The organism is Streptosporangiales bacterium, from assembly GCA_009379955.1.
Taxonomy (GTDB): domain Bacteria; phylum Actinomycetota; class Actinomycetes; order Streptosporangiales; family WHST01; genus WHST01.
The window spans coordinates 1-82,673 of the sequence record WHST01000011.1; the positions used below are offsets into that span (position 1 = coordinate 1).

Annotated in this window: 78 protein-coding genes and 1 riboswitch; of the genes, 29 read left to right on the plus strand and 49 right to left on the minus strand. The window is 71.6% G+C overall.

Annotated features, from left to right (window positions below):
* Positions 1-148: 148 nt before the first annotated feature.
* Positions 149-1,120 (minus strand): prolyl oligopeptidase family serine peptidase, encoded by a 972-nt coding sequence (locus GEV10_05100; GenBank protein ID MQA77846.1) that lies wholly within the window; start codon positions 1,118-1,120, stop codon positions 149-151.
* Between the two features lie 98 nt (positions 1,121-1,218).
* On the opposite strand from GEV10_05100, the gene GEV10_05105 reads away from it, so the two are divergent.
* Positions 1,219-2,499, plus strand: coding sequence for a hypothetical protein (locus tag GEV10_05105; GenBank protein MQA77847.1), 1,281 nt, complete (start codon positions 1,219-1,221; stop codon positions 2,497-2,499).
* A gap of 12 nt (positions 2,500-2,511) precedes the next feature.
* Positions 2,512-3,507: a hypothetical protein gene (locus GEV10_05110; GenBank protein ID MQA77848.1), complete on the plus strand. Its 996-nt coding sequence runs from the start codon at positions 2,512-2,514 to the stop codon at positions 3,505-3,507.
* 14 nt (positions 3,508-3,521) lie between these two features.
* Here the strand turns inward: GEV10_05110 and GEV10_05115 are convergent, their stop codons facing one another.
* The 3 genes from GEV10_05115 to GEV10_05125 form a co-directional block, all read right to left on the minus strand.
* A complete protein-coding gene (locus tag GEV10_05115) occupies positions 3,522-4,214 on the minus strand; it encodes a dihydrofolate reductase (protein ID MQA77849.1) in 693 nt (230 codons plus the stop codon).
* 119 nt (positions 4,215-4,333) lie between these two features.
* On the minus strand, positions 4,334-5,248 hold the full coding sequence (locus GEV10_05120) for a hypothetical protein (protein MQA77850.1): 915 nt from the start codon (positions 5,246-5,248) through the stop codon (positions 4,334-4,336).
* Positions 5,249-5,292: 44 nt separating this feature from the next.
* The gene (locus GEV10_05125) at positions 5,293-6,096 is read right to left on the minus strand and encodes a L,D-transpeptidase family protein (protein MQA77851.1); all 804 of its coding nucleotides are present in this window, start codon (positions 6,094-6,096) and stop codon (positions 5,293-5,295) included.
* Between the two features lie 318 nt (positions 6,097-6,414).
* On the opposite strand from GEV10_05125, the gene GEV10_05130 reads away from it, so the two are divergent.
* Positions 6,415-7,224 (plus strand): hypothetical protein, encoded by an 810-nt coding sequence (locus GEV10_05130; GenBank protein ID MQA77852.1) that lies wholly within the window; start codon positions 6,415-6,417, stop codon positions 7,222-7,224.
* Positions 7,225-7,230: 6 nt separating this feature from the next.
* On the opposite strand, the gene pdxH is transcribed toward GEV10_05130, so the two are convergent.
* Complete coding sequence (pdxH, locus tag GEV10_05135; GenBank protein ID MQA77853.1) at positions 7,231-7,890, minus strand: pyridoxamine 5'-phosphate oxidase; 660 nt, start codon at positions 7,888-7,890, stop codon at positions 7,231-7,233.
* 146 nt (positions 7,891-8,036) lie between these two features.
* On the opposite strand from pdxH, the gene GEV10_05140 reads away from it, so the two are divergent.
* Complete coding sequence (locus tag GEV10_05140; protein ID MQA77854.1) at positions 8,037-9,137, plus strand: citrate synthase; 1,101 nt, start codon at positions 8,037-8,039, stop codon at positions 9,135-9,137.
* Positions 9,138-9,147: 10 nt separating this feature from the next.
* Here GEV10_05140 and GEV10_05145 read toward each other — a convergent pair whose 3' ends face one another.
* Entirely contained in the window at positions 9,148-9,750 is a 603-nt protein-coding gene (locus GEV10_05145; GenBank protein MQA77855.1) for a hypothetical protein, read from the minus strand.
* A 137-nt stretch (positions 9,751-9,887) separates the two neighbouring features.
* On the opposite strand from GEV10_05145, the gene GEV10_05150 reads away from it, so the two are divergent.
* Complete coding sequence (locus tag GEV10_05150) at positions 9,888-11,003, plus strand: phosphoserine transaminase (GenBank protein ID MQA77856.1); 1,116 nt, start codon at positions 9,888-9,890, stop codon at positions 11,001-11,003.
* Between the two features lie 171 nt (positions 11,004-11,174).
* Entirely contained in the window at positions 11,175-12,197 is a 1,023-nt protein-coding gene (galE, locus tag GEV10_05155; GenBank protein ID MQA77857.1) for a UDP-glucose 4-epimerase GalE, read from the plus strand.
* 10 nt (positions 12,198-12,207) lie between these two features.
* Here galE and GEV10_05160 read toward each other — a convergent pair whose 3' ends face one another.
* The 7 genes from GEV10_05160 to GEV10_05190 form a co-directional block, all read right to left on the minus strand.
* Positions 12,208-13,530 carry a hypothetical protein gene (locus GEV10_05160; GenBank protein MQA77858.1) on the minus strand — a complete coding sequence of 441 codons (1,323 nt, stop codon included), beginning with the start codon at positions 13,528-13,530 and terminating at the stop codon, positions 12,208-12,210.
* On the minus strand, positions 13,527-14,294 hold the full coding sequence (locus GEV10_05165) for an FkbM family methyltransferase (protein ID MQA77859.1): 768 nt from the start codon (positions 14,292-14,294) through the stop codon (positions 13,527-13,529). The genes GEV10_05160 and GEV10_05165 overlap by 4 nt, the downstream gene beginning before the upstream one ends.
* Positions 14,295-14,429: 135 nt before the next feature.
* A complete protein-coding gene (gene thpR, locus GEV10_05170; protein MQA77860.1) occupies positions 14,430-14,996 on the minus strand; it encodes an RNA 2',3'-cyclic phosphodiesterase in 567 nt (188 codons plus the stop codon).
* A complete protein-coding gene (locus tag GEV10_05175) occupies positions 14,993-15,256 on the minus strand; it encodes a hypothetical protein (GenBank protein ID MQA77861.1) in 264 nt (87 codons plus the stop codon). Before GEV10_05175 ends, thpR begins: the two co-directional genes overlap by 4 nt.
* A gap of 32 nt (positions 15,257-15,288) precedes the next feature.
* Positions 15,289-16,581 carry an MFS transporter gene (locus GEV10_05180; protein MQA77862.1) on the minus strand — a complete coding sequence of 431 codons (1,293 nt, stop codon included), beginning with the start codon at positions 16,579-16,581 and terminating at the stop codon, positions 15,289-15,291.
* On the minus strand, positions 16,578-16,961 hold the full coding sequence (locus GEV10_05185) for a MarR family transcriptional regulator (protein ID MQA77863.1): 384 nt from the start codon (positions 16,959-16,961) through the stop codon (positions 16,578-16,580). The genes GEV10_05180 and GEV10_05185 overlap by 4 nt, the downstream gene beginning before the upstream one ends.
* Before the next feature lie 172 nt (positions 16,962-17,133).
* Positions 17,134-18,573, minus strand: coding sequence for an NCS2 family permease (locus GEV10_05190; protein MQA77864.1), 1,440 nt, complete (start codon positions 18,571-18,573; stop codon positions 17,134-17,136).
* 75 nt (positions 18,574-18,648) lie between these two features.
* Between GEV10_05190 and GEV10_05195 the strand changes: the two genes are divergently transcribed.
* Entirely contained in the window at positions 18,649-18,870 is a 222-nt protein-coding gene (locus GEV10_05195) for a DUF2530 domain-containing protein (GenBank protein MQA77865.1), read from the plus strand.
* Positions 18,871-18,889: 19 nt separating this feature from the next.
* Here GEV10_05195 and GEV10_05200 read toward each other — a convergent pair whose 3' ends face one another.
* From GEV10_05200 to larE, 4 genes are all read right to left on the minus strand, one after another.
* Positions 18,890-21,883, minus strand: a complete 2,994-nt coding sequence (locus tag GEV10_05200) for a hypothetical protein (GenBank protein ID MQA77866.1) — start codon at positions 21,881-21,883, stop codon at positions 18,890-18,892.
* Between the two features lie 16 nt (positions 21,884-21,899).
* A complete protein-coding gene (locus GEV10_05205) occupies positions 21,900-22,757 on the minus strand; it encodes a DUF3027 domain-containing protein (protein ID MQA77867.1) in 858 nt (285 codons plus the stop codon).
* Positions 22,758-22,835: 78 nt separating this feature from the next.
* Positions 22,836-23,219, minus strand: coding sequence for a cold-shock protein (locus GEV10_05210; GenBank protein ID MQA77868.1), 384 nt, complete (start codon positions 23,217-23,219; stop codon positions 22,836-22,838).
* Positions 23,220-23,284: 65 nt separating this feature from the next.
* Positions 23,285-24,799 (minus strand): ATP-dependent sacrificial sulfur transferase LarE, encoded by a 1,515-nt coding sequence (gene larE / locus GEV10_05215; protein ID MQA77869.1) that lies wholly within the window; start codon positions 24,797-24,799, stop codon positions 23,285-23,287.
* 29 nt (positions 24,800-24,828) lie between these two features.
* On the opposite strand from larE, the gene GEV10_05220 reads away from it, so the two are divergent.
* Positions 24,829-25,272 carry a hypothetical protein gene (locus GEV10_05220; protein MQA77870.1) on the plus strand — a complete coding sequence of 148 codons (444 nt, stop codon included), beginning with the start codon at positions 24,829-24,831 and terminating at the stop codon, positions 25,270-25,272.
* A 125-nt stretch (positions 25,273-25,397) separates the two neighbouring features.
* Here the strand turns inward: GEV10_05220 and GEV10_05225 are convergent, their stop codons facing one another.
* From GEV10_05225 to GEV10_05290, 14 genes are all read right to left on the minus strand, one after another.
* Positions 25,398-26,318, minus strand: coding sequence for a hypothetical protein (locus GEV10_05225; protein MQA77871.1), 921 nt, complete (start codon positions 26,316-26,318; stop codon positions 25,398-25,400).
* Between the two features lie 151 nt (positions 26,319-26,469).
* A complete protein-coding gene (locus GEV10_05230) occupies positions 26,470-28,398 on the minus strand; it encodes an SUMF1/EgtB/PvdO family nonheme iron enzyme (GenBank protein ID MQA77872.1) in 1,929 nt (642 codons plus the stop codon).
* Between the two features lie 8 nt (positions 28,399-28,406).
* Positions 28,407-29,768 (minus strand): ADP-ribosylglycohydrolase family protein, encoded by a 1,362-nt coding sequence (locus GEV10_05235; GenBank protein ID MQA77873.1) that lies wholly within the window; start codon positions 29,766-29,768, stop codon positions 28,407-28,409.
* A 2-nt stretch (positions 29,769-29,770) separates the two neighbouring features.
* Positions 29,771-30,949, minus strand: coding sequence for an ADP-ribosylglycohydrolase family protein (locus tag GEV10_05240; protein MQA77874.1), 1,179 nt, complete (start codon positions 30,947-30,949; stop codon positions 29,771-29,773).
* Positions 30,933-32,225, minus strand: a complete 1,293-nt coding sequence (locus tag GEV10_05245) for an extracellular solute-binding protein (GenBank protein ID MQA77875.1) — start codon at positions 32,223-32,225, stop codon at positions 30,933-30,935. The genes GEV10_05240 and GEV10_05245 overlap by 17 nt, the downstream gene beginning before the upstream one ends.
* 22 nt (positions 32,226-32,247) lie before the next feature.
* Positions 32,248-33,087, minus strand: coding sequence for an ABC transporter permease subunit (locus tag GEV10_05250; protein MQA77876.1), 840 nt, complete (start codon positions 33,085-33,087; stop codon positions 32,248-32,250).
* Positions 33,084-34,016, minus strand: coding sequence for an ABC transporter permease subunit (locus tag GEV10_05255; GenBank protein MQA77877.1), 933 nt, complete (start codon positions 34,014-34,016; stop codon positions 33,084-33,086). Before GEV10_05255 ends, GEV10_05250 begins: the two co-directional genes overlap by 4 nt.
* A gap of 103 nt (positions 34,017-34,119) precedes the next feature.
* The gene (locus GEV10_05260; protein MQA77878.1) at positions 34,120-35,142 is read right to left on the minus strand and encodes a LacI family DNA-binding transcriptional regulator; all 1,023 of its coding nucleotides are present in this window, start codon (positions 35,140-35,142) and stop codon (positions 34,120-34,122) included.
* A 95-nt stretch (positions 35,143-35,237) separates the two neighbouring features.
* Positions 35,238-36,503 carry a TRAP transporter large permease subunit gene (locus GEV10_05265; protein MQA77879.1) on the minus strand — a complete coding sequence of 422 codons (1,266 nt, stop codon included), beginning with the start codon at positions 36,501-36,503 and terminating at the stop codon, positions 35,238-35,240.
* Positions 36,500-37,060: a TRAP transporter small permease subunit gene (locus GEV10_05270; GenBank protein MQA77880.1), complete on the minus strand. Its 561-nt coding sequence runs from the start codon at positions 37,058-37,060 to the stop codon at positions 36,500-36,502. Before GEV10_05270 ends, GEV10_05265 begins: the two co-directional genes overlap by 4 nt.
* 99 nt (positions 37,061-37,159) lie before the next feature.
* Entirely contained in the window at positions 37,160-38,179 is a 1,020-nt protein-coding gene (locus GEV10_05275) for a hypothetical protein (protein ID MQA77881.1), read from the minus strand.
* Positions 38,180-38,301: 122 nt separating this feature from the next.
* Positions 38,302-39,522: a hypothetical protein gene (locus GEV10_05280; GenBank protein ID MQA77882.1), complete on the minus strand. Its 1,221-nt coding sequence runs from the start codon at positions 39,520-39,522 to the stop codon at positions 38,302-38,304.
* A 14-nt stretch (positions 39,523-39,536) separates the two neighbouring features.
* Entirely contained in the window at positions 39,537-40,667 is a 1,131-nt protein-coding gene (locus tag GEV10_05285; protein MQA77883.1) for an acyl dehydratase, read from the minus strand.
* Positions 40,664-41,938, minus strand: a complete 1,275-nt coding sequence (locus GEV10_05290; GenBank protein MQA77884.1) for a CoA transferase — start codon at positions 41,936-41,938, stop codon at positions 40,664-40,666. The genes GEV10_05285 and GEV10_05290 overlap by 4 nt, the downstream gene beginning before the upstream one ends.
* A 189-nt stretch (positions 41,939-42,127) precedes the next feature.
* On the opposite strand from GEV10_05290, the gene GEV10_05295 reads away from it, so the two are divergent.
* The 5 genes from GEV10_05295 to GEV10_05315 all read left to right on the plus strand — a co-directional run bounded on the left by GEV10_05295 (position 42,128) and on the right by GEV10_05315 (position 47,969).
* Positions 42,128-42,916 carry a helix-turn-helix domain-containing protein gene (locus GEV10_05295; GenBank protein ID MQA77885.1) on the plus strand — a complete coding sequence of 263 codons (789 nt, stop codon included), beginning with the start codon at positions 42,128-42,130 and terminating at the stop codon, positions 42,914-42,916.
* 39 nt (positions 42,917-42,955) lie between these two features.
* The gene (locus tag GEV10_05300; protein ID MQA77886.1) at positions 42,956-45,313 is read left to right on the plus strand and encodes a hypothetical protein; all 2,358 of its coding nucleotides are present in this window, start codon (positions 42,956-42,958) and stop codon (positions 45,311-45,313) included.
* A gap of 93 nt (positions 45,314-45,406) precedes the next feature.
* Positions 45,407-47,059, plus strand: a complete 1,653-nt coding sequence (locus GEV10_05305; protein MQA77887.1) for a helicase — start codon at positions 45,407-45,409, stop codon at positions 47,057-47,059.
* Between the two features lie 38 nt (positions 47,060-47,097).
* A complete protein-coding gene (locus tag GEV10_05310) occupies positions 47,098-47,610 on the plus strand; it encodes a DUF664 domain-containing protein (GenBank protein ID MQA77888.1) in 513 nt (170 codons plus the stop codon).
* Entirely contained in the window at positions 47,607-47,969 is a 363-nt protein-coding gene (locus tag GEV10_05315; protein ID MQA77889.1) for a hypothetical protein, read from the plus strand. The genes GEV10_05310 and GEV10_05315 overlap by 4 nt, the downstream gene beginning before the upstream one ends.
* Positions 47,970-48,089: 120 nt before the next feature.
* Here the strand turns inward: GEV10_05315 and GEV10_05320 are convergent, their stop codons facing one another.
* Positions 48,090-49,280 (minus strand): membrane dipeptidase, encoded by a 1,191-nt coding sequence (locus tag GEV10_05320; GenBank protein MQA77890.1) that lies wholly within the window; start codon positions 49,278-49,280, stop codon positions 48,090-48,092.
* Between the two features lie 124 nt (positions 49,281-49,404).
* On the opposite strand from GEV10_05320, the gene lon reads away from it, so the two are divergent.
* From lon to GEV10_05335, 3 genes are all read left to right on the plus strand, one after another.
* Entirely contained in the window at positions 49,405-51,798 is a 2,394-nt protein-coding gene (gene lon / locus GEV10_05325; GenBank protein MQA77891.1) for an endopeptidase La, read from the plus strand.
* Between the two features lie 176 nt (positions 51,799-51,974).
* On the plus strand, positions 51,975-52,421 hold the full coding sequence (locus GEV10_05330) for a hypothetical protein (protein ID MQA77892.1): 447 nt from the start codon (positions 51,975-51,977) through the stop codon (positions 52,419-52,421).
* 37 nt (positions 52,422-52,458) lie between these two features.
* On the plus strand, positions 52,459-54,528 hold the full coding sequence (locus tag GEV10_05335; GenBank protein ID MQA77893.1) for an AAA family ATPase: 2,070 nt from the start codon (positions 52,459-52,461) through the stop codon (positions 54,526-54,528).
* A 37-nt stretch (positions 54,529-54,565) separates the two neighbouring features.
* Here the strand turns inward: GEV10_05335 and GEV10_05340 are convergent, their stop codons facing one another.
* From GEV10_05340 to GEV10_05355, 4 genes are read right to left on the minus strand one after another with little or no spacing between them, the layout of a single operon-like run.
* Complete coding sequence (locus GEV10_05340; GenBank protein ID MQA77894.1) at positions 54,566-55,246, minus strand: DUF3159 domain-containing protein; 681 nt, start codon at positions 55,244-55,246, stop codon at positions 54,566-54,568.
* Between the two features lie 4 nt (positions 55,247-55,250).
* Complete coding sequence (locus tag GEV10_05345; GenBank protein MQA77895.1) at positions 55,251-55,547, minus strand: DUF4031 domain-containing protein; 297 nt, start codon at positions 55,545-55,547, stop codon at positions 55,251-55,253.
* Between the two features lie 21 nt (positions 55,548-55,568).
* Complete coding sequence (locus GEV10_05350) at positions 55,569-56,318, minus strand: SDR family oxidoreductase (GenBank protein MQA77896.1); 750 nt, start codon at positions 56,316-56,318, stop codon at positions 55,569-55,571.
* A 6-nt stretch (positions 56,319-56,324) separates the two neighbouring features.
* Positions 56,325-57,032: an alpha/beta fold hydrolase gene (locus GEV10_05355; protein ID MQA77897.1), complete on the minus strand. Its 708-nt coding sequence runs from the start codon at positions 57,030-57,032 to the stop codon at positions 56,325-56,327.
* 99 nt (positions 57,033-57,131) lie between these two features.
* Between GEV10_05355 and GEV10_05360 the strand changes: the two genes are divergently transcribed.
* Both GEV10_05360 and GEV10_05365 read left to right on the plus strand, forming a co-directional pair.
* The gene (locus GEV10_05360; protein ID MQA77898.1) at positions 57,132-57,314 is read left to right on the plus strand and encodes a hypothetical protein; all 183 of its coding nucleotides are present in this window, start codon (positions 57,132-57,134) and stop codon (positions 57,312-57,314) included.
* Between the two features lie 125 nt (positions 57,315-57,439).
* A complete protein-coding gene (locus GEV10_05365; GenBank protein MQA77899.1) occupies positions 57,440-58,645 on the plus strand; it encodes an MFS transporter in 1,206 nt (401 codons plus the stop codon).
* 72 nt (positions 58,646-58,717) lie between these two features.
* Here the strand turns inward: GEV10_05365 and groL are convergent, their stop codons facing one another.
* Positions 58,718-60,334 carry a chaperonin GroEL gene (gene groL, locus GEV10_05370; GenBank protein MQA77900.1) on the minus strand — a complete coding sequence of 539 codons (1,617 nt, stop codon included), beginning with the start codon at positions 60,332-60,334 and terminating at the stop codon, positions 58,718-58,720.
* Between the two features lie 309 nt (positions 60,335-60,643).
* Between groL and GEV10_05375 the strand changes: the two genes are divergently transcribed.
* Both GEV10_05375 and GEV10_05380 read left to right on the plus strand, forming a co-directional pair.
* Positions 60,644-61,231: a hypothetical protein gene (locus GEV10_05375; protein ID MQA77901.1), complete on the plus strand. Its 588-nt coding sequence runs from the start codon at positions 60,644-60,646 to the stop codon at positions 61,229-61,231.
* Positions 61,228-62,040: a hypothetical protein gene (locus tag GEV10_05380; protein ID MQA77902.1), complete on the plus strand. Its 813-nt coding sequence runs from the start codon at positions 61,228-61,230 to the stop codon at positions 62,038-62,040. The genes GEV10_05375 and GEV10_05380 overlap by 4 nt, the downstream gene beginning before the upstream one ends.
* A gap of 15 nt (positions 62,041-62,055) precedes the next feature.
* Here the strand turns inward: GEV10_05380 and GEV10_05385 are convergent, their stop codons facing one another.
* Complete coding sequence (locus GEV10_05385) at positions 62,056-62,331, minus strand: molybdopterin synthase sulfur carrier subunit (protein ID MQA77903.1); 276 nt, start codon at positions 62,329-62,331, stop codon at positions 62,056-62,058.
* Positions 62,328-63,587, minus strand: coding sequence for a threonine synthase (locus GEV10_05390; GenBank protein MQA77904.1), 1,260 nt, complete (start codon positions 63,585-63,587; stop codon positions 62,328-62,330). The genes GEV10_05385 and GEV10_05390 overlap by 4 nt, the downstream gene beginning before the upstream one ends.
* Positions 63,588-63,600: 13 nt before the next feature.
* A riboswitch (SAM riboswitch) is annotated at positions 63,601-63,744 on the minus strand.
* Between the two features lie 72 nt (positions 63,745-63,816).
* Here GEV10_05390 and GEV10_05395 point away from each other — a divergent pair.
* The gene (locus GEV10_05395) at positions 63,817-64,209 is read left to right on the plus strand and encodes a hypothetical protein (protein ID MQA77905.1); all 393 of its coding nucleotides are present in this window, start codon (positions 63,817-63,819) and stop codon (positions 64,207-64,209) included.
* Between the two features lie 113 nt (positions 64,210-64,322).
* Here the strand turns inward: GEV10_05395 and GEV10_05400 are convergent, their stop codons facing one another.
* From GEV10_05400 to GEV10_05420, 5 genes are all read right to left on the minus strand, one after another.
* Complete coding sequence (locus GEV10_05400) at positions 64,323-65,432, minus strand: ATP-binding cassette domain-containing protein (GenBank protein MQA77906.1); 1,110 nt, start codon at positions 65,430-65,432, stop codon at positions 64,323-64,325.
* Positions 65,433-65,443: 11 nt separating this feature from the next.
* A complete protein-coding gene (locus GEV10_05405) occupies positions 65,444-66,508 on the minus strand; it encodes an ATP-binding cassette domain-containing protein (GenBank protein ID MQA77907.1) in 1,065 nt (354 codons plus the stop codon).
* Positions 66,505-67,518, minus strand: a complete 1,014-nt coding sequence (locus tag GEV10_05410) for an ABC transporter permease subunit (GenBank protein MQA77908.1) — start codon at positions 67,516-67,518, stop codon at positions 66,505-66,507. Before GEV10_05410 ends, GEV10_05405 begins: the two co-directional genes overlap by 4 nt.
* A 113-nt stretch (positions 67,519-67,631) precedes the next feature.
* On the minus strand, positions 67,632-69,374 hold the full coding sequence (locus GEV10_05415; protein MQA77909.1) for an ABC transporter substrate-binding protein: 1,743 nt from the start codon (positions 69,372-69,374) through the stop codon (positions 67,632-67,634).
* A gap of 91 nt (positions 69,375-69,465) precedes the next feature.
* Positions 69,466-70,473, minus strand: a complete 1,008-nt coding sequence (locus GEV10_05420) for an ABC transporter permease subunit (GenBank protein MQA77910.1) — start codon at positions 70,471-70,473, stop codon at positions 69,466-69,468.
* Between the two features lie 262 nt (positions 70,474-70,735).
* On the opposite strand from GEV10_05420, the gene GEV10_05425 reads away from it, so the two are divergent.
* Positions 70,736-72,169: a trehalose-6-phosphate synthase gene (locus GEV10_05425; protein ID MQA77911.1), complete on the plus strand. Its 1,434-nt coding sequence runs from the start codon at positions 70,736-70,738 to the stop codon at positions 72,167-72,169.
* Positions 72,170-72,173: 4 nt separating this feature from the next.
* On the opposite strand, the gene otsB is transcribed toward GEV10_05425, so the two are convergent.
* On the minus strand, positions 72,174-73,007 hold the full coding sequence (otsB, locus tag GEV10_05430) for a trehalose-phosphatase (protein ID MQA77912.1): 834 nt from the start codon (positions 73,005-73,007) through the stop codon (positions 72,174-72,176).
* Between the two features lie 70 nt (positions 73,008-73,077).
* Between otsB and GEV10_05435 the strand changes: the two genes are divergently transcribed.
* Entirely contained in the window at positions 73,078-73,431 is a 354-nt protein-coding gene (locus GEV10_05435) for a hypothetical protein (GenBank protein MQA77913.1), read from the plus strand.
* A 97-nt stretch (positions 73,432-73,528) separates the two neighbouring features.
* Complete coding sequence (locus GEV10_05440) at positions 73,529-73,906, plus strand: hypothetical protein (protein MQA77914.1); 378 nt, start codon at positions 73,529-73,531, stop codon at positions 73,904-73,906.
* A gap of 58 nt (positions 73,907-73,964) precedes the next feature.
* Here the strand turns inward: GEV10_05440 and GEV10_05445 are convergent, their stop codons facing one another.
* Positions 73,965-74,258: a DUF3263 domain-containing protein gene (locus GEV10_05445; GenBank protein ID MQA77915.1), complete on the minus strand. Its 294-nt coding sequence runs from the start codon at positions 74,256-74,258 to the stop codon at positions 73,965-73,967.
* A 194-nt stretch (positions 74,259-74,452) separates the two neighbouring features.
* Positions 74,453-75,550: a sn-glycerol-3-phosphate ABC transporter ATP-binding protein UgpC gene (ugpC, locus tag GEV10_05450; GenBank protein MQA77916.1), complete on the minus strand. Its 1,098-nt coding sequence runs from the start codon at positions 75,548-75,550 to the stop codon at positions 74,453-74,455.
* Between the two features lie 171 nt (positions 75,551-75,721).
* On the opposite strand from ugpC, the gene nagA reads away from it, so the two are divergent.
* Positions 75,722-76,867, plus strand: coding sequence for an N-acetylglucosamine-6-phosphate deacetylase (nagA, locus tag GEV10_05455; protein MQA77917.1), 1,146 nt, complete (start codon positions 75,722-75,724; stop codon positions 76,865-76,867).
* 4 nt (positions 76,868-76,871) lie between these two features.
* Here the strand turns inward: nagA and GEV10_05460 are convergent, their stop codons facing one another.
* Positions 76,872-77,564 (minus strand): NUDIX domain-containing protein, encoded by a 693-nt coding sequence (locus tag GEV10_05460; protein ID MQA77918.1) that lies wholly within the window; start codon positions 77,562-77,564, stop codon positions 76,872-76,874.
* A gap of 74 nt (positions 77,565-77,638) precedes the next feature.
* Between GEV10_05460 and nadA the strand changes: the two genes are divergently transcribed.
* From nadA to GEV10_05480, 4 genes are all read left to right on the plus strand, one after another.
* Positions 77,639-78,646 (plus strand): quinolinate synthase NadA, encoded by a 1,008-nt coding sequence (gene nadA, locus GEV10_05465; GenBank protein ID MQA77919.1) that lies wholly within the window; start codon positions 77,639-77,641, stop codon positions 78,644-78,646.
* Positions 78,647-78,675: 29 nt separating this feature from the next.
* On the plus strand, positions 78,676-80,226 hold the full coding sequence (locus GEV10_05470) for an L-aspartate oxidase (protein MQA77920.1): 1,551 nt from the start codon (positions 78,676-78,678) through the stop codon (positions 80,224-80,226).
* Positions 80,223-81,101: a carboxylating nicotinate-nucleotide diphosphorylase gene (locus tag GEV10_05475; GenBank protein MQA77921.1), complete on the plus strand. Its 879-nt coding sequence runs from the start codon at positions 80,223-80,225 to the stop codon at positions 81,099-81,101. Before GEV10_05470 ends, GEV10_05475 begins: the two co-directional genes overlap by 4 nt.
* A gap of 77 nt (positions 81,102-81,178) precedes the next feature.
* Positions 81,179-81,565: a VOC family protein gene (locus GEV10_05480; GenBank protein ID MQA77922.1), complete on the plus strand. Its 387-nt coding sequence runs from the start codon at positions 81,179-81,181 to the stop codon at positions 81,563-81,565.
* A 262-nt stretch (positions 81,566-81,827) separates the two neighbouring features.
* On the opposite strand, the gene GEV10_05485 is transcribed toward GEV10_05480, so the two are convergent.
* Positions 81,828-82,388: a cysteine dioxygenase gene (locus GEV10_05485; GenBank protein MQA77923.1), complete on the minus strand. Its 561-nt coding sequence runs from the start codon at positions 82,386-82,388 to the stop codon at positions 81,828-81,830.
* Between the last annotated feature and the right edge of the window lie 285 nt (positions 82,389-82,673).

The window sequence follows — 82,673 nt, forward strand, 5'->3', positions numbered from 1 at the left end:
ACCCGCGAAGTGCCTTTCTCCAAGAGCAACAGGACCGTCGACAAGTCCCAGTTTCCCTTGCAGACAAGGCACTTTCGCATCACCACACCCCGTGTCGCCCCACCAGGTGTGAAAGACCGAGGTTAACGTGATCAACGGGAGCGCGAGCTCAGCCGAAGAGCCGGCCCAGGTACGCGAGCTTCGCGATGTCCTGAAACGCCTCGCCGCCCTCGTGGTCGTTGTACCTGTACACCTCGATGTCCTTCTCCCCGCGGTAGGCGTTGTACGCGGCGAACACCGTCGACGGCGGGCAGGTCTCGTCCATCAGACCCACCGAGAACAGCGACGGAGCCGTCGACCGGCCCGCGAAGTGGACGCCGTCGAAGTACCCGAGGGTGTCGAACACCCGGTCGACCTGGTCGCGGTGCACCTTGAGATAGCGGCGGATCTCGGCGTACGGGTCGGCGTCGACGAGGTCAACCGCTCGCGGGAAGTCGCAGAGGAACGGCACGTCGGGCAGGACCGCCGACACGTCGCCCACGAGCGCGCCGACGGCGAGGGCGATGCCGCCGCCCTGGCTGCCGCCCGTCACGGCTACCCGTTCGCCGTCGACGGCGGGATGCGTGCGCACCGCCTCCACCGCGCGGACCGCGTCGGTGAACACCCGCCGGTAGTAGTAGGTGTCGCGGTCGAGGATCCCCTTGGTCATGAAGCCCGGATGGTGCGGGTTCGCGCCGGCCGGCCCAGGGTCAGGCGTGTCGCCGGGAGCGTGACCACTGCCCTGCCCCCTGGTGTCCATGACGAGGTGCGCGTAGCCGGCCTGTGCCCACAGCGTGTGCTGGTGCGCGAGACCGCGACCTCCCCCGTACCCGATGTACTGCACGACGGCGGGCAGCGGACTCCGGTGCCCGGCAGGCAGGTGCAGCCAGCCGCGGATCTCGTGCCCGCCCCACCCGGCGAAGCGCACGTCGAACGTGTCGACGACCCGCAGACCCGTGTCGTACGGAGTCCACGATGCGGACAGTGCGTGGACGCGAGCCTCGGCCAGCGTTCGCGACCAGAACTCCTCGAAGTCGCCCGGTTCCACTATCCGAGACCGGTAGGTTCGCAGCTCGGCAAGGTCCATATCGAAGATCGCCATCGCCGCACTGTATCCGTCGGCCGTCGACCGATAAGGTGCTTCCCGGTGTGCCGGGAAGACTGGTCGGCGACGTCGTCCTCGACCCCGCGGGAGCCGCCATGATCGCCACCGTCACCGTGGTCGTCTTCGTCGGCGTCTACATCCTCATCGCGACCGAGCGCATCCACCGCACCGCCGCCGCGCTCGGTGGCGCGGGCGTCATGCTCCTCATCCACGCCACGGACGCGGAGAAGGCGTTCTTCGACTCCCACACCGGCATCGAGTGGAACGTCATCTTCCTGCTGCTGGGGATGATGGTCATCGTCGGCGTGCTCAAGCACACCGGGCTCTTCGAGTTCCTCGCGATCTGGGCGGCCAAGCGCGCCCGCGGCCGGCCCTACCGGCTGCTCGTCATGCTGTGCATCCTCACGGCGACGGCGTCGGCGCTGCTCGACAACGTGACCACGGTGCTGCTCGTCGCGCCGATGACGCTGGCGATCTGCCGGCGGCTGAACCTCTCGGCCCCGCCGTACCTCATCGCCCAGGCGATGGCGTCCAACATCGGCGGCACGGCCACGCTCGTCGGCGACCCGCCGAACATCATCATCGCCAACCGCGCCGACCTCACGTTCAACGACTTCCTGGTGCACCTCGCGCCGCTCGTCGTCATCCTGATGGTGGCCTTCGTCCTGCTCTGCCGGCCGTTGTTCCGTTCGGCCTTCGTCTACGACGCGGACCGCGCCGCGGACCTCGAGGCGATGAGCGCCCGCAAGGCGATCACCGACCCCAAGCTGCTGTGGCGCTGCCTCGTCGTGCTCGGCGTGGTCATCGTGGCGTTCGTCCTCCACCCCGTCCTGCACTACGAACCGTCGGTCGTCGCCCTGCTCGGCGCCGGCCTCCTCGTCGCCGGCACGCGCGTCACGGTCACCGACGTCCTGCGCGAGGTCGAGTGGCCGACCCTGGGCTTCTTCGCCGGCCTGTTCGTCGTGGTGGGGGCGCTCGTCAACGTCGGCGTCATCGGCGGGGTCGCCGACCTCGCCACCGACGCCACCGGCGGCAACCTCGCGGTGACGACGATGGCCCTGCTCTGGGGCTCCGCCGGACTGTCCGCGATCATCGACAACATCCCGTACGTCGCGACGATGGCTCCCGTCGTCGCCGAGCTCGTCCCCACCATGAGCGGCGACGCGTCCGTGCTGTGGTGGGCACTCGCCCTCGGCGCCGACCTCGGCGGCAACGCGACCGCCATCGGGGCGTCCGCCAACGTCGTGGTCCTCGGCATCGCCGAGCGGAACGGCATGAAGATCACGTTCTGGCAGTTCACGAAGTACGGCCTCGTCGTCACCCCCGTGACGATCGCGCTGTGCGTGCCGTACCTCTGGCTGCGTTACCTGATGTGACAACCTCGTCCCATGGATGACCGGGGGCTGGTGCTCAGCCTCGTCGACAGGTACGCGTTCGCGGAGGTCGCGGCCGTCGTCACGCTGCTCGACGACCTCGACGACGGCGCCAGGGAGCGCGCCGAGCGGCTGTGTGAGTTCGGGCTGCGGCTGCTCGAGCTCGACGCCGAGGACTTCGACCAGGCACCCGGGGTGCCCACGGACCTGGCCGAGCGGGCGCGGAGGTCCTGGATCCCCCAGCGGCCCGACGCGCCTGATCGGGGGGCGCTCGACTCGATGGTGCCCGCGTTCGGCCTCATGCTCGAGGTCATCGCGGTCCGGTGGCAGCACGGCGACATGTCGCGTGCGCTCGCCGTCGCGCACATCCTGAACGAGTACCTGCCGATGCTGGTCTGGGAGCCGGTACTCGGGCACGCGGCCGACCCGGCGCGACTGGGCCGCCACGTGCTCGGTCCCGGCAGCCGGTGGGGCACCGACGAGCGCGAGTGCGAGCACGGCGGCCTGGAGCGCAAGGCGGCGCGCATCGCCGTCCGGGTGGCGGAGCGTCCGGTCGCCGAGTGGCAGAGCTACCTCGACCGCCAGCACTCGCACATCGCCGACGCCCTGGCCGCCTGTGCCGGGTTCTGCTCCGTCGACTGCCACGTGCGGACGCGGCTGCCCGAGGCCGTCCGCCGCACCTTGCGCACCCGCATCCGCGTGGCCCGCCGGCTCGCCGGCAGCCCGCTCGTCGCCCTGCGCCACGCGGCGCCGGTGGGCCACGGCTTCGGCGTGCCGAACGAGGGCGAGGTGCTGACGGCGTGGGAACAGACCCGCGACCGGGTCGACGACCAGTCGCTGCCGGCCGACGAGAGCGCGGTCGCCCGCCGCATCCGCGCCGCCGACGGTTTCGCGCTCCCCGGCCTACCGACGTTCATCTCGGCCGTCGCCGGACGCGCGGTGCCCCAGGACACCCTCATCGCCGACGTCCGCGACCGCCTGGCCGCCACCCTCACCGCCCGCCAGGCGTGAGCGGCGAGCGGGCCTCAGGACACGGAGACGAAGATCGCGTCGACCTTGTGGCGGTCGAGGATCAACGCGGCCGCGCCGACGCGCAGCTCGACGGTGTCGTCGGGCCGCGCGACCACGGTGGCCGTGGCGTCGGGTGCGACGCCGGCGTCGTAGAGCTCGCGCATGAACGGCACGTCGTCCTGGACGCGCTCGCTGATCCGCCTGACCACGACGTCGGTGCCGGTAGGCCCGGCCGCCTCGCCCGCCGTCTGTAGGTCGAGCTCGGGCATGGGCTCCACGGGCACGTCGAGCTCGACGAGACCGGGGATGGGGTTGCCGTGCGGGCACCGGCGCGGCTTGTGGCAGAGAGCGACGATGCGGCGCTCGACGTCGTCGGACATCACGTGCTCCCAGCGACAGGCCTCGACGTGGACCTGCTCCCAGTCGAGCCCGAGCACGTCGAGCAGCAGCACCTCCGCGAGCCGGTGCTTGCGCATCACCTGGGTCGCGTACTCGTGGCCCCGCGGGGAGAACTCCAGATGCCGGTCGCCCTCCACCTTGACGAGGCCGTCGCGCTCCATGCGCGCCACGGTCTGGCTGACGGTGGGACCGCTCTGGCTGAGCCGCTCCGCGATGCGGGCGCGCAGCGGAACGATGCCCTCCTCCTCGAGCTCGAAGATGGCTTTGAGGTACATCTCAGTCGTGTCGATCAGACCGTGCGCTGTCACAACCGAAATGGTACTCGGAGGGGCGGACGATCTCCCAAACGCGGCGATGGGCCGGCGACACTCACCGAGGTGAGGCCGCCGGCCCATCGCCGAGATGGTGCTGGTGGTGCTGCTGATGACTAGCCGGTCACCGCGTGCTCGGTCTGCACGGGCGTCGGCGTCGGCGCGCTGCCGTCGTCGTCGCCACCGTCGTCGTCACCGTTGTCGTCATCGTCGTCGCCCGGGTCGTCCCCGCCGTCGTCGCCGTTGTCGCCGGAGGTCGCGCTGGCGAGCACGATGCTGGCGAGGGGGTCCGCGCTACGCGCGCTCGAGCCCGTGAGCCCTTCGAGCGCACCGGTCACCGAGGCGCTCAGGCCGTCCAGCTCGGACAGCTGGGTCAGACCGGCACTGGCGTCGAGACCACCGGTCGCAGAGAGCTGGCCCAGCAGCTGGTCGAGCTGCGGCGCGGTGATACCGGGTGCCACCTTGACGTGCACGGCGTTGACCGTGAGGCTGCCGTCGTCGTTGGTGATCTGCTCGTTCAGCGTGATCTCGAGCAGACCGGCCACCCCGATGGTCGTGTTCGCCGCGGGGCTCGGCGCCAGACCGGACAGGTCGTTGTTGCCGATCTTGAGGCCGACGATCTTGCTCGAGCCGACCGCGTTCTCGGACGTGGCCTCGATGAGCTCGGCCGTGATGCCGGCGTCGCCACCGAGGTTCAGGTTGCCGATCCGCGCCTCGGCGTGGTTCTTCTCGGCCAGCACCTCTAGCGCGCCGACGTCCATCGGCGCGTCGTCGCCGATGATCGGCAGCGCCACCGTGGGCTGCCAGTCACGTGCGGGAATCGAGGCCGTGCGCTCCTTGACGAGCTTGCCGTCGGTCGACTCGACGAACGGCGTCTTCTTGATGACGTCGTTGCCGGAGAGCTGCACGTGCACCCCGTACGCACTGTCCGGGTTGGAACTGGCGGCCTGCGCCGGGTTCACTGCTGCGAAGAGCAGCGCGACGCCGGCAGACGCGGCGAGCCCCGCTCCAGCGATCTTCTTCCATGCCATCAGGGTGTGGCCTCCTAAGGAGTTCTTCTCTCGGGGGGTCGGGCTCACTGGATGAGGACCAATGAGCCGAGCGGCACCTGGCGGAGCTCGTCGAGCCCGTCCGCGGGGACGCGGATGCACCCATTACTCACGGCCTGCCCGAAGACACTGCTGTCGGTGGACCAACCGTGGAGGGCGACCGTGCCAGGGCCGCCACCGAACGTGTCGAGCGTGTCGGAGTGAGCTCCGAGCGGCAACACGAGCGGTGTGTACTTGGCCTGCTTGGCGTCGATGATCGACGCCATCAGGTAGGTGCGCGTGCGGGGCGTAGGGGTCTTGGTCGCGCCGACCGCCACCTGCCAGCTCCCGACCAACGCGTCGTCCTTGCGGAGGACGAGCCTCCTCTTGTCGACGTCGACCTTGACGACGTACGGCGTCTTGGCCTTGTCGAGCTGTGCCGAGGACCTGAGCCAGCCGGCGGCGCCGTTGGGCCGCGCCGGCAGGAGGACCTTGAGCCACCCGGACTTCCGGTCGATCACCGGGACCCAGGTGGGGTTGCCGAGCTCCTTGACCGGGAGCCTGGCGATCGCGGTGCCGCCCGGCTCGTCGTACACCGGCTGCTTGCTCTTCGGGTGGACGACCGTGCCGTCGGTCTTCTTCGTCGAGGCGTCGCGTGGTGCGCCCTCGACCGTCGTGAACGTCGACGCGTCGACGACCTTCACCCGCTTCTCGACGGCGGCCTTGGACGACGTGGTGGAGGGCTTCGGCGTCGCCTCGCCGGAGCCGCAGCCGACGACCGCGCCGAGCACCATCGCGCAGGCGGCCGCCAGCGCCAGTTGCCGGCGCGCGCCGGACCATGCGTGACTCATGCACCGGACAACGAACGCGGTTGCGTTCGGTGACGGTGCGGTTACGCGGGACTTCACTCGAGCTCCTGGGGCTGGAGCGTGGTCACGTCCCGTGAGGGCGTGACAACGCGGGGCGGTGGTGCTGGGGGAGAATGTAGCTGGTAGCTCTCGGAGAGTCACGGAGGGGGGGTATGACATATCGGACATCTTTGAAGTCTCCAGGTCAGCGGCCCGATTTCGTCACCGATCGCCGCGGGTCGGCGCGCGCTTCCGCCGCTCGTGGTCACCCGGTCTCTCCTCGTGTCCCGGCGCATCTCCCGGTTGGGTACGGTCGTCGTCATGCCTGGAACGCAGCCGGCGGGAACGTCGGACCCTCCGAGTACCAGCGGCGCGTCGCTGGTCGTCCCCGCCCGATTCTGCGGCCCGCCGCACTCGGCGAACGGCGGTTACGTCGCCAGCCGCGTCGCGTCGTACGTCGGTCTCACCTCCGTCGACGAGACCGCACCGCACGGCAGGGAGCCGCAGGCCGTGACGACGGTGCTCCGCGCGCCGATCCCGCTCGACACCCCCGCGCTCGTCACCTCCGACGGCGACACCGTGACCGTCCGCCTCGACCACCGCGTGCTCGCGGAGGCGGCACCAGGCCGGCTCGACACCGACCCGCCCGAGCCGGTGGGCTACGCCGACGCCGCCGCGGCGGGCGAGCGTTACCCCGGGTACGCGCGGCATCCGATGCCCACCTGCTTCGGCTGCGGCGTCGACCGCCGGCCGGGCGACGGCATCCGCCTCGCCGTCGGTTCGGTGGGCGACGGGCGTGTCGCCGGCACCTGGCAGCCGGACGAGTCGATGTTCGCGCTCGGCGACGACGGCGGGCCGGTGCCCGCCGAGTTCGCCTGGACCGTGCTCGACTGCGCCGCGGCGTGGGCCTGGGACTTCGCCGCCGAGCCCGCGCTGCTCGGCACGATGACCGGCATCGTCGACGAGGCACCGTACGTGGGTGAGCGGTGCGTGGTCGTCGCCACGGTGCTCGGTCGCGAGGGCCGCAAGATCCACACCGCGTCCGCGCTCTACGACGCCGACGGCCGCGTCCTCGGCCGGGCGCAGTCGGTCTGGATCACGGTCGACCCCGCCCGCATCGGCACGCCGTAGGAGGCGTCAGGGGGCAAGGCGTTCGACGCGCCAACCGGACGACTCGCGCACGTACCGGAGCCGGTCGTGCATGCGGTCGCCGCGCCCCTGCCAGAACTCCACCGCGGACGGGACGATCAGGTAGCCGCCCCAGAACTCCGGCAGCGGGACGGCGGTGTCACCTGGCCAGCTCCCCTGCAACTCGGCGTACCGCTCCTCCAGCACCTCGCGTGACACGACGACGGCGGACTGCTCCTCGCTCGCCCACGCGCCCAGCTGCGACCCCTTCGGCCGCAGCGCGAAATACGCGATGCTCTCCTCCCGGCTCACCCGCTCGGCGTCGCCGTACACGAGCACCTGGCGCTCCAGTGCGTACCAGGGGAAGGTGGCGGCGATCCGCGGGTTGGCCTCGATCTCGCGGGCCTTGCGCGAGCGGTAGTTGGTGTAGAAGACGAAGCCGCGCTCGTCGTACCCCTTGAGCAGGACGCTGCGCGAGCTCGGCCTGCCCTCGGCGTCGGCGGTCGCGACCACCATGGCGTTGGGCTCGACGACGACCTCGCGCGCGGCCGACGCCTCGCCGAACCAGCGGTCGAACTGGGTCATGGGGTCGGCGGCGAGGTCGGACTCGGACAGGCCGGCGAGAGCGTACGCACGACGCAGGGCGGCGGGGTCGGTGGAGGCGTTCACCCCCCGATCGTGCCACCCGCGCGGATGTGACGTGTCGGACAGCTCCCCCGACTGGCAGGTGACCCACCGGTAGGGGTTGAATGACAGCTCCGCACCAGCACAGCCGTACGGCCGCTATCCGCGGCCAGGCAGGACGGGAGCACCTGATGTCCGACTTCAAGCCCGGACTCGAGGGGATCGTCGCCTTCGAGACCGAGATCGCGGAACCGGACAAGGAGGGTGGCTCCCTCCGCTACCGCGGCGTCGACATCGAGGATCTCGTCGGCGAGGTCACCTTCGGCCAGGTATGGGGCCTGCTCGTCGACGGCGAGTTCGCCCCCGGCCTGCCGCCGGCCGAGCCCTTCCCGCTCCCCGTGCACTCCGGCGACGTCCGGGTCGACGTGCAGTCCGCACTCGCGCAGCTCGCCCCGGTGTGGGGACTCCGCCAGCTGTACGACATCACGCCGGAGCAGGCACGCGACGACCTCGCCCGCGCTGCGGTCACGGCCCTGTCGTTCATCGCCCAGTCGATGCGCGGGCAGGACCTGCCGATGGTCCCGCAGAGCGAGGTCGACAAGGCCGCGTCCATCACCGAGCGGTTCATGATCCGGTGGCTCGGCGAGCCACGCCCCGAGCAGATCAAGGCCGTCGACGCCTACCTCGTGTCGGCCGCGGAGCACGGCATGAACGCGTCGACGTTCACCGCGCGCGTCATCGCGTCGACCGGCGCCGACGTGGCCGCCGCGCTCTCCGGCGCCGTGGGCGCGATGTCCGGCCCGCTGCACGGCGGCGCGCCGGCCCGGGTGCTGCACATGGTCGAGGAGGTCGAGCGCATCGGCGACGCCGGTGCGTACGTCCGCGCCGAGCTCGACAAGGGCAGCCGGCTGATGGGCTTCGGCCACCGCGTCTACCGCGCCGAGGACCCGCGGGCGCGCGTCCTGCGACGCACGGCGAAGGAGCTCGGCGCAGAGCGCTACGAGGTGGCGGCCGCGCTGGAGAAGGCCGCGCTCGGCGAGCTGCGGGCGCGCCGGCCCGACCGCGTACTGGAGACCAACGTCGAGTTCTGGTCCGCGATCGTGCTCGACTTCGCGGGCATACCGGCGGACAAGTTCACGTCGATGTTCACGTCGGCCCGCACGGCCGGCTGGAGCGCGCACATCCTCGAGGAGAAGCGCACCGGACGCCTCATCAGGCCCGCGGCGCGCTACATCGGCCCCGACACCCGTCCGGCGAGCGCCGTGGCGGGCTACGACAAACTCGACGCCTAGAAGGGCGACCTCAGCCGGTGTAGAGCTGGCGGGTGCAGGCACCCAGCTCGACGTGGTCGGAGCTCCGGACGGTCTCCGGGTCGAAGCGGACCGTCCACTGCTTCGTACCGTCGAGCACCACCGTGTCGCCGCCGCCGAAGCGTGCCGTGCGGAACGACTCGCTGCTGGAGTCCGAGTTGAAGCAGCCGAGATAGGCGCGCCTGCTGAACGGTCCGCTGGTGGACTGCACGTACAGCCCCTGCACCGGGTCGATGACGTTGGTGGTGTCGTGCACGATGACCTCGAACCGGCCGTCGCGAGACGTCGCCAGGACCCGTTGGTCGAGATCCATGACGTAGCCGAGGAGCATGCCGACTCCGGTGGTCACCAGCGCGGCCGCCAGCAGCGCGACCGCGCCGAGAGCCGGCGGCAGGCTCCGCGAACCGCCTCTCGCCGCCGCCAGCAGGACGCAGGTGATGCCGAGCACGCTGAGGCCGGCGGCCGCCAGGAGCAGCGACAGCCATGGACGGTCTCCGAACCCGACCCAGCGGAACGGGTTCACGAACGTCAGGCCGGCCAGTGCGATCAGCAGGGCACCGACGCCGCTGAGCCACACCATGCGTGTCTTCGTCACGGCTGCACACCACCAAGGGGATCGATCGCGGTTCCGGAATGATCTCTCACGACGAACCGAGGCCGTGGACCGGCACTGCGGCCCCTGATGGTGGACGCAACGCGAGCACTCGACTACGCAGGTGGGACAATCTGCGCATGGCCCCGATCCAGATCCCTTCAGAACTCCTGCCCGAGGACGGCCGGTTCGGCTGTGGCCCGTCCAAGGTGCGCCCGGAGTCCATCGCCTCCCTCGCCGACACCGGCACCAAGCTCCTCGGCACGTCCCACCGCCAGGGCCCGATCAAGTGGCTCGTCCGGCAGATCAGGGACGGCGTCAACGAGCTCTTCGGCCTGCCCGACGGCTACGAGGTCGTCCTCGGCAACGGCGGGTCGACCGCGTTCTGGGACGCCGCGGCGTTCTGCCTCGTCCGCGAGCGTTCGCAGCACTACGTCTTCGGCGAGTTCTCGTCGAAGTTCGCGGCGGCCACGAAGGCGGCGCCCTGGCTGACCGACCCGGCGATCGTCGAGTCCGAGCCCGGCACCCACCCGGCAGCGCGCAGCACCGCCGGCGTCGACACGTACGCCCTCACCCACAACGAGACGTCGACCGGCGTCGCGATGCCGGTCGAGCGGCCCGCCGACGCCGGCGACGCACTCGTCGTCGTCGACGCCACGAGCGGCGCGGGCGGCCTGCCGGTCGACCCGAGCCAGTTCGACGTCTACTACTTCGCGCCGCAGAAGTGCTTCGCCGCCGACGGCGGCCTGTGGGTCGCGGCGTTCTCCCCCGCCGCGCTGGCCCGCGTCGCCGAGGTCAAGGCGTCGGGACGCTACATCCCCGCGTTCCTCGACCTCGCGACGGCGATCGACAACTCCGCGAAGGACCAGACCTACAACACCCCGGCGGTCGCCACTCTCTTCCTGCTCGCCGACCAGCTCGACTGGCTGATCGACAGGGGCGGCCTGCCGTGGGCGACCGACCGCACCGCCGACTCCGCGTCCCGCCTCTACCGCTGGGCCGAGAAGTCGTCCACCGCCGAGCCGTTCGTCCGCGACCCCGCCCAGCGCTCGAACGTCGTCGGCACCGTCGACTTCGCCGACGGCGTCGACGCCGCCCAGCTCGCGGCCGTCCTGCGCGCCCACGGCATCGTCGACACCGAGCCCTACCGCAAGCTCGGCCGCAACCAGCTCCGCATCGGCATGTTCCCCGCCGTCGAGCCCGGCGACGTCGAAGCCCTGACCACCTGCATCGACCACGTGGTCGACCGCCTCTAGCCGAGACCCGTCGCCGGGTCTCCAGGACCCACCCCGTGAGGGGCACCCTCACCGTGTCCTCCCACCCGTGGGGGGCACCCTCACCGCGCCAGAACGCGGTGAGGGTGCCCCTCACGGGTTGAGCGCCCGGCCGCACGGCTCGACCGACGGGGCGGTCGATACGGTGGAGGGATGCGGGTTCTCGTCACCGGCGGCGCCGGGTACATCGGCAGTCACACCGTCGTCGCGTTGCTCGAGGCGGGTCACGAGGTGGTCGTGGTCGACAGCCTCGCCAACTCCCAACCGGAGTCGCTGCGCCGCGTCGAGGCGATCACCGGCACCGCCGTCGCGTTCCACGACACCGACGTCCTGGACGAGCAGGCGCTCGGCCGGGTGTTCGGTGACCGCGCGATCGACGCCGTCGTGCACTTCGCAGCGCTGAAGGCGGTCGGCGAGTCGGTCGCGCAGCCGCTGCGCTACTACACCACCAACGTCGGCGGCACGCTGACGCTGCTGCGCGTCATGGAGCGGCACGGTGTGCACCGGCTCGTGTTCAGCTCCTCCGCGACCGTGTACGGCATCTACGGCGACACCGACGACATGCCGTTGCGCGAGGACGTCCGCCTCGGCGCGGTCAACCCGTACGGCGAGACCAAGGTGCAGGTCGAACGCATCCTCACCGACGTCGCCGCGGCCGACGAGCGCTGGCGGTTCGGGCTGCTGCGCTACTTCAACCCCGTCGGCGCCCACCCGTCGGGGACGATGGGCGAGGACCCGACCGGCGTGCCCAACAACCTGCTGCCGTTCATCGCCCAGGTCGCAGTGGGGCGCCGCGACCGGCTCACCGTGTTCGGCGACGACTACCCGACCGCCGACGGCACCGGCGTCCGCGACTATATCCACGTCATGGACCTCGCCGCCGGCCACGTCGCCGCGCTCGAGCACCTCGACACGTTCCACGGCGCCACCGCGTGGAACCTCGGCACCGGCACCGGCTCGTCGGTCCTCGAGGTGCTGCACGCGTTCGAGCGCGCCGTCGGACGCCCGATCCCCCACGTCGTCGCCGACCGCCGTGCGGGCGACGCCCCGGTCTCGTACTGCGATCCGAGCAAGGCGAAGCGCGACCTGGGCTGGCAGGCCGACCGGTCACTCGACCAGATGTGCGCCGACCACTGGCGCTGGCAGCACCAGAATCCCGACGGCTACCGCTCCTAGGCCGCGACCGTCAGTCGCGCAGCCAGAACGGCTCACCGTCGTCGCCCGACGACCCGCGGCGCCGGCCGCGTGCCGGACGCGACCCCGCGCGGCGCGACGGCTGCGCGGACCTGCGGCCGTGCGGTGGGCCGGCCGGCGGACCGCCCTGGGCACCGGGGGGCCCGAACCCGCCGGGTGCGCCGCCCCCGCGCTGGGGCGGCCCCGGCCATCCCCTGTCGTCGCCGTCGGGCTCGTACCTCTCGCCGTACGCCGGCGGCGGGTACGGCTCGTCGCGGTCGTAGCGGCGGTCGCGCCTGCCGCCGCCGTGTGCACCGACGGGCGCGGCAGTGCGGCGCCGGATGAAGAACGCCGCGGCGGCCGCGACCAGCGCGATGGCGAACGGACCCACGATGAACAGCCCGTTGACGAAGCCACCGCTGTCCTCGCCCGAGGCACCCAGCTCGGAGCTGCTCGGCGTGGCACTGCTGCCCGGCGACGCCGTCGCCGACGGGCTCTTCATGACGTCACTCAGTCGCAGCCGGAGCACCTCGCTGCCCGCGCCCTCGCTGCTCAGCAGCAACGACTTGCCGCCGGGCGCGTACGCGATGCCCTCACCCTGCTTCTGCTTGGGCAGCTCGAACTTCGCGAGCTGCTTGCCTCCGGTGGAGTAGACGTAGCCCGTCGTGTAGCTGCGCAGCACGAACTGCTCACCGTCGGAGCGGAACGCCCCGTCGGTGATGAGCGGCGGCATGGCACCGAGCTTGCGCAGCTCGTTCTGCCCTTCACCGAGGTCGTCGGCCCGGTAGAGGGCGCCGCCCTTCTCGTCCTTGGTCACGATGTACGTGTGCGAGTTCTTCGGGTTGACGAGCAGGGCCTCGGCGTCGTGCGCGCCGTCCGGGTACGTCAGCTCGTAGGAGTCGTCGGCCTCGTAGAAACCCGTCGCCAGGTCGTCGGGCAGCCGGAAGCGGTACACGGTCACGCTGTCGCGCTGGGCGTCGTTGTCGCCGATGTCGCCGATCCACAGGGTGCGTCCCTTGCCGGGTGCGATGGCCTCCCAGTCGACCTTGTCGGCGTTGCGCAGCCGCATCGTCGCGTCCGAACGGCCGTCGTCGGCGGAGACGCCGAAGACCCGGGTGGGCCCGCTGTCGTTGATCGTGAAGACGTGGTCCGGCTCGGCCGGCAGCACCGCGAGGCCACTCGAGGTGTCGATGCGTTCGTCACTGAACTCGAACGCGACGGCGGCCTTGGGCGGGGCCGCCTGCCCGGCGCTCGCGGGGAGCGGGACGAGCAGCGCGGCGACGAACCCGAGTGCGGCGGCCGCGCGAACCGCCCGACGGGTGACCGACACGCTCATGACGACCCCCGCGACGACACCTGCCGCCCGGACGGGAAGAAGAGGTAGTTGCGGACTCCCTCGCGCACTCCGGACACCGGTCGCCACGCTCCCTGTGACCACGCCGACAACGCGTAGTCGCGCTCACCGAACCAGGCGACGACGTCGCCCGCGGTGTGACCGTACCGTTCCAGGTGGCGATCTTCGACCTCGAGGAGCACCGATGGCCGGAACTCGCCGACCGTCGCCTCCGCGCCGCGGAGGAAGGCGAGTTCGCCGCCCTCGACGTCGGCCTTGACGAAGTCGATCCGGTCGAGTCGCGTGCGCCGGGCGAGCTCGTCGAGGGTGGTGACGGGGACCTCGTGCTCGACCTGCTCGGCGAACTCCGCGTTGGAACCCAGCCCGCCGGCTCCTGTCGTCACGAAGGCGCGTCCGGTGACCGGCCGGCCGCGACGCATCGGCACGCTCACGGCCGCAGTGTGCGGCTCGGCGCCGAGGGCCAGCGCGTAGCGGCGGACGTTGGGCGCGGAGCGCAGCCGCAGCCAGCCGTCGTACGGGGTGTAGAGGCCGGGGAGCGGCTCGACGCTGAGCACCACACCGGTCGGGCCGACGAGGCGGGACAGCACGCACGTGTAGACCCCGAGCGCGGCACCCACGTCGACCACCACGTCGCCGGGTGAGACGACGTGGTCGAGACCGCGTACCTCGTCCTCGACCCATGGCGTGGACGCCGCGAGCGCGCGAAGTACCTGGGCAGTGACGGCGCGCCGTGGATCGGGCCTCATGTGTCCCCATCCTGCCCCAACCGGTTCCAGGGTCCTACGCCTGGGGACCGCGTCAGCGGACCAGCGCGCCGACCACGACCGCGGCGACGAGGGCCAGGAGCAGCAGCGGCAACAGCCACCTGCTGGTGCGTGGGTTCACCTCGGCAGGCTATGTGTCCCGACCAGCGGCCAGGTCTCGAGGGTCTCGTACCGCGGCTCGGGTCCCTGATGGCTGCGCACGAGCGCCAGGTCGGTCGCCGGCCACACCGTGCCCGCGTACGTCTCGAGGCGCCCGACGCACGCGTGGAGGTCGTACGGCCGCCTGGCCCGCGCGACGGTCAGGTGCGGCCGGTAGCCGCGCTCGTCGAGGTCGAGCCCGATGCGGCGGCCCGCCGCGGATGCGGACGCGGCGAGCCGGACGAGCGGATCGCGGTCGCCGCCGACTCCCAGCCAGAGGATCCGCGCCCGGCGCCGCCCGGGGAACGCGCCGGCGCCGGTGAAGGCGAGCGAGAGCGCGGGGTGCCGGCCCGCCGCACGGGCGAGACGCGCGCCGAGGTCGTCTACCGAACGGTCGGGCACCTCGCCGTAGAACGCGACCGTGAGGTGCATGCGTTCCACCGGTGCCCAGCGCAGGTCGGGCAGCTCCGTCCGGACCGGCGCGAGCGCCTCGACCACCTCGGCGAGGGCAGCGGGCGGCGGCTCGAGTGCCGCGAACAGCCTCATCCGCCGTCTGTGCGGGAACGGCGAGCGCGGTCACGGCGGCGCCGGACCAGACCGGCGACGCTCGCCGCGAAGCCCGCGACCAGCGCGGCCACCAGCACCCAGATCGCCCACTCGTCGACGGCGTAGAGGACCGCGACCACGACCATCGCCGCGGCGCCCACGCCGGTGGCGAGGGCGAGCATGGCGTACGGCCGCCGCCGCGCGCCCGACGGCGCGAGGGCCGTGGATCTCGTGTCGTCGTGCTTGCCTGTCGCCGCCATCGACTCCCCCTGGGCTCTACCCGGCTACGGCGTCACGAACGCTCGCCGGCACCGACCGCCGCCGGCTCGTTGTCGCCCGAGACCACGTTCCAGTGTGGCAGCGGCCTGATCCGCGGCTTCAGCCGTAGCCCCTGCCGCCGGGAGAGGACGAGGGTGGCCACCAGGGTCGCCACCACCGAGACCGCACCGCCGGTGATCATGCCCCACTGCGCGCCGAGCGCACCAGCGACCCAGCCGACGAGCGGTGCACCGATCGGGGTGCCGCCCATGAACACGAGCATGTACAGCGACATCACCCGCCCGCGCATCGACGGCACGCTCGACACCTGCACGTAGGCGTTCGCCGTCGTCGCCATGCCGATGGCGAACACGCCCACGGGAACGAGGATCACCATGAAGGTCTCGTACGTCGGCATGAAGCCGGCGGCGACCTCGAGCAGGCCGAAGACCACGGCCGCCTGGACGAACACCCGCGCGCGGGGGCGCGCCTGCCTGGCCGCGATCAGCGCGCCGGCGAGGGAGCCCGCGGCCATCGCGGTGGCGAGAAGACCGAACGAACCGGCTCCCCGGCCGAACACCTCCTTGGCCATCAGCGCCATGGTGATCTGGAAGTTGAAGCCGAACGTGCCGACGAAGCCGACCACGACGATCGGGAGCAGCAGGTCTGGCCGGCTCCTGACGTAGCGGAGTCCCTCGCGGAGCTGGCCCGGCTCGCGGGCGGCGACCCCGCCGCGCCGCAGCTCGCTCTCCCGCATCATGCGGAGGCCGATCATCACGCCGACGTACGACAGGGCGTTGATGAAAAAGACCAGGCCCGTGCCGACCAGGTTGATGAGCAGGCCCGCGAGCGCCGGCCCGAAGATGCGGGCCGTGTTGAACGACGCGCTGTTGAGCGCCACCGCGTTGCTCGTGTCCTGCGGCCCGACCATCTCGGTCACGAACGCCTGCCTGGCCGGGTTGTCGACGGCGGTCACGACGCCGAAGATCAGCGCGAGGAGGTACACGTGCCACGCCTCGACGACGCCGGTCACGTCGAGAGCGCCGAGGGTCAGCCCGACGACGGCGAACGACACCTGGGTCAGCAGCAGGAGCTTGCGCTTGTCGTAGCGGTCGGCGAGGACGCCGCCCCACAGCCCGAACAGCAGCATCGGGAGGAACTGGAGCCCCGTGGTGATGCCGAGCGCGACGCCGCTGTTGTCGGTCAGCTGGAGCACGAGCCAGTCCTGGGCGATGCGCTGCATCCAGGTGCCGCCGTTCGACACCATCGCCCCGGTCCAGTAGAGGCGGTAGTTCCTTATCCGTAACGATCGAAAGGTCGATCTCATGCGGTGGCGAGCTTCTCCAATACAGGTAGGGCGGCGCGCAGGGCCCGGCGCTCGGCAGGGCTGAGCTCCTTCAGCCGCTTGGCGAGCCAGGCGTCACGTCGCCTGCGGTCTTCCTTGATGAGGGTGCGACCCTCCGCCGTGGCCGCGAACAGCACCTGGCGGCGGTCGGTCGGGTGCGCCTCCCGTACGACGAGCCCGGGCCGTTCGAGCTTGGCCACGATGCGGGTCATCGACGGCGGCTTGACCTTCTCGTGTGCGGCGAGCTCGTGGAGGGCGAGCGTGCCACGCCGCTCGAGCGTGGCCAGCGCGGCCACCTGCGAGGCGGGGAGCGCGTCGAGCGCCTCAGGACGCTGGGAACGCAGCCGCCTGGCCAGACGCATGACCGAGATGCGCAAGGTACTCGACAGGGCGGCAGCGGTGTGGACGGCTGCCGGCTGGGTGGGGTCTACGACATGCACGTGTCCACATGATACTCGTTAGCAAAGCTAACGTAAAGGTCGCCCCCCTCGTGCGACCGTTACCCGGAGGGTGCGTCTCACATCCCGGAACGCCTCAGCCAAGGCCGAAGAGCCGCTCGATCGGTCCGATCGCGAAGTAGAGGGCGAACAGGACGGCTACGACCCACAGCAGCGGGTGGATCTCGCGGCCGCGCCGCTGGGCGAGGCGGATAACGACGTAGCTGACGAACCCGGCGCCGATGCCGTTCGCGATGGAGTACGTGAAGGGCATGATCACGATGGTGAGGAACGCCGGGATGGCGACGCCTGCGTCCTTCCAGTCGACGCCGGTCACCTGGGTCATCATCAGGAAGCCGACGATCACGAGCGCGGGCGCGGCGGCCTGCGAGGGGATGACCTCGACCAGCGGGGCGAGGAACATCGAGAGCAGGAAGAGCACGCCGGTCACGACGCTGGCCAGGCCGGTGCGCGCGCCCTCGCCGACGCCGGCCGCCGACTCGACGTACGTGGTGTTGGACGACACCGAGCCGAGCCCGCCCGCCGCGGCACCGACGGCGTCGACGAACAGCACCCGCCCGATGCCGGGCAGGCTGCCCCGCTCGTCGAGCAGGCCGGCCTCGGACCCGACGCCGACGACCGTGCCCATGGTGTCGAAGAAGTCGGACAGCATCAGCGAGAAGACGAGCAGCACGACCGCCAGCACGCTGATCCTGGTGAACGCGCCGAACACGCTCACCTGGCCCAGCAGGCTGAGGTCGGGCAGCCGGAACACGTCGGACGGCAGCGCGGGCAGCGCGTTGCTCCAGCCCGACGGGTTCTTCGGCGCGAGCCCGATGCCGAAGATCGCCTCGAGGACGAACGCGAGCACGGCGGCGACCGCGATGCTGATCAGGATCGCGGCGCGGACCTTCCTGGCGACGAGGACGCCCATGAGCAGGAGGCCGGCGACGAACACCACGATCGGCCAGCCGGCGAGCTGACCGCCGATGCCGAGCTCGACCGGCACCACCCCGACCTCGGGACGGTGCACGAACCCGGCGTCGACGAACCCGATCAGCGCGATGAACAGCCCGATCCCGACGCTGATCGCGACCTTCATCTGCCTCGGGATGGCGTTGAAGACCGCCGTGCGGAACCCGGTGACCACCAGGATCATCACGAGCATGCCCTCGATGAGGACGAGTCCCATCACCTCCGGCCAGCTCAACGTCTTGCTGATCACCAGGCCCGCGACGAAGCCGTTGATGCCCAGCCCGGCCGCCATCGCGAGCGGGTAGCGGCCGACGACACCCATGAGGATCGTCATCACCCCGGCCACGAGCGCGGTCATCACCGCCACCCGCCCAGGCCCCAGCACGGTGCCGTCGACGTCGGGAGCCGAGCCGAGGATGATCGGGTTGAGCACGACGATGTACGCCATCGTCACGAACGTCACGACGCCACCGCGGATCTCGCGGCCCACCGTCGAGCCACGGGCGGAGATCCGGAAGTACCGGTCGAGGGCGCCGCGTGGCGGCTGCGCGGACTCGCTCATGGGCGGAAGGGTACCGCCGACGTGACGATTTCACGGCGCGGCGCGTGGAACCCTGGGTAGGCTGAACAGGTGCCAGTGCAGCGGCGTCGCCACCCCAGTCCGCCCCCGTTGCGACCCAACGCGCTCCTCACCGTCGCCGTCATCACCGTGCTGTGGGTGATCGCCCTGGTCGCGCTGCTCGTCTTCCGCGGACAGCTCGATGGGGCCGACCGCTGGTGGACCTGGGTCTGCGTGGCCGGCATCGCGCTCGGCCTCATCGCCATCGGCTACTTCGCCCGCAGCCCCTACCGCCGCTGAGGCACCGCGCCAGGTCGGCTCAGCGGTCCAGGCGCGCCTCGGCGAGCAGGCGGTCGGCGGACGCGGGGTCCTCCAGCAGAGCGGCGACGAGGTGCCGCTGCTCCCACTGGTCCGCCGCCCAGGCGAGGCCGCGGGCGAGGCCGGCGAGCGACGAGGCGTGCACGTCGCCGTCGGCGTAGCGCCAGTCGACGGTGCGGCCGTCGACCACGAGCGGGTCGTGCGCGAGGTACGTCCCCGGCGCCGCCGGGAGTACCGCGCGGACGAGGTCGGGCACCGGTTCCCTGTCGTACGCCGACTCGACCCGGCCGGCGACGACCTCACCGGCGAGCGTGAGGTCGAGTCGGCTCGCCAGGCGTCCGGCGAGGTCGCTGCGGACGACGAGGGACGGACGGTCGTCGAGCAGCGGCAGCAGGTCCGGCCGGTCGACGACCACGACGTCGGCGGCGGGAACGACCCCGGTCGCGTCGCCGCGTGCCACCCGCAGGTGCTCCGGCGGGTCGAGGTCAGTGTCGGTGTCGGCGACCGCGGCGTAGACCGCGTCGAGGATCGCGGTCGAGACCTCGCGCGCCGGGTCGGCGAGGCGGTCGAGCAGCTCGGCGGGGCCGTCCGGCTCGGCGAGCAGGTCGTCGAGGGTGGTGCGCACGCCGAGGGCGGCGAGCACCGCCGGGTCGCCGGCCGAGGTCTCGTCGTACAGCCCCGCGAGCCGCGCGTCGAGTCCCGCCACCCGCAGGTCGGCGGGACGCCGGCCACCGAGCACCGGACGAGTCCGCAGCCACCAGGCGGTGTACGACGGCACCAGCGTCCGGCGTCCGGCGGATCCCAGCACGGTGACGGGCTCGACGAGCGCAGCGCGCAGCCGCGGCTCGGCGAACAGCCCGAGCGCCTCCTCCCACCGGTCGGCCGCGACGAGGTCGAGGTCGCGGACCGCGACGAGCTCCGCCGCCACCGGCGGCACGTCGTCGCCGTCGCCCACCACCGCGAGGGTCGCCTCGACCCACTCGTCCTCGGCGTCGAGGTCGTGATCGCACTCGTCGGGGTCGAGCGAGACGTCCTCGTCGCGCACGATGGCGAACGTCGACAGCACCCCGACCCGTTCGAGGGTCTCGGCGCCCCAGCGGTCGACCAGGTCGGCCGCGACGACACCGAACGGCGCGTCGTCGACGACCACCCGTGCGAGCGGCCCGCCGGGAAGCAGCAGCTCGTCCGCGGAACGGACCTCGCCGTCGTCGTCGCGCAGTGCGAGCGCCCCGAGCCAGGACTCGTCGCCGGGCTCGAACGACCCCGCCGCGACCGAGGGGAGCACGGCGTCGGCGACGGCGTCGGGGTCGTCGGCGTCGTACGAACCGGCGACGGCGGCGCGCACGTGCGGGTCGTCGAGCACCGCACGGGGCGTCGCCTCGACCGCGCCGAGCCGGCCGAGGAGCGGGTGCACGGCGTCCGGGTCGGCCACCCGCACGCCGAGCGCACCCAGCGCACCGACGTCCAGCTCGGCCGTGCCGAGGAGCACGCCGCGCGGGCCACGGACCGTACGCCCGTCGGCGAGCGGCACGGGCAGGGCGCCGAGCGGCTCGCGTTCCGCGTCGACCAGCTCCGCGTAGACGCGACGCCACCACGCGGGATCGCGCCGCAGGGTGCCGAGCAGCTCCACGACGTCGGCGAGCGTGAGCTGCCTGACCTCCAACCACCGCAGCGACGCCCGCCGCACCGCCCAATCCGCGGGTAGCAGGCCGGGCAGCACCTCGGTGAGCACCTCGACGAGGCCCGCGGGGACATCGGCGGCGACGGCGTCACGGGCGACCACGCGCGGACCACCCTCGGCGGTCGGCAGGAACGCGCGGTCGCGCAGCGACCGGTGGATCGCCTGCCGCAGCGCACCGTCGAGCACGCCGGTGGGCACGGGGTCGGGCACCAGCGCGAGCAGCTCGGTGCTCGGCGGCAGCGCGGGCAGCAGGGCGGCGTACGCCTCGCCGGCCCGCGCGACGAGGAAGTCGGCGACCGGACCCTGGGCGACGTGGCGCCGCGCGGGATCGAGCGGGAACGACGCCAGCAGCAGCGCCGGGAGTCCGACCGGCTCGTCGCTCGGAGTGGGGGCGTGGAGCACCGGCTCGACACCGCCGGGCAGCGCCCCCGGCAGGTCGTCCGCGTCGAGTGGCACGGCCCAGCGGACGCTCCACGCGGGACGGGCGCGCTCCTCGACCGGCCGGTCGGCGAGCAGCTCGGCCCCGAGCTCGCCCGCGGCGGACGAGAGCCGCCAACGCGTGGTCACTCCGTCGTCGGTGACGTCGACTGTCTCGCCCGAGGAGTCCCAGACGGCGCGCAGCTCACGGACGGTCTCGTCGACCTCGATCCGCACCTCGCGCAGCGCGGGCAGGCCGAGCAGCAGCGCAGGCCCGGTGCCGGCGAGCAGGCGGCGGACGTCCGTCTGCGCGGTGTCGTCGCGCAGCGGCAGGATCACCTCGGTGTCGGCGCCCTCGCCCGGCTCCCCCGCGTAGCCGTACGGCAGCCTCAGCGCGGGGACGTGACCGTCGCGCCCGGCGAGCTCGCCGGCGAGGCCGGGTATGCCCGCGACGAGCTCCCTCGTCGCCGACCTCGACCAGGCGACGCCGCCGCTGCTGGAGACGACGCGCGGCTCGTCGGTGACCGCGAGGACGGCGGCGAACCCGACGCCGAAGCGTCCCGCCGTCGCGCCGTCGCGCTTCGCGGACGCGCGCAGGGTCGACAGCGACTCGACCCCCGCGGCGTCGAGCGGTGCACCGTCGTTCGCGACCCGCAACTCGTCGGCGGCGAGGGTGAACCGCACCCGCCCGGGAACGCCCGCGGTCGCGGCGGCGTCGGCCGCGTTCTGTGCGAGCTCGACGACGAGCCGGTCGCGGTAACCGCCGAGCGCGTAGTCCTCCTCGGCGTTGGCGTCCTCGCGGAAGCGCGCCGGCGCCGCAGTCCACGCCTCGACGACCCGGGCGCGGATGCCGGCGGTGTCGAACGGGTCGACGGCGTCCGGCGGGATCGCGCTCACCGGTGCGGCGGCGTGGTCAGGAGTGACCGAGCGGCTCGTCGGCGGCCTCGGCCGCCTCGACGGGCTCGTCGGTCGGCGCGCCGACGGGTGCCGGCGTGCGGTCGACCTCGACGATGTCGAAGCTCTCCTCGTCGATGGCGGGGACGACCTCGACGGGTGGTGCCTCCTCGCTCACGGCTGCCTCGGAGTGCCCGCCGCAGCCGTGGTCGAGGCTCACCACCGTGCCGTCGGCCGGCACCATCTCGTTGGCGCAGACGCCGAACAGCTGTCGCAGCGAGCCGCCGAGCGGCAGCAGGAACCCGCAGGACGCGCACGTCGCCGGCGCCTGCTGCGCGATCGCGACCTCGGGCCCGTGCTCGCCCTCGTACCAGCGTTCCGCCGCGTCGGACCGGCCCTCGGGTGACAGCACACGGACGCGGCCGAGACCCGGCTCCCACCAGTCGACGTCGTCGGCCTCGTCGACGTCGTCGCCGAACGCGACGTAGCCCGGCTGCAGCCGCGCGTCGTCGGGCGCGGTCGGCAGCAGGTCGCCAGGACCGAGGTCGCCGGGTCTGACCCGCTCGTTCCACGGCACCCACGCCGGCGCGACGATCGCCTCGACGCCGGGGAGCAGGGTGACCTCGGAGATCGTGACGGTACGGCTGCGCGAGGCGCGCGTGACGGTGACGGACCAGCGCCAGCCGTGGTAGGCGAGATCGGTGCAGGCGAAGAGATGGCTCGCGACACGCTCACCGTCGGGCTCGACGCCGAGGTGCTCGCCCACCGACTCCACGGACGGAGCGGCCTCGACCGCACCTGCGCGCGCGAGGTCCACCGCCTCGGCGCAGGCGGCGTCGAGCACGGAAGTGCGGGTGCGAACTGCGGCGGGAGGCATCGTCGTCCGATCGTGAGCTCATCGACTCCGGGAGGCCTGGCAAGCGTATCTCCCTGACCAGGCGATCAGTGCGTCGCGTCAGGCCTCGACGTCGTCGGCCACGGCGCGCAGGACCGTCGCGACTCGGTGCGCCGCCTTGGCGTCCGGGTGCCGGCCGCGCCGGTAACTGTTCGCGACGTCGTCGAGCATCTTGATCAGGTCCTCGATGATCACGCCCATCTCGTCGGGCTTCTTGCGCTGCGCCTTGACCACCGATGGTGCGTCCTCGAGCACGCGCAACGAGAGGGCCTGCTGTCCCCGGCGTCCCTCGGCCACGCCGAACTCGACCCGTTGGCCCGGCCGCAACGACGTCACCTCGCCCGGCAGCGCCGAAGAGTGGACATAGACGTCACCACCGTCGTCACGGGTCACGAAGCCGAAGCCCTTGTCCCGGTCGTAGAACCTGACCTTGCCAGTGGGCACGGAAGTCACTCGTCCTCTCGTCGATGCCGCGCCAGCCTAGTGCCCTATCTGGACCGTCGCCCGCCCTATTTCAGCAGTTCGTTCATCGAGCCGGTACGGAAACCCTGCGTGTCGATCTCGACACGATCGAAGCCGGCGTCGGCCACCGCGGCGCGGGCCGCGCGCGAGTCCGCCACCGCGGCGACGTGCTCGCGGTCGACCTCGACCTTCGCGTGCGCACCGAGGTCGCGGACGCGCAGGTTGCGGACGGGGATGCGCTCCTCCGCCAGGACGTCGCGCAGCCTCGCCTCGGCGCGCTCCACCCGCGCGAGCCGTACCGAGGTGATGCGGACGCCGTACGCGATCCGGCTGGACAGGCAGGCGGCCGCGGGCTTGTCCCACGTGGAGAGGCCCCAGCGCCTGCTGGCCTCGCGTACCTGCGCCTTGCCGAGCCCGGCGTCGAGCAGTGGGGTGGCGGCTCCGCGTTCGGCCGCGGCCCTGATGCCGGGACGGAAGCGGTCGGCGGCGTCGTCGGCGTTCGTGCCGGTGGCGACGTGCTCGACGCCCTCGCGCTCCGCGAGCGGCCCGAGCACCTCGACGAGCTCGGCCTTGCAGAAGTAGCACCGGTCACCCTCGTTGGCCTGGTAGCCCTCGCGGCCGATCTCCTCGGTCGCCGGCGTGACGTGGCGTACGCCGAGGTCGTCGGCGAACCGCCGCGCGGCGTCGAGCTCCGACGCCGGCAGGCTGGACGACACGGCGGTGGCGGCGACGACGTTGTCGCGACCGAGCGTGCGGACGGCCGCGGCCAGCAGGAACGCGGAGTCGGCGCCGCCGGAGAACGCCACCACGACTCGGCCGAGCTCGTGGAGCCTGGCATCGAGGGCGGCGAGCCTGGTGGTCAGCAGGTGCTCCTCGAGCCACGCGGGGAACCCGGTGAGGTCGTCGAGGACCACGTCAGCGTCCTCGGGCGCGACACCGCCGGTGCGTACACCCACGGACACCGCGCCGGCGGCGCGCGCCGCCCTGACGTCGCCCGGGTGGTCGCCGACGAAGACCTGACCGCCGCGCTCGCGCAACGCGTCGCCCTTGGCCTCGGCCCACAGCCCGCCGATCACCTCGTCGACCTCGAGGCCGACGTGCCGCAGCGTGGTCTCGGCGGTGGCCGCCTGCTTGGCGGTCACGACCAGGACGCGCCCACCCAGCCGGCGCACGGCCTCGATCGCGGCGTCGGCGCCCGGCAGCATCGTGGTGGCGGGGGTGGCGACGTCGTCGTAGACGGTGCGGTAGTAGGCCGCGTTGTCGTCGACGAGGTCCGCGGGGAGCCATTGGGCGAGCTCCCACTCCAGCGGGGGCCCGAGGCGTCCGACCACCACCTCGACGTCGATCGGGTGACCACTACGCGCCGCGATCTCCTCGTAGATGCGTCCGATCCCGGCACGGGGGTCGGTGAGGGTGAGGTCGAGATCGAAGCCGACGACCAGCGGGGAGGCGGAAGGGGACTGCACGCCCCTCACTGTAGGGGGTCTGCGGCGCCACCTGTCGGGTCCGCGTCGTCGCCCGTCACCGTCCCGGCGCCGTCCGTTTCGTCGGGGACTGCACATTCGCGCTGGGGAGGGGCACAATGGCGGCCGTGGCGGACACCGGGAACGACCCTACGGGCGGGAGCGGTGACGTGACGCGCGAGGACGACCAGCAGACGACCACCACGCGCGAGGAACGGACCGCGGAGGACCGCGACGCCGAGCGCGAGAAGCAGCGTGAGGCCGACCGCGCGCGGGCACGCGCCACCAGGGCGCAGACCGTCCGGTGGGCGACGACGATCGTGTCCGTGCTGTCGTCGCTGTTCGCGGTGGCGCTCGCGCTGCACATCGTCTTCGTGATCTTCGACGCCAACCAGGCGAACCCGCTCGTCACGTTCACGGCCGATCTCGCCGAGGGCCTCGTCGTGTTCTTCCGCGACCTGTTCACGCCCGACGACGACCGCGTCGGCGTGCTCGTCAACTACGGCATGGCCGCGATCTTCTGGCTCATCGTCGGCCGCGTGGTGATCGCCCTGCTCCGCCGCATCCGCTGACCACCGCCACACCACCCCGGGTGCCCGCGTTGATCACGTTAACGTGATCAACGTGGACTTCACCTCGTGCCGGGACGAGGTGAGGTCCACGTTCACGAGGTGAAGCAGACGGCCGGCGGCCGGGGTCAGTCGGCGTCGTACATGCCGGGGTAGGTCTCCTCCATCAGGTCGAACAGCGCGTCGCGGCGCTGGACGAGCCTGCGTGCCTCGTCGGCGAGGTCGCCGTCGCCGTTGCCGTCGGCCGCGAACAGCCGTACGACGGCGGCGGCGAACAGCTCCTCGAAGCCCGCCGCGACCTCGTTGGCCGCGCGGGTCTGCGACATCTCGGTGCCCGGGAGGCGCGCGGTCTCGCAGACCTCCTGCACGGCCGCGGCGTCGCAGCCGCTGGCCGCCGCGAACGCGCTGCGCCACATGGCCTCGAGGGTGACGGCGTCGCCGCGCTCGGCGTACGCGGACACCAGCCGCTTGACCAGGCCGGCGAGCGCGTCGCTGTCGACCGGCGCGCCCGTACGGTGCAGCCACGGCGCCGGGCCCGCGGCGGGTGCCGGGGCGACCGGCGCCGAGGCGACCGGCGCGGGCGTCGGCGTGGTCACGGCGGCGTGCGGTGGCGTCTCGACCTCGTCCGTCTCGTCGTCGCCGCCGCCGTCGCCGAGGGGCGCGTCGGGATGGCGCTCGACCACCAGGTCGTAGAGGTCGCAGTAGCGGTCGTTCGGCCGCCGCGCCTCGGCGACGAGCTGCTCCGCCGTCGACTCGTCGTCGTAGAGCACGACGTCGGCGCAGAGGCGGACGACGATGTCGCTGACCCCGTTGAGCACCTCGACCACGACGTCCTCGCGTTCGCGCGGGTGCGCGGGCTGCGGCGCGTAGCCACGGACCTCCTCGTCGACCTGGTCGGCGTCGGCGCTGGTCACCGTGCCGACGAGGTCGGTCCAGTGCGGCACCAGGTCGTCGTCGGCGCGGGCACCGGCGTACGCGGACAGCAGCCGATCCCAGGCCGCCGTCGCCGCGGCACTGTCGAACTCCACGCTCTTCACCTCTTGAGTCACGACGCGAACGCTACCGCGTCCGACTTCGATCATGGAATGCCATCGAGCCGTGGGCGCCTCACCTCACGAACGTGGACTTCACCTCGTCCCTGCACGAGGTGAAGTCCACGTTGATCACGTTGACGTGATCAACGGGACAAGCGGGGCGGTCTCAGGGCCTGACGTCGGCGCAGCAGCGGAAGCCGAGGGACGGGGAGCGGGCCTGGCCGCCGCCGGGGAGGACGAGCTTCGCGCTGAACTCGGGCGCGCGCTCGCCGCCGTCGAAGTACCAGTCGGAGCCCTCAGGCACGTACGCGCTGCCGCCCTTGAGGATCGCGAACCGCGTACGGCCGTCGGTGTGCTCACTCTCGGTCAGGTTCCAGACCAGCGGTGTCCGCCGCCGCAGGAGTCCGCGCGACGCCGCGACCTGCCACTCGTCCTCGGTCGGCAACCGCAGACCTGCCCACCGCGCGTAGGCGCGGGAGTCCGCGAGCTCCACGTGGGTGACCGGCCGGTCGCCGGCGCCGGGCGGCGGCACGCCGTCGACCCAGTGCGCGAGGAACCGTTGCGGACGCACGGGCAGGTAGCCGGTGGCCGCGAGGAACTCCGCGTACTCCGCGTCGGTCACCTCCTCGCGGCAGACGGCGAACGCACCGAGCTCCACGACCCGGTGCGCGGTGCCGGTCTGGTGCAGGCGCGGCGGCAGCGGCTTCCACTCGTCGACGTACGGCGCCTCGTCGTACAGGCCGGTCTCGCGCACCCGGAACGACACGGTCAGCTCGTGGCGAGCCGCGTCGACGACACCCGCACCCGGCGACACGTCACGGCGCTCCGACACCGGCGCGGGCACGCGAAACGCGGGACGGCGCGGGAAGGTGGGATCGTGGCTCGGCGCCTCGGTCGCGTACGGCGTCACCGGCTCCGGCGTCGCCACCACCGCCGCGATTCCGCCCGCGGGCAGCGGTCCGCCGACGACCGTGCGGCCGTCGTCGCCCGTCGTCACCGTCAGCGGAACACCGCTGGTGAGCTCGGTCCAGTACGCCCCGGCGAGGTCGGTCGACAGCCACGGCCCGTCGTGGTCGTCGCCGCGGTTGACGACCGTCCAGAGGGGCACGCCCTCGTGCTCCCAGCGCGACGCGTACACCCGGACGTCGCCGCCGGGATGGTCGGCGAGCGGTGTCCACCGCTCGCCGCGCAACCAGTCGCCGTAGTCGCGTTGCACCGGACGCATGGCGCGCAGCAGCGCCCGGTCGCGTGCGCTCCAGCCGACCCACACGCCGAAGACGGACTCCCAGACCATCACGCCGCAGCCGTTGAGCCACGCCGACTGCAGCTCGTGGAGGTGGCTGCGGTTCCACCGCCGGACGTGGTGCGGCAGGTGCCGCCGCTCGAACCACTTCGCCCGCAGCACGCCGGGGACGTCGGTGTCGGCGAACCACTGCGCCCACGACATCGCGTGGTCGTGCACGCGCCGCAGCGGCAGCCGCGACTCGCCCTCCAGCGTGATGCCGGGACGGACGGCGTCGAGCGCGGCGCGCACGTCCTCGCCGCCCTCCTTCGACGTGTCGAGGAAGACACCGTCGGCGCCGGTCCACGCCGCGAGATCGGCGACCGGCGTCGCCTCGACCGACTCCCACGGGTAGACGACGACGAACACGCGCACGCCGAGCCGCTGGAACGCCGTGACGACGTCGGGCAGCTCGGGCACGCTGGTGTAGTAGTCGTACTGGTCACGCTCGTCGATGCCGATCACCGGGTACGCGTGCCAGAGCACGATGCCGTCGATCCCGCCGAAGTCTCGCCGCGCGCGGTCGACGTACGACTCGACGGTGAACGTGCCGCGGTGATGGTCGTACAGTCGCTCGTCCCACATCCACACGAGATCGACGACGAAGCAGTCGTTCGCCGCGTCGTCGTACCGGCTGCCGTCGTACGCCACCCGCTCGCGCGCCTCCGTACGCCAGCGGTGCAGCTGCTCGCGCCACCTCGGCCACAGCGCGGGATCGGCCGGCGGCGCGAAGATCTTGGCGTCGTCGAGCACCGAGAGGTCGGCGTCCGGGTCGAGCGGCACCTCGGCCCACCGGTCGATCGGGCGGGCCATATACGGGTTCAGCACGACGCTCGTCCTCCCTCGGCGAGTGCGAACGTACGGTCGGCGAGCGACGTCAGCGCCACGCCGTCGAAGCCCGGCAGGCTCGACGCGACGCGGTCGTGCAGCGGACGCGTCCACGACTCCGGGACACCGCGCATCGCGCCCGCGAGTGCGCCGACGGTCGCGCCGTCGGAGTCGGTGTCCCAGCCGCCCGTGACGGCGGCGCACACCGCCGGCACGAAGTCGCCGTCGCTCGCGGCGAGCGCGTACGCGACGAGCGCGGCGTTGTTGACGGCGTGCACCCAGTGCAGGTGACCGAACTCGGTGTGCAACGTGTCGAGCGCGTCCTCGACGCCGGTGCCCGCGGCGGCGAGCGCCATGCCGCGCCGTACCGCTACGGCGAGCGCACTGTCGGGCGGGACGACGGCGAGCCCGTGCGCGAGGACGGCACCGACGTCGTCGGTCACGACCGCCGCGGCGCTCGCCGCGGCGACGAACATCGCGCCGTACGTCCCGCTGCCGGTGTGGCTCAGCCGCGCGTCGCGCCAGGCCAGCCGCGCGGCTTCGTGCGGGCGTCCTGGGCACACCCAGCCGTACACGTCGGTACGGATCTGCGCGCCGATCCAGTGCCGGAACGGGTTGCGCACGACGGCGGTACGCGGCGGCACGAGGCCGTCGAGAAGGTTGCGGTACGCGATCCGCTCGGCGGTGAACACCCGGCCTGCAGGCAGGCCGTCGAGCCACGCCTGCGCGACGTCCTCGGTGGTGAACGACGAGCCGTGCTCCTCGACGACCTGCAGCGCGAGCATGGCGTAGTTGAGGTCGTCGTCCTCCGGCATGCCGTCGATGTTCTCGGCGAGGCTCGTCGTGCGGCTGCGCCTGTTCCACGGCCATCGCTCGGCGACGGCGGCGGGCAACCCGACCGCCGTGAAGTACCCGGCGAGCGGCCAACGGCCCGTCGACCGCAGGATCTCCCTGATGCCCTCGCGCGGGATCTTCTCCACCGGCTTGCCGAGCAGGCAGCCTGCGGCGCGGCCGAGCCAGGCACCGCGCAGCCGTCCACGGAGGGCGTCGAGGTCGGGCTCCGGTAGCGCGGGTGCGCCGGACCAGAGTGCTTCGATCGCGGCGAGGTCGTCTGGCTCGTCGCGCCGGTGCTCTGCCGACGCCGGGAGAGCGTCCAGCTCGTCGAGCAGCGTGCGGGCCGGTGCGCGCAGGTCGCCCGTGCCGTCGGCCGCAGACGCACCACCGGCGACGACGTCGACCGACCCGCCGGCGGCGACCCACCGCGCGGCGACGTCGTCGACGTCCTTGCCTTCGACCCTGCTCTGCGCGAGCTCGTGCGGCAGCAGGTCCTCCGGCTGCACCCAGGTCAGGCGCATGCTCAGCCGGCCCCACCCTCGTCGCCGGCGAGCGTCCGCATCGCGGCGGTCCTGCGCGCGTGCGCCGCCTCGTCCCTGCGCAGCACCTCGACCGCGACGTCGGCGAGCCTGATGCCGGGTCCCCGCAGGTCGACCCGGCTCGCCTCCTCGACGTCGTGCAGCCAGTCCACCGGGATGACGTCGACGCCGCCGAGCGCGCCGGCGAGCGCGCCGCCCATCGTCGCGATCGAGTCGGCGTCCCTGCCGTAGTTGATCGCCCCCAGCAACGTCTCGCGGTAGTCGCCTCCGGCGATGGTCAGCATCGCGAGCGCGAGCGGCAGCTCCTCGATCGCGTGCAGCCGGCTCGGCCTGCGCGCACCGAGACCCTGGTTGCGGTAGTCGTCGCCGACCGTGTCGTACGGCGCCATCGCGGCACGCAGGTCGCGCTGCGCGTCGGCCCAGTGCGTGTGCGCACCCGCCGCGTCGAGCACCGCATCGACGGCCGCCCGCGTGCCGTCCTTCGCGAGCGCGAGGCAGGTCTCCCGCACCGACGCGACGTCCGCACCCGGCGCCATCGCGGTCGCGACCGCGGCCGCGAACACGCCCGCCGCCTCGCGTCCGTAGCTGGACTGGTGCGGTCCGGTGATCTCGATCGCCTCGGCGTACGCGCGCTCGGGGTCCGCGGCGTTGACCACACCCACCGGTGCCATGTACATCGCCGCGCCGCAGTTGACGATGTTGCCGACACCGGCCTCACGCGGATCGTTGTGCCCGTAGTGCAGCCGGAGGACCAGCCACTTCTCCGCGAGGAAGATGCGGTGCAGCGGCAGCGCCTCCGCCTCGAGCTCGGGGATCCAGACCTTGCCGTCGATGAGCCGGGGCACGAACCGCTCGGCGATGTCGTACGCGTCGAGGTGGTCGCGCTTCTCGGCGTAGACGTCGGCGAGGGTGAGCGTCATCAACGTGTCGTCGGTGACGTGCCCGTCGCCCTTGTGGTACGGCGCGATCGGCCGCGCGTGCCGCCAGTCGGGGTTGAACGGCGGGACGATGCCCGTCACCCAGCCGCCGTAACGCTCCTGGATCTGCTCGGGCGTCCACCCCTCGGTGGCACCCCCGAGTGCGTCGCCGACCGCCGCACCGGCGACGCACCCGATGGCCCTGCGCTCCAGCTCACCGTCCCCCACGTCAGTCGCCCGCCGCACGCTGGAGGATCTTGTTGCCCTCGCCCGCCAGTCGTTGCTTCAGCTCGGCCGCGGTGATCTTGTTCGCGAAGTACTGCTGGAACGCCGGGTTGGCGGCCTTGGTCTTCCACTCCTCGAAGCCGTTGACCCGCAGGTACGGCGCCTGCACCCGGACCTTGCCGGAGTCGACGGCGGTCTGCCAGCCGTCCTCCGCCTTGTTGAACTCCGGCAGCTCGCTCGACGTCTTCCGCGTCGGGATCATCCAGTCCGAGTACGCGAGCGTGCCCATGTTCTCGGTGTTCAGCAGCCAGCTGAGGAACTCCATCGCCTCCTCGGGGTGCTCGGACTCCTGGGCGATCGACATCGTCTGCGGCGCGCTCGCCTGGCTCTGTGTGTCGCCCTCGAGCGGCGGCAGGGCCACCCACTCGAAGTCCTTCGGCGCGGAGTCCTTCAGCGACCCGCGGAACCACACGCCCTTGGAGATCATGGCGTACTTGCCCCCGAAGAAGCCGGGCAGCACGTCGTCCGCGCCCATGCTCGCCGAGTTGCTCGGCGCGGTCTTGTCGTTCCAGATCATGTCGTGCACCTGCTTGGGCGCCGACTCCTCCGCGGGACCGACCTGCACCTTCGAGTGGTCACCGTCGGGATAGAAGTACCTGCCGTCGTAGTTCATCGAGTACGTGAGCATCGCGTTGGTGGCCTGCTTCAGCGACCAGGCGACGCCGTACCTGTCGGGCGTGCCGTCCTTGTTCGTGTCCTTGGTCAGCTTCTTCGAGGCGGCGCGCATGTCCTCCCACGTCCACGGGTCGTCCGACGTCGGGATCTCGACGTTCGCGTCGTCGAGCAGCTTCTTGTTCGCCATCAGCAGCTGGGTCTCCCAGGAGAACGGGATGCCGTACGTGCCGCCGTCCTTCTCCTTCACCGACTCCCAGGCAGCGGGGATGACGTCGTCCTTCATCTCCTTCGGGATCGACTCGGTGAGGTCCATCAGGAAGCCCGCGTCGGAGAACTTCTTCAGCCCCTGCGCCTCGTAGTAGACGATGTCGGGCGCGTCACCGCCCTGGAACGACGTGAGCAGGTAGTCAGGCGCGGCGTCCCAGTTCCCCTGCACCAGCTCGACCTGGACCTTGGGGTTGTCCTTGTTCCACTGGGCCACGAGGTCCTTGTACGCCTGCACGTTCTGCTTCTGGAACGCCACGCTGTAGAACTTCAGCGTGGTGACTCCCGAGTCGCCGCCGGAGCCACACGCGGTGGCAGCCAGCAGGACGACCGCGGCCGCGGCGATCGCACGGCGCATGGTTCCTCCTTCTATAGATGGGTCAGCTCTTCACGGCACCGCTGAGCAGTCCCGAGGTGAGTCGGCGTTGGATGACGGCGAACAGCGCCAGGCTGGGCAGCGTCGCGAGGAAGCAGCTCGCCGCGAGCGGTCCCCACTGTGCGGTGCCGTCGACCCCGGTGAACTTGGCGAGCGTGATCGACAGCGTGGCGAGCTCCGGGCTCTTCAGCACCGCCAGCGCGAAGAAGAACTCGTTCCACGCCTGGATGAACGCGAACATGACGGTCGCGACGAGTCCGGGCATCAGCAGTGGCGCGATGACGTCCTTGAGGATGCGCAGCCGGCTGGCGCCGTCGACCGCGGCGGCCTCCTCGACCTCGACGGGGATCGCTCTGATGTGCCCCTGCAGCATCCACAGCGAGAACGGCAGGCTCCAGACGACGTACACGAGGATGAGCCCCAGATGCGTGTCGCTCAGCTGGATGTAGCGCAGCATCAGGAACAGCGGGATGAGGATCAGGATCAGCGGGAACATCTGCGACAGCAGCACCCACCCGATCACGACCTTGTTCAGCCGCGACCTGATCCGCGCGATGGCGTACGCGGCGGGCAGCGCGATCAGGACGCTCACGACCGCGGTGATGATCGAGATCTGCAGGCTGTTCAGCGCACTGCGCGCGATGTTCTGCTGCTCGAACGCGCTGACGTAGTTGGCGAGCGTCGGGTCGGCGGGGAAGAGCCTGGGCACCAGCGAGGAGATCTCCGGCGCCGGCTTGAACGACGTCGACAGCATCCACACCAGCGGGAACGCGAGATAGACCATGTACGCGGCCAGCGCCAGGTACATGAGGCCGCTCGCCCACCACGGTCGCCGGGCGTTCATCGCGACTCCTCCCGCCGCGCCCGCAGGTAGACGGCGAGCAGCACCGCGATCACCGCCACCATCGCGAGTCCGAGCATCGAGGCGTAGCCGAAGTGCCCGTAGCTGAACGCCTCCTCGTACGCGTACAGCAGCGGCAGGCTCGTCGACGTGCCCGGCCCTCCGGCGGTGAGCACGTAGACCAGGCCGAACGAGTTGAAGTTCCAGATGAAGTTCAACGAGACGATGACCACGGTCACCGGCCGGAGCAGCGGCATGGTGACCGCACGGAACCTGCGCCAGGCGGAGGCCCCGTCGATCGCCGCGGCCTCGTGCAGCTCGCTCGGGATGCCCTGCAGCCCGGCCAGCAGCACGACGGTCGTCTGCGGCATGCCCGCCCAGATGCCGACCATGATCACCGACGGCAGCGCCCACGCGAAGTCGCCGAGCCAGTCGATCCCGTTCGGCGCGATGCCGGTCACCCGGAGCAGGTAGTTGAGCACGCCGGAGTCGGGGTGGTAGACGAGCTTCCAGGTCTGCGCCACGATCACCGGCGGCATCGCCCAGGGAACGAGGGTGAGCGTGCGCACCAGCCAGCGTCCCCTGATGCGCTGGTTGAGCAGCAGCGCGAGGCCGAGGCCCAGTAGGTACTGGCCGGCGGTCGTCGCGAACGCCCACACCAGGCCGATGCCGAACGAGCTCCAGAACTGCGCGTCACCGACGAGCCGCACGACGTTCTCGACGCCGGTGAACGTCGGCAGCTTCAGCCCGAACTTCGCGTCGGTGAACGCGAGGTACACCCCGACCAACAGCGGCAGCACCGAGAACACCACGACGGGCACGAGGGCGGGACCGAGCAGGGCGAGGCCCTGCGCCGAGCCCTGCCCCGGCTTCGCGTCGCTCCCCGGCCTGCGGGCCTTCGGCCGCGGACGCGCCGGCAGCATCGTCGTCATGAGCCGTCTTCCGAAGCGAGCATCGCAGCGGACCGAAGCGCGCACCGCACCCACCGGCCCACCGAGCGAGGAGCGGAACGGAGGAGGACGGCGGAAGGCACGGTCACGCGCGCACCTCCGCTCGCCCCGCGGTCGACTCGCGCACGACGAGACGCGGCCCGACGGTCGCGCGGCGGCAGGGCAGGACGGGGTCGTCGAGGCGGTCGAGCAGCAGCCGCGCCGCCCGGCCGCCGCGTTCACCCGACCGCAGCGAGACGCTGGTGAGCGACGGCGAGTAGAGCGCCGCGAGGTCGATGTCGTCCATCCCGGCCACGGCCACCTCGTCGGGCACCCGAAGGCCCGCGGTCGCGGCGGCGCGCATCACGCCCACCGCGAGCAGGTCGTTGGCGCACACGACGGCCTCCGGACTGGCACGGGCGAACAGCTCTCGCCCCGCCTCGATCCCGGCGGCGGACGTGAAGTCGTCGGCCTCGATGCGCAGGTCGTCGGCGATCTCGACACCGTGCCGCGCCAGCGCGTTGGCGAAGCCGCGCGCACGCGCCGTGCCCGGCACCGCGTCGACGGGGCCGTTGACGAACGCGATCGACCGGCGACCGGTCTCGAGGAGGTGGTCGACGGCCATGCCGATGCCCCGCGCGGAGTCGGTGCGGACGTTGTCGACCTCCAGCGACGCCGGCAGCTTGCCGACGACGACGACCGGCATGCGGCAGCGGGACAGTTCGCCGGCGAGCTCGTCGGTCATCCGCAGCGGGGAGAGGATGAGGCCGTCGGCGTACCCGCGGGCGAGGCTGCGCAGCACCCCGACGGCGCCGTCGGGGTCGGACCGGGTCGACGACACGACCAGGCGGATGCCGAGCGGCCCGACCACGGCCTCGATCGCCCGCATCATCTCGACGTAGACCGGGTTGCCGATGTCGTCGACCGCCAGCGCGAGCTGGTCGGTGCGGCGCATCTTCAGCGACCGCGCGGCCGCGTCGGGCGCGTAGCCGAGCTCCTCGGCCACCTGACGCACCCGCTCGGCCATCTGCGGACTCGCCGGCAGGCCGTTGAGCACCCGCGACACCGACGCGATGGAGACCCCCGCGCGCTCCGCCACGAGCGACACCGTCGGCCGACCTGACGCCAAGTCCCACTCCTCTGTAAACGTTCTTGTAAACGCTTACGGAGGAGTGTGCAACCGCTCCCGCCGACACGTCAAGCCCCGCCAGTCGCGAGTGACGGTCAGTGGTTCAGCGTCAGCTCGGGGAAGATCCCGACGAGGAGCATCGTGGTGACCACACACGCGGCGAACGGAAGGGTTCCCTTCGTCACCTGCGAGACCGGCAGCTTGGTGAGATTGCTGAGCACGAAGCAGTTGATCCCGACGGGCGGCGTCACGAGGGCGAGCTCCATGTTGAGGATGAACAGGATCGCGAACTGGATGCGGTCGAGTCCGTGCTGGATGAGGATCGCATCCACGATGGGGATGACCAGGTAGGTGATCGCGGCGACGTCGAGGAAGTCACCGAGCACCACCAGCAGCAACGACACGACGATGATGAACAGGACCGGCGACACCTCGACCAGGGCGCCCATCGACGTGGTGATCGACTGCGGCACCTGCTCGATCGTCAGGACGTACGAGAACATCGACGCCGTCGCGATGATGAGGAAGATGATCACCGAGGTCCGCAGTGTGCTCGCGCAGGCGTCGACGAGCTTCCGCCAGGTCAGCTTTCGGTAGTAGACGCCCTCGATGAGCAGGGCGCCGATGACTCCGGCCATCGCCGACTCGGTGGCCGTGACGATGCCGAGCAGGATGACGACGTAGATGAAGATCGGCAGCAGCAGCACCACACCGTGCTTACGGAGCAGCAGGAGTCGACCCGACCAGGGCACCCGCTCGTCCACGGGATATCTCCGGCGACGTGCGATGCCCACCGATACCGCCGCGAGGAGGGCGGTCAGCACGATCCCCGGCAGCACGCCTGCACGAAACAGGGTCAGCACGGGGATGGTGGTGATGGACGAGTAGATGATCATGTTGATGCTCGGTGGGATGAGGATGCCGAGCGTGCCGCCACCCGCCACCAACCCGGCCGCGAACGTCGGCGAGTATCCGAGCCTGGTCATCTTCGGGACGAGGATGAGCCCGAGCGCCGCAGCGTTCGCCGGGCTCGACCCGCTGACGGCGGCCAACATCGCGCTCGCGAGGACGGCCACCAGGGCGAGCCCACCCCGACGGTGCCCGACGAACGCCAGCAACAGGTCGATCAGACCGTTGACGCCACGCCCCGACGAGAGGATCGCGGCCATCAGGAGGAAGAACGGGATGGCCGTCAGTGCCGAGCCGTTGATGTTCGTGGCGAACGTCTGCGTGATGACGCTCGGCGCCTGCGCCTCGAAGTAGAAGGCGACCAACGCCGCGACTCCCATGCTCACGTACACGGGTGCGCCGATCACGAGCAGGACCACGAAGACGGCGACCATCAGGAGGGCGATCGTCATCGCTTGCCCTCCGACAGGTCGGGTGGCAGCGCATCCGCCACTTCGGGCGGCAGGTCAGGGCGGGTGCGCGATCGTCCTCCGCGGACGAGGTGGACGATGCTGCCGAGCACGAGCCCGACACCGGCGACCGGGACCACGACCGTGGTGATCCAGCCGGGAAGTCCGGAGGGCAGGATCGCATGTGACGCGTGCAGGTCCGCGATGGAGCCGGCGCCACTGACGACCAGGGCGATCCCGAGGCAGATCGTCAGCCCGTCCGTCAGCAGCTCGATCGGCCTCCTGAGCCAGGGCACGCGACGGGCGAGGAACTCGTAGTGGATGTGGTCTCCGCGCGCGGTCACGGTCGCCGCCACCAGGAGGACCGCCCACAGGGCGATCGTCGTCACCAGCGTGTCGGACCACGCGGGCGTATAGCCGAAGAGGTAACGGGACAAGGCGATGCCGGCGGTGAGCAGAACGGCGACGAGCAGCACCACGCTCGGCACCGAGCGCAGGACACTCACCCCCACGCCGATGACACGGCCCGTCCTGCGGCGACCCTGCTGTTCGGCCGACATCGCGCTCCTCGTCTGGGTTCGGCCGGCGTCACGGCCACGCGGAGCGGGCTCGACGGTGACGCGGCGCTCACAGGGACTCGTGACGAACGCACCGGTCGGTCAGGACATGGCGACCTTTGTCGCCTCGTCGTAGATGCTCGCCCCGATCTCGTCGCGGTACTTGCGGTTGAAGGGCTCGAACCTGGTGGAGAAGACCTGCCGCTCCTCCTTGGTCAGGATGTTCACGCTCATGCCCTGCTTGACGAGTGCATCCCTGCCGTTCTTCGCATACCGGTCCGACGTGGTCCGTGCGAACTTCACGAACGTCGGCATGACGGAGGTGATCTTCGTCCGGAGATCCTCCGGCAGCTTCTGCCACCAGTCCTGGTTCACGACGAGGACTGGTGGGAAGAACTGCCGGTCGTCCTCGGTGGCGAACTTGAGCCGCGACACCTTGTACTCGGGTGCGGTGGGCACCGAGGTGTAGATGGAGTCGATGACACCACGCGAGGCCGCGCTGGCGACATCCGGTGCCGGGATGGTGATCGGCGAGGCACCCAGCTCCTCGAAGGCCGCCAGCTGGATCTTGCCCGCCGACGATCGGACCCGCAGTCCCTTGATATCGGACGGCGCGTGGATGGCGTGGTCGGCGAGGAGCGTGATGGCGGCACCCGAGTCGATGTAGGCGAGTCCGACCATGTTCTGGGTCTCGAGCGTGTCGAGGATCTTGGCGCCGGCCGGCCCGTCCTCCACCTTGTCGAGCGAGGTCTGGTCGGGGAAGAAGTACGGCAGCTCGAACAACTGGAAGGCGGGCAGTGACTGGGAGAGGTCGCCGGTCGTCACCATGGCGGCCTCGATCGCACCGGACTTCACCGCCGTGATGGCCTCGGGATCGGACTTGTAGAGCTGACCCGCGGGATACTGCTGGACCTCCACCGCGCCGTCGGTCGCCTTCTCGACCAGCCGCTCCAACTCCTTCGCGTCGTCACCGCGGATGGAGTTGACCGGGAGGGTGAAGTTCAGGCGCATCTTGTGGGCACCGCCGGAACCCGGGGACAGACCTCCGCATCCCGTCACAACCGCGATCGCGACGACCAGTGCGGCGTACCGCAGCGCGTGCCTCATTGCACTTCTCCTCATGTCGTCGGGCTCGGGTGGCTCGCGCCATGCTGTTCTACAGAGAGACCAGTGTTCCGAATACAGTAAAACATCGGCCCCTACCGCGGTCAAGAGCCCGACCGGCAGCGTGGGAGCGGACACGACTACGGCCGCTCGAGCGCGCGCCGCAGGGACGCGCGGTGGTCGGGATGGGCGATCGCCACCATCGCGTGCACCCGCTCCCGCCAGGAGAGATGCGCGAGTCTCGCGACTCCGTGCTCGGTCACGACGTGGGTGACGAGCGAGCCAGGCAGTTGCGCAGCCGCCACGGAGGGCGTGATCCTGCTCCGTCCGGCCGTATCGACCGATTCGACGGCCACGATCGACAGGCCGCCGTACGCACCCGCGGTCGCGAAGTCCAGGAGACCGCCCACGGCGCGCCGGTCGGCGAGTCCGGGTGACGTGCCCACCTGCCCGAACAGGTCGATCCTCGAGACGGCGTTGATCGCCGTGTAGTCGCCCAGTGCACCGAGGTGGGCGGGATCGTGCGCGTGCAGCGACCCGACCAGGCGGACCGAGGGACCGCCGTCGAGCCACCGGTAGTGGGCCTCAGAGCCCATGGCCACCGCTCCGACCACCGGGACCCCACCCGCGCAGGACAGGCCGCGCTCGGCGACGCCTGCCTCGACCAGGCGCTGCGACCAGTCCGACACCAGGCCCGTGTGGACGGAGAGGCTGACACCGGCGTGGACGAGGGCGTCGGCGACCCCCGCGAGTGCCCGGCCTACACCCAGCTCGAGCACGGCTCCGTCATCGACGAGACCCGCGATGTGCCCCGCGATCGCGTGTGCCGTCGCATCGGGCTCCAGGGGCGGCAGCGGAGGGGGCGCCTGGTCGCTCTCCACCACGAGGTCACAGCGGTCGAGCGCCAACGTGTCGGTGGCGACGCGCGGCAGCGCCGCGTTCAGCTCCACCGCGCGGAACCTGGCCCGCTCGAACGCGACAGGGACGAGATCGACGCACAGTCCCGGGTCGACGCCGCCGGCGGCGGCACGGGTGCCGGAGAACAGCACGCCGTCGACGCGGAGCGTTCCACGGTCGATCGCACCCGCGAGCTGCCTCATCGAGGAGGGCACCACCCCCACGTCCGCGCCGGCCGCGCCGTGACCGGGCACGGGTGAGATCACGCGATGGCCGTACCGCAGCGCCTCGAGGATCCGGCCACGTGAGCCGGTCAGCACCTGGAGGATCTCCAGCCGGACACCCTGTCCGGCGGCGATCGTGAGCAGGTCGTCGACGAGGGACACGGGTTCAGCGGCTCCGGTGGCGACGAGCAGGCGGTCACCGTCGCGGACGAGCTCCGCGAGCTCCGTCGCCGCCGTCATCCCTGCACGCCGGCCTACCGCGCGGGGAGGCGGGCGACTGCCCAGCCCTTCGCCGTCGTCTCCCCCCGCTGGTTGTCGGCCCAGACACGGATCCGCACCCGACCCCGGCCGTCGGCGTCCGGCGGCATGCGTTCCTCGATCTCGCCGTGGCAGCGCGTCAGGTCGCCGATCAGGTTGAACCGCCTGATCTCGCAGTAGAGCTCCTCGAGGAAGCCGTGGTGCCCGATCCAGTTCGTCAGCATCGTCGAGATCCAGGCGATGCGCTCGGGACCGTAGTCGTACGCCTCGGGGACACCGACGCTGCGCGCCAGGTCGGAGTCCCAGTGCACGGCTTCCGGCGGTTCGGGTATGCCGTACGTGTTGGGGATCCCCGCGGCAGGGTGCCTGCGCACGTAGTCGAACCAGTACCCGTGCGCATGGATGAAGAGACCACCCCACGCCTGCTCGAAGGCCACGGCCGTGGTCGCGGTGTACGGACCGCGCACGGTGGACGGGAGGGTCTCACCGACCGCCACGTCATCCCAGTGGAGGACGCCGTCGGCGCGGACGAACTCGTTGCGGTACTCCTCGGCGATCGCGGCGATGTCGTCCGGCGTATACGAGCCGAGCGCGGTACCGCCGTACTTCCCCTTCTCCTTGGCCGTACCACGCTCCACGCGCATGCCCCAGCCCTCGATCTGGGCGAACGGCTCGACCTCGTCGTCGAGCCGGAACTCCGTCACGCTGGCCTGCCGGAACATCCGCCCGGCGAACCGACCATCCAGCTCGACGAGATCCTTGAACCGGGTCTCCGCGGACACCCGGTGGCCCACGGGCGCGGGCTTGAACCATCGCCAGTGCGAGCCGCCGAACATGGAGTGCACACCCGGCAGGCCACCCCGGTAGCCGATCGACAGGCGGCTGAACGCATAGGGCAGGCACGGTGGGACGACGATCGAGCCGTAGGGGCTCTTCGCCGCCGCCTGCTCGTCGACGTACAGCGGGTCACGGTCTCCGGTGGCGTATGCCCACCGGCTGATCGCGTCGCGACTCGTCTCGGTGAGGTAGGGGCGTTCGGAGATGGTGACGACCTCACCGATCCGACCGCGCAGTCGCGCGAGCTCGTCCTCGGTGATCTTGGTGTTCGTCGCTGTCGTCATCGTCATCCCTCGACTTCGTCGGCTGCATGTGCGGGCACGGTGTGGTCCGCAGCGGTCCCCAGCACGGACTCGGACTCGAGACCGTCGATACGGGCGTCGTCCCAGTGCAGGACCTCGCGCAGGACCTCGCGGGTGTGCTGACCGAGCAACGGAGCGGCGCCGGTACTCGCGGCAAGAGCCTCGCCGACGAAACGGATAGGGGGCCGCACCATCGGCACGTCGCCGGCCGTCGGGTGGTGCATGGAGAACAGGATGTCGCGCGCGACGAACTGCTCCTGCTCCAGCGCCTCGACGACGTCGAGGATCGGTCCGTACGGCACGTCGGCCTCGTCGAGGATCCTCTCCCACTCGGCACGCGTCCTCGCGCGCAGGATGCCCGACACGATCTCCTGCAGCTCGTCTCGGTTGTCGCGTCGGTCCGCCGTGGTCCGGAACCTCGGATCCTCCACCAGCTCCTGCCGTCCGACGGCCGCACAGAATCGCCGCCAGAACGTGCCGACGTGCAGCGCGAGGACGAGGTGTCCGTCCGCCACTTCGAACCGGCCGTAGGGCGCGATGCTGTGGTGGCCGCTGCCCACCCGTCCCGGACTCTCCCCGGTCATCAGGGACAGCTGACCCAGGTAGCCGAGCAGGCCGGCCAGACCCTCCAACAGGCTGAGGTCGATGTGCTGCGGCGCCGCCGAGGTCGTCCTGCGCTGCAGTGCGGAGAGCACCGCGATGGCTCCCCACAACCCACCCGCGAGATCGCCCATCGGCAGGCCGAGCTTCGTCGGCGGGCCATCGGTGGCGCCGGTGATGCTCATGACGCCGCTCCTGGCCTGGGTCACGAGGTCGAACGACGGCTTGTCGCGCAGTGGCCCCGTCTGGCCGTAGCCGCTGATCGAGCAGAGGATGACGTCCGGCTTGCGCGCGACGAGGGCGTCGAAGCCGAGCCCGAGTCGGTCGAGCACGCCCGGCCGGAAGTTCTCGATGACCACGTCGCAGTGTGCGGCGAGGTCGAGCACCACCTCAGCCCCGCCGGGGCGTTTGAGGTCGACGACCACGCTTCGCTTGTTGCGGTTGATGGCGAGGAAGTAGTGGCTCTGCCTGCCGTCGTAGAAGGGCGCGATCGTCCGTACCTGATCACCTCCGTCCGGCTCCTCGATCTTGATGACGTCGGCACCGAGGTCCCCGAGGATGCAGGTGGCGAACGGTCCCGCGAGGACGCGGGTGAGGTCGAGGATCCGTACGCCGGCGAGGGGGAGCCCAGCCGGCTTCGAGGAGTCAGACTCAGTCATGGCCGTTCTCTATAGAGATCGATGTTCCTTCAAAAGAATAGGGAGCGTCAGTGATCGCGTCAACAAGGAGGCCGTCGGCGAATTCTGTAGAGAGGACGCTGTTCCGTTCGATGGACAGCCTCCGAGGCGAGTGGATAGCCTCCGTGCCATGGTCGTCTCCGGTCACGCGCACGTCGAGGGACCACTCCTGTGACGAGCCCCCACCCCAAGCGCACCTCGCCGCCGGCACCCGCGGTCGCGAAGGCCGTCGAGATCCTCGACTACCTCGCCAACCGCAACTCCGAGGCGGGTGTCTCCGTCATCGCCGCCGCCATCGGGATGAACAAGAGCACCTGTTACAACATCCTGCAGACGCTCGCCGGCGAGTCGATGGTCGTCAAGGACTCCCGCTTCCCGGTCTACCGGCTCGGACCACGCCTGGTCGAGCTCGGGACGGCAAGCAGGCGTCAGCTCTCCCATCGGGACCAGGTCGGGGAGGCTGTCCGACCACTGGTGGAGACGTCCGGTCTCACCTGCGCGATCGCCGTGCCACTGCCCGGTGACCGCGGCACCATCATCGTGGATCGCGTCATCCCGCGGCGCGCCGACGCGATGAGCGTGGCGATCGGCTACGTGGCCTCGATCACCGCTCCCGCGATGGGCCGGGTCGTCCTGGCCACCCGCGACATCGACGAGGTCCTGTCCCACATCCGCAACTTCCCCGACGTCGACGAGGCCACCCTCCTCGGCCTGGTCGACTCTCTCGACACGGTGCGAGAGAAGGGCTTCGGCTGGTCCGACTCCGAGTTCCAACCCGGGACCAACGCGGTCGCCGCTCCGATCCTCAACGCCGACCGCGAGATCGCGTTGGTGCTCTGTCTGGTCGGCGACGCCGCACACTTCCCCAGTGACAAGATCGACGAGTACGGCCTGGCGCTCGTCGAGATCGCCAAGCAGATCGAGGCCCGCACCGTCAGGGAAGGCCTCAGCCTCAGCTAGCTGCACGTCGGGCGTCGCCACCATAGGCTGGCGGTCGCCATGTCATCCACGCGCACCGGTCGAGGACTCGCCGCCTGGCTCACGAGCCGCACGGACGACGAGGTCGCCGCGCTGCTCGCGGCCAGGCCCGACCTGCTGCACCCGGTGCCGCCGGACTTCGGCCGCCTCGCCGGCGCCGTCGCGTCCCGCGCGTCCATGCAACTGGCCGTCGACCGTCTCGACACGCTGGCCCTGCAGATCCTGCGCACGCTCGCGACCCGCGACGACACCGCGACGTACGACGAGCTGGCCGCCGCGATGCAGGCGCCGCCGGACGGCCGGTTGCGCGACACGGTCGACCTGCTGCGCGCACGCGCCCTGTGCTTCGGTGACGACGACGCGCTGGACGCGCCAGGCGAGCTGCGTCGCATGCCGCTGCTGCCGGCGGAGTTCGGTCCCCACATCGCGCACGCGCTCGCCGAGATCCCGCCGATGCGGCAGCGCGTCCTGCTCGACGACGTCGGCGCCCCGCACGTCGAGGAGTGGCAGGCACTCCGCGAGCTCGCCGTCTACTTCGCGAAGCCGGCGAACGTCCAGCTCCTGCTGGCCGACGTCAGCCCGGCGGCGCGCGAGGCACTCGTCCGCGTGGCCAGCAGCCACGGCCACGGCAGGGTCGCCGACGCCCACCGCTCGGTGAGCGTCGCCACGGCGTCGTCGCCGGTCGAGGAGCTGCTCGCCCGCGGGTTGCTGGTCGCGTCCGTGCCCGACACCGTGGTCATCCCCTTCGAGGTCGCGACCGTCCTGCAACCCAGCTACGGCGAGCCGCCGGTGCTCGACACGACGACGCACGACCCGTCCGTCGTCGACCGCACGGGCGGGCTCCACGCGCACGCCGTCGTCCAGGCGGTGGAGGACCTCCTCGCGACGTGGTCGGACACCCCGCCGTCCCAGCTGCGCTCGGGTGGCCTCGGCGTGCGCGAGCTGCGTCGGGTCGCCGACCTGCTCGACCTCCCGACCGAGCAGGCGGCCCTCGTCGTCGAGACCGCCCATGCCGCCGCGCTGCTCGACGCGACGTACCCCGCCGAGGAGTGGCTGCCCACCGAGGCCTTCGACGCATGGCGGACCCGGCCGGTCGCCGAGCGGTGGGCCACCCTCGCGGCCGCATGGCTCGACACGTCGCGCGCGGCGGGACTCGTCGGGCAGAAGGACGAGAGGGACAAGACCATCAACGCGCTCGGCAGCGGCGTCCTGCACGGCAGCGTCGCGCAGGTCCGGGAGGCCACCCTCGGCGCGCTCGCGACGATGCCACCCGGCGTCGCGCCGACCACGGAGAGCCTCGTCGGCCGTACCGTCTGGGACCGGCCGCGCTCGGGCGGCCGCCGGCGGCGTGAGCTGCTGGAGTGGACGCTGCGCGAGGCCGAACAGCTCGGCGTCTGCGGTCAGGCCGCGATCACGTCGTACGGGCGCGCCCTGCTCGACGGTGACACCGCCGCCGCCACGCGGCTGCTGGCCTCCTGCCTGCCCGAGCTCGGTGAGCAGGTGCTCGTCCAGCCCGACCTGACCGCCGTCGCACCCGGGCCGCTGCGCCCCGCCGTCCGCACCGAGCTCGGCCTGCTCGCCGACGTCGAGTCGACGGGCGCGGCCACCGTCTACCGCTTCACCCCGCAGTCGGTGCGCCGCGCGCTCGACGCCGGTCGTACGGCCGCCGGCGTGCACGACTGGCTCACCGCGCACTCGCGCACGACGGTCCCGCAGCCGCTGCACTACCTCGTCGACGACGTCGCCCGCCGCCACGGCCAGCTGCGCGCCGGCAGCGCCACCTCGTACGTGCGCTGCGACGATCCCGCGCTGCTCGCCGAGATCGTCGCCCACCGGAAGGCGGGCCCGCTGGCGCTGCGGCTCATCGCGCCGACGGTCCTGGTGAGCCAGGTCGACCGCAAGGAGCTGCTCGACAGCCTGCGCGAGCTCGGCTACGCACCCGTCGCCGAGTCGGCGACGGGCGACGTCGTGGTCACCACGTCGCGCACCCGTCGCGCCCAGACCCGGGCCCGGCCGTCGTGGCGGCCGCAGTCGCCGACCGAACGTCCCAACCCGCAGCTGGTGGAGCAGGCGGTCCGCATGCTGCGCGCGGGCGAACGGGTGGCCGGCGAGCGCGTCACCGAGCACCGCTCCGCCACCGCGACACTGCCCCGCAACCCGCCCCGCGACACCCTCGCTGCCATCCAGCGGTCGATCGCCGCCGACCACCCGCTGTGGATCGGCTACGCCAACGCCGAGGGACGCGCCAGCCTGCGGCTCATCGAGCCGGTGGCCGTCGTCGGCGGCCTCGTCGAGGCGTACGACCACCTCCGCGAGTCACGCCGCACGTTCGCCCTGCACCGCATCACCGGCTACGCCACCGTCGACGACGACGGGTGACCGACTGACCGTCCGCGCTGCCGGCTGCCCAGGTGTCGGTGGCATCGGGGACACTGGAAGGCGCCCCACCGCCCTCGCCAGAAGGAAAGCCACGTGACCGATGGTCCGCTGATCGTCCAGTCGGACAAGACGCTGCTGCTCGAGGTCGACCACGAGCAGGCCGCCGAGTGCCGCAAGCAGATCGCGCCGTTCGCCGAGCTCGAACGCGCCCCCGAGCATGTCCACACGTACCGCATCACGCCGCTTGGGCTCTGGAACGCACGCGCGGCCGGCCACGACGCCGAGCAGGTCGTCGACACGTTGCTGCGGTTCTCCCGCTACCCCGTGCCCCACGCGCTGCTCGTCGACGTCGCCGAGACGATGGCGCGTTACGGGCGGCTGCGACTGGAGACACACCCGACGCACGGCCTGGTGATGGCCACGACCGACCGGCCGGTGCTCGAGGAGGTGCTGCGCAGCAAGAAGATCCAGCCGATGGTGGGTGAGCGGGTCGGCGACGACGCCGTCGTCGTCCATCCGAGCCAGCGTGGGCTGCTCAAGCAGGCTCTGCTCAAGATCGGCTGGCCCGCCGAGGATCTCGCCGGTTACGTCGACGGCGAGCAGCACACGATCGAGATGCGGCAGGACGGCTGGGAGCTGCGGACGTACCAGCAGGACGCCGCCGACGGGTTCTGGCACGGCGGCTCCGGCGTCGTGGTGCTGCCGTGTGGCGCGGGCAAGACCCTCGTCGGCATCGCCGCGATGGCGCGGGCGCAGGCCACCACGCTGATCCTGGTGACCAACACCGTCGCCGCCCACCAGTGGCGCACCGAGCTACTCGCCCGCACGTCTCTCACCGAGGAGGAGATCGGTGAGTACTCGGGGCAGCGCAAGGAGATCAGGCCGGTCACCATCGCCACGTACCAGGTGATGATCACCCGCAGGAAGGGCGCGTTCACCCATCTCGAGCTGTTCGAGGCACGCGACTGGGGGTTGGTCCTGTACGACGAGGTGCACCTGCTGCCCGCGCCGATCTTCCGCATGACCGCCGATCTGCAGGCGCGTCGCCGGCTGGGGCTCACCGCCACCCTGGTGCGCGAGGACGGCCGCGAGGGCGACGTGTTCAGCCTGATCGGCCCCAAGCGCTACGACGCGCCCTGGCGCGACATCGAGGCGCAGGGTTGGATCGCGCCCGCCGACTGCGTCGAGGTCCGCGTCACGCTGACCGACGCCGAGCGCCTGGCGTACGCCACGTCCGAGCCTGAGGACAGGTACCGAATCTGCTCGACCACCGACACGAAGTCGCGGGTGGTCGGCACGATCGTCGACCGGCACCGCGGCGAGCCCACACTCGTCATCGGCCAGTACCTCGACCAGCTCGACGACCTCGGCGAGCGGCTCGACGCCCCGGTGATCAAGGGCGAGACCACGGTGAAGGAGCGGGAGCGGCTGTTCCAGGAGTTCCGCACCGGCGAGATCAGCCTGCTCGTCGTCTCGAAGGTCGCGAACTTCTCCATCGACCTGCCCGAGGCGGCGGTCGCAGTGCAGGTGTCCGGCACCTTCGGGTCGCGGCAGGAGGAGGCCCAGCGGCTCGGTCGCGTCCTGCGTCCGAAGTCCGACGGCCGCGGGGCGCGCTTCTACTCGGTGACCGCCCGTGACACCGTCGACCAGGACTACGCCCAGCACCGGCAGCGGTTCCTCACCGAGCAGGGCTACGCCTACCGCATCATCGACGCCGACGTCGTCCTCGCCGGCGAGGAGTTCTGACTCGTGCCACCAGCCGTCCACCGAAGGGAGCCAACGAGATGACAAGCGCCGACCTGCTCGTCGACGCGTACGGCCGGATCAACGAAGAGGTCCACCAGGTGGTCGACGGCCTTACCCTCGACCAGCTCGCCACCCGGCTCGACCCCGACGCGAACTCGATCGGCTGGCTGGTGTGGCATCTCGCGCGGGTCCAGGACGACCACGTCGCCGACGCCGCGCGGATCGACCAGGTCTGGACGTCCCAAGGCTGGGTCGACCAGTTCGGGCTGCCGTTCGACCCGCGGGCGATCGGGTACGGACACTCCAGCGACGAGGTAGGGGCGGTGCGGGTCGCGTCCGGCGAGCTGCTCACCGGCTACCACGACGCCGTCCACGAGCAGACCGTCCGCTACGTCGAGCGACTCACCGACGACGACCTCCCGCGGATCGTCGACACCCGGTGGGACCCGCCCGTGACTCTCGCGGTGCGGCTGGTGAGCGTCGTGTCCGACTGCCTGCAGCACGCCGGCCAGGCCGCGTACGTCCGCGGTGTCCTCGAACGCACCGCATGAGTGAGCCCGACGTCCCCCTGACCGAGCAGGCGCTGCACACGGCGCGGGCAGCCGTGCTGCGCGATCTCGCCGCCACGGGCCACGCCGACCCGTCCACGGTGTCGCTCGTCGACGACGCCGTCGCGGGCCGGCGCTGGTGGGTCGCGCAGTGGCCCGACGGCGTCGCGTTCCTCACCTGCCTCGTCGCCCAGGACGTCGCCGACGCCCTCCTCGCCCGCGTCGGCCGCTGGCCCTGCTGCATCGTCCACGACGAGGAGCCGCTGGTGGTCGAGCCCGCCCTGGGCCACGACCCCCGCTGGATCTGCGGCCACTGCGGCGAGATCGCCCCGGTCGGCGCCCTCCACGCCGCCGCCGGCTGACCCGCAGGCCGCCATCGTCGACCACTGCACCTCGTGAAGGTGGACTTCACCTCGTCCCTGCATGAGGTGAAGTCCTCGTTGATCACGTTAACGTGATCAACGAGGAGCGCACCCGGGCCGCTAGCCCCAGGCTCTCGGGGCGCGGACCTTGGACGCCGGGCGTTCCTTCTGGAGGCGGGCGGCCACGGTCTCTGCGTCGCGGAGGGCGCGGATGACGTTGTGGCCGGCGAGCTTCGTCAGGTCGTCGTCGGACCACCCGCGGTCGATCAGCTCGGCGAACAGGTGCGGGTAGCGGGCGACGTCCTCGAGGCCCTCGGGCAGACCGTCACATCCGTCGTAGTCGCCGCCGAGGCCGAGGTGGTCGACGCCGGCGATCTCGCGGGCGTGGTCGACGTGGTCGGCGACCTGGGCGAGCGTCGCCGCCGGGCGCGGATGCTCCTCGCGGTACTTCGCGTAGAACGCCTTGGTCTCCGTCTCGTACCAGGACCGCGGCTCCCTGACCCCGGCCTCCTTCGCGGCGGCGGCCGCGGCCGCGTTGTAGTCGACCACCTCCTGGGAGACGAAGCCGGGCACGAAGGTGATCATGCAGACGCCGCCGTTGCCCGGCACGGACGCGAGGACGTCGTCGGGCACGTCGCGCGGGACGTCGCACAGCGCACGGCACGAGGAGTGCGAGAACACGATCGGCGCCTCGGAGACCCGCAGGGCGGCACGCATGGTGTCGGGCGCGACGTGGGAGAGGTCGACGAGCATGCCAAGGCGGTTCATCTCCCGCACGACCTCCTCGCCGAAGTCGTTGAGCCCGCCGACCTTCGGCTCCGCGGTCGCGGAGTCGGCCCACGCCGTGTTGTCGTTGTGCGTGAGCGTCATGTAGCGGGCGCCGAGACGGTGCATCATCCGCAGCGCGCCCAGCGAGTTGCCGATCGAGTGCCCGCCCTCCATGCCCGCCAGCGACGCGATCCGGCCCGCGGCGAAGATCCGCTCGACGTCGTCGGCGGTGTACGCGACCTCGAACGTCTCCGGGTAGCGGTCGACCATCCGGTGCATCGCGTCGATCTGCTCGAGGGTCTTGACCACCGCGCGCGGGGACACCGGCGACGACGGGACGTAGACCGACCAGAACTGCACCGAGACGCCGCCGGCGCGCAGCCGGGGGATGTCGGTGTGCAGGTCGGGCTGGTCGTTCGCGATGTCGATCTGGTCGAAGTCGTAGTCGGCCTTGTTGCGCATCGCGTAGAGCAGGTCGTTGTGACCGTCGGCGAGGGGGACACGACGCAGGAGTTCGCGGGCGTGCGCGAGGGGGTCGACCATCACCGAACCGTATCGGGGCCCACCGACCGTTCGCTCTGAGCGAGCACCGGGAACATCCGGGCCCTCCCGTGAATTGAGTGCACATAGCTCAAGTTCGCTGAGTGCTGAGAAGGATCGTGACCCGATGAGCGAGACCACACGCCTCCCGGTCGTGCCGCTGGACGACGAGGTCGTCCTGCCCGGCATGGTCGTCCCCCTGGACCTCTCCGACGCCGACGTCCGCGCGGCGCTCGACGCCGCGCGCGTGGCCGCCGACAGCCGTGCCCACGCGCCCGGCATCCGCTCGACTCCGACCGCCGAGGTCCTGCTCGTCCCCAGAACCGACGGCAGGTACGGACCGGTCGGCACCCGTGCCGCCGTCGAGCAGGTGGGCCGGCTGCCGAACGGCAACCGCGCCGCCGTCGTCCGCGGTATCGACCGCGTGACCATCGGCGCCGGCACGAACGGGCCGGGCGCGGCCCTCTGGGTCGAGGTCACCCCCGTGCCGGAGACGGCGTCGACGCCGCGGGCCGACGAGCTCGCGACGGAGGTCAAGCACCTGCTGGTGGCGAGCCTGCACCAGCGCGGCGCCTGGCAGGTCGCCGAGGTCGTCGAGGGGCTCGAGGAGCCGGGCCGGGTCGCCGACCAGGTCGGCTACGCCTCGTACCTCAGTCGCGGCCAGAAGCAGCAACTGCTGGAGACGCTCGACGTCGAGGAGCGGCTGACCCTCGTGCTCGACTGGGTGAAGGAGCACATCGCCGAGCAGGACGTCGCCGACACCATCCGCAAGGAGGTGCAGGACGGCGTCGACAAGCAGCAGCGTGAGTTCCTGCTGCGGCGCCAACTCGGCGCCGTGAAGAAGGAGCTCGCCGAGCTCGACGGGACGCCCGCGTCCGAGCAGGACGACTACCGCGCCCGCGTCGAGGCGGCCGACCTCCCGGAGAAGGTCCGCGAGGCCGCGCTGCGCGAGGTCGACAAGCTCGAACGCTCCTCCGACGCCTCGCCCGAGGGCGGCTGGATCCGCACCTGGCTCGACACCGTGCTCGACCTGCCGTGGAACGTCCGCAGCGAGGACGCGTACGACATCGCGGGTGCCCGCGAGGTGCTCGACGCCGACCACGCAGGCCTCTCCGACGTGAAGGACCGGATCATCGAGTACCTCGCCGTACGCAAGCGTCGCGACGAGCGCGGTCTCGGTGTCGTGGGCGGCCGTCGCAGCGGCGCCGTGCTCGCCCTCGTCGGCCCGCCCGGCGTCGGCAAGACGTCGCTCGGCGAGTCCGTCGCCCGGTCGATGGGCAGGAAGTTCGTCCGCGTCGCGCTCGGCGGCGTCCGCGACGAGGCGGAGATCCGCGGCCACCGGCGCACGTACGTCGGCGCGCTGCCCGGCCGCATCGTGCGGGCGATCCGCGAGGCCGGCTCGATGAACCCGGTGGTGCTGCTCGACGAGGTCGACAAGCTGGGCGCCGACTACCGCGGCGACCCGACGGCGGCCCTGCTCGAGGTGCTCGACCCGGCGCAGAACCACACGTTCCGCGACCACTACCTCGAGGTCGAGCTCGACCTGTCCGACGTCCTGTTCCTGGCGACCGCGAACGTCCTCGACCAGATCCCCGCACCCCTGCTCGACCGCATGGAGCTGGTGTCGCTGGACGGGTACACCGAGGACGAGAAGGTCGTCATCGGACGCGACCACCTGCTACCCAGGCAACGCGACCGCGCCGGCCTCGACGACCACGACGTGGTCGTGACCGACGAGGCGCTGCGCCGCCTCGCGACCGAGTACACCAGGGAGGCCGGCGTGCGTTCCCTGGAACGCGGCATCGCCAGGGCGCTGCGCAAGGTCGCGGCGCAGGTCGCGCTCGGCGACGCGACGCTGCCGGTCACCGTCGACGCGGACACCCTGCCCGACTACCTCGGCCGGCCGCGCCACCTGCCGGAGACCGCGCAACGGACGGGCGTGCCCGGCGTGGCCACCGGTCTCGCGGTGACCGGCGCCGGCGGCGACGTGCTGTTCGTCGAGGCGTCGCTCGCCGACCCCGAGACCGGCACCAACGGCCTCACCCTCACCGGCCAGCTCGGCGACGTGATGAAGGAGTCGGCGCAGATCGCGCTGTCGTACCTGCGGTCGCACGGCGCCGAACTCGAGTTGCCAGTCGGCGACCTGAAGGACCGCAGCGTGCACGTCCACGTGCCCGCAGGCGCGATCCCGAAGGACGGCCCGAGCGCGGGCGTCACGATGACGACGGCGCTGGCCTCGCTGCTGTCCGGCCGGCCCGCACGGGCGGACGTCGCGATGACGGGCGAGGTCTCCCTGACCGGCCGGGTGCTGCCCATCGGCGGGGTGAAGCAGAAGCTCCTCGCCGCGCACCGGGCGGGCATCACGACGGTCCTGATCCCCGACCGCAACGAGCCCGACCTGGACGACGTGCCCGAGGAGGTCCGCGACCAGCTCACCGTCCACCCGGTGAGCGACGTCCGCGACGTCCTCCGGCTGGCCCTGGAACCGGCTCGGGCCCAGGTGGAGCAGGCGGCGGCCTGAGGCGCGGCGGCCGGCGTGCTCCGGGCCCGCGACCTCGCCCCGTGAGGGGCACCCTCACCGTGTCCTGACCCGGTGAGGGTGCCCCTCACCGGGTCAGCGCGGAGGACGGGGATCCGTCCCGACGAGGCGGTCTAGCGTGAGCGGCGACATCCGGCACGGCGACAGCGGAGAGACCGATGAGCGACCCGCACCACACGCAGCAGGACCCGCGGCTCGCGGCACCCGGCGGCCCGCCGGGACCGCTCGTGGCCGCCTGCATCCTGTGGATCGTCTTCGGCGCCCTGCTGACACTGGGGGTCGCAGGCCTGGCCGTGAACCCGTCGTTCGCCACGTCCACCGGCCCGGTGGCCTACCTCCTCGTCGGCGCTGTCGCGATCACGGTCCTCGTCCTGGGCATCGCGATGCTGCGCGGCGCGGGCAACGCGGTGCGGATCACCCTGACGGTGATCGGCGGCCTGTTCTGCCTGGCGCTGTGGCCGGTGGTGTTCGCGATCCCCGCGGTCGTGCTGCAGTTCCAGCGCCGCAGCAACGCGTACTTCACCGCCCTCGCGAGCATCGACCACCGTGGCGTCGAGCACGACGCCGAGGAATGGGACGACTGGGACGAGCAGCGATCCGGGTAGGATGCGGAGCACTCCCCACCCCTGACCGAGGACTCCCATGCCGCGGCCTGCCCAATCCCCTGCCCACGAGGACCACCACCACGACGATCTGACCGCCGAGCAGCGCCACCTCGCCACGGCCCGCGACTGCCTGGCCCGGATGCGCGCACACGTCCAGTCGCTGAAGGCGGACGCGGGCGACGCCGTGTCGCAGGCGTACCTCGACGCGGCGCTGTACTACCGCGCCGAGGCGTTGAAGGACGACCCGGAGACCCCGCTGTTCTTCGGCCGCATCGACACCCGCGCACCGCGTGACACCTACTACGTCGGGCGCCGTCACGTCACCGACGACCGCGGCGATCCCGTCGTCGTCGACTGGCGCGCCGAGGTGTCGCTCGCCTTCTACCGGGCGAGCGCGACCGAACCCATGCAGCTGGAGCGGCGACGCCGGTTCGGCTTCACCAAGGGCGCACTGACCGCGTTCGAGGACGAGACGTTCGACGCGGCGTCACGGCACGACCCGAGCACGATCCTGCAGGAGGAGATCGAACGCCCGCGCGTCGGCCCGATGCGCGACATCGTGGCGACGATCCAGCCGGAGCAGGACGCGATCGTGCGCGCCGACCTCGCGACCACGATCTGCGTCCAGGGCGCTCCCGGCACGGGGAAGACCGCCGTCGGCCTGCACCGCGCCGCGTTCCTGCTGTACGCGTTCCGCGACCGTCTCACCCGCTCCGGCGTCCTCGTCATCGGCCCCAACCGCGCGTTCCTCGGCTACATCAAGGGCGTGCTGCCCGCCCTCGGCGAGCTCGACGTGCGGCAGCAGACCCTCGACGAGCTGCTCGACGCCGTCCGCGTCCGCGCGGCGGACGACCCGGAGACCGCCAGGCTCAAGGGTTCCGCGCGGATGGCCGAGGTACTCCGGCGCGCGGTGCGCTCGAACGTCCACCCGCCCGACGAGGGCTTCGTCTTCACGCACGGGTCACGCCGCTGGCGCATTCCGTCGTACGAGCTCGCCGAGATCGTCGAGCAGCTGCTCGGTCGCGACGTGCGCTACGACGCGGCGCGACGAATGCTCGCGCAACGCGTCGCGCACGTGGTGCTCACCCGGATGGAGGCCGCTGGCGAGTCGCCCGACGACCGTGTGCAGGCATCCGTCGCGCGCAGCAAGCCCGTGCGCGACCTCGTCGACGTCGCGTGGCCGAAGGTCGACCCCAGGGTCGTGGTGCACCGGCTGCTGTCCGACGCCCAGTTCCTCGCCGCGAACGCCGACGGGCTGTTCGACGAGGAGGAGCAGCGGCGGCTGCTCTGGGCGAAGGCGCCGCGCAGCGCGGGCACCGCGAAGTGGAGCCTCGCCGACGCCGCACTCGTCGACGAGGCCCAGGACCTCGTCGAACGCACCCCGAGCCTCGGCCACGTCGTCCTCGACGAGGCGCAGGACCTGTCGCCCATGCAGTTGCGGGCCGTCGGCCGGCGATGCAGCACCGGGTCGGCGACGGTGCTCGGCGACCTGGCCCAGGGCACGACGCCGTGGGCCACGTCGACGTGGGACGAGGCACTCGCCCACCTCGGCCGCCCGAACGCCCTCGTCGAGGAGCTGACGATGGGGTACCGCGTGCCCCGGCAGATCATCGCGTTCGCCACCCGGCTGCTCCCGGCGATCGCCCCCGCGCTCGCGCCTGCCCGGTCCGCGCGCACCTCCGCCGGCGCGCTCGACGTCCGCGACGTGCCCGAGGCCGGGGTCGACGCAGAGACCGTCGCCGCGTGCCGCACCGCGCTCGCCGCGGAGGGCTCCGTCGGGCTCATCGCCGCCGACTCCCGCGTGGAGCGGCTGGCACGTGCGCTCGAGCAGGCCGGCCTCGCGTACCGCCCGCTCGGCGCCGAGACCGACGAGGACACCGACCTGAGCCTCAGCCTCGTGCCCGCCACCATCGCCAAGGGCCTGGAGTTCGACCGCGTCGTCGTCGTGGAACCCGCCGAGATCGTCGCGGCAGAGCCCCGCGGCCTGCACCGCCTCTACGTCGTGCTCACCCGCGCGGTCTCAGCGCTCGCCGTCGTCCACGCCGAACCGCTGCCCGAGCCCCTGGCCGCCCATGACCCCCACGTGGACGCATCGCATTGGCCATAGCCCACACGAAGCGTCCACGTGGCGTCGGTGAGGCCGCCTAGTCCCCCGTCGAGGCCGAGTCCGCGGGCTCGGTACGGGGGCGGCGCAGGCCCGGGTGGCCGGCGGGCAGGGCGCGGCGCAGCACCCACCAGCTCGCGGCCAGGCAGGCGATCTGGAGCGGCCAGCTCATCGCGACCCGCGCAGCGCCGAGCGCGACGACCTGGTCGGCGAGGTACAGCGGGGTGTAGACGGCGACCCGCAGGACGTACTGGCCGACCCACAGCCAGCTGGCCCGGCCGTACGCGCGCAGCAGGTCGCGGTCGCGGCGCCATCTCGTGCGCTGGCCGAGGACGAGACCGACGACGACGCCGAGCAGCGGCCAGCGGACCACGATGCTCGCCGCCCACAGCAGCGCGCTCGCGACGTTGGTGAGCAGCTGGACGAGGAAGAAGTCGGCGGCGCGACCGGTGCGCAGGGCGACCACCGCGCCGATCGTCACGAGCGTGACACTGACGACCGCCGCGCGCGGCTTCGTCCCGCGCGCGACGCGTACCACGGCGACGACCACGCCGACGGCGATCGCCGCGGCCGCGCCCCAGGCGATCGACCTACCGCTCGCGAGCCAGCCGATGACGAACGCGGCCGGCGGCAGGCTGGCGTCGAGGGCGCCGCCGCGGCCGCCGAGCAGCGAGGACAGCGTCTCCTCACGCTCGCGCGGTGCGGGCTGCTCGTCGGTCATGCTCTCAGCCTGCCCCGTCCGGGCCCGAACCGTGACGTGACCTTGGTGGCATCCGCCTGCGCAGGCCGGCGTCGGCGATCCGGCGGACGAGCTCGCGCGACGGCACCTGCACCGCTCCCGCGCGGACGACCTCGTCGCGCCGCTCCGCCGGCACGTCGTAGTGATCGCGGTGGAACGCCCGCGGCGGGAAGCCGAGCGCGCCGGCGAAGGCGTGCAGCTCGTCGAACGACTCGTCGCTGACCAGGTGGCACCACAGCCGGCCGTGCGCCGGCCAGACGGAAGGATCCACCAGAAGGGTCACAGGGCCAGCCTAGGAGGCTCGTCAGCGGCCGCCGCCGACGTCGAGGCTCGCGCCGGTCACGTACGACGCCTCGTCGGACAGTAGCCAGATGATCGCCGCGGCGAACTCCTCGGGAGCACCCGCCCTGCCCATCGGGATGGTGGGAGCCATCCGCTCGACCCGGCCGGGCTCGCCGGCGAGCGCGTGGAAGCCGGTGTCGGCGAGGCCGGCGCGTACGGAGTTGACCCTGATGCCGTCGGCGGCGACCTCCTTGGCGAGCCCGACGGTCAGCGTGTCGACGCCCGCCTTCGCGGCCGCGTAGTCGACCCACTCCCCTGGCGCGCCGAGCGTCGCCGCGATGGAGGAGATGTTGACGATCGCCCCGCCCGTGCCGCCGTACCTCGGCGACATGCGGCGGACGGCCTCGCGGGCACACAGGAACGGACCCAGCAGGTTCACCGCGACGACGCGTTCGAGGCGGTCGAGCGACACGTCCTCGAGCCGCTGCCTGGACTCGACGGCACCGGCGTTGTTGACCAGCCCGGTCACCGGGCCGAGCTCTGCCGTGGTCGTGTCGAACAGCCGCAGCACGTCGCGCTCGCTGCCGACGTCGGCTCGGACGGCGATCGCGCGGCGGCCCGCGGACTCGCATGCGGCCACGACCGCCTCGGCCTCCGCCTCCTGCCGCCGGTACGCGACGGCGACGTCCCAGCCGCGGCTCGCCGCGAGCCGCGCGGTCGCCGCCCCGATGCCGCGGCTCGCACCGGTCACGATCAAGACCCTGCTCACCAGGGCACCCTACTGGGCGCTCGTCACCGCGCTCACGAACTCGTCGACGGTGCGCGTGCACAGGTCGGGGTGCTGCAGGTTCCACAGGTGGCCGCCGCCGGGGACGATCCGCAGCGTCGCGTCCGGCAGGCATGCGGCGAGCAACCGGGCCGATGCCAGGTTGGACGTGTCGGCGGCGCCGCAGCAGACGAGCGCAGGGACGCCGACGTCGCCGAGCCGCGGCTCGAGGTGGTCGTGCCTCAGCTCGCGCAGCGCGTCGGCCTGGGTCCGCTTGCCCGCGCGCCTGATGTCGTCGACGAACGCGGCGCGGTCGCGGTCGTCGGCCGGACGCACGATCGTCGCGGACATCTCCGACGTCACCGACAGCGGCAGCACCGCGGTGACAGCGCGCTGGACCGTCACACCGGCACGCGACATCCGGACGGCGGCGCCGGACAGCACCAGGCTCGCGACCAGACCCGGCTCGTCGAGAGCGACCCGGAGCGCGACGTTGGCGCCGAGCGACGCCCCCACCAGGTGAGCGGGTGACGGACGGTCGCGCAGCAGTTCACGCAGCTGGTCGACGGCCGCCACCAGAGTGAACCGCCCTCCCGTCGCGCCGTGTCCTGGCAGGTCGGGCGCGAGCACCTCGTAGCGGTCACCGAGCGCCTCGGCCTGCGCGCGCCACATCCGGTGGCTCGCCCCCATGGCGTGCAGCAGGACGATCGTGGCGCTCACGGGCTCCCCTGGCGTGTCGGGCTCCCGACGATACAAGGACCGCGCGAACTCTCAGGCGCCCGTGGTGCGAGGGGGCCGGTCACTGGTAGGCTCGAACACATGTTCGACACTCATCAGAGGCCCGTCCTCACCGCCGACTGGGACCAGTCGGTCGACGTCCACCTGTCGCCCTACCAGCCCGCCGAGGCACCGCCCGCCTGGCGGCGCACCTGGTTCCGCCGTCACCGTAGCGCGGCCGCCCGCGAGGCCCAGCCGGGTCAGCCGTACCTCTTCACGCTCTGAGCTCACCGCTCAGCCGGCGCCGCCCGAGATCCGGAACGACCTACTGCAGGCGCTCGGCAGTGACCTCGCACACAATGTCGGTCCTGCCACTGGGCGCGGAGCGGTCGCTCGGCGAGGCTGGCACGATGGCCTCGAGAGCGGTGACCGTGCCGAGAACGCGGAGCGGTTCCTGGTGGTACGCCGCACTCTCGGTCTGCGCGGTGGGCTGGGGCGCCAACCAGTTCGCGTCGCTCCTGCCCTTCTACCGCCTCGAGCTCGCGGTCGGCATGCCGACGGTGCAGGCCACGTTCGGCCTGTACGCGGCGGGACTGATCCCCGGGCTACTGGTGGGCGGACCGATCTCCGACCGCCACGGCAGGCGTCGCGTCGTCCTCCCGGCCCTGGCGATCTCCCTGGCCGCGACCGTCGTCCTGACCCTCGGCCTGCACGGCGTGGGCTGGCTCTTCGTGGGCCGGTTCGTGGCGGGCGTCGCGAGCGGCGCCGCCTTCAGCGCGGGCACCGCATGGATCAAGGAGCTGTCGAGCGCCCCGTACGCCGACGCCCCGGACGGCGCCGGCGCCCGCCGAGCGACCATCGCGATGACCACCGGCTTCGGTGTCGGGCCACTTGTCGCGGGCGTGCTGGCGCAGTGGGGTCCCGCGCCCGGGGTGCTGCCCTACGTCCCCCACCTGGTGCTGGCGGCCGTCGCCGTCCCGCTGGCCTGGCGGACGCCCGAGACCGTGATCACCTCGGCGAGCGACCAGGAGCGAGGCGCGGTGACCGCGCATCGGCATCCGCGCTTCCTGCGCGTCGTCGTCCCGCTGGCGCCATGGGTGTTCGGGGGCGCCACGATCGCGCTCGCCTACCTGCCCGGCCTGGTCGCGTCCCGCGTGCACGGCCTCGCGATGGCGTTCGGTGGCCTCGCGTCGCTGGTCACCGCGATGGCCGGGGTGCTCGTCCAGCCGGTCGCGCGCCGGATCGACCGGCCGGGGAGCCGGCGGCTGCTCGTGGCCGCGCTCACGACCATGACGGCGGGACTCCTGCTCGCCGCCGTGGCGGCGACGGTCCGCCACCCCGCCGCGGTACTCGTCGCCGCGGTCGTCCTCGGCGTCGGCTACGGCGGCTGCATGGTGTGCGGCCTGACCGAGGTCACGCGGCTCGCCGCGCCGCGCGAGCTCGGTGCCCTCACCGCACTGTTCCAGGCCGTCACGTACCTCGGCTTCGCCGCGCCGTTCCTGCTCGCCGCCCTCCAGGCCGTGGCCCCGCCCGGCGTGCTGCTGGTCGCCGTCGCCGCGCTCGCCCTGCTCACCCTGGTCTGGACCGCACGCGAGGCGCGGCGCCGACCGGCGTGACCGTACCCGGACATGCCGAAGGGCGGCCCTCACGGGACCGCCCTTCGAACGAGAGAACCGCTGAGCGTGAGCTCAGAAGTCCATGTCACCGCCACCCGGTGCGGCCGGAGCCGCGTTCTTCTCGGGCTTGTCGGCGACAACTGCCTCGGTGGTGAGGAACAGAGCAGCGATCGACCCGGCGTTCTGCAGCGCAGAACGGGTGACCTTGGCCGGCTCGATGATGCCGGCCTTCATCATGTCGACGTACTCCCCGGTCGCCGCGTTCAGGCCCATGCCTGCACCCAGCGAACGGATCTTCTCGACGATCACACCGCCCTCGAGACCGGCGTTGTGCGCGATCTGCTTGGTCGGTGCCTCCAGTGCGCTCTTGACGATCAGCGCACCGGTGAGCTCGTCGCCCTCCAGGTCCAGCTTCTCGAACGCGCTCTCCGCGGCGAGCAGCGCGACGCCGCCACCGGGAAGAACACCCTCCTCGACGGCCGCCTTCGCGTTGCGAACGGCGTCCTCGATGCGGTGCTTGCGCTCCTTCAGCTCGACCTCGGTCGCGGCGCCGACCTTGATCACCGCAACGCCGCCGGCCAGCTTGGCCAGCCGCTCCTGCAGCTTCTCGCGGTCGTAGTCGGAGTCGCTGTTCTCGATCTCGTTACGGATCTCGTTGACCCGTCCCTGGATCTGCTCAGCGTCACCGGAGCCGTCGACGATCGTGGTCTCGTCCTTGGTCACGACGACCTTGCGCGCCTTGCCCAGCAGCTCGATGTCGGTGTTCTCGAGCTTGAGACCGACGTCTTCGCTGATGACCTGGCCACCGGTGAGGATCGCCATGTCCTGGAGCATCGCCTTGCGCCGGTCACCGAAGCCGGGAGCCTTGACGGCGACCGACTTGAAGGTGCCACGGATCTTGTTGACCACGAGGGTGGCGAGTGCCTCGCCCTCGACGTCCTCGGAGATGATCAGCAGCGACTTGCCGCCCTGCATGACCTTCTCCAGAACCGGAAGCATGTCCTTGACGGCCGCGATCTTGCCCTGGTGGAGCAGGATGTACGGCTCGTCGAGCACTGCTTCCATGCGGTCGTTGTCGGTCACGAAGTAACCGGACACGTACCCCTTGTCGAAGCGCATACCCTCGGTGAGCTCGAGCTCGAGGCCGAAGGTGTTGCTCTCCTCGACGGTGATGACGCCTTCCTTGCCGACCTTGTCCATCGCCTCGGCGATGATCTCGCCGACGCTCGGGTCGGCCGCGGAGATCGACGCCGTCGAGGCGATCTGCTCCTTGGTCTCGACGTCCTTGCTCTGCTTCGAGAGCTCCTCGGAGACGCGCTCGACGGCGACCTCGATGCCCTTCTTCAGGGACATCGGGTTGGCGCCGGCGGCCACGTTGCGGAGGCCGTGGTGAACGAGTGCCTGCGCGAGAACGGTCGCCGTCGTCGTGCCGTCACCGGCCACGTCGTCGGTCTTCTTGGCGACCTCTTTGACGAGCTCGGCGCCGATCTTCTCCCAGGGGTCCTCGAGCTCGATCTCCTTGGCGATGCTCACACCATCGTTGGTGATGGTGGGGGCACCCCACTTCTTGTCGAGAACGACGTTGCGGCCCTTGGGTCCGAGCGTTACCTTCACGGCGTCGGCGAGGGCGTCCATACCGCGCTCGAGAGCCCGGCGGGCCTCCTCGTTGAACGCGATCATCTTGGCCATACGGGTGGGTCCTCCCTGTCGGGTGGCTCACACGCACGTCCGAATTCGGACCGGTGCCCGCGACGGACGGCCCGGCGTGCGACGACCCTTCCGCCGTACGGCCCGAGCCTCACCGCCCGATCGGCGACGTGCTGTCACTCTCCCTATGAGAGTGCTAAGGAATGTTTAGCACTCGCCCGAGGCGAGTGCAAGTCGGGCGTCCGCTGCGCCGGGCGAGAACCCGGGGCATCCCCCGGTACGCTAGCGCGGTCAGGTGGGACTCGGGGCCGAGCTGGGGCACAGGTGTTGGGCCGAACGCAACGGATACTGGTGGGCTACCTCACCGCCGCGCTCGTCGCCCTGTGCGTCGCCGCCGGCTTCGGCGCCGGATACGCGATCGGCTACGGCCGCACGGCGAGCGCCGAGCCCGAGGTGGCCCCCCGCACCGCCCCGGAGAACCCCTGTGCGCTCCTTCGCTCCGACACCCGCGGACGCCTGGTGCCCGTGTCGCTGCCGGTCGGCAGCGAGCGGCGCATGATCGACGACCGGCACCAGCAGTCCCGCTGCGAGATGCGGACGAACGAGCGCAAGGCCAGCACGTACAACAAGGCGGCGCTCCTGATCACCGTCGACCGCTTCGGGGCCGACGCCGAGACGAGCGCCACCGAGGCGGCGCGGACCGCGATGACGAAGGCGCGGGAGACGATGTCCCAGGACGGCGAGCCGCTCGAGGGTCTCGGCGACGCCGCGACGGTCGACGTCAGGCGTGCCGGCCGGGCACGGTGGGAGACCCAGGTCCACGTGCAGTACGGCGACACCGTGGTGACGGTGGTCTACACGACCTGGCTCGCCGACCGGTCCGACACCGAGAGTGCCGCCATCACCGTGGCGCGCGAGGTCCTGGCGGCGATGCGATGACCGATCCCACGCCCACCCCGCCGACCCCGGGCACGGACGCACCGGCGACCGCCCTGCCGCCCGAGGCGCGTCCCGCGGCGCGCAGCCCGTGGAACGTCTTCGTGCTGCTCCTCCCGATCACCGTGATCGCAAGCCTGGTGGCGGGCGCGATCGGCCACGGGAACGGGGAGACGGCAGGCCTGGCCAAGGCGTCGGCGGAGCTCGCCGCCAGGACCCGCGACGGTGCGCGCCCGCCGCTCCCGAGCCCAACGACCCTGGCGCCCGAGCCGTTCATCTCGTCGATGCCGCGGCCGTTCCGCACCGGGCTCGACCGCGACGCCACGCCGATCAGGATCGTCGGTCCCACCTTCTCGGCACCGAAGGGCGCCAAGGTGCTGAGCCCCAACGTCCCGTTCTCGTTCCGCGTGGCAGGCAAGGCGTGGCGCACGACCACGCCCGCTCCCGAGCAGGACATCGCCTTCTCGCAGGCGTTCAGCCGGCCGACGGGTAGCGAGACGGCCGCGACCTCACCGTTGCGCGTCGACTTCGCCTGGCGAGTGTGCGGCAAGTGCCTCGCCGCCGACGCACCCACGTTCGACAAGCGGTTCCGTGAGCGGTGGGACCTGCCGTCGTACCGGTTGCGGCAGCTCGCGACGGGCACCTACTACGCCGAGGTCGAGGGCGACGAGTACTACCACCTCGTCGTCCGCCGAAACTTCGACTCACCCGACGGCCGCGTCTACGTCGTGCAGTACGCCACGCGCGCCCCGCTGGACGACAAGGCCGAGGCGCAGGAGCTCGCGAACGAGATCCGCAGCCAGCTGAGCTGAGCCGGACCTCGGCCGTCAGCCGCCGGCGACGGCGGGGATGATCGAGATCTGCGAACCCGCGGGCGTCGGGGTGTCGAGGCCCTGCGCGAAGCGGACGTCCTCCTCGCCGACGTACACGTTGACGAACCTGCGCACCTTGCCGGCGTCGTCGAGGACGCGCGCCTTGAGGCCCGGGTGGTCCGCCTCCAGCCGGTCGAGCACACCCGCCAGGGTCTCGCCCTCGGCTGCCACCTCCGCCGCACCACCGGTCAGCGGACGGAGGATCGTCGGGATCCGGACGGACACACTCACGAGACACCCACCTTCGAGGAGACACTGCGGAACGCTTCGACGCTCGGCTCGATCGTCGCCGCGGGGCGGGCGACGTCGCTGACCGCGTCGAGAGTCTTGAGGCCGTCACCGCTGACGATCGCGGTGGTGTCGGCCTCGGGGTCGATCGCGCCGGCCTCGAGGAGCTTCTTCAGCACGGCGATGGTCACCCCGCCCGCCGTCTCCGCGAAGATGCCCTCGGTGCGGGCGAGCAGCTGGATCGCCTCGACGATCTCGGCGTCGTCGACGTCCTCGACCGCGCCGCCCGTGCGGCGCGCGATGTCGAGCACGTACGGGCCGTCGGCGGGGTTGCCGATCGCGAGCGACTTGGCGATGGTGTCGGGCCGTACGGGCTGCACGATGTCGAGCCCCGCCTTGTACGCCTGCGCGACCGGCGAGCACCCGGTGGCCTGCGCGGCGAACACCTTGTAGGGCTTGTCGTCGACCAGGCCGAGCTTGGTGAGCTCGCCGAACGACTTGTCGATCTTGGTGAGCTGCGACCCGGAGGCGACGGGGACGACGATCTGGTCGGGCAGCCGCCAGCCGAGCTGCTCGGCGATCTCGTAGCCGAGCGTCTTGGAGCCCTCGGCGTAGTACGGACGGACGTTGACGTTGGCGAACGCCCAGTCCTCGTACTCGCCGGCGAGCTCCGAGGCCAGCCGGTTGACGTCGTCGTAGTTGCCCTCGACGGCGAACAGCGTGCCGCCGTAGACCGCGGTCATCGTGATCTTCTGGTGCTCGAGGTCGTGCGGCACCAGGACGACCGACCTGATGCCGCCGCGCGCGGACGCCGCCGCGACGGCGTTGGCGAGGTTGCCGGTCGACGGGCACGCGAGCACCTTGAAGCCGAGCTCGCGCGCCGCGGCGAGCGCCACGGCCACGACCCGGTCCTTGAACGAGTGCGTCGGGTTGCCGGTGTCGTCCTTCAGCCAGAGGCTGCGCATGCCGAGCGCGTGCGCGAGCCCGTCGGCGCGGACGAGCCGCGTGCAGCCGGGCTCGATGCTCGGGATCTCCGCGATGCGGTCGGACACCGGCAGCAGGCCCCGGTAGCGCCAGATGTTCCGCGGCCCGGCCGCGATCGACTCGCGGGTCACGCCGGCGAACTCGTAGGCGACCTCGAGCGGCCCGAAGCACAGCTCGCAGGCGTACCGGGGACCGAGATCGTAGGTCTGGCCGCACTCGCGACACGCGAGGTTGCGCGCGGGTCCGAACGCGTGCGCGTCTGGCTGAGTGTTCAAGGTGCGAAGCCCTTCCTCATCTGTCCTGGCCGCGGACTTCGCGGCTGGCAGGCCGGAGTTGGCACCGTTCCCGGCCGGCCTCGCGAGGTACGAGACGGTCGCCGGGAGGGTTGCCGGGGCTTCAACGGGCCGGTCCCTCTGCCCCTCTGGATGAGTCTTCAGTTGTCGATGCCCAGCCTAGCTGTCCACCATCTGGACGACGGGGCCGGGACGACGGGACACTGGTGCGGTGCGAACCCGTCACCGCGTGCGACAGGTGCTGAACGCCGTCAACCTGACGACGCCGCTCGGCCTCGCCGTCGGTCGGGTCGGCGGCGCGCGGTTCGCGCGGGGTCCCGACGGCCTGGTCGTCGGCTCCGGCTACCGGCTCGGCTTCCCGGTCGCGCGGGCCTTCACGCTCGGCAACGCCGTCGTCGCCAGGACACCGCTCCCGGGCGACTCCCGCCTGATGGTCCACGAAGCGAGACACGCGACGCAGTACGCGTTCCTCGGCCTGCTGCTGCTCCCGGCGTACGGCGTCGCGGCGCTGTGGTCGAAGGCCCGTACCGGCGACTGGGCGTCGGCGAACGTGTTCGAACGCCAAGCCGGCCTGGCCGACGGCGGCTACCCCGACCGGCGGTGAGCGCCCTCACCGTGCCAGAGCCCGTGAGGGGCACCCTCACCGTGCCCTGACACGGTGAGGGTGCCCCTCACGTGTTGCGGGCCGGATGGCTGGCGGCTGCTCTCGCCGAGGTGTCAGGGGGCGGGTGCGGCCTCGACGCCGGTGTCCTCGGCGTGGGCGATGTCCTCGCGCACCTCGGGGTAGTGGCACGCCGCGAAGTGGCCGGTCCGCTTGATCTCCAGCGGCGGGATCTCGTCGCGGCAGCGGACCTGCTCGTCCTCCGACAGGACCTCGCGGTACTTCGAGCAGCGAGTGTGGAAGACGCAGCCGCTCGGCGGGTCGACCGGGCTGGGCAGGTCGCCGCGCAGCAGGATGCGTTCGCGCTGCGTCTCCTTGTTCGGGTCGGGCACCGGCACCGCGGACATCAGGGCATGCGTGTACGGGTGCATCGGCGTGGTGTAGAGCACGTCGCGGTCGGCCAGCTCCATGATGTGCCCCAGGTACATCACCGCCACGCGGTCGGAGATGTGCCGCACGACCGAGAGGTCGTGCGCGACGAAGACGTACGCCATGCCGAACTCGTCCTGGAGGTCCTCCATCAGGTTGACGACCTGCGCCTGCACCGAGACGTCCAGGGCCGACACCGGCTCGTCGCAGACGATCAGCTTGGGCTGCAGGGCGAGCGCTCGGGCGAGGCCGATGCGTTGCCGCTGACCGCCGGAGAACTCGTGCGGGTAGCGGTTGTAGTGCTCGGGGCTGAGGCCGACGCGTTCGAGCAGCCGTTGCACCGCGGCCTTGATGCCGCCCTCCGGCTGCACCCCCTGGATCTTGAACGGCGCACCAACGATCGTGCCGATCGGGTGCCGGGGGTTGAGCGACGAGTACGGGTCCTGGAAGATCATCTGCAGCTCGCGGCGCAGCGGCTGCATCTGGCTGCGCGAGAGACGGGCGACCTCCGTGCCCTGGAACTTGACCGACCCGCCCGTAGGGTCGATCAGCCGGGTGATGGCGCGGCCGGTGGTCGTCTTCCCGCAACCGGACTCACCGACCAGACCGAGGGTCTCCCCCGGCCGCACCGAGAACGACACTCCGTCGACCGCGCGCACCGAGGCCACCTGCCGCTTGAACACGATCCCGCGCCTGATCGGGAAGTGCACCTTGAGGCCGTCGACGGCGAGCAGTGCCTGCGGATCGTCCGCCGCCGGGTGCACCGCGGCGCCGTCGCGCTCACTGACGTCGGTCACTGTCGGTCCCTTCAGAGCGTGGGCGAGATCTGCTCGGACCAGATCCGGCGGCGCGTGTCCACGTCGAGGTGACACCGTACGGCGTGGTCGCCCGTGACGAGCTCGAGCTCGGGGTGCGCGGTGGTGCACGAGCCCGGCTCGGGCACCTGGTCCTGGTACACGCACCGCGGGTGGAAGACGCATCCCTTCGGCACCTGGATCAGCGACGGCGGCTGACCCTTGATCGGGTTCAGTCGCTCGGTGCGCGTGCGGTCCATCCGCGGCATCGAACCCAGCAGACCCCAGGAGTACGGCATCTCGGGGCGGTAGAAGATGTCGCCGACCTGGCCCGTTTCGACGCACTGGCCGCCGTACATGACGACGACCGAGTCGCAGGTCTCCGCCACGACGCCGAGGTCGTGGGTGATGAGGATGATCGCGGAATTGAACTCGCGCTGCAGGTCCTTCATCAGCTCGAGGATCTGTGCCTGCACGGTCACATCGAGCGCGGTCGTCGGCTCGTCGGCGATGAGCAGGCGAGGGTCGCACACCAGCGCCATCGCGATCATCGCGCGCTGTCGCATCCCGCCCGAGAACTGGTGCGGGTACTCCTTCAGCCGCAGCGCCGGGTTGGGGATGCCGACCCGGTCGAGCATCTCGATGACACGCTTCCTCGCCGCCTGCTTGCCGACGTTGTTGTGCACGCGGTACGCCTCGGCGATCTGGCTGCCGACCGTGTAGTACGGGTGCAGGGCCGACAGCGGGTCCTGGAAGATCATCGAGATCTCCTGGCCGCGCAACTGCCGCATCTGGTCCTCGGAGATCTGCATGAGGTCGCGGCCGTCGAAGAGGATCTCGCCGCTCACGTGTGCCTTGCTGCCCTTGTGCAGGCCGAGGATCGCCTGGCTCGTCACCGACTTGCCCGATCCGGACTCGCCCACGATGCCCAGCGTCTGGCCGGGTTCCACCGTGAACGAGAGACCGTCGACCGCCTTCACCAGGCCGTCGTCGGTCGGGAAGTGCACCCGCAGGTCGTGGACCTCGAGGAACGCCTGGTCCGTCGGCGCCGGCCGCCCCACCGCCTCGGTGACGCTCATGTCAGCCTCACCCTCGGGTCGATGACCGCGTACAGGATGTCGACGATGAAGTTGAAGGTCACGATGACGAACGACGAGAGGAGCACGGTCGCCACGATGACCGGGAGGTCCGCCTCCACGATCGAGTCGACGGCCAGCTTGCCGACGCCGTCCATGTTGAACACGGTCTCGGTGATCGCCGCACCCGCGATGACCGCGCCCAGGTCGAGGCCGGCGATCGTGACGATGGGGGTCAGCGCCGCGCGCAGCGCGTGCTTCACCACGACCACGGGTCTCCTCAGGCCCTTGGCCCTGGCGGTGCGGACGAAGTCCTCCGACAGCGTCTCGAGCATGGTCGCGCGGGTGAGTCGCACGTACATGGCGGCGAACACCGCGGCCAGCGTGATCCACGGTGCGACCATGCCCTGCGCCCAGGCCAGCGGATCCTCCGTGATCGGTATGTAGCCCGGCGTCGGCAGCCAGCCGTACTTGATCGCCACGATGTTGTAGAGCGTGAGGCCGATGAAGAACGTCGGCAGCGAGTAGGCGACAAGCGAGACGGCGGTCGCGGCACGGTCGACGAACCGGCCCCTGCGGAGCGCGGCGAGCACGCCGAAGCCCACGCCGAAGGCGATCCAGAGCACGAACGCTCCCACCGCGATCGAGATCGTGACCGGCAGCCTGCTCGTGACCTGCGCGGTGACGCACACCTCGTCGCTGAACGAGAAGCCGAGCGCCGGCGCCGGACAGTGTGTCACAGTCTCCGGCGCGTTCTTCTTGATCAGCGGGTCGTCGGGGAAGTCGCGCCCGACGAACAGGCCCTTGACGAAGTCCCCGTACTGCACGACCGCCGGCCGGTCCAGGCCGAGCGCGCGACTGTTTGCCTCGATGATCTCCGGTGTGCAGCGCTGGCCGCAGGTGAGGGCGGCCGGATTGTTCGGCGACACGAAGAAGAGCAGGAACGTCACGACGCTGACGGCGAACAACATCACGAAGATCGTCAGCACGCGCCGGATCACGAACTGGTACATCGACGCCTCGCTCCCCACTCACTCCGGTGTGCGCGGGTCGGGGACGGCCTGACCGGCCGTCCCCGACCCCCTGGTCCGGCAGAACTGTCGTCCTACCTCACCTGGTCACTTCGTCACTTCACCGAGATGACGGCCAGGTCGACACACGCACCCTGCGCCTGGTTGAAGACGAAGCCCTTCACGTTCGACCCGTAGAGGTAGGTGAACGTGTTGTAGCCCATCGGGTAGATCACCGTCTTCTCGATGACCTCCTGGTCGAGCTCGGTCCACTTCTTCTCGGCTTCCTTCGGGTCGGTCGTCGAGTAGTTCTCCCTGACCCGCTTGTCGAAGTCGGCGTCCTTGAACCCGGAGTAGTTCTGGCCCCGGCTCACCTTCTCGACCTGCTGGCCGGTGTACAGCGCGGGCACGACCGTCGAGGCCGACGGCCAGTCGGCACCCCACGAGCCCCAGCCGATGTCGACGTCAGCGAGGAACTTGGGGTCCTGGACCTTCGCGTAGTAGTCGCTGCTCTCGGGGACCTTCTTCAGCTTGATGTCGAAGCCGGCCTTCTTGAGCGCCTCCTGGATGCCCGCCGACACCTTGTCCTGCGTCGCCGAGCCGCGGTAGGTGTACGTCAGCGGGTACGGGGTCTTGACGCCCGCCTCCTGCAGCATCTGCTTCGCCTTCGCCGGGTCACCCTTGGCGCCCGCGTCGAACGGGTCGAACTTCGCGAACGCGTCCGGCAGGGTGGGGTTGATGACGCCACCGGTCGCCGGCTCCATCGCGGTCTCGCCACCGCTCGTCGTGGCGTACGCCTGCTTGTCGAACGCCGTCGCGACGGCCTCGCGCACCTTGGCGTTCTTCATCTTCGTCAGGTTGAAGAACAGGTAGTCGGTGTACGGGGCGACGTCGGTCACCAGGCGCTTCTTGGCGTTCGCACTGCTCTGCGCGGTGGAGACCATGGACGGCGCCACCCGGCTGTACGACACGGTGTCCTTCGCGTCCCCGGAGTCGGAGATCAGCGCCTGGCTGATGGTCTCCGTCTTGTCGCCGAGCCGGACGTCGATCTTGTCCGGGTAGGCCTTGCGCAGGCCGGCGTCTGCCTTGGGGTCCCACTGGTCGTTGCGGACGAGGATGCCGCCCTTGTCCTTGTTCCAGGTGCCCTGGAGCTTGTACGGGCCGTTGGAGAAGGGCTTGAAGTCGGACTTGGCGCCCTCGTCCTTGTCCTTGCGGAACGCGGAGAACGCGCCCATGTTCACGGCCATGTTGAAATCGGCGTGCGGCGAGTTCAGCTTGTAGGTGATGGTCTTGCCGTCACAGGTCACGGCCTTGTCGTACGCGGCCTGTCCGGTCTTCTTGTACGGCCCCTTGTAGACCGACGTGCCGTCCTTCGCGGTCGGGATGTCGAGCCACTGGACCTGGTAGTTCGGGCCGCCGGTGATCTGGTCGGTGGCGAAGGTGCGCGAGGCGCCGTACCTGAAGTCCTCGCAGGTGACCTCCTTGCCGTCCTGCCACTTCAGCCCGTCGCGGAGGGTGAACGACCACGTCTTGAGGTCGTCGCTGGGCTTGCCGGTGTCGGTCGCGGCGTCGCCGATCAGCTCGTCGCTGCCCAGCGCGCCCTCCTTCGCCGGGAAGGTGGTCAGCGTCTGCGAGAGCGTCCTGTTGATGAAGCTGAGGGCGGCGCCGACGTACGTCCGCTGCGGGTCGAGGTGCTCGAAGGTGGCGAAGTTCCGCAGGATCAGCGTGCCCCCCTTCTGCGGTGCGCCTCCCGACTCACCGCCTCCGGAATCACCGCCTCCTCCGCCGCACGCGGCGAGCGTGAGCGCGAGGGCTGCGACTCCTGCCCCGGCTACGGTCTTTCTGATTGTCGGCCTCATGTACGGGCTCTCCTTGGGCTACGTCCGGCTGATCGAGCCGGCGCTGTCGCCGCACGGCGGTCGCCGCGGGCTGGGATGGACCGGTCGGGGTTCACGACCGGCTCGACTTCGGGTCGAGCGCGTCTCGCAACGAATCGCCGAGCAGGTTGAACGACAGCACGACGATGCACAGCAGGACACCGGGGATGAAGAAGTATGTGGGCACCGGAGCGGCGTAGTTGACCGAGTCGGCGAGGATGTTGCCCACCGTCGGCGTCGGCGGCACCAGTCCGACACCGAGGAAGTTCAGCGCCGCCTCGGTGCCGACGTAGGTCGGCAGGATCGTCGTGCCGTAGACCAGGACGGGCGCCCAGAGGTTGGGCAGCAGCTCCTTGAAGATCACCCATCGTGGCCGGGCGCCGAGCGACCTGGCGGCGTCGACGAACTCGCGCTCCCGCAACGACAGCACCTGCCCGCGCACGATGCGGGCGAAGTACGGCCAGCCGAACGCCGCGAAGACCACGATCAGATAGATGACCCTGGAGCCGTTGCCCTGGATGTGGGTGATCTGCGCAATTCGGTCGACGAGCACGACGGACAGCGCCAGCAGCATCAGCAGCAGCGGGAACGCCAGCACGAGGTCCATCAGGCGCCCGAGCAGGTAGTCGACACGGCCGCCGAAGTAGCCGGCGACCAGGCCGAGGACCGTGCCGAGCGCCACCGTGCAGATCGCCGCGGAGATCACGATCGACATGTCCAGCGTGAGCCCGAGCAGCAACCGCGAGAAGACGTCACGTCCGGTCTGCGGTTCGACGCCGAGCCAGTGGTCGCCGTCGATGCCGCCCCACGGCTTCGTCGGGATCGATCCCGCACCCTGCACCAGGTCCTGCTGGTAGGTGTACGGGTCGATGAGGCCGAGGGCGTGCGCGATCGGGGCGATGATCGCCGCCAGGATCAGCAGCACCACCACCACGAGCGAGACCATGCCGACCTTGTCGTGACGGAAGCGCGCCCAGGCGAGCCTGCCCAGGGACTTGCCCTCGATCGCCTTCGGTTCCAGTCCCGCTTCCGCCTGTGACCCCTCAGGACCGGCACCGACGCCGGAGGCCACGAGCGACATGAAGCGCCTCCACTTCCGGTGACACGGTGTCTCGGGGATTCGACTGGGTACTTCCGGTCATGACTGTTGGGGAGGCTAGTTACTTCCCCGGCGCGGTCCACACCATCTGCCGAAACGAATCCGGATCGTGATACGGGCGCTCGGGAGAGATTACTCGGTGGCAACAGGATTCCCTCACCGGTAGTCGTCTACTCACTGCTCGTGCATGTTCGCCCACCGACCTGCTGCGACCGCGCACCGGCGGTGCGGAAGCATGGGAGCCATGGCTGATCTCGTCGTCGCGTCCAACCGCGGCCCGATCTCGTTCGACACCGACGACAGCGGCGAGCTCGCCGGCAGGCGCGGCGGCGGCGGGCTGGTCTCCGGGCTGACGTCGGTCGCGGGGTCGACCGACGTGCTCTGGGTGTGCGCGGCGCTGTCCGACACCGACCGCCGGGCCGCGGCCACCGCTCCTGCCGGGAGGCTCGACCGGGCCGGACACGACACGGGTGACACCGCGGTGCGGATGCTCGCGATCCCACCGGTCACGTTCCACCGCGCGTACAACGTCATCGCGAACTCGACGCTCTGGTTCGTGCACCACATGCTGTACGACACCCCGCGGCGGCCGGTGTTCGACGCCGGGTTCCGCGCGGCCTGGGAGGGGTACGTCGAGTACAACAGGGCGTTCGCCGACGCACTCGCCGAGGAGGCGGCCCCCGGCGCCAAGGTGATGATCCAGGACTACCATCTCACGCTCGCGCCGCGGATGCTGCGCGAGCGACGCCCCGACGTGCGCATCGCCCACTTCTCGCATACGCCATGGGCGCCACCCGACTACTTCCGGATGCTGCCCGACGACGTCGGTCGCGAGCTCCTCGACGGGATGCTCGGCGCCGACCACACGGGCTTCCTCTCCCCGCGGTGGGCGAGAGCGTTCGGCGCCTGCTGCGTGGACGTGCTGGGGGCGAAGGTCGACGAGGACGCGGCGACGATCACGTACGAGGGGCGGACGACGAGCCAGGGCATCCATCCGCTGGGCAGCGACCGCGCCTTCCTCGAGGCCAGGGCGGCGGAGCCCGACGTGGCGTCGCGCATGCGTACCCTGCGCGAGCAGGTCGGCGACCGCAAGCTGCTGGTGCGGGTCGACCGCACCGAGCTGAGCAAGAACATCGTGCGCGGGCTCGCGGCGTACCGGGAGCTGCTGCGTACGCGGCCGGAGTGGCGCGGCAACGTCGTGCACCTGGCGTTCGCGTACCCCAGCCGCCACGATCTCCCCGAGTACCGCGAGTACACCGCGTCGGTGCAGCGTCTCGCCGGCGAGATCGAGAACGAGTTCGCGACACCCGAGTGGCGTCCGCTGCTGCTGCAGGTCGACGACGACTTCGCCAGGTCGCTCGCCGCCTACCGGCTCGCCGACGTCCTGCTCGTCAACCCCATCCGCGACGGGATGAACCTGGTCGCGAAGGAGGGCCCGGTGCTCTCCGAGCGGGGTGTGGCGCTGGTGCTGTCGCAGGAGGCGGGGGCGTACGACGAGCTCGGCGCCGACGCGGTCTGCGTCAACCCGTACGACGTCAGCGGCACCGCCGACGCCCTGCACGAGGCGCTGTGCATGCCGGCCGACGAACGCGGCCGGCGCTGCACCAGGCTCGCCCGGGCCGCCACCCGGCTCCCGCCGGCACGCTGGTTCGCCGACCAGGTCGCCGCCCTCGACTGACCGCTCAGCTGCTGACGAGTGCGCGGAGGAAGGCGACGACGGCGACGGGGCCGTCGAGCACGAGGTCGGCACGGTCGGTGACCGGCGGGACGGGCTCGGGTCCGACGCTCGCGACGGTGAGGCCGGGGATCCCCTCGGCACGCAGCTCCTCGACCGCCGCGAACGCCGGCAGGTCGCCGAGGTCGTCGCCCGCGAACAGCACCGCCGTCGCCGCGCGCTCGGCGACGAGACCGCGTAACGCCGTGCCCTTGTCCCCACTCGCCCCGCGCAGCTCGAACACGTGTCTACCGGGCTGGACGGCGAGCCCGGCGCGGCCGGCGAGGTCACGCAGCGGCGCCTCGAGCACCGCGGCCGCGGCGGCCGGGTCGGCGGCGTTGCGCAGGTGGACGGCGACCGACGTGCCCTTGTCCTCGACGGTCACGCCGGGGGGCAGCGCCGGGTCACGGAGCAGCACGCGGATCTCCGCCCGCGCGGCGGCCAGGCCGGGCGGCGGTGTCGCGTTCTCGTACGCGCCCGTCCGCGCCGTCCACCGCTCGTCGCCGTAGTGCCCGAGCACGACGAGACCGGGAGCGCCGGTGAGCTCCGCGAGTCCCGCGTACGCCACGGCCGTCGCCGCGGGACGGCCGGTGACGACGGCGGTCGTGCCGACCACGCGGGTGAGGTCGCGCAGCACCGCCGCGGTGCCCTCGACCGGCCGCGCCCGCTCCGGATCGTCCACGATCGGCGCCAGCGTGCCGTCGAAGTCCGTCGCCACCAGCGCGTGGGTGGGGTCGTCACGGAGCGCGCGCAGACCGGCCCTGCCCGCCGCGGTGCGCGGGACGTCGACGGCGTCGGACATCGCCCTGTCTCCCAGGTAACTCACAGTCGGAGATCACCAACCTAGGACGATCCTCGCGTACGGTGAAGCCATGGCACGACGGCCCACGCAGACGGGGTATCGGACAGGCGCCCTGCTCCTGGTGCTGACGTTCGCCAGCTGTGTCCTCGCCGGCATCAGCACCTTCAGCACCGGCGACGCCGGCGTGCGTACGCACGGGGTCGTGCACGTCGTCAAGGACACCTCCAAGCTCTTCACCGGTGCGATGCACCGCGCCACTGCCGACGACGTCGGCTGGCCGGTGGCCGACCGTGCCGTCACGCTCACCCTGCTGGCGCTGCTCCTGGCGACCGCCGTCTGGATCGCCGGGGCGTCCGGACGCCGCAGGCTGCGGCTCGCCGCCGTCCTCTCCCGCGGGCCGCCGGGTCGCTCCGCCCTCGCCTAGGCGCCGCACCGGCGTATCACCCTCGCAGGAGCGGCGCGTCCTACGGACGACCGGAGCACTGATGTCGCCAGACCGCCCGAGGCAGACAGCACTGAGCATGCAGGCCCACAACGGAGCCGTCACCCACCTTCACCGGCGCGACAAGCTGGCCGAGCTACTGCCTTCGCTGCGCGAGCAGCTGGAGGCACAGCGCACCTTCCGTGCCGAGCAGCTCGCTGACCTGATCGCGCATGCGGAGCCGGACGAGTCGCAGGAGCGTCGCCAGGTCGACGCCGCGCTGGCCGACGCCGCACGCTGGGCGCTGCACGAGACCGAGGCCGCGCTCGCACGCATCGACGAGGGGCACTACGGCACCTGCGAGGACTGCGCGGGCCCGATCGCCCTGGAACGCCTCGAGGTGATCCCGCACGCGAGATTCTGCCCGGCGTGCCAGCAGAAGCAGCAGGCCGACGGGAGCGCCACCGCGCAGCACTGACCCGGACAGGGACGTGGTCGCCCTGCCCGGGGAGGGTGGTGTGGGTGTCTGTCCGGGCTCAGCCGGTGGTGCCGAGGCGCCGCGCGGAGCGGGCGCGCTGGCGGGACGAGCGCATGCGCCGCAGACGCTTGACCAGCATGGGGTCGAAGGCCTGGGCCTCGGGACGGTCGATCAGCGCGTTGAGCAGCTGGTAGTAGCGGGTGGCCGACATGGAGAACAGCTCACGGATCGCCTGCTCCTTGGCGCCGGCGTACTTCCACCACTGGCGCTCGAACGACAGGATCTCTCCGTCACGCTCGGAAAGCTCCTCGACCACGTCAGTCGCGGCTCTCGATTGCGCGGCGAACGTCATGTGGCACAACCTCCGGGTCGGACGACTCGATCGGCCCCATCGTACGCACCAAATTACACCCGTGTCATTAGACGCGGACCCGGCGGGCCCGCTGCAGCGGTCGACGCGGTCACTTTACGCGTACGCACCGACAGCGAACGTGGCGTCCCCCGGCGGGAGACGCCACGTTCGGGCAGAGCTTCGGCTCGGGTCGGTCAGTCGACGAGGCGGTCGCCGGTCTCGCCGTCGAAGAGGTGCACGGAGTCGGTCATGATCTGCAGGCCGACCGACGACCCCTTCACGGGCGTGTTGCGCGGGTCGCAGCGGACCGTGACCTCCTGCGTGCCCTCCTGGCCGGGAACGTGCGCCGAGCAGTACGCGAACGCGTCGGAGCCGAGCTCCTCGACGAGCTCGACCGTCGCCTTGAGGCCCTCGGCCTCGCCGCCCTCGGCGCCGATGACCACGGACTCCGGCCGGGCGCCGACGACGACGTCGGTGCCGGTGACCTTGGCGCGCTGACCGGGCGTGAGCGGGATGAGGTAGCCGCTGAGGTCGACGCCCTCGTCGGTCAGCCCGCCGGTAATGAGGTTCATCGCGGGCGAGCCGATGAAGCCGGCGACGAAGACGTTCTGCGGGTTCTCGTAGAGCTTCAGCGGGGTGTCGACCTGCTGGAGGAGGCCGTCCTTGAGCACGGCGACCCGGTCACCCATCGTCATGGCCTCGACCTGGTCGTGGGTGACGTAGATGGTGGTGACGCCGAGACGCCGCTGCAGCGAGGCGATCTGGGTGCGCGTGGCGACGCGCAGCTTGGCGTCGAGGTTGGACAGCGGCTCGTCCATCAGGAAGACCTGCGGCGCGCGGACGATCGCGCGACCCATGGCGACACGCTGGCGCTGACCACCGGACAGGCGGGCGGGCTTGCGGTCGAGGAAGTCCTCGAGACCGAGCAGCTTGGCCGCCTCCTGCACGCGCTCCCTGATCTGCGGCTTGGGTACCCGCTTGATCTTGAGGTGGAAGCCGATGTTGTCGGCGACGGTCATGTGCGGGTAGAGCGCGTAGTTCTGGAACACCATCGCGATGTCGCGGTCCTTGGGCGGCAGGTTGGTGACGTCGCGGTCACCGATGTAGATGCTGCCCTTGTCGACGCCCTCGAGGCCGGCGAGCATCCGCAGGGAGGTCGACTTGCCACATCCGGACGGACCCACCAGGACCATGAACTCGCCATCGTTGACCTCGAGGTCCAACGCATCCACTGCGGGGACGTCGGTGCCTGGATAGATGCGAGAGGCCTTGTCAAAGAAGACCCGAGCCATGAACGTCTCCCTCTGCCAGCGATGCCAGTTGCGTCATGCTCCCCGATCGTGCGGGTGGGGTCAATGGTATGCACAGATGAGCTAGCTCTCCGAGGCACCACGACTACGCCTCGGCGCGACCGTTTCTTTCCAGACCCTGGAGATTCGGCCCCTGACCTGGGAGGACGGCTGATGAGAGTACTGACCGGTGCCAGGCTCGTGCTGCCCGGCGGTGTCACGCCGGGACGTATCGAGGTGGCGGGCGACCGGCTGGCCCACGTCGTGCCGGAGGACCCGGGCGTGCCGGATACGACCGAGGGTGACGGTGAGACGTTCGACCTCGGCGGCGCCTACGTGCTCCCCGGCTTCGTCGACCTCCACTGCCACGGCGGCGGCGGGGCGGCGTTCACGGTGGGCGACGAGGCGGAGGCCCGTACGGTCGCCGCGTTCCACCTCGCACACGGGACGACGACGATGCTGGCGAGCCTCGTGACCGCACCCGTCGAGACCCTCGTCGCGCACGCGTCGGTCCTCGGCGGCCTCGCGGCGGAGGGCGTCGTCGCCGGCGTGCACTTCGAGGGTCCCTTCCTCTCGGCCGCGCGGTGCGGCGCGCAGGACCCCGCGCACCTGCGCGCTCCCGACCCCGACGCGTTCGCCCGCATGGTCGACGCCGCCGCCGGCCATGCGCGGATGATGACGTTCGCACCTGAACTGCCCGGCGCCACCGACCTGGTCGCGCGCGCGGTCGCGGCCGGCGTCGTCGCCGCCGTCGGACACACCGACGCCACGTACGACGAGACCCGGGCGGCGATCGACGCCGGCGCGAGCGTCGCGACGCACCTCTTCAACGGCATGCGCCCGGTGCACCACAGGGAGCCGGGCCCGGTGCTCGCGTGCCTCGCGGCGCCCGACGTCACGTGCGAGCTCATCAACGACGGCGTCCACCTCGCCGGCGCCACGGTGGCGTACGTCGCGGCGACCAGTCGCGCGGCGCTCGTCACCGACGCCATGGGCGCAGCGGGCATGGGCGACGGCACGTACCAGCTCGGCAGCATGCGGATCACCGTCGCCGGCGACACCGCCACGCTCGCCGGCACCGACACCATCGCCGGCAGCACCCTGACCATGGCGGCGGCTGTCCGCCGCGCCGTGCGCGATGTCGGCCTCGACTGGCCGGCGGTGTCCGTGGCCGCCTCGCTCATGCCGGCGCGTGCGCTCGGCCTGGCGGACGAGCTCGGCAGCCTCGAGAAGGGCAAGCGCGCCGACCTCGTCGTCCTCGACCCCGATGACCTGGAGATCCGCGGCGTGATGAGGGCGGGTAGGTGGGTGAGCCGCTGACCCGTCAGCGGGGCGGGCGGAAGGCGACGAACTCGTCCGTCACCTGGAGGCGGCGGGCACGGAAGCGGTAGAGGGACGCGGGCCGACCGCCTGCGGGGCCGGGGACCGCGGCGCCGCCGGTCGGCTCCAGCTGGCCGCGGCGGGCGAGGAAGCGCTGCAGATTGGTGGCGTCGACGTCGTAGCCGAGCGCAGCGGCGTACAGCACCCGCAGGGTCGAGATCGTGAACTCCGGCGGCGCGAGGGCGAAGCCGATGTTGGTGTACGAGAGCTTCGCGCGCATGCGCTCGACGGCGCCCGCGACGATCGCGCCGTGGTCGAACGCCGTCGGCGGCAGCCGGTGGGTGGGGCACCAGGCGGTGTCGGACGGCAGCCGCGGGTCGGCGTCGCTCGGCACCAGGCCGAGGAAGGCGGTGGCCAGCCGGCGCGGCCCCGGCCGCCGTTCGGGCGCCGAGAACACGGCGAGCTGCTCGTGGTGGGCGACCTCGCGGACGTCGACCTTCTCGGCCAGCTGACGCAGCACCGACGTCCGGACGTCCTCGCGTTCCCCCAGCACTCCGCCGGGCAGCGCCCACCGCCCGTGGTGGGGGTCCTGGGCCCGCTGCCAGAGCAGTACGTGGAGCTGACCGTCGCGGACGCTGAGTACGGCCGCGAGGACTTCGTGAACAGCCAGGCCCGCCTGAGTGCTAGTATCTGACACGTTTTCGACTATAAGACGAAAACGTCGACTGGCGCCTCACGACACGCGGGAGACGCCGACGAGGAGGCATGACGATGACGGAGACGGCCACCCGCGGCACCCTCGCCGGGGCCGGGTGGGACGAAGCGCACTGGGCCGCGGAGGTCCGCAGGCTCGCCGCCGAACGCGACGCCGTCCTGCTCGCGCACAACTACCAGGTGCCGGAGATCCAGGACGTCGCCGACCACGTCGGCGACTCCCTCGCGCTCTCCCGCCTCGCGGCCGAGGCCGACGCCGGCACGATCGTGTTCTGCGGTGTCCACTTCATGGCCGAGACGGCGAAGATCCTCGCCCCCGACAAGACCGTCCTGATCCCCGACGCCCGCGCCGGCTGCTCGCTCGCCGACTCCATCACCGCCGACCAGCTGCGCGCCTGGAAGGCCGAGCACCCCGGCGCCGTGGTCGTCTCGTACGTCAACACCACCGCCGAGGTGAAGGCCGAGACCGACATCTGCTGCACGTCGTCCAACGCGGTCGACGTCGTGCGGTCGATCCCGGCCGACCGGGAGATCCTGTTCCTGCCCGACGTGTTCCTCGGCGCCCACGTCAGGCGGGTGACCGGCCGCGAGAACATCCACGTCTGGCACGGCGAGTGCCACGTGCACGCGGGCATCGACGGCGGCACCCTCGCCGCACGGGCGGCGGCCGACCCCGATGCCGAGCTGTACGTCCACCCCGAGTGCGGCTGCGCCACCTCGGCGCTCTACCTCGCCGAGGCCGGCACGGTGCCCGGCGACCGGGTGCGCATCCTCTCCACCGGCGGCATGCTCGACGCCGCGCGCTCGACCCGCGCGAGCAGCGTGCTCGTCGCGACCGAGGTGGGCATGCTGCACCAGCTCAGGAAGGCCGCGCCCGACGTCGACTTCCGCCCGGTCAACGACCGGGCCAGCTGCCGCTACATGAAGATGATCACCCCCGACGCCCTGCTCCGTTCCCTGCGCGAGGGCGTCGACGAGGTCGACGTCGCACCCGCGATCGCGGAGCGTGCGCGCGACGCCGTCCGCCGGATGATCGCGATCGGCCGTCCGGGGGGCGGGGAGTGACGCCCGTACGGCTCGCGCCCGTCGACCTGGTGGTCGTGGGCAGCGGTGTCGCCGGGCTGACGGCCGTCCTCGAGGCCCGGGCGCTCGGGCTGCGCACGCTGCTGGTCACCAAGGCCGGGCTCCCCGACGGCAACACCCGCTGGGCCCAGGGCGGCATCAGCGTGGTGCTCGGCGACGAGACCGGCGACAGCGTCGACGCCCATGTGCGCGACACGATCGTCGCCGGCGCGGGACTGTGCGACGAGACCGCCGTCCGCGCGATCCTCACCGAGGGACCCGCGGCGGTCCGCCGGCTGCGGGGGCGCGGAGCGGCGTTCGACCGCGGGGCGGACGGGCACCTCGCGCGCACCCGCGAAGGCGGGCACAGCGCGTTCCGCGTCATCCACTCCGGCGGCGATGCCACCGGCGCCGAGGTCGAGCGCGCCCTCGTCGAGGCCACGCGCGCCGACCAGACCGCGGTCCTCCCGCACCACAGCGTCCTCTCGCTCGGCCGCGACGAGCGCGGGATCACCGGCGCCGTACTCGTCGACGGCACGGGCCGCACGACGTTCGTCCCCGCGGGCGCCGTCCTCCTCGCGACGGGCGGGCTCGGCCAGCTGTACGCGTCGACGACCAACCCGCCCGTGGCGACCGGCGACGGCCTCGCGCTCGCGCTGCGTGCGGGGGCGCGGGTGGCCGACCTGGAGTTCGTCCAGTTCCACCCGACCGCGCTGTGGACCGGTGGGCCGGGCGGGCAGCGGCCGCTCGTCACCGAAGCGGTGCGCGGCGAGGGCGGCGTGCTCGTCGACGACGACGGCGCGCGACTCATGGCGGGCGTCCATCCACTCGCCGACATGGCTCCGCGTGACGTCGTGGCGACCGCGATCACCAGGCACCTCAACGAGACCGGCACCGACCACGTGTGGCTCGACGCGACGGGGCTCGACGACTTCGCCGAGCGCTTCCCCACCGTGTTCGCGTCGTGCCGCGAGATCGGCGTCGACCCGACCCGCACGCCCATCCCCGTCACCCCGGCGGCCCACTACCTGTGCGGCGGCGTCGACGTCGACGCCGAGGGCCGCACGTCCGTACCCGGCCTCTACGCCGCGGGCGAGGTGGCGCGCACCGGGCTGCACGGCGCCAACCGGCTCGCGTCCAACAGCCTCGTCGAGGGACTCGTCACGGGCACCTGGGCGGCGCTGGCGGTGGCGCGCGAGCGACGTGCGGCCCGCGACGGCGGCACGCCCCACGTCCCCGAGACGCTCCCCGCCGTCGACCGGGGCGAGCTGCAGCGGACGGCGAGCCGCCGGCTCGCCCTGGGACGCGACGCCGCGGGCTTCGACGAGGTCGACGCGTTGCTCGACCGGGCGACGCCTCGCGCCACGTCGGCACCCGAGCACGCCGCCGACGCGGCGCTCACCCTGGTCGCCCGCGCCCTCACGTTCGCGGCGAGGGAGCGGCGTGAGACCCGCGGCTGCCACGTCCGGCACGACGCCCCGCACACCGGCGACGCGTGGCGGCACGGCATGGCCGTGGAGCTCGCCGACCCCACCGACGACCGCTCGATGCGAGCCCTGACACCGACGGGAGCACGGCGGTGACGACACACCAGCTCACCACGGAGCAGACCGGCACCGGTCCCGACGCCGCCGACGTCTCGCGGGCCGTACGCGCGGCCCTCGACGAGGACCTGCGACACGGACCCGACGTCACGACCGAGGCCACCGTCCCGACCGGCGCCCGTTCCGTCGGACGGCTGACGCCCCGGCGCGACGGGATCCTCGCGGGCCTGCCGGTGGCAGCGGTCGTCCTCGCCGAGGTGCTCGGCCGGGGCGCGGCCGAGCTCCGTCCCGCCGCGTCCGACGGCGACCGCGTGCGTACGGGCGTGCCGGTCGCCGAGATCGAGGCCCCCACTCGCGGCCTGCTCACCGCGGAGCGCACACTGCTGAACTTCGTCGGCCACCTCTCCGGCGTCGCCACCGTGACCGCCGCGTGGGTCGACGCCGTCGCCGGCACCGGGTGCGCCGTCCGCGACACCCGCAAGACGCTGCCCGGCCTACGGTCGCTGGAGAAGTACGCCGTGCGCTGCGGCGGCGGCGTCAACCACCGCCTCGGACTCGGCGACGCCGTCCTGGTCAAGGACAACCACGTCGCCGCCGCCGGCTCGATCACCGCCGCCGTCGAGGCCGTACGCACCAGGGCGCCCGACCTCTGGTACGAGGTCGAGGTCGACACGCTCGCCCAGCTCGACGAGACACTCGCCCTCGACGTCGAGCTCGTGCTCCTCGACAACTTCACCGTCGCCGACTGCGTCGAGGCCGTCCGCCGCGCGGCGGGCACGGGCACCCGACTCGAGGTCTCCGGCGGCCTCACCCTCGACCGGGCGCGCGCGTACGCCGAGACCGGCGTCGACTACCTCGCGGTCGGCGCGCTGACGCACTCCGCCCCTGCCCTCGACCTCGGTCTCGATCTCTGAGGGGCGCAAGCTCGGAGAAGCATGCGGGCCGTGGGTGACCTACGGTCGTGGGCACCCACCGAGGGAGGAGACCCGACATGCGTATCGCGTTCGCCCAGATCTTCGTGACCGACCAGGACGCTGCGAAGGCGTTCTACACGGAGAAGCTCGGTTTCGTGGAGCGGACCGACGCCGCCTACGGACCCGGCGCGAGGTGGCTCACCGTGGCCTCACCGGACGACCAGGAAGGACCCGAACTGCTGCTCGGCCTCCCCGACGAGGACGCCCGGGCGTTCCAGAAGCATGTGCACGACGCGGGTCAGCCGGCGATGTCGTTCACCACCGACGACATCCAGGGCGACTACGAACGCCTGCGCGCCGCCGGCGTCGCGTTCACGCTGCCACCCACGACGATGGAGTACGGCGGCACCGACGCGATCTTCGAGGACACCTGCGGCAACCTCGTCAACCTGCACCAGGGCTAGCGCCCGGTCACGTTCCTTCCACCATGGGGCGGCGACCGAGCACCCCGTGAGCGGCACCCTCACCGTGTCCAGGCACGGTGAGGGTGCCCCTGACGGGTCCTGGCACGGGCGTTGACTCCGGTACCGTCACCGGGAGCTAACCGGTGGGGCAGGCCGTGGCGTTGGACATCGCGAGTCGGGGTTCACACATGCTGCATCCGATGGGAACCCCCGAATCGCGATGTGCAGCGGTGGTTCACGTGCTCAACGCGGACCACGCCGGTCACGCGCAGGGGCGCACCGGGTGGTCGTAGCTGCGCCGGACGCTCGAGCCGAGCACCGAGATGTCGGCGCCGTAGACGTGGATCGAGACCGCGGTGCGGTCGCTGCAGTTGCGCACCTTGTGGATGTCACCCGGCGGGGCGAAGCCGCACACCGCGCCCGTGGGGTTCTGGTGCGTGCCGGTGGCCACCAGGTGCGGTGCGGCACAGTCGGTGCACAGCCGGTATAGCGTCTCGGACTCCTGCTCCTGCGCGACGCCGACCACGCACCATGAGACATGGTCGTGGATCGCGGTCTCCTGGCCCGGGAGCCAGACCAGCGCCACGATCGAGAAGCTGCCGTCGTCGGCGACGTACAGGATGTGCTGCACGTACCTCGCGGGGTCGCCGGTGCGCTGCTCCGGCGTGAGCAGGTCGGCCTTCGGCAGGTGCAGCCGGAGCTGCTCGGCGACCAGGCCCGAGGCCTCGTCGGCGGGCAGGTTCCTGGCGACCACGCCGTGCACTCCCTCGACGAGCTCCGCCAGCACTCCCGACTCGTCCGTACGGTCGATCGTCGCCCTCATCGCCTGCCGCCTTCCTGTCGCACCGCGACACCAGTCTCGCCCCAGTGTGCACGGTCGGCGAACGCCGGTCGGCCACGCGGTGAGATCACGGTCGCGGCCAGTGGCCAGTGGTCACCGACGTCACCCGTGAGGGGCACCCTCACGGTGCCCTGGAGGCTGTTGCGCTTTGGGGTCCGGTGTGGTGATGGCGTGACTATGGGGAGGATGTGTGAGTCGGGGGGTGTGCCCGGGTCATGCTGGCTGGGTGGTCGCTGTGCTGGTGGTGAAGAGGCGCCGCAGGTTGTG

Excerpts from the sequence above, each read along its gene's own strand:
- GEV10_05100 (MQA77846.1), bottom strand. The coding sequence starts at position 1,120 with ATGGCGATCTTCGATATGGACCTTGCCGAGCTGCGAACCTACCGGTCT.
- GEV10_05105 (MQA77847.1), top strand. The coding sequence starts at position 1,219 with ATGATCGCCACCGTCACCGTGGTCGTCTTCGTCGGCGTCTACATCCTC.
- GEV10_05110 (MQA77848.1), top strand. The coding sequence starts at position 2,512 with ATGGATGACCGGGGGCTGGTGCTCAGCCTCGTCGACAGGTACGCGTTC.
- GEV10_05120 (MQA77850.1), bottom strand. The coding sequence starts at position 5,248 with ATGGCATGGAAGAAGATCGCTGGAGCGGGGCTCGCCGCGTCTGCCGGC.
- GEV10_05125 (MQA77851.1), bottom strand. The coding sequence starts at position 6,096 with ATGAGTCACGCATGGTCCGGCGCGCGCCGGCAACTGGCGCTGGCGGCC.
- GEV10_05130 (MQA77852.1), top strand. The coding sequence starts at position 6,415 with ATGCCTGGAACGCAGCCGGCGGGAACGTCGGACCCTCCGAGTACCAGC.
- GEV10_05140 (MQA77854.1), top strand. The coding sequence starts at position 8,037 with ATGTCCGACTTCAAGCCCGGACTCGAGGGGATCGTCGCCTTCGAGACC.
- GEV10_05150 (MQA77856.1), top strand. The coding sequence starts at position 9,888 with ATGGCCCCGATCCAGATCCCTTCAGAACTCCTGCCCGAGGACGGCCGG.
- galE (MQA77857.1), top strand. The coding sequence starts at position 11,175 with ATGCGGGTTCTCGTCACCGGCGGCGCCGGGTACATCGGCAGTCACACC.
- GEV10_05160 (MQA77858.1), bottom strand. The coding sequence starts at position 13,530 with ATGAGCGTGTCGGTCACCCGTCGGGCGGTTCGCGCGGCCGCCGCACTC.
- GEV10_05165 (MQA77859.1), bottom strand. The coding sequence starts at position 14,294 with ATGAGGCCCGATCCACGGCGCGCCGTCACTGCCCAGGTACTTCGCGCG.
- thpR (MQA77860.1), bottom strand. The coding sequence starts at position 14,996 with ATGAGGCTGTTCGCGGCACTCGAGCCGCCGCCCGCTGCCCTCGCCGAG.
- GEV10_05175 (MQA77861.1), bottom strand. The coding sequence starts at position 15,256 with ATGGCGGCGACAGGCAAGCACGACGACACGAGATCCACGGCCCTCGCG.
- GEV10_05180 (MQA77862.1), bottom strand. The coding sequence starts at position 16,581 with ATGAGATCGACCTTTCGATCGTTACGGATAAGGAACTACCGCCTCTAC.
- GEV10_05185 (MQA77863.1), bottom strand. The coding sequence starts at position 16,961 with ATGCGTCTGGCCAGGCGGCTGCGTTCCCAGCGTCCTGAGGCGCTCGAC.
- GEV10_05190 (MQA77864.1), bottom strand. The coding sequence starts at position 18,573 with ATGAGCGAGTCCGCGCAGCCGCCACGCGGCGCCCTCGACCGGTACTTC.
- GEV10_05205 (MQA77867.1), bottom strand. The coding sequence starts at position 22,757 with ATGCCTCCCGCCGCAGTTCGCACCCGCACTTCCGTGCTCGACGCCGCC.
- larE (MQA77869.1), bottom strand. The coding sequence starts at position 24,799 with ATGTGCAGTCCCCGACGAAACGGACGGCGCCGGGACGGTGACGGGCGA.
- GEV10_05230 (MQA77872.1), bottom strand. The coding sequence starts at position 28,398 with ATGGCCCGCCCGATCGACCGGTGGGCCGAGGTGCCGCTCGACCCGGAC.
- GEV10_05235 (MQA77873.1), bottom strand. The coding sequence starts at position 29,768 with ATGCGCCTGACCTGGGTGCAGCCGGAGGACCTGCTGCCGCACGAGCTC.
- GEV10_05245 (MQA77875.1), bottom strand. The coding sequence starts at position 32,225 with ATGCGCCGTGCGATCGCCGCGGCCGCGGTCGTCCTGCTGGCTGCCACC.
- GEV10_05250 (MQA77876.1), bottom strand. The coding sequence starts at position 33,087 with ATGAACGCCCGGCGACCGTGGTGGGCGAGCGGCCTCATGTACCTGGCG.
- GEV10_05255 (MQA77877.1), bottom strand. The coding sequence starts at position 34,016 with ATGACGACGATGCTGCCGGCGCGTCCGCGGCCGAAGGCCCGCAGGCCG.
- GEV10_05265 (MQA77879.1), bottom strand. The coding sequence starts at position 36,503 with ATGACGATCGCCCTCCTGATGGTCGCCGTCTTCGTGGTCCTGCTCGTG.
- GEV10_05270 (MQA77880.1), bottom strand. The coding sequence starts at position 37,060 with ATGTCGGCCGAACAGCAGGGTCGCCGCAGGACGGGCCGTGTCATCGGC.
- GEV10_05275 (MQA77881.1), bottom strand. The coding sequence starts at position 38,179 with ATGAGGAGAAGTGCAATGAGGCACGCGCTGCGGTACGCCGCACTGGTC.
- GEV10_05280 (MQA77882.1), bottom strand. The coding sequence starts at position 39,522 with ATGACGGCGGCGACGGAGCTCGCGGAGCTCGTCCGCGACGGTGACCGC.
- GEV10_05285 (MQA77883.1), bottom strand. The coding sequence starts at position 40,667 with ATGACGATGACGACAGCGACGAACACCAAGATCACCGAGGACGAGCTC.
- GEV10_05290 (MQA77884.1), bottom strand. The coding sequence starts at position 41,938 with ATGACTGAGTCTGACTCCTCGAAGCCGGCTGGGCTCCCCCTCGCCGGC.
- GEV10_05300 (MQA77886.1), top strand. The coding sequence starts at position 42,956 with ATGTCATCCACGCGCACCGGTCGAGGACTCGCCGCCTGGCTCACGAGC.
- GEV10_05310 (MQA77888.1), top strand. The coding sequence starts at position 47,098 with ATGACAAGCGCCGACCTGCTCGTCGACGCGTACGGCCGGATCAACGAA.
- GEV10_05315 (MQA77889.1), top strand. The coding sequence starts at position 47,607 with ATGAGTGAGCCCGACGTCCCCCTGACCGAGCAGGCGCTGCACACGGCG.
- GEV10_05320 (MQA77890.1), bottom strand. The coding sequence starts at position 49,280 with ATGGTCGACCCCCTCGCGCACGCCCGCGAACTCCTGCGTCGTGTCCCC.
- lon (MQA77891.1), top strand. The coding sequence starts at position 49,405 with ATGAGCGAGACCACACGCCTCCCGGTCGTGCCGCTGGACGACGAGGTC.
- GEV10_05330 (MQA77892.1), top strand. The coding sequence starts at position 51,975 with ATGAGCGACCCGCACCACACGCAGCAGGACCCGCGGCTCGCGGCACCC.
- GEV10_05335 (MQA77893.1), top strand. The coding sequence starts at position 52,459 with ATGCCGCGGCCTGCCCAATCCCCTGCCCACGAGGACCACCACCACGAC.
- GEV10_05340 (MQA77894.1), bottom strand. The coding sequence starts at position 55,246 with ATGACCGACGAGCAGCCCGCACCGCGCGAGCGTGAGGAGACGCTGTCC.
- GEV10_05360 (MQA77898.1), top strand. The coding sequence starts at position 57,132 with ATGTTCGACACTCATCAGAGGCCCGTCCTCACCGCCGACTGGGACCAG.
- GEV10_05365 (MQA77899.1), top strand. The coding sequence starts at position 57,440 with ATGGCCTCGAGAGCGGTGACCGTGCCGAGAACGCGGAGCGGTTCCTGG.
- groL (MQA77900.1), bottom strand. The coding sequence starts at position 60,334 with ATGGCCAAGATGATCGCGTTCAACGAGGAGGCCCGCCGGGCTCTCGAG.
- GEV10_05380 (MQA77902.1), top strand. The coding sequence starts at position 61,228 with ATGACCGATCCCACGCCCACCCCGCCGACCCCGGGCACGGACGCACCG.
- GEV10_05405 (MQA77907.1), bottom strand. The coding sequence starts at position 66,508 with ATGAGCGTCACCGAGGCGGTGGGGCGGCCGGCGCCGACGGACCAGGCG.
- GEV10_05410 (MQA77908.1), bottom strand. The coding sequence starts at position 67,518 with ATGTACCAGTTCGTGATCCGGCGCGTGCTGACGATCTTCGTGATGTTG.
- GEV10_05415 (MQA77909.1), bottom strand. The coding sequence starts at position 69,374 with ATGAGGCCGACAATCAGAAAGACCGTAGCCGGGGCAGGAGTCGCAGCC.
- GEV10_05420 (MQA77910.1), bottom strand. The coding sequence starts at position 70,473 with ATGTCGCTCGTGGCCTCCGGCGTCGGTGCCGGTCCTGAGGGGTCACAG.
- GEV10_05425 (MQA77911.1), top strand. The coding sequence starts at position 70,736 with ATGGCTGATCTCGTCGTCGCGTCCAACCGCGGCCCGATCTCGTTCGAC.
- otsB (MQA77912.1), bottom strand. The coding sequence starts at position 73,007 with ATGTCCGACGCCGTCGACGTCCCGCGCACCGCGGCGGGCAGGGCCGGT.
- GEV10_05435 (MQA77913.1), top strand. The coding sequence starts at position 73,078 with ATGGCACGACGGCCCACGCAGACGGGGTATCGGACAGGCGCCCTGCTC.
- GEV10_05440 (MQA77914.1), top strand. The coding sequence starts at position 73,529 with ATGCAGGCCCACAACGGAGCCGTCACCCACCTTCACCGGCGCGACAAG.
- GEV10_05445 (MQA77915.1), bottom strand. The coding sequence starts at position 74,258 with ATGACGTTCGCCGCGCAATCGAGAGCCGCGACTGACGTGGTCGAGGAG.
- ugpC (MQA77916.1), bottom strand. The coding sequence starts at position 75,550 with ATGGCTCGGGTCTTCTTTGACAAGGCCTCTCGCATCTATCCAGGCACC.
- nagA (MQA77917.1), top strand. The coding sequence starts at position 75,722 with ATGAGAGTACTGACCGGTGCCAGGCTCGTGCTGCCCGGCGGTGTCACG.
- nadA (MQA77919.1), top strand. The coding sequence starts at position 77,639 with ATGACGGAGACGGCCACCCGCGGCACCCTCGCCGGGGCCGGGTGGGAC.
- GEV10_05480 (MQA77922.1), top strand. The coding sequence starts at position 81,179 with ATGCGTATCGCGTTCGCCCAGATCTTCGTGACCGACCAGGACGCTGCG.
- GEV10_05485 (MQA77923.1), bottom strand. The coding sequence starts at position 82,388 with ATGAGGGCGACGATCGACCGTACGGACGAGTCGGGAGTGCTGGCGGAG.